The sequence below is a fragment of the Rhizobium phaseoli genome, assembly GCF_010668805.1.
Taxonomy (GTDB): domain Bacteria; phylum Pseudomonadota; class Alphaproteobacteria; order Rhizobiales; family Rhizobiaceae; genus Rhizobium; species Rhizobium phaseoli_A.
Genome location: NZ_WUFT01000013.1, coordinates 1 through 114,862 on the forward strand (window position 1 = coordinate 1; position 114,862 = coordinate 114,862).

Below are 114,862 nucleotides of genomic sequence, written 5' to 3' on the forward strand. Positions count from 1 at the left end.
GGCCCATGAGCCCAAAACAACGAAGGAGAAACGCAGGACCTTGACCACTACGACCAGCACAAACGATACCTAAAGGCGGGTCACTTCTCGGTGGAAACGCCGGGTCAGCTCTCAGTGGAAATCAACAGCGAAGCGTCTTCCGCGCCGATCGAGAAGGCCATTGACGCAGGCATTCCGGTCATCGGTTCGGCGCTCGAATCAAGTTCCGATAAGATTACCTCCCAGATCATCGTAGACGATCCGCTGGGCGGCAAAATGATCGGAGACTTTCTTGCCGAGCGGCTCAAAGGCAAGGGCAATATCGTAGTGCTGGAAGGGCCGATTGGCCAGTCGGCACAGATATCACGTAGGAAGGGGATCGACGCATCCCTGGCTGCGCATCCGGGTTTGAAGCTTATTGCTTCGAAGTCCGGAAATTGGAGCCGCGCCGAGGGTCAGGCCGTCATGGAGAACTGGCTGTCCGCATATTCGGGTCAGATCAACGGCGTGCTTTCCGAGAACGACGAAATGGCACTCGGCGCGATCGAGGCGATCAAGAGCGCTGGTCTTAATCCGGCGGATGTCCCAGTCATCGGTATCGACGGTATTCCCGATGGAAAGCGGGCGATCGCCGACGGAGAGATGTACATGTCCCTCTACAAGTACGCGAAAGCCGAGGGGCAGGGTGCATTGGATATTGCTCTGCGACAGCTCGTCGGCGAGAGCTACGAGCCCCAATCGGAGATCTGGAAAACCCTTAACATCGACTGGGCTGGTGGAACGAGCAAGCATTACACGGTGCCCTGGCTTACGCTCAACAAGGAAAACATCGCCAAGTACCTGAATTGATGAGAAATCGGGGCGGCAACGTAGCCGCCCCGATTCCATCCTGGGAAGGGTCGTCGCAGCTGCCTCAACCGAGCCGGCGTCAGACGCCCGAGAAAAACGGGTAGTACCAGGGGTCGCTGAAACGGCAGCGCCGCGCCCGATATAGGTAAGCGGCGTCCTGTTCGCACCTGACTAAATCCTGTAGTTGGATGTCGATGATCATGCTGGCGCACGCTCCAGCGCGACGGCGGACCGCCCGTTAGCCGAAGGCGATTGCGATTGCCGTCGCAATTTTATCAGTTGCGGGATCAGAGGACACAGCATTCTCGCAAGATGCAGGCCCGGTATTTTCTCCAACAGGTCCAAACGCTTCCGCCTATGGAGAAGCCCTTGGCTATCCGATTGGACCGCACTCAAATTGCAATCGAATATGGTGGGCAATTACAGCCATGCTGACAAGCTTGATCCGACGCACCTTGTGACCGCCGATAAAGCCTTCGTTGCTGGCCAACGGCCGCTTTGGCCGTCTCAAGGTCTTCCAATCCAAGATCAAACTGCTCGCGATCGGGCTTCTCGGGTTTGCGACCGGAGGCGGCTTGCTTGAAAGCGGCGACCAGCTTTCTTCAGCCTTTCGATCTGCTCATCCTTTGCGAACTTCAAGCGCTTGCGCCGCGATCAGCATTGCATCAGGGCAGCTATATCGTCGGGAAGATCGGCGACGGCTCGCACGGGAAGCGTAAATGCGGATCCCGTTTTATCCGAGGGGGCCAGCCGATATTTTGGAACTCCATACCGAGACGACATTATCTGTCTCCTGGCCCGGCGCTTGGTCTTTCTCAAAGAAGTGGCCTAACCGGTCACGTTTTGCGCGAAGATAGGCTATGTTCGTCGCGTTGGTAGCCGCGATAAGACTTTGGCGGGATGTCACCGCCACGCCAGCGGCACGCAACGCTTCCAGTTTACCGGGATTGTTTGTCAAAAGCTTCACGCTTTGGATGCGCAGATCCGCAAGGATATCAGCGGCTGCGCCGAACTGCCGAGCATCCGACGGGAAGCCCAACGCATGATTTGCGTCCAAGGTATCCAATCCATCATCCTGCAGTCCATACGCGGCGATTTTGTTACCTAAACCGATGCCACGACCTTCCTGACCACGAAGGTAGACAATGCATCCTACTCCCGCCTGCCGGATGGCTCGCATCGACATCTTGAGTTGCTCGCCGCAGTCACACCTCAGAGACCGGAAGACCTCCCCGGTGAGGCATTCAGAATGGACACGAGTCGGAACGTCATGCCCACCGGAAACATCTCCGTAAGTCAGCGCAATGTGTTCGAAGCCAGAGACCTCGTCCCGGTACGTGATGGCGGAAAACTCGGCAAACCGAGTGGGCATCTTGGAGCTGGAGTAGCGCTTGACCGCGGGCTCGGCCGCCCGGCAGTGTTCGATGAGAGCTTCGATCGTCACGATATGCAGGCCGTGAAAAGCGGCGAATTCCATCAACTCCGGAAGGCGCGACATGCTCCCGTCATCGTTGGCGATCTCGCAGATAACGCCAGCCGGCGACAAGCCAGCAAGTCGCGACAAATCGATCGCGGCCTCCGTGTGACCCGGTCTGCCCAGCACTCCGCGCGGGTTCGCGCGAAGGGGAAAGATGTGGCCAGGTCGTGAAAGTTCGGAAGGCTTGGTTTTGCTGTCAACGAGGGCGCGAATCGTAGCCGCACGGTCCTCGGCGGAAATCCCTGTAGTGGTTCCGATACTGTAATCCACCGATACGGTGAAGGCCGTCTGCAAGGAATCGGAATTTCGGATGACCATTAGCGGTACATCAAGCTCGTCCAGCCTTTCGCCAGGCAGCGGTACGCAAATCAGGCCGCGCGCATGCCTCATCATGAAGGCAACGTGCTCGGGCGTGATTTTGTCCGCGGCAACGAGAATATCGCCCTCGTTCTCCCGATTTTCATCGTCCACGACAACGATCATCTCGCCGTTCGCGATCGCTTCGATGGCTTGGCTTATGGTTGAAAAGGGCATGTTCTTCTCCCTGACGAGCCTATGCAACCAAGTCCGTCCGGACTTGTTGGACTACCTGGTGAACGGCCGCTTTCAATCTGGAGCCCGGCAATCCGGCTTCGAAGTCCTGATCAAGAGCGTAGATGAAACGAGCTGGCATCCGGGCTTCGAAGAACCCGAAGAGCGAACGCATGTGAGCCTCGACGTGTTCGCCGTGGGCGGGAGCTTTTCCGGTGGCAAATGCAATCACCGGCTTGGCAACAAGAGCCTTGGCATCCACTAAGTCGAACAGGTGTTTGAGCATTCCCGTGTACGAGGCCTTATAGACGGGAGAACCGACCACAAGGAAATCCGCTTGTTCGATTGCCGCGAGCAAGGCCTCGACTTCACCGGGGGCCTCACTACGCCATACCGTGCCGCCCAATCCCGGCAGAGCGTCGATTAGGTCGAAGCAATGCCCGTTTAAGCCGCCCTCCGACAATTGATCCACCAAGTACTCGCAAAGCGAGTGGGTCTTGGAAGGCCGCGTGAGGTTTCCGGTAACACCTACGATTTTCACCGAACTCGTACTCCTCAGTCTATACCACACATATTAGCAGACAATCCGACAATCTTCAACATTAAGTGGGGCGCGCTTTGGCCCGGCGGGCCACCTTCCGCGTTTTTCAGGCCAGTCCACCCATGCACACGTATTTGATCGACAGGAAATCATCCATTCCATATTTGGATCCTTCACGACCGAAGCCCGATTGCTTGACGCCTCCGAACGGCGCAACTTCGGTGGAAATTAGTCCGGTGTTGACACCCACCATCCCGTATTCCAGAGCTTCGGTGATCTTCCAGACGTTCCTCAGATCGTTGGCATAGAAGTACGCGGCGAGACCGAATTCCGTGTCGTTGGCCAACTCGATGACTTCGTCGGCGGTCTTGAACCTGAAAACAGGCGCAAGGGGAGCGAAGGTTTCTTCACGCGCGACTATCATGCCTGCGTTTACATCGGCGAGAACCGTGGGCTGAACAAAGGTGCCTCCGTTGGCGTGGCCGCGTCCACCCGTCACCAATCGAGCACCCTTTATGAGGGCATCCTCGATATGAGCATTCAGTTTTGCCACGGCTGCCTGGTTGATCAAGGGACCGATGGCGGTGCCTTCTTCGAAGCCGTCGGCGATTTTGAGGCCTTCAACACGAGCGGCAAGCTTCGCAATGAACGCGTCGTAGACCCCATCCTGCACATAAAGGCGATTGGCGCATACACACGTCTGGCCCGCATTCCGGAATTTGGAAATCATCGCACCCTCGACGGCGGCGTCGAGGTCGGCGTCATCGAATACTATGAACGGCGCGTTGCCGCCGAGCTCAAGGCTAAGCTTCATGATTTTCTGAGCGCCTTGCGCCATCAGCACCCGTCCGACCTCCGTCGATCCCGTGAAGGTCAATTTCTTGACGGCGGGGTTCGCACAGACTTCCTCGCCAAAAACGCGCGACTGGTTTGTTGGGAGCACGCTGAAAAGACCTGCTGGAACTCCCGCGCGTTCTGCGAGCACCGCCAGGGCTATAGTGGAAAGCGGCGTTTCCGCGGCGGGCTTGAACACAATCGCGCAGCCCGCTGCGAGGGCTGGCGCGACCTTGCGAGTCACCATCGCATTCGGAAAATTCCACGGAGAAATGCCTGCCACGACGCCAACCGGCTGTTTCAAGACGAGGATACGCTTGTCTTCCTGGTGCGCCGGTATCGTGTCGCCATACACCCGCTTCGCCTCTTCGGCGAACCATTCGATATAGCTTGCCCCATACGCGATCTCACCGCGGGCTTCCGCGAGCGGTTTGCCCATCTCCGAGGTCAGGATAACCGCAAGGTCTTCCGCGTTCGCGATGACCAGTTCGTGAAGCTTTTTGAGAATGCCCGCCCGATCTTTGCCCGTGCGCTTTGCCCAGCGCTTCTGTGCGACGCTTGCCACTTTGATGGCATGCCTGATGTCGCCGAGGTCCGTGCTGGGGATTTTCGCAAGCAGGTCTCCGTTGGAAGGGTTGTAGACGTCTACTGTCGCACCCTTGCCGTCATAGTCGTGCCACTCGCCACCGACATAACTTGCCTCGCGCACGAGAGTTGCGTCGGTGAGCTTCGACCTCAGGGTTGACGAAATCGACATCAAGCATTCCTTTCAATGTATTGAAGCAGCGAACTTCCGTTCAGATCTGATTTCTGATGTGTGGTGACCGCGCATAGATCGCTACCATTGGGATGATGAGGAGGCCGACGATCGCTTGCTGAGCGGCAAAGCTAAGGCCAAGGCCAACTAGAAGAGAGGTGAGGACCGTCAAAACGAGGACGCCGAGCACGGACGCGCCATATCCTCCTGCCCCGCCGAGCAATGACGTGCCTCCGATGACGACAGCCGCCACCGTGGTGAAAAGGTAGGGATCGCCGACGCCGACATATCCGCCACCGGAAAAACCGAGGAGAAGCACCCCGGTGAGAGCCGACATGCCCCCGCTTAACGCGTGGATCACCGTCCAGACCCGGAACTCCGAGATACCGAGGCGTGCCGCGGCGACCCGGCTTCCGCCAATTGCGTAAATGGAGCGGCCGAACCAGGTATTGTGGAGTGCCCAGATCGTGCAGCCCGCGATCACAAGCCAGAGTATAACCACCGGCGGCATCGCGAACCCGAACGTCTTTCCATTGAATGCTGCGAAATTTCTCAGCCAGTTCGGAACCGGCGCGAATACAGTGCCGCTGAATGCAGAGCCGAGGGACGTGTAGAGCTGAACCGCTCCCACCACCGCGAAGCCGACTCCCAGAGACATGATCAGCGCTTGCCCTTGGAGCTTGAAACTTAGAAGCCCGTTGCCAAAACCCACGGCCGCGCCCAAGGCCACCACGACGACCACGGCAAACCACGCGGGCAGGCCCGAAACTAGGAGCGTTGGATAAAGGATGTTCGCCCCGCCGATCAAATACGGTATCGAAAGGTCGAGAGCTCCCACCAATGCACACAGCGTCTGGCCCAGCGAGGCAAGGCCGAGGAACGCGGCCAGCAACAGGATCGAGCGCATGTTACGGGGAGAGACGAAGCCCGGCACCAGCACCGCGCCAAGCACAATTAACACTGCCAGCAGCGCAAAGCCTATGGCGATGCCGCGCTGCACACGCAAGCCGCGGGCACCGGAGGTGGAGGGTGTGTCGATATGTGTGAGTGTCGAGGTCATGATTGGATTTCCTATCAAGCGACGCGGCGGTTGGTCATAACGACGTTGATGAGGAGCGATGTCATCAGAACCAAGCCGAAGGCCATCTGTGTTACAAAACCCGTCACGCTCCCGAAGCTGAAAACGGAGAGCAGGTAGGAGATTAGAAACATGTTGAGCGCGCCCAGCGTTGATCCCAGAGCGCCGCCGCGGCCACCAGCGAGATTGGCACCGCCCAAAACCAGAGCGGTCACCGCCTGGAGAGTATAATTGCTTCCCTGCGTGGGATCGCCGGAAGAAATCAATGCGGTGTAGCTCAGCGCGGCCAGTCCGACGAAAACCCCGCCCAGAATGTGGGCGGCGATCCGCACAAGATTAACCCTCACACCACTCGTATAAGCCATACGTTCGTCAGCGCCGGTCATCCGGAGATGGGTGAAAAAGGCAGTTCTGCGAATGATCGCCCAGATGACGAAAGCCGCGATCAATAAACCGAGCACGGGCGAGAAAATGCTTGTCCCTGCCCCCCAGCTCATCATCCAATCCGGTGCGACGCCCCCCGGGCTTGACATAACCATGAGATTCACGCCCGAAAGAACGAGAAAGCCCGAGAGGGTGACGATGATCGGGGCCACGCGGACGTAAATAATGATCAAAGCCTGGATGAGCTGATAGGCAGCACCCACCCCAACCACCCACGATATCACGGCGACAGGGTTGGTAATGCCGTTTCCGACGAGCCAGGCGATCAACGTGACATTTATAAAGCTCAGGAGCGGTCCCACCGCGAGGTCCACAGACGCCCGCCCGGCTATAACGATCGGCGTTATCGCCAGCGTGGTAAGAACGAGCGGTGTCACCACCAATATTGCACCGCCTATTCCATCAACCGTGAACAGCCGCGGGGACAGGATAGCGGCCAGCAAAATCTGGACCGCAAACAGAAGGCATGGAACGACGAGCGAGCGGTCCTGGAACAAGGCGGCCATCTTCGGTTGCGCAGACATCAGTGCACCTTCCTTTCAGATGTAAACTCGACGACGTCGGCTTCCGACCGCCCGAACATTGCTGCGAGAATTGTGTCTTCGTTGATCTGGTCCCCCTCGAGCGAACGGTAAATTCTGCCATGGTGGAAGACATCCACCCGGTCCGCGAAACCAAGAAATTCCTCGATTTCGCTGGAGAGGTAGATCACGGCTCCGCCCTGTTCCGCGAAGATCTCAAGCTCACGATACAGATCGCGTTTCGTGCCCAGATCGACGCCGCGCGCCGGGTCGTTGAGGATTATGACCTTAGGATTATTGGCGAAAGCCCGGCCGATGAGTATCTTCTGCTGATTTCCGCCCGATAGGGATGTGATCCTGTTGTCTGCGCGGCCGATTTTGACCCGAAGGCGATCGACTTCCCTGGAGAACATCTGTTTGAGCTTGCCTCGTCTGATAATTCCGAGCGGCCCCAAGTTCTTCTTGTATATGCCGATAGCGAGATTCTCGAAGATGCTCTGCTGGGGGAAAATGCCTTCACGCTTCCGGTCGCCGGAAACATAAACCACGCCAAGGCGCGCGGCGTCCTCGAGTCCGCCCATCGAAACAAGTTCGTTTCGCCGGAAATCCAGCGCTTTCGCATTCCCGCCGAAAGGGGCGACTATCCTCGCTAGCGCACGAACAAACGCGTCTTGGCCTTGGCCGTCCAGTCCTGCAACGCCCACGATAGAGCCTTCTTTGATTGCGAAATCAAAGGGGGCAGAGCCGCGTTGCGCAATGGTCTTGGTGGCCTCCAGAACGACCCGGCGGTTTTCGGCGGATTTTCGTTTGCCATCTTTCGCGGCACCGCTGAGTTTCCGATCGGCAGGCGTCATCATGGCCAGCAGATTGTTCTCGTTGATGTCCGTCTTTTCCAGCAGACCGACCGTGACGCCGTCGCGTAAAATTGTAGCGCGGTCCGCGATCCGAACCAGTTCGGCAATCCTGTGAGTGACGATGATAACCGTAGCCCCGGCCTTGCGCAGCCTATCGATCTCATCGTGCAGTCTAACGGTCGCATCGAGATCGAGCGCTGCCGAGGATTCGTCGAGAATGAGTACTTTCGGGGATTTCAAGATTGCACGCGCGATGACAACCCATTGCTTAACGCTGAGCGGAAAGTCGCCGACGTTCCTCGACAGGTCCACATGCTGGCCAACGAGCCGATCCAGCAAAGCTTGCGCTTCGACTCTACGGGTGCCGGAAGATTTGCGCCATTCAAAGAAACCATCGCGGCCGACGTAGAGATTGTCGAGAACGCTTGCTTCCTCGGCAACAAGAACCTCCTGAAATATCGTGGCTAGCCCGACGCTTTTGGCGTCGATCGGCGTTTTGACTATCGTGCCGAGGATCGTCGCTTCCCCCGTGTCGGGACGCAGAACTCCCGACATGATCTTGGCCATCGTGCTCTTGCCGCTTCCGTTCTCGCCGACGATGGCGTGAACTTCACCCGCGCAGGCTTCGAAATCGCACTTCTTCAGGGCCTTCGTCTCTCCGAATGCCTTGGCAATACCTGCCAGGCGTACTGTGACTTCCCTCGCCATGTCTCTCCTCCCATCGAGCGGCAAAACCCGCCCGCCGGCGCACCAAGGGCGCCGAACGCAGAAATCGCGAATCTTCTCAGTTTTGGTGTCCGGCGACCTCGCTTACGCGAAATCGCCCTCCTCACCTGGCAGCAAGAATGACAGATTGTCTGATAATCTGTCAATAGGGGCGGATGCTATTCCGCGCCGCCCTGACGGTGGCCGGCCAGATATTTTACGATTTCGGTGTGGTCGACTCCGCTTCCGAGGTCTTTCGCCGCCCGTTCCCAGACGCCCGCGATATGCATGAGATTCTCGAAGTTCAATCCCAGCTCAGACGCGAGGCCGTTTGCAATGCCGATGTCCTTTGCCATGAGCCCGAGTGCGAACCCGCTGTTGAAGGTCCCCGACAGGATGAACTGCTTCATTTTGATTTCCGACGTGTTGCTTTTGCCGGACGAGGCATTGAGGATGTCGACGACGACCGTCGGCTCCAGACCGAACTCCTTACCCAGCAGCACGCCTTCGATTGTCGCAACGACCCCTGCTCCGGAAACATAGTTGTTGATGGCTTTCATAGCGTGGCCGGAACCGACTGCACCGGTCCGGAAGATGTTGGCTCCAAGCATACTGAGCAGAGGTTCTGCCTCGTCAACGTCTCGGGCCTCTCCGCCAACCATGATAGACAGGGTTCCCGAAATCGCCCGCCGAGTGCCGCCGGACACGGGAGCGTCGACCAGCCGGATCCCTTTCGACCGAAGCTGCTCCGACAGCCTGATGGTGTCCCCGGGAGCAGAAGAGCTCATCTCGATTACAAGCGCTCCTTGCTTCAGGCTGCGCCAGTTCTCTCCCGCGAGAAGTGCCTCGCGCACGATTTTGCCGTTCGGTAGCATCGTTATGATGACGTCGGCGTTCCAGACCGCTGCCGCAATGTCTGCGCAGGAGGTCCCTCCAGCTTCGGAAAAACGTCTCTTTGCCTCGTCCGACAAATCAAATCCCGCAACTTCGCGGTCTGGCCCGATGAGTTGGCCCGCCATGGGCAACCCCATCGCGCCGAGTCCGATAAACGCAATCTTCAAACGAGGAGTTTCGTCATTCATAGCTTGATCCTGAAATGCTAGGTCCGTGGTGATCCAACGTTCTGCATGAGATACTGGAGCGCGACTTTCGCAGCCTTCTCGATGTGGAGCTTGCAGGCGGCCTGCGCTCGCAGGGCATCCCGAGCTTCGATAGCGGCGGCGATCTCCTTTATTTCCGACAGACTGTGAAACAGCCTCCCGGGCTGGTTCATCGACGTCATCCGCAAGAGGTTTATGCGGTTGTGAAGGCTCGTCAGCATCTGCCGAGCGAAGATATTTCCGCTGCCGGACATCAGGCAGTCGTAAAAAGCGTTTTTCGCCCTTGCGAGGATCGCGCTGTTGCCTGCGTTCACGGCGCTCTCGAATTCCTCCACCGCTTTCGCGAGCGCGCGTATTTCGACCTCGCTACCACGCTCAGCAAACTGTTGTCCGGCGAAGCCCTCCAGAATGGCCCTGACCTTGTAAAGCTGGTCGGCTTCCTCGTAGGTTATCAACGTCACCACTGGCCCACGATGCGGATAGCTCGTGACAAGCCCTTCGGCTTCGAGCTGGCGCAGGGCCTCTCTGATCGAAGTGCGCCCTACCCCAATCAACGCACAGAGTTCGCGCTCGATGAGACGGTCGCCCGGCCGAAACCGACCTTCGGCGATCGCCTGCCGAAGCTTTTCCTCGACCTGTATTCTCAACGAAGCGCTTTGCCTCTCTACCTGGAGAGTACCGTCGTTCATCGCTTCTCACCCCGCACTTAGGACGAACACCGAAAGCGCGCCGCGCTGGACGCGGCGCGGATACCGTCGCAACCTTCTCAGGAAAACTCTTCGAAGCTCGGCTTCGAGGCATCGTGATGGAGCCACGGGCGGGCGTGCGACATCCATACGTTCGACTCGGCCACCGAACCCGGATCCGTGTCGAAGGTGCCAGCCCGGAGGACCTTTAGCTCCGGGTTGGACGGGCGTTCGGCGTAAACGTGGGAGCCACACGTCGAGCAGAACCAGCGTAGCTTTCCTGGCGTGGATTCGAAGCTTTTCAGCACGTCTACGCCGGCGAGCAGTGTGAAGTGCTCGCTCTTCACCTTTGCAGCGGTATTGTGGTCGGCCGCGTGTGACTTTCGGCAGGTCTGGCAGAAGCAGTTCCACATCGGACCATCGATCTCGGAGACCTCGTACCGAACTGCCCTACACTGGCATGATCCCAAAATTGGCATCGTCTGTCCTTTCATCCAAAGTTTCGTTCTTGAAGATTGATTTCGTCCTGCTGGCCCAGCCAACGCTTGATATTCTTGGCCGCCTGACGGATGCGGTGCTCGTTCTCGACGAGCGCCAGACGCACATGGTCATCACCCATCTCGCCAAACCCAATGCCGGGGGAAACGGCCACGTCGGCTCTTTCGACCAGCAGCTTGGCAAACTCCAGCGAACCCAAATGACGGAATTTCTCCGGTATCTTTGCCCAAGCGAACATCGTCGCGGCAGGCGGCGGGACTTCGAAGCCAGCCTTGCCAAAACTCTCGACCATGACGTCGCGGCGGCGCTTGTAAACGCTCCGGATTTCCGCGATGTCGGAGCCATCGCCGTTCAGGGCGTGTAGGGCCGCCACCTGGATCGGCGTGAAGGCACCGTAGTCCAGATAGGATTTGACCCGGGTGAGCGCCGCTATAAGCCGCTCGTTGCCGACAGCAAAACCGATGCGCCATCCCGGCATCGAGAACGACTTCGACATCGAAGTGAATTCGACGCAGACGTCCATAGCACCGGGCACCTCCAGCACGGAGGGCGGCGGGGCGTTGTCGTCAAAGTAGATTTCCGAATAGGCAAGGTCGGACAGCACGATGAGCTCGTGCTTTTTCGCGAACGCGATGACATCCTTGTAGAAGTCCACGGTTGCCACGTACGCCGTCGGGTTCGACGGATAGTTCAGAATGAGTGCCAGCGGTTTCGGTATCGAGTGGCGTACAGCCCGTTCGAGCGGCGCGAAGAAATTAACGTCCGGTTCGACCGGTATCGGCCGTATAACGCCGCCCGCGATCAGAAAGCCGAAAGCATGTATCGGATAGGTGGGATTAGGACACAGGATGACATCGCCCGGTGCGGTGATGGCGTGCGCCATATTGGCAAACCCTTCCTTGGAACCCAAGGTGGCTACGATCTGACTGTCGGGATTGAGCTTCACGCCAAAACGCCGTGCGTAGTAGGCGGCCTGGGCGCGGCGAAGGGCGGGAATGCCTCTGGACGAGGAGTAACGGTGCGTCCGCGTGTCCTGCACCACTTCACAGAGTTTGTCGACGATGGCCTTCGGAGTCGGGAGGTCGGGATTTCCCATGCCGAGGTCGATTATGTCGGCTCCACCCGCTCGCGCGCCCGCCTTCAAGCGGTTGACCTGTTCGAAAACATAGGGCGGCAGGCGCTGAATTCTGTGAAACTCCGACAAAATGTTTCCTTCCTTGAATTGCCATTCGCGCCGACCGGGAAGAGTCGGCGCGAAGTTGGGAGGTCAAATCGGCGGTCTTATTTTTTCGGACGCCAAGCGAGCGGGTCTTCAGCCCGTTCGAAGTAGCTTGCCGCGACGGAGGTGGGCCACCACGCGTCACCCTTCGGCTCGAGCCAATCGGTGGAATTCGGATCGCAGTCTTCGTTGAGAACCGCCTTCACATCGTCGATCGTGTAGGGGAGCGCGGGGCGAAGAATGGACTGGATCTTCGGACCCTGACCTTCGAGCGTACGCATCATGACGTCCCAAACCAGTCGTGCGTCGGATTTCGGCGGCCAGAAATGGAAGCTCTTGCTGATGAAATCCGGATTCTTGCGCCAGTGGCAAGCGGCCGATGCTTCGCCACCGAGTACGATCGGCATCATATCGCGTCCCGACTGCTCGACGGCATTGAGAACGCCGTTTTCAGAAGCCGATTGAACCAGAATGCCGTTGACGTCGGCAGGATTGGTGGCGAGGAACTTCTGGACTTCGACCTGGGCCACCTGATCGGTCCACTTGCCCGCCACGTCACCGACGACCTTGATGTCCGGAAATTCGGAGAAAGCCTTCTTAGCACCGACGTTGAAGCTATCCGACGAGGCGAAGCCGGGAATGCCGGACACCATCAGGACATTGCCCTTGCCGCCGATTTCCTGGGCCAGCCACTTCGCTGACGTGTATCCGCCGTGCGTGTTGTTCTCCGTGGCATTGATGGCATAGGGGGAAGTGACGTAGCCCGACACCGAGAAAACAGGAACGCCCTTGGAGTGTGCGTACTCGATCGTCTGGTTGAGCGCGGTGATGTTCGAGGCGCAGATGATAATTGCGTCGACACCGTCGTCGATCATCTGCCGCATCTGCTGGATCTGCACAGAGTCCTTCAGATCGGACTGCGTCACCACGAGTTCCGAGACCAGGCCAGCTTCCTTGTATTTCGGCAGCAACACGTCGGTCATTTCGCTGAGGATCGACGCGCGCCAGGTATTTCCGGCATATGTCGATGCATAACCGATTTTCCACGGCGGCGGTCGCTTTGCGATGAAATCCTTGAACACAGTCGGTCCCAGCGGGATAGTGGGATCGACGAGCTCGTAGAGTTTCTTCTGATCGGCGGGAAGCGAATCCAGCCCATCCGCCATTACGGCACTCGTTGTCGAATATAAGCCTGCCAACAGGGTGACTGTGGTAACCACCTTCTTCAGCATTACAGGGTCTCCTCCCCTCCAATTATCCGCTCAAGCCAGTACCTGATCGATATCGGGCCGCGGATATAGCAGCCGATTCACATCGGCGTTTAGAAACGGGCGGCAGCCGTGCCGCCCGGGTAGCTTAGCTGCGCAGGCCAGCCTGCTTGAGCAGCGGCATGACGCGTTCATTGAAGAATGGAAGTTCCTTGTTGTAGTCCACCATCGTCAGCAGAGCGCCATCGACACCCGTGCCGCTGAGCGTGACTAGCTTGTCGGCGACCTGTTCTGGCGTACCGACGATCGGGAAGCCGCCCCAACCTGCAATGAAACGTTCCTTGAACTTCTGATACATTTCCGGGGAGTGGTTCTGCGACTGAACCTGGAGAACCTCGCAGATGTTTTCGCAAGCTTCCCAATCGCCCTTTTGGTTTACGTAGTAGTCGTAGTAGTCCTTGGCTTCCTTTTCCGTCTCCCGGACGACCACGGGGCACGACGTGAAGGTGCCCAGTTCGCGGCCATATTCCGTCCGCGCCAAATCCTTGACCTTCTTCACCCAAGCGGTGCCCGCTTCCATGTCCTGCATGAAGCCGAAGTTGAAATCGCAGAACTTTGCGGTGAAGTGCATCCCCTTGCCGGAAGCGCCTGCGCAGATCATAACGGGTCGATTGGTCTGCTTATTGTATGGCTTTGGCTCGCTAAACGCGTCTTTTACGCGGAGGAATTCGCCTTCGAACGTGACGCCGTTCTCTTTCCAGAGGCGCTCGACGATTTCCATCCACTCGGTGGCGTATTCGTAGCGGGTATCGTGTTCCATCATCGGAACGCCGAACATTTCCATCTCGGGCGTGAACCAGCCGGTCACGAGGTTCAGGCCGTAACGACCCTTCGAGATGTGGTCGATCGTCGTGGCCATCTTGGTGGCGACAATCGGGTTGAGTGTGGGGATATGGGTCGTCGAGAAGAACTGAAGCTTCGAGGTCACGGCCGACAGTGCAGCCGCCCAGGTGAAGGTATCCATGTTGACGCCGTTGAAGTTCGACGGTCCGCCAAAACCGCGCCAACGCGCGATCGGCACCATGCACTCCCAGCCAGCCTCTTCGAGCTGACGGGCGATTTTGACGTTGTGCTCGAACGTCGGTTCGAACGTGCTCTCTGCCAGGGTGATGGCACAGGCGTTCGAGCAATTGGTCCCGAAAACGCCGAGCTTGAGCTTGTTGTCGTTGAACATCGGGTTTCCGGCTTCGCGGAAATCATCCTTGGTAGTCACGTTGGATCTCCTCCATCTGGAATTCTAACGGCGAGCCGTGGTCGCGGCCCACGCCATGTCGAGGGGCTCAGATGCCCATGTCTTCGAATACTTCCTGCGCGATGCGGAAACTGTCGATTGCAGCGGGAACGCCGCAGTAGATTGCGACCTGCATGAAAATTTCGCGGAGTTCTTCCTTTGTCAGGCCGTTGTTGATAGCGCCGCGAACGTGAAGCCTGAGCTCGTGCGGACGGTTGAGAGCCGAAATCATGCCGAGGTTCAGAATGCTGCGCGAACGGCGATCGAGGCCCGGACGGTTCCAGATTTCATCCCAGCAGTACTCGGTGACGAGTTCCTGCATGGGCCAGTTGTATTCGGTGGCTTTGTTGACCGCCGCGTCAACGTAAGGTCCGCCCAGAACTTCCCGCCGTGTCTTCAGACCACGTTCGAAACGCGCGCTAACTTCGCGTCCGTTTACTTCACTCTTTGCGTTTGCAGCACCGCTCACTTTTATCTCCTTCGTAGCTCTCAGGCTCAGGTTAGTGGAAACCAGGCTCGAAAAACGAACCGGATTGACTAGGCGGCCGCCTCGATAATCGCAGACGACCGGACAAGTTTGCCGTCCTCGTAAAGGAGCGGCGCAATGTTTTCGATGAAACGCGCCTCTAGCACATGGCCGAGGACAACGTCGTGAGTGGCGACGTTCACTGCGTCCTGCAACTCGCACACGAACGCGGCTTGCGCATCGGCCAGTACGGGCATTCCGTCGAGGGAAATCCACTCTCCGTGGTGAAAGCGTTCCTCGCCTTTCAGCTTACCGCTGAACAGCGGTACCAACGGCGCGTGAGAGAGGTGGAGCATGTTGACCGCAAACCGCCCGGCGTCCTTGAGCGGCTTGCTGATGGACGCCGACTGATTGATGCAAACGAGGATCGTCGGCGGATCTGCCGTTACGGACTGCACCGCGGTCGCTGCCATGCCGTGGCGTACGCCATTGTGCTCGGTGGTTATCAAGCAGATGGTAGACGTGAACCGGCGCATAGCGGACCGGAACGCCGCTTGCGCAGCGGTGTTGGCATCGCCCATTTTTTCCTCCCTGGCGTTTCCGTCTGATGGAGGCAATATTCAGATTAGCAGACAATCTGTCAACTCAATTTTGCGATATTGACAGATTGTCTGCTAAATGTTTGGTGTGGCTATCTACGAGAGGAGTTCGAAAATGGATCTGGAGAACAAGGTCTGCATCGTGACTGGCGCGGGCAGCGGCATCGGACGGGCAACGGCGGAGTTGTTCGCCCGACATAGCGCCAGCGTCGTTGTGGTAGACGTGGACGCCGATGCGGCGGAGGCTGTGGCCGAGGCGATCGGCGCATCCGCGATCGGGCTACGCGCCGATGTCTCTTCCGCATCGGAGGTGGAGTCGATGGTTTCGGCAACGGTCGAGCGGTTTGGAAAGATCGACGTCCTGGTAAACAACGCGGGATTCGGCATGACCGGCAACGTCGTAACGATACAGGAGGAGGACTGGGATCGGATAATGGCGGTAAACGTCAAAGGGATATTCCTGTGCTCGAAATACGTAATCCCCGTGATGGCCAAGAATGGGGGCGGCTCGATCGTCAATACGACGTCTTACACCGCGGTTTCGGCGATCGCCGACCGGACCGCCTATGTTGCCTCGAAGGGCGCTATCTCTTCGCTGACACGGGCCATGGCCCTTGACCACGCGAAGGATGGCGTCAGAGTTAACGCCGTTGCGCCCGGCACCATCGACTCCCCCTACTTCACGAAGATTTTCGCTCAGTCCGACGATCCCGAAAAACTGCGTAGCGACTTCAACGCGCGCGCAGCCTTGAATCGTATGGGGCTGCCCGAGGAGATCGCGGAAGCGATGCTGTTCCTTGCTTCGGATCGCTCCCGCTTCGCGACGGGAAGCGTGCTGACAGTCGACGGCGGCTCGTCGATCGGCAATCACCTCGTGAAGTAAAACAGCGGCGGCTTGAGCCGCCGCCACGTCTACCTCGCCGCGCGGATGAACTCGAGCGCCTGCATCAGGTACGGACGGAAATAATCCGGGTGCTCACACATTGGGAAGTGGCCCAGGCCGGGCATGGTCAGGTGAAGGCTACCAGGTATCAGATCGGCGAGTTTGGCCCCGTCCGCGGGCGTTGCCGAATAATCGTAATCCCCCGAGAGCAGGACGGTCGGGATACGGCGGGCGTCGATCTTTGGTGCGGTTACCGCGCCGTCGAATTCGTCGCTGTAGAAGGCGAGGTCGCCGGGGTAAATGCCCGGTGCCCCCTGAGAATAAATCCAGCTTGCGCGTCTGCGCTCCGAACCCGGGCTCATCGGACTCATTATCCCACGCACATACGCCGAGTTGTGCAGCGAGCCATGTACGTTTACGTTATGCTGGTAGGGGTTACGACGACCCTTCGATCTGAACGGCGGCTCGATACCGATAATTCCGAGCAGGTGCTCCGGGCTTTCCGCAGCGAGAACCAGCGCCATGGCAGCTCCCATAGAGCCCCCTGCGACGATGGCCTTTTCTCCGACAACCCGTTCCAGGATCGCACGGCACCAGGCTTGATAAAGGTCGGCCGTCAGCTTGTACGGGGCCCCGTCCCAAGATGCCGGCGGCATAGAGCGCCCGTGAAACGGAAGATCTACGGCTATCAGCCGGTAGCTTTCCGCAAGCCCCGTATCGGCAAGTTGGGCAAGGAACTGACGGCTGTCGGCACCTGCCGTATGAAGAAAGAGAACCGGCACGCCCGTTCCCGTTTCCTCGAAGTAGATATCGTAAACGGCTCCCTCGATGCTGACGGGTTGGTATCGGCCGGATATCGTCGTGATGTCACGACGGACGGTAGCCGCCTCTTTCGTCGGAGCGCGGACGATGAGTTCGAAGAGCCGTTCCAGTGCTGGTCTTGCCCTGGCGATTTCGAGAGGAAGACCCGAAATCTCGAATTCCTCGTTCGCCATTTGAAGGGCCGTGAAGGAGTGATATGTGGCCGGCGGCGGCGTCTGCAGGACCTTGGACCAAGCTTCCGGCGAGGCGCTCACAGTCACATCGGCCTGGGGGGCGTTACCGTCCAGCGCTACTTCGCCGTTCCTGATTGAAAGCGTCGCTTTCTGATCTCCGACCGTCAATCGAACCCTGCAGTCGAGGCTGGGAATGAGCCTCGGCAACTCCCCGTCCTTGATAGCCCCGGCGACGCGAGCCATTAATTCGTTGTAGTGGTCCAAAATTTCCTCCCGTCCCGACCCCAAAAGCGGCCGACGCATGCCGTGAAAGACCGAGGAGACGCAGTGACACAGGCCTGGCCCCCTCATCGGAAGCCAAATAAACAGATTATCAGACAATCTGTCAATGATGGTAATGTGCTACGGGAACTAATTCCGGACGTGCCCGCGTCTATTCCGAATGGACGACATCATTCTTGCGGAGGTAGTCGAGCGCGACCTTAGCGGCCATATCGATATGATATTTGCAGGCCGCCGCCGCCTTCGGCCCGTTCCGGTCCCTGATTGCCGCTGCGATATCACGGATTTCAGCGACGCTGTGCTTCAACCGTCCTGGTTGCGTCATGGAAGTCATGCGTAGGAGGGTCACACGGTTGTGAAGCGACGTCAGCATTTGCTTGACGAAAACGTTGCCGCCTCCCTCCATCAAGCACTCATAAAAAGCAGCCTTCGTCGCGATAAGTCTGCTGCCGGCTCCGGAGTCGGCGGCATCCGCAAACTCCTCAACGAGACGTTCAAGGTTGGCGATGTTCTCCGGGCTGCCATTTTCCGCGAATTCCTGCCCGGCGAAGCTCTCCAGCAATGCCCGCACACTGTATAGCTGTGCGGCTTCCTCGTAGCTGATCGTGCTTACCACTGGTCCGCGATGTGGATAGCTTGTAATCAGACCCTCGGCCTCAAGCTGCCGAAGAGCCTCCCGGATGGACGTGCGGCCCACGCCGATAAGTTCACAGAGTTCTCGCTCGACGAGGCGCTGGCCGGGCTTGAAACGGCCGCTGGCGATTGCCTGCCGCAGCTTCTCTTCCACCTGAATTCTGAGAGTCGCGCTTTGCCGCGAAATTTGCAGACCTACTTCACCCATCGAGACTCGTTGCCCACCGTTCTGCGAGATACTTCGAGCCCATTATATTGTCGGTTTGCCGCGTAAGACAACCCGATTGTCTGATAGGAGGCAGAAATTTCAAACGTTTTAAGCTGCGCTCTTCAAATTGGTCCGTTACAACAATACCCGGCTAAATGGCTGCTCCGGGCTAAGCGGTTGAAAATTGCTGAGAACTTTAGGATCGTGACCCGCAATCAACACTCCGTTCGGACCTGCCAATTCGACCAGTCTCCGGTATCCTTCCACAACTTCTAGATAGTCCGCATAGAGCGGAAAGGCATTTTTATCGTCGAGATAGTGTTCGAAATGCAACGCATCTGACGCGACAACCACCGTTTTGCCATCTGCGACGAGTCTGACAACCTGAAGGCCTTTTGAGTGGCCACCGATCAAATGCAGGCTCAGTCCGGGTGAGAGTTCGGCATCCCCGTCATGAAAATACATGCGGTCTTTGAAGACGAGGCGAACGGCATCGACAACTGCCTCGGCTGCGAAAGGCTTGCCCATATGCCGATGGCACATGCATCGTCCGGTTCCGTAGGCCATTTCCCTGTCCTGAATGTGAAACCTGGCGTTCGGAAAATCGCCGAGATTTCCTGCATGATCGTAATGAAGGTGGGTGATCACGACGTCCGTTATGTCAGAGGCTCCGATTCCCAGCCGAGCAAGGGCATCGACGGGATGGATCAGCATCGCGCGTCCCCGCGCACGCCCCTCTTCAGCGCTGAAGCCGGTATCGACCAAGATCAGGCGACCCTGGTGCCGCAGTAGCCACACGAAGTATTCGATGCGCCCGACCCGATCGTGGATATCGGGGACCTCGAGCTGGAGGTCGGATAGCGGTCTTTCGGCCGTCCCGTAGTGCAGCGCCAGCGCTTTCCAATCACTCAATTTCCCGTGCTCCGGTTCGAGGACCATTCGCGATGCTTATGGAAGGATCAGATGACGGATGACCTCTGCACGGTCGAGCCGGTCGAACGCTTCGTTGATCTCATCGAGTGAGCCCGTACTAGACAGCAGCTTGTCGACGGGTAACTTACCTTGCAGGAGGAGATCGATGTAGCGAGGGATATCGCGGGACGGCACGCACGAGCCCATGTAGCTTCCCTTGATCGTTCTCTCTTCGCCGACCAGCGGAAGAGGTGAAATCTCGAACTTCGAATTCACGTTTGCAAGGCCAGCTGTCGTCGTGGTCCCGCCGCGTTTTGTGATGTTGTAAGCAAGATCGAAGGCCTTTGCCGATCCCGCCATTTCGATCGCGTAGTCGACACCCCCGCCGGTTGCCGCTTTGATTGCGGCGGCGACGTCCGGATCGCTTGCAAGGAAGGTTCGTGTCGCTCCGAGTTCCTTGGCGAGCTCTAGCTTTGCGGGAACAAGATCGACAGCGACGATTTGGCCAGCTCCGCTTGCCACCGCTCCGAGAATCGCCGCCAAGCCGACCCCACCGAGGCCAATAACCGCAACGGAATTACCGGGCTTGACCCCGCAGGTGTTCATCACGGCCCCTACCCCCGTAACGACGGCGCACCCGAAAAGGGCAGCCTTGGCGAGGTCGATTTCCTTCGTGATTTTGACCACGGAGTTCGCGGAAACCACCGCATACTCGGAGAATGCCGATACCCCGCTGTGATGGTTGACCTCGTAACCCTTGAGCCTGATATGACGGCTTCCGGACAGCAGGGTTCCAGCGGCGTTCGCCTTGTAGCCGGGTTCGCAGAGGCTTGCCCGTCCCTCTGCGCAATAGCTGCAATGACCGCAGATCGGCAAGAAGGACATGACGACATGATCGCCTTCCTTAACGTTGTCGACCCCTGGGCCGACATCGACGACGACACCGGACGCCTCGTGCCCCAGGGCCACGGGAAGCGGACGCGGACGATCCCCGTTGATAGCGGACAGGTCCGAATGACACACGCCGGCGGCTTTGATTTTGACCAGAACTTCCAACGGGCCGGGGGCTGTCAATTCGACCGTCTCGATAACGAGCGGTTTCGACTGGGCGTACGGCTTCGACAAACCCGATTCCCGAAGAATAACGGAACGCATCTGCATTGGAGAATCCTCGATTATCAGTGAGCTAATAGCCGCATCGGCGACTGGAAGTAGCGGAAGCCGTCGCCTTCGTGCGCGACATGTCCGGTTCCTGGCCAGGCAAAATGATACGACATCACCTGAATGCGGTCGGTCGCGAGCATGTCCAGTACCCTGGTGCGCGATCTGGCGGACAAAGCCGGGTCTGTATCGTACTTGAACTCCATCCACGGCCGCTCCATCAGAAGGACGTGATGGTGGGTGAGGTCGCCGAGGAAGCACAGCCTGTCATTGCCGGACTCAATCATGAAGCAATGGTGGCCGAGCGTGTGGCCCGGCGCATGCAACGCCTGGACGCCGGGGAGAATCTCCTGTCCATCGCGGAAGAAAAAGATCCGATTTTTGTGAGGGAGGAGATTCCGTCTGGCGTTCTCAACCTGGAACTTGAACACGGGGTCGAGCGTGGAACCGTCGGTCCAGTCGTTGAAATCGCTTTCACTTATGTAAATTTGCGCGTTCGGAAAGTTCAGTTCTCCCGCTTCGTTGCATAGGCCGCCCGTATGGTCGATGTGAGCGTGGGAAAGCACGACCGCGTCTACCTCGTCAGGGCTGCGACCAGCCTCTTGCATGCTGGTCAGCAAGCGGCCCGTGGTCGGGCCGAAAGCCTTCGACGTGCCCATTCCGGTATCAAAAAGGATGGTCTTGCCGTTGATTTCGACGAGAGGCACATTCTGCTCGAGCACCACGTTATCCAGTGGCAAAAAGCTGCGCTCGAGCATTTCCCCGACCGTCTCCGGCGTGACGCCGAGGAAATTTTCACTCGGATCACCAAGTTCCAGCGGTCCGTCTGACAGGACCGTTATCTGGCCGTCCCCGAACTTGAATGGGTAGAAATACGGCAGTTTCGTGCGGTGTGCTTCGTCGAATGACATCGGCGGCTCCTCCCAAAGCGTTGCACGGTTTGTTTGACAGATTGTATGCTAATCTGTCAATGAGCTTTGTCGCCGCACCCAGGGATGCGCATCATGGGGGTTGAAGTTTCAAGTCTGAGACAACACATTCAGTCTGTATCGGCCGCTACAGACAATTTGTATTTCAGGAGGATTCTCGGTTCACATGTCATCCCTCTTTCAACCTCTCACCATTCGACAAGTCTCGCTGAAGAACAGGCTGGCTCTCTCCCCCATGTGCCAGTACGAGGCCATTGACGGGTTCGTGACGCCGTATCATCTCGTTCACTACGGCAAATTTGCCCTTGGCGGCTTTGGCCTGATCATGATCGAAGCGACCGCAGTTTCACCGGAAGGACGGATCACCCATGGGGACGTCGGACTTTGGGACGATCGGCAGGTTTCCGGCTTCGCCGAAATTGCCGCATTCCTGAAGAAGCAGGGCTCAACCCCGGGCATTCAGATTGCGCATGCCGGGCCGAAAGCCGCCATGCAGCGGCCTTATTACGGGGACGGACCCCTTACGCCGGACGACCACGCCCGGGGCGATCATCCATGGCCCATTGTATCGGCCAGCGCCGTTCCAGTTGACACCGGATGGCTGGTGCCCGCCGAGCTGGATCTAAAGGGCATCCAGAAAGTGAAGGACGATTTCGACACCGCGGCGCGGCGTGCCCTTCAATCTGGCTTCGAAGTTCTCGAACTTCATGCCGCGCACGGATACCTGCTCAACTCGTTCCTTTCTCCACTGACGAACGAACGTACTGATGAATACGGGGGCACCCTCGAAGGACGCATGCGCCTCCCGCTAGAGATAGCGAAAAGCCTCCGGGAAATTTGGTCGCAGGACAAACCCCTTTTTGTAAGGATATCGGCCGTTGATGGTAGCCGGAACGGTGTCACCCTCGAAGACAGCGCGGCCTTCGCGAAAGAACTCGCGGCAATCGGCGTGGATGTGATTGACTGCTCTTCGGGTGGCATCGGGCGTCCTTACGAGCATCCGAGCGGCTACGGGCATCAGGTACCTTACGCTGCGCGGATTAAGGCCGAAAGCGAACTTACCACAATGGCTGTCGGACTCGTTGTAGACCCTTTCCAAGCAGACGAGATTGTTGCCTCTGGCCATGCGGATCTCGTCGCGATCGGCCGGGAGGCACTTCGTGAACCCAACTTCGCTTTACGTGCAGAGCAGGCTCTCGACGCGGTCGACCCGGCCTTGCCCTTTGCAAATTGGCCACGACAGATCGGCTGGTGGTTAAACCACCGCGAGCGGAAACTGAATCAGCTTGGAGCGTATACTTCGCAGTCGAGCGCGGCCGCCTAGTATTAAAGGGTCTCAGGCCCAGACGACGAAGGGGACTATCATGACGAATGTTTTCGTTATCGGCTCTGCGGGAAAGGTCGGAATCCGCTCGGTCCGCAAACTGGCGGCGCGCGGCCACCGCCTTGGAGCTTAAGCGCAAAGGCACGATCTGGGTTCAGCCGACCCCAATCGCCGAAATTGAGTATCGAGCTTGGACGCATGATGGCAAACTTCGGCATCCCTCATACAAAGGCCTGCGTGAAAGACAGGATAATGCGGCAGTCTATCGAATTGGCAGGCAATCGACATGAAGGGCATTTTCGCAAACATCAGAGATCCGGATAGCGCCGCAGAAGGGCGCCCGTGTTCTTTAAATGTAGTCGATCCCTGCTGAACGCCTGCAACACGGCAGTTTCATCGCTCAAACCGCTCCAGCATTTTTCTTAACTGCGCGTTTTGCAGCTTTAGCTTTCGAGCCAGCTGCCCCCTGAGCACCCTGATGTCTTCGTCAAGGCTGATTTCGTCTGCATGGGAGACGTGTGAAATCGCTCCCGCTTTCTTGCCGCGACTTCGTTGGATATGCGGTGCGACCTGTGCGGCAACTGCAACGGCTTGATCATGATGATTTATCTCGTCGCTTGCCGGCCGATCATCGCCATTCACGCCCTCGCCGGCAACCGCATCAGCCAAACTCGCAGTAGCCGACGCGTCCGGCGTAGCCTCGCTGGTCGAGCCGTTTTCTTTCTTTTGTTCGCGTCCCGGTGAGATCAGTCGGGCCAGAAATTTCCAGGGAGACGCCATCTATCCACCCTCGAGCTTTATCCCGCAAGCAGGCTGCAAATTTTAGTGCTGGCAACAGCATCCACCGTTGCCAAACTGTTTGTTTCGATAAGCATAGAAATGCGGCCGGCGATTGACCGGCTGCTTATATCAATCGAGCTTGAGCCGCTTGCGCAGATCGGCGTTTTCAGCGCGAAGTTTCTCGGCAAGAAGCTTGCGCAGTCGTTGATTTTCTTCTTCCAACTGCAGGAGATCTTCCATCTCATCGATCGCCGTCATCGGCGCGGCCGAGGCGATCTGCACAGCTTTTCTAGCACGGCCTGCAGGCGCACGTTTGGCGCTCGCGGCAGCTTCGATCACCTTTGCCTTGCGCCCTCGCCTCCTGCCGTCACCAGCGCTGGTCAGAGCAGCTGCTGGCTTTGCCGCAGCGTCAGCTGACGCCGTCTCGGGTGCCGCCGCTTTCTTGGCACGGGGCTTGCGCTGCTTCTTCGGCGCAGCAGGCGTTTCGACAACGGTCGGTACATCGACCTTGGCTGCCGTATCAGTCTCGTCGGCCATGCTCATCTCCTGTGTATATGATGCAGTTGTCGACGGCCCGAGAGGCGGTGTCAACAATGACTCGACCCGATCTGCTTTTGGTAAAGACATTTCGCTCTCGGACCTGCCATTCTGAGAGTTATCCGACAGATACGGCGGCGCCTCTTCCTCGAGGTCGCGTGCGACTGACTTTAGATCCATGTTGCCCCAGATCGAGCTTGACCTGGAATCGAGTTTTCGCCTGCCGCTTTTGTATTCGACGGCAAAACTGCGTTGCACTTTTTTCAATATAGAGGCCCTTGGAGAATTCTCGGATGGGTTTGGTATATGCTGATACATCGGAAATAACGATTACCGCACTGCCAGTCCATACCTCAACAGCCTGCCGCCAGCTTTTGGCTTCTAGTTATGGTGTTCCCCCGAAACGCAAGAGCTGACCCCGAAAGCCTAAGCACATGGCCGCATCGTGCAGTGGAAAGCCGTGGCCGGCGCAACTGCCTGACGTGACAACAAGCGCCTTGCTCAGGCGTCCACGAACAACGCGACATCGCCGGTCAAGAGCATCCCTTCGCTATTTGGATGATCCACATTCCCTGTGAGATGTTGTAACGCGATTCCGGCTGCCAAATTCTTTGGGGCGAGACACATTGCATCAGTCCCCGTTTCCTTGCGTGTGGCCCGAAGGTATCTATTGTCGACGAATGCCGGGGGTTGGGAGTATGTAATGTCGGCAGTGCCGTTCTCAAAGATTTCGACGCCGCTCAACGCGCTGTTCGCTACAATCGGTCTCTTGGTCGTTGCTACACTGACGAGGCAGGGCCTTACTGGACAGGAGAGGCTTGTCTTTGAGCTGCTACTTGCAGCAATTTGGCTGGCTTATGTCCTCCAATTGAGCGGCACATTGCTTTCACGGCGACACCGCTTGTCGGGCGGGATGCCGGCCCTCGTGATCGATTTGCTCGCGGTTCTGGTTCCGGCTGCTGCATTCTTGTTCGTTGGGTCCCGTGATCGAGACCTCTATTGCGCCATTTGGCTTCTCAAGCCGTTGCGCGACTCGACCTTCTTCAGGCTGCTGGCAAAGGTGGTTGCGAATGAATCGCGCAATTTGCTTGGCGTGACATCTGTCTTCGGCATCGTTCTCTTCGGCGCTGCGTTGGCTGGTTATGTCATCGAGCGCGACGTCCAACCCGATAAGTTCGGCAGCATTCCGCAGGCGATGTGGTGGGCGGTCGTGACGCTGTCGACGACCGGCTACGGCGACGAGATCCCACAAAGCCTGGCAGGCCGGGTGCTGGCCGGATTGGTGATGATGAGCGGCATCGGCATTTTTGCGCTTTGGGCCGGCATCCTCGCCACCGGCTTCTACGAAGAGGTTCGCCGCCAAGACTTCGTTCGAAACTGGCAGCTGGTCGCCGCCGTACCCCTGTTCCAGAAGCTTGGCTCCGCGGCACTGATCGAGATCGTGCGGGCGCTGCGGCCGCGGATCGTGCCCGCCGGTGTCGTGATCTGCCGCAAAGGCGATGTTGGCGATCAGATGTTCTTCATTGTCGAGGGGCGGGTCACCGTGGCGACACCCGACCATCCAGTGGAACTCGGTGCCGGAAACTTCTTTGGCGAGATGGCGCTGGTCAGTGGCGATCCTCGCTCAGCGACGGTCAGCGCAGCAACCGAGGTATCGCTGCTGTCGCTCTACGCTGTGGATTTCCAGATATTGTCGAGCAGTAGTCCGGAGATCGCGGAGACCATCCGAAAGACGGCGCTGGAGCGGCGGGGCAGGCCGCCGAAGGAATAATCCATAACCTGATGGCTGCGCATTGCCGCGGCCGGCGGGCATTACGTGACTGACCCGCACTGAACTTTCATGAGGCCGTGATTAGAGCCTCAGCGGTTTTGAACCGCTCCCAAACGCTTCGGACAGCCCTAAGCTGGAGCGACCGCGGCCGCGGCCGAAAAGGCGGGGCGTCGTACCCAGGCCTCGAAAGCTAGCTCTCACCGTGCCAGAACCGTTGACCCCGCTATTTTAGTGCCACTGGCTGGGGTTTATGGGGCTGGACCTAGTCAGACAGGGCTGGTTGCGTTCGCTTACTTCACAATGCGATAGGCGATATGCCGAGCGAGTGGCGCGTCGAGCATGCTGGTGGGCTCAAGCTTGATCTGATTGGGCAGCATGTCGAACAGGCGAGTCCCAGCACCAAAGAGCACCGGCACGATATGGAACTCGATCTCGTCGACAAGCCCGCCGGCCAGTGCTTGGCGAAAGACGTCGGCTCCGCCCATGAGGCTCACATCCTTGCCTCTGGCCGCCGACTTCGCCTGCTTCACCGCGTCGGGAATTGTCCCAGCCGCGTGATAGATTCCAGTGCTGTGCGAGGCGAGTAACGGCCGGTGGGTGACGACGAAAAGCGGCAGCTTTAACGGCCCCGTCGGCCCGTTCTCGTCCCAGTATGGGATCGAGTCGTCATAGCATTTGCGCCCGCAGATCACGCTGCCAACATTGCTGGTGAGGCGCTGCACATATGCATCGCCCTCTGCACCGCTGTTGAAGAACCATTCGTGAAGAAATTCGCCGTTCTTGCCGAGTGGTTCCTCCCTGGTCTGGTTTCCTGCGGTAATGAAGCCGTCGAGCGACATGCTGATATTGAAAGCGACCTTGGTCATTTGCGTCCTCCCTGACCGATCGATTGAGGTTACGCCTTCATGACGAATGAGTGTCGGTCAAATCTACATTCGGCAAAAAATAACTCGTCACGGCCTCTTGAAGCGCCCGAACTCCTCTGTGATGCACGGCATCTATCCGCAGCAGATTCCGGCGACGCAAGGTGAATGAAGCCGCTCCTTAGGACTGCTTTCCGCCCCTCCCCACTTGTGTGTTCCGGTCGATCCATTATGCGATCTTCTTCGTCCAGAACATGAACGCAAGGGCAACAAGCCGGCCGCCTCGAAAACCCTCGCCGTGCCAGACCCGTTGACCCGCTATTTCAGTGTCAGTGGCGTAAAAGGTACAGCCTTCCGAACATGATTTCTCATCATCGACCGCAAGTCGGCGAATGTCTGCAATCCACAGTGCTGCGCCAGGCGCAATACCGTTGTTTGAGATACATCGCAAATGCGCGCGATTTTTGCAGCGCTTTCGAAAGCGACCATCTCCGGTCGTTCAATGACTTGTCTGGCAACCTGCTCCAGTCGATCGGGAAAGACAATCTGACGCCTCGCGATCAGCGATTTCAACTCCTCCAATGTCTGAGGAGGACCAACGTTAGCCTGCTTCATCGGCTTTGCCTCCTGAGGTCGCTATCTAGGATCTGCCAGTCATGCGCAGCACCCGACGATCTGCACAGGTTAGGCGGTGCGTCGGATGCGGACCGATAGCGCGCGGAGCACTATCGGTTCGCACCCGTTCCCTTCCATCAATCGATCGTCACCGGCTTGCCGGTCTGCCAGCTCCTGGTTGCGGCTTCCGCGAGTTTCTGAGCTTGCAGTCCGTCAAACCCGCTCGGCCGCGGCGACCGGTGGCCATTGTCGATCGCGTCGATGAAGGCATTGATCTCGTTGGCGTAGGCCTGCGCGTAGCGCTCAAGGAAGAAATATTGGACAGGATCGCCGCTGACACCGCTCGCGTTGGAAAGCTCTACACTGGTTGCCTGGATATTTCTGGCTGTAAGCATGCCGGCAGCGCCATGGACTTCGATGCGTTGATCGTAGCCATAGGTTGCCCGGCGCGAATTGGTGATGACAGCGATGCGACCCGAGGCTGTCTGCATCTGCACCGCGGCAGTATCCACATCACCTTCGGCCCCGATCGCCTTGTCGACGAGAGACGATCCAAGCGCGTTTACCACGACGAATTCCTCACCCATGAGAAAGCGGGCCATATCGAAGTCGTGGATCATCATGTCGCGGAACAGGCCGCCGGAGGATTTGACGTATTCGGCTGGCGGCGGGGCGGGATCACGGCTGGTGATGGTTACGATTTCGATGTCGCCGACATCGCCGCGACGCAACCGCGCCTCCACACTGGCGAAGTTGGGATCGAACCGGCGATTGAAGCCGATCATCAGCGTGGAATTGTTCTTCTCGACAAGGTCGAGGCAGGCATTGATGCGTTCAACCGACAAGGATACCGGCTTTTCGCAGAGGATCGCCTTGCCGGCCTTCGAAGCCGCCTCGATGAGATCGGCATGACTTGATGTCGGCGTTGCTATGAGGATCGCATCCACCGCCGGGGACTTGATGATATGCTCCGCGTCAGCGACCTCGGCGCCCGTCTGGGCAGCAAGCGCCTCTGCCGTGGCGCTGAAAGCATCGGCCACATAAACGAGCTTTGCCTTCGGGTTCGCCGCGATGGTGGCGGCATGTACCTTGCCTATTCGGCCGGCGCCGATCACCCCAAACCTGATCATCGATATTTCTCCGTATTTGTAAGCGTTAATTGTCGGATCGTTCAAACCGTGAAGGCATCGCGGAAGCGGGCGAGCGCCGCCTCATCGTCGCCGGACGCCCAGGCCTCCATGCCGATGGCGCCGCGATAGCCCATGTCCTTGAGCGCGCGTGCGATCATCTTATAATTGACCTCGCCGGTCCCTGGCTCGCAGCGGCCAGGCACATCGGCCACCTGGATTTCGCCGATCCAAGGCTGGCATTTGCGGCAAAGCTCGATCAGGTTTCCCTCCCCAATCTGGGCATGGTAGAGATCGAGATTAAGGCGGAGCCGCGGATTATTGACGCTGGAGACGAGCGCCAACGTGTCTTCGGCGCGCCCGAATGGCACGCCCGGATGATCGACTGGCAGGTTGAGGTTCTCGAGCGTGAAGGTGACGCCTTCTTCTTCGGCCATGTCGACGACACGGCAGAGGGTGTCGCGCGCCTTCAACCACATGGCGCCGGTCACGACTTCGACCGGCTGGACCGGCAGGCCTCCATCTCCCAGGCCTGTGCCGTGCAGATTGAGCCTTTGCACGCCGAGCCGCTTCCCGATCTGCGCCGTTTCGCGTGCCGTCTTGAGAAGTTCGGCGGCACCTTCGTCGTCCGTCAGACGGCCGGCGAGATAGCCGTTCATGATCGTGAAGGTCGCGCCGGTTGCTTCCAGCTTGCTCAGATCGTGATCCGGCCAATTCCATAGACCAACGCCAAAACCCATTTCCTTCAGGCGGGAGGCCCGCCACTCGATCGCCTTGTCGCGCCAGAGCATTTCCGCACAGGCGGCGAGTGTAAACGTTGGCAAGTCGTCTCGTGATTGATCTGTCATGATCGTGTTCCATCATATTGCGTGAATGAGAGACGATAGCTCTTTGGCAATCGTCAAACATCGCCTGCTCTGACAGCGGGCTAAATCGTACCGCCGAGTTCTTCGGACAACTGCTGCAGCTCCTTGCCACCGGCCATCAGGTTCTGGAGTTCGTCCATGGCGATGGCCGCCTTTGCGTATGTGCCAAGCGTTTGACCGCGGTTGAGGATGGTGAAACGGTCGGCCACCGCATAGGCGTGACGGACATTGTGGGTAATGAAGATAACGCCCAATCCTTTCTGCCGGACCTGATGGATGTATTTCAACACCATTGAGGTCTGCGCTACACCGAGCGCCGAGGTCGGTTCGTCCAGGATGAGGATCTTGGCGCCGAAATAGACGGCTCGTGCGATGGCCACGCACTGGCGTTCACCGCCGGAAAGCGTGCCGACGGCCTGGTTTGGATCACGGATATCTATGCCGATCTTGCGCATTTCTTCGCGCGTGACATCATTGCAGTGATCGAAGTCGATGTGGCGGAATGGGAAGACGCCTCTGCGAGGTTCCCGTCCCATGAAGAAATTGCGGGTAATCGACATCAGGGGGATCATCGCAAGATCCTGGTAGACGGTCGCGATCCCCGCATCGAGTGCATCCCGGGGGCTCCTGAAATCGACCGGCTTTCCCTCCACCCGGAACTCGCCGCCACTCGGGCGGACAACGCCGGATAGCGTCTTGATCAGCGTGGATTTGCCCGCGCCATTGTCTCCCAGAAGACAAAGCACCTCCCCGGCCGAAACTTGCATGGACACGCCGTTCAATGCGATCACCGAACCGTAGTGCTTGACGATATCGGTCACTTCGATGACCGGAGTTCGAATGTTGACGTCAACCATGATCAGCGCTCCCCGGTAACCTTGCGGCGAATGAAATTGTTGAAGAGCACGGCCAGCAACAGCATGGAGCCCAGGAATACCTGAAACCAGTCGGAGTCGAATTTGGTATAGGTCAGACCGATCGAAACCGAGCCGAAGATGATCGCACCGAAGAAGGCGCCGATCGCCGAGCCGTAGCCGCCGGTGAGCAGACATCCGCCGATAACGGCCGCGATGATGGCTTCGAATTCCTTCTGAAATCCGCGCCTGGCGTCGGTGGAACCAGCATCGAGTACGGTGATGATCGCAACGAGTGCCGCCGCACATGCCGTCAGCGCAAAGAGGCCGGTTTTAACCCTGTGGACCGGGACACCCGAGTTTCTCGCCGCATTGGCATCGCCGCCGGCCGCAAAGACCCAGTTGCCGGTGCGCGTACGCAATAAGACCCAGGTCGCCAGCAGGGCAAGGGCTGCGAACCACAAGACGGAAACCGGAACGCCCGTGACCTTCGGCACGCCATTGGGGAACTTGTCGATCAGATCATGATCCGCAAGCCATAGGAAGGCGCCCTTCAGGGCTTCGCCGGAGAAAATTCCAAGCAGGGGGCTGTCTTTGACATGGTCGCTGATGCCGCGGAGCTGTGTCGAGCCACCGGTCGCCCATTTCAGGCCGACAAGCGTCAGGCCGCGGAGAATAAAGAGGAACGCCAGCGTCACGATGAAGGATGGCAGACGTGTGTGGATCACGATCTGTCCGTTGATCGCGCCCATGAAGGCGGCGAAAAGCATCGTCATCACGATGGCGACCGACAATGGCTGACCGAAATTCGTCAGGATGACACCAAAGACCAGTCCAGCGAAGGCGACCATAGAACCGATCGAGAGATCGAACTCGCCGCCGATCATCAGGAGTGCGGCCGCGATAGCGAGGATCCCCAATTGGGAGGCCGGCGCCATGATCGTCATCACGCCCGAAAGCGAAAACATTGTGGGGTCTGCGGTGAGAAAGAAAAATACGATGACGAGCACCAGGCCGGCCACGGCTCCAAGCTCGGGCCGACGCATCAGTTGCGTCAGAAAGCCCACCTGCTTGATACGCTCATCGGCTTTCGGCGCGACCGCCGCTTTCTGCTCAAGCGAAGCCATGATTCCTCCCTGTGAATGTAATTTAGCGCTTCATCTGCGCTGCCTCGCAGCGCGTTCCATCAAACCAAAGCCCCTCCCCGATAGCGGGGAGGAACTTCGGGGAGGATGCCTTTCGGCAATCTCGGTCAGCGTATCCCCTTAGCCGAAAGATCGACCACCTGAGCGGCCTTCTCTTTGGTGATCAGGTTCGGACCGGAGGGAACGTTGCCACCTGGGATGAGCCCGTATTTGGCGTAATTGGCGAGAAACACGACAGGCAAATAACCCTGAAGGAATTGCTGCTGATCGATCGCGAAAGCGGCCTTGCCGTCTGCCACAGCCTTCAGAAAATCAGCAGAAAGGTCGAAGGTTGCCACCTTGATCTTGCCGGTCATGCCGACATCTTCGACGGCTGCCAACGCCGGCTCGCCGGCTGTGCTGGCGCCGAGCGCCATAACGGTATCGACGGCCGAGTTGGAACTCAGCGCTGCCTTGACCTTCGCCCGAACATCGGCCGGATCGTTGCTGACAGGAAGCACCGTGACCTTGCCGCCAAAACCATCGGCAAAGCCCTTGCAACGCAGATCGAGCGAAACATTGCCGACTTCCTGGTTCACGCACAGGCCTTCCTTGCCGCCGAGCTCCTGCAGCTTCGCGCCGGCGGCTTTGCCGGCGGTATATTCGTCCTGACCGACATGCAGAAGCGCTCCCAACTCTTTCGAAACATCGGAGCCGGAATTGATTGAGATGACCGGGATCCCGGCAGCGACGGCTTTCTTAATGGAAGGACCGAGCGCCGAGGCGTCCGGAATGGAGACGATCAGCCCATCGGGTTTCTGATTGACGGCAGCATCGATAAGCTGCGCCATCGACACCATGTCGAAAGTTTCCGGAGCACGGTATTCGACACTGGCACCCATGTCCTTGGCCGCTGCGCTCACGCCGTTTTTCACGACGGACCAGAATGGATCGTTGGCCTGACCGTGAGTGACGGCAACGATGCGAATGTCGGCGGCCGTGGCAAGTGCCGAAGACCCGATGATCGCCGCCGCAAAGGCGGCGCCTGCGAAAAGTGATTTCAGACCAAATTTCATTTTACCCTCCCAAAACGATCCACCGGGTGGATCTTCCCAATGCTACCGGTTGCAACTCCTTTTGCACCCGGTAGCAAGCTTGGCGAAATTACTTTATCCTCGATAAAAATCAAGCATCCATTCCATTTTTATTTTTTTATGGAATATTCATTCCAATTAGGGAGACGGCAAATGCGTAAGCGGGCGACAGCAAAAGAGGTGGCGGAAGCCGCTGGCGTATCGAAATGGACAGTCATCCGCGCCTTCACTCCAGGTGCGTCGATTACAGATGCCAGCCGACAGAAGGTGCTTCAGGCGGCAGAGGCTCTGAATTACTCACCCAACCTGCTTGCCCGCAGTCTTGCGACGAACATCACGCATCAGGTCGCCGTCTTCGTCGACGACTTCGCCAACCCACATAAGCTCCCCGTTCTGGAGATGCTGACCGAGCGTTTGCAGGCGGAGGGTCTCCTGACTGTCCTGATCAATATCAATCGCCATTTCGATCACATTCATGCGTTGATCAACGCCGATCAGCGCCAGTTCGACGCCGTCATTCTGTTCGGCACCGCCTTTCGTCAGGAAACGCTGGGCGGTCAACGGCTTGGTCCCGGTTTCCCGCCGATGTTCGTGCTTGCGCGAGATAGCCAAATCCCCGGCGTTCCCGCCGTCGCCTGCAATGCCGAACTCGCTCTCGGCGAAATTGTGAATTACCTGTTCGAAAGAGGCTATTGCCGTCCGGGCTTCATGACGGGAGGAAAGACCCTGTCGACCGCGCTCGGCCGCCGACATCACTATTTGAAATTCTGGCAGCGGAAGGGCGTCGAGGGCGTGGTCGAGCTGACTGCAGAGCGCTATAGCGCCGAGGCCGGGGCTAAGGTCGCGCGCGCTTATCTGAACGCCACCTCCCCCTCCTCGCGCATCGATGTGCTGATGTGCGAGAACGACATTCTGGCGCTCGGAGCAATGGACGTGGCTCGCAGCGAATTCGGGCTTCGCGTTCCACATGACCTGGCGATCGTCGGCTTCGACAATATCGAACTCGGCGCTGCTCCCGCCTATCAACTGACGTCTTATGAACATCCTGCCGAGGCGATGATTGACGCCATGGTCGCAATGATCACGGGCAAGCGCGAAGCGGAGACGATTATTCTGCCCGGGCGTCTTGTGCAGAGATCATCGGCGTGAATTGCCTACTGGCCGATGGCGCGATCGCGAACTGACTTGCTCAGGCCTGTGCCGAATATCTTTCGAGGTTGCGCCTCAGGAGATCGAGCAGCGCATCTCTCTGCGGATCACGGGCTGCCTTCATCCAGGCCACGGCCAGCGGCAGTTTCGGCGTCGGCAGCCCGGCTTGCTCTTGCACCGGCAGAAAGCGAACGCCGGAAGAGGCAAGAGAGGATGTCCATCGTGGGACGATGGCGAGGCCGAGGCCGGCCGCAACCATGCTGACGATGGTTTGCTTTTCATCGGCGACCTGGGTGATATCAGGGTGCAGGCCGGCTGCCGCAAACAGGTTCATCGTCAAATCGTAGCTGTGAGGCCGGGATCGCCTGTCCGGTACGATCAGCGGCGCATTCGCCAGATCAAGAATAGAGACGCTCTTATTGTCAGCGAGTTTATGAGACGTCGGGATCGCCACGACGGTCGTCTCGCAAAACAGATTCTCGACTGCGAGGTTACGGCTTAATCCCGGACGCGGCCTGACAAAAGCCAAATCCAACCCTCCGGCCAGCAGTTTGGGCACGAGCCGAATGGACTTACCTTCTATCAGCTGGGTTTTGACATCGGGGGCGATGGCTCGAAAGTCGTGGATCAGCGCTGGAAGCAGGCCGGTGGCGGCGCTGTCGATCGCGCCGATCCGCAGGGCGCGGCTGCGCCGGTGCTGCCTGGCGCGAAACTTTTGACCGAGCTCATCGAGCCGGGCGAGAAGCGGCCTGACCTCTTCCAGAAGCGCTACCCCATCCTCGGTCAACGAGACGCTCCGGGTCGTGCGGCTCAGCAGCTGACTTCCGACCGACTCTTCCAGCAAGCGCACATGGCGCCCAAGCGATGCTGGAAGCAGCCCGATCCTTTGCGCCGCCCTTCCGAAATGAAGCTCCTCGGCAACGGCAACGAAGCATCTCAACTGCTCCAGTTCCACGGGGCTATCCTCCTATTATATCCTTTTTTTATATAATCCTTTTGCCATTGAGTAAACCGAGCGCTCGGCACTAGGCTTCACGAGGAGCGCGTAAGCCTCAATGGATAAGATCTGCGGAAGACGGTACTGGAGAAAATCAATGCGTGAATACTCAATCGCCGCCATCCCCGCGGACGGGATCGGACCCGAGGTCATTGCCGCCGGGTGCACGGTGCTGGCAAGTCTGGAAAAACGTCTCGGCGATGTGAGGTTCGCCATCGAAAATTTTGACTGGGGTTCCGACTACTACAAGAAGCACGGCGTGATGATGCCGTCCGACGGGCTTGAGCGATTGAAGAAATTCGACGCGATCTATTTCGGCGCCGTCGGCACCCCGGATGTTCCCGACCACATCACCCTCTGGGGGCTCAGACTGCCGATCTGCCAGGGCTTTGACCAATATGCCAATGTTCGGCCGACCAAGATCCTTCCGGGCATTACCCCTCCGCTGCGCAACTGCGGCGTCGGCGATCTTGACTGGGTGATCGTTCGCGAGAATTCCGAAGGCGAATATTCCGGCCATGGCGGCCGCGCCCATCGCGGCCTGCCCGAGGAAGTCGGGACCGAGGTTGCCATCTTCACCCGCGTCGGCGTCACCCGCATCATGCGCTACGCCTTCAAACTGGCGCAGGCGCGGCCGCGCAAATTGCTGACGGTCGTGACGAAATCGAATGCCCAACGGCACGGCATGGTCATGTGGGACGAGATCGCCGCCGAAGTGGCTGCAGAATTCCCTGACGTCACCTGGGACAAGATGCTGGTCGACGCCATGACGGTGCGGATGACGCTGAAACCGCAGAGCCTCGACACGATCGTCGCGACCAACCTGCATGCCGACATTCTCTCCGACCTTGCCGGCGCGCTCGCCGGCAGCATCGGTGTCGCGCCCACCGCGAATATCGATCCGCAGCGCCGGTTTCCCTCGATGTTCGAACCGATCCATGGCTCGGCCTTCGACATTGCCGGCAAGGGCATCGCCAACCCTATCGCGAGCTTCTGGACCGCCGCACAGATGCTCGACCATCTCGGCGAGCCGGAGGCCTCTGCCCGTCTCATGCGCGCCGTCGAAGCGGTCACCGGCGCGAGCATCCTCACGCCCGACCTCGGCGGCACCGCCACAACCAAAGAGGTCACGGAAGCGGTCTGCGACGCGATCCATTCCTCCAATGTCTAGAGAGCCTGGCCGAGTGGCGTCGCACATCCTGGTCGCCGGTCGGGGCAGCATAAAATGCTGCTGTCGGCCAAGACACATCTCGTTCGTCCCTCGGGAAGCCCATGAAACGCGATCGACACAAGCCTTCAATATGGTAGTGTTGGGAGGATAGCGGCACAAAATGCTGCGGCGTTGGCAGGTTCGACAAGGCGGAGTGGAACGATGAAACTCGACCGGATCGATATCAAAATTCTGCATGAATTGCAGAAGAATGGCCGTGTCACCAATGTCGAGCTCGCCGAGCTCGTCAACCTGTCGCCGAGCCCCTGCCTGATGCGGGTGAAGAAGCTGCAGTCGGAAGGTTATATCGAGGGTTATTCCGCACAGATCAACGTCGCCAAACTCGGCCAGACGTTGACCGTTTTCACGGAGATCACCCTGAAGAACCATCGGCAGATCGATTTCGCCCGGTTCTTAACGACGGTCGAGAAGATCGACCAGGTGATCGAATGCCATCTTGTCTCCGGCGGCTACGATTATCTGTTGAAATTCGTGACTGCCGGGATCGGCGAATACCAGACGATCATGGAGCGGCTCTCCGACATGGAGATCGGCATCGACAAATATTTCAGCTTCGTCGTCCTGAAGTCGCCCATCGTCAAATCGCACATGCCATTGACGAGCCTGTTTCCGCTTTAGGTGATCGACCATGTCGGTTAGGTGGCCGCGGCGCAGGCCAGATGCTCAGATGGCGCCCTGAACCTTTGAGGCCGCACCAGCTCCAGGGAGTGGTGCGGCACAACTTTGTTACAGCGCAGCAATGAAGCCGCGGCCGATCGCCGTCAGCCTTTCAGGGCCGCGCGTACATCGGGGTCGGCCAGGGTATCATCAAGCGTTTTCCGCGTGCGCTCGATGATCGCGTCGATGTCGGCGTCGGTGCAGCAGAGCGGCGGCGCATAGCCGAGGACGCCGTTGCCGAAGGCACGGATGACCAGGCCGTTTTCCCAGGCACGGTCGAAGATCCGGCGCGCCGGATCGGCGGCAGCCGGCAACGGCGTTTTCTTTTCCTTGTCGACCACCAGTTCGACGGCGGCCAGCATGCCGCGGCCACGCACGTCGCCGACAAGCGGATGGTCCTTGAGGCCTTCAAGCCCTTGCATCAGCCGTGCACCGGCTTTCCGGCCGTTCTCCAGGAGGCCGGTTTCGTAGAGGTTCAGCACTTCGAGACCGACGGCGGCGCTGACGGGATGGGCCGAATAGGTATAGCCGTGACCGACGGCTGCGCCTCCGGCGCCATCCGCGATGGCCTGGTAGACATGGTCGGCCATGAAGACCGCGCCCATCGGCACATAGCCGGAGGTCAGACCCTTTGCCGTGGTGATGAAGTCAGGGACGATCTCGTCGTCTTCGCATGCAAAGAGCGGCCCGGTGCGGCCGAAAGCGGTGATGACTTCGTCGGCGACAAAGAGGATACCGAGCTCGCTGCAGAGCGTGCGCATCGCCTTCATCCAGCCCTTCGGCGGCACCAGCACGCCGCCCGAACCCTGGATGGGTTCGGCATAAAAGGCGGCGACGCGCTCGGGGCCGATCTCTTCGACCTTGCGCCGCAGTGCCGCGAGGGAGGCATCGATGATCGCCTGCGGATCCTCACCTACCGGGTTGCGGTAGGCGTAGTGCGAGGGGATTTTATGCTGCCAGTCGAAGGGAATGCCGAAGCCGGCGTGGAACAGCGGAAGCGCCGTCAGTCCTGCCCCGACAGTCGATGAACCGTGATAGCCTTGCTCGATGGAGATGAACTGGTCGCGCTGCGGCTGGCCGCGGGCGATCCAGTAATAGCGGATGAACCGGATCGTGCTGTCGACGGCGTCGGACCCGCCCAGGGTGAAGTAAACATGGTCGAGATCGCCCGGCGCGCGTTCGGCCAATGCCGCGGCAAGCCGGATCGCCGGTTCCGACCCGAGGCCGAAATAAGTGGTCGCATACGGCAGTTCGCGCATCTGCCGCGCCGCCGCCTCGACGATCGATTCATGACCGTAACCGGCATTGACACACCACAGGCCGGCAAAGCCATCGACCAACTGCTTGCCGGAAGCATCGGTCACCGTCGCCCCTTTGGCGGAAGCGAGCACACGCACGCCGAGCTTTTCGTGATTGCGGTAGGAGGCGACGGGGTGCACGAGATGGGCGCGGTCGAGTTCGACAAGGGAATTGCTGTACATCATACTCTCCGGATCAGCCGAGTGCCTGGTTGGCGAGGGCGAAGATGGTGGCGACGGAATCGGCGGCTGGAATCGACGGCTTCATCATGGCAATGCCGCCGCCGACATGGGCGAAGCCCTGTTCTTCCAGCCAGCCGGACAGGCCGGCGGTAGCCGTGGTATCGACTCTGAGGAACACGCCGGGGCGCCGTGCGATGAAATGCGTGACGAGCGCTTTGGCGTCCTCGGCGTTGCCGGCAATGACGGGGCCGATGACCTCGCCTCGGCCGAAGCTGCGAAGGACCGCAAAACCGGTGATGCGTCCGCTGCGGCGGATGACGGCGAGTTCCCCGACCTTGGCGAGATGTGCGATCAGGTCGGCGCGATCGGCGCCGAAGGCCTGTCGATCGAGTTCGGTGATCGCCGAGAAATCGGTCATGGCGGCGGCCGACGTTGCCATCGGCGCGGCGCGTTCTGCGGCGATGCCTTGGTGCTGCAGAATACGGCCGGTCTGGCGGAAGCCGAGCTTCTCATAGAGCGGAAGGCCCTCGGCGGTCGCAACAAGCCTGAGCGGGCGATCGCCGGCAAGCTCTATTGCCGCATCCATGAGCCTGCGGCCAAGTCCGCGGCCGCGCATGGCTTCATCGACGATGACCATGTTGATCGTGGCGCAGTCTTGCTTGTAGGGGGTAACGAGCACGGTGCCGACCACCCTGTCGTTCTCGATGGCCACAACGCCTTCGCTCAAGGCAAGCGCCATCTGCCAATCCTCCGGACGATGGGGCCAGCCTGCCTGCCGCGACAGGCTAAGGGCGGCCCCCAGGTGTTTCGTGCCGAAAGCGGCGAAATCGATCTGGCTTGTCTGCATGACACTTCCTTCATTTCCTGGGTGGAAGTGTGAAGGAGTGCGGGTTGGCTAATCGTCTGAAGGCTACGCTCTAAGCGGTATCTTATCGTTTTCCCTTTGTCGCCCGCCGCATCTTATGCTGGCATGTAGGCCCAACGGGCGGATCGCGAGCAAAATTCGCTGCGCTCACTGCAACGAGCCGGTCAAAACAGTGGAATGGGGTGACGTCGTCAATCGTCCGCCGTCCTTCCGCGCCCGCCAGCGGGCGGGGTCCGCAACCATCTGCCAAAGCCACCTTTCGATACGAAATAATCTGCTTCGTTAGCCGCCACATTCAGGCGAGCCGAGGGGCGGGCCGCGTCTATCATGAGTTCAAATGCCCCGTTCCACTCTCCAAAGGATATGCCATGACCCTCTCGCGTCCGAAATACATCACCTTCGACTGCTACGGTACGCTGACCAACTTCCAGATGGCGGAAGCGGCGCACGACCTTTACAGCGACCAGCTCGATGAACCCCGCATGGCCGAGTTCATCCGGAATTTCGCCGCCTATCGCCTCGACGAGGTCCTAGGCGACTGGAAACCCTACGCCGAGGTCGTTCACAATTCGATCGAGCGCAGCTGCAAGCGCAACGGCGTCAAGTTCAACGACGAAGACGCCCGCACGGTCTATGAGCGGGTGCCGACCTGGGGTCCGCATGCGGATGTACCGGCTGGCCTTGCGAAGGTTGCCAAGGAGATCCCGCTGGTGATCCTGTCGAACGCGATGAATTCGCAGATCATGTCGAACGTCGAAAAGCTTGGTGCGCCCTTCCATGCTGTCTACACGGCCGAACAGGCGCAGGCCTACAAGCCGCGCCTGCAGGCCTTTGAATACTTGTTCGACATGCTCGGCTGCGCCCCCGAAGATGTCGTCCATTGCTCCTCCTCGTTCCGTTACGACCATATGTCGGCTAACGATATCGGCATCAAGAACAAGGTCTGGGTGAACCGCGGCCACGAGCCCGCCAACCCGTTCTATGGTTACGTCGAAATCCCAGACATCTCCGGCCTCCCCGGTGTTTTCGGTCTCTAAAGCCAACGAAGGAAAGCGCGGGCGGCTTTTCCGCCCGCGCCTATTTCAAAGTGTCGGCCGTGCTCCCAGGCCGGCAAGGCAATTCGTTGCGTTAACGTCATGAAGTCGTTGTGCCGGTACTGGCAAGGTCGATTGTCGACCGCCCGGCCGGTGCGTTATCCGTATCCGGTTCGCCGCCGTGAAGTAAAAAATGTGGCGCTCCCGCGTGCGCCACATTGCTGCTGGTCTCACCTCATAATCGTTTCAGGCTCAGCTCAGCCCCCCAATGTGGAAGCTCTTCATCTCGAGATATTCCTCGATGCCAACCTGCGCCCCCTCGCGGCCGAGGCCGGACTGCTTGACGCCGCCGAAGGGGGCGACTTCGGTGGAGATCGCGCCGGTGTTGAGCCCGATCATGCCGAACTCGAGCGCTTCGCCGACGCGCCAGGAGCGCTTCAGGTTTTCGGTGTAGAAATATGCAGCCAGACCAAACGGCGTGCCGTTGGCAATTGTGATCGCCTCTTCTTCCGTCTCGAAGCGGAAGAGCGGTGCAACCGGGCCGAAGGTCTCTTCGCTGGCAAGCAGCATGTCGGTTGTCGCCCCCGTCAGCACCATCGGCGCGGCGTATTGCCTGCCTTCCGCCACCGTGCTGCCCCGTGCGGCGATCTTGGCGCCTTTGGCCACAGCGTCGTCAACATGGCGGTTGATCTTCTCGATCGCCGCAGCGTTGATCATCGGGCCGATGACGTTGCCCGGCTCCGTACCGGGGCCGACCTTCATGGCGTTAACGCGGGCGCCGAGTTTCTCGGCGAAGGCATCATATACGCCGGCCTGCACCAGGATGCGGTTGGCGCAGACACAGGTCTGGCCGCCGTTGCGGAACTTGGACAGGATTGCGCCTTCGACCGCGAGATCGAGATCGGCGTCGTCGAAGACGATGAACGGCGCATTGCCGCCGAGTTCGAGGGAGAGCCGCTTGACGCTGTCGGCGGCGCCGCGCATCAGAAGCGAGCCGATCCGGGTCGAGCCGGTGAAGGAGATTTTCCGCACCGTTGGGTTTTCCATGAACTCGTTGCCGATCTCGCTCGGCATGCCGGTGACGATATTGATCACCCCTGCCGGAATGCCGGCGCGCTCGGCAAGGATACCCATGGCGAGCGCCGAATAGGGGGTGAACTCCGAAGGCTTGATGACAACCGTACAGCCGGCCGCCAGGGCGGGCGCCACCTTTCGGGTGATCATCGCGATCGGAAAATTCCACGGGGTGACGATCGCGCAGACGCCGACCGCTTCCTTAAGGACGATGATGCGGCGATCCGGTGTTGGCGAGGGAATGGTGTGGCCGCCGATGCGGCGGGCTTCTTCGGCAAACCATTTGACGAAGGATGCACCATAACGGACCTCGGCGCGCGATTCATCGAGAGGCTTGCCCTGCTCGAGCGTGATGAGCAGCGCCAGATCCTCGAGATTTTCGATCATCAGCGCATGCCAGCGCTCAAGCAGAAGCGCACGCTCGGCATGCGTCCTCTTCTTCCATCGGGTGAAAGCGGCCTGGGCTGCGTCGATCGCCGCGTGGGTCTCGGCAGTTCCCATATCCGGAACAGTGCCGAGATTCTCCTGGGTGGCGGGATTGACGACGTTCACCGTCTTGCCCGACGCCGCACGCGACCAGATCCCGTCGATCAGGCCGGCCTGCTGGAAAAGGTCTTTGTCGTTCAACTCGAGCATATCGTTTCCTCTCTGACTATCAGTCTGAGCCAAGCTTACCGAAACAGGACAAGCAGCATGCATCGACCGTGGGTGCCCGCGCGGCGGAAAATAACGTTTTCAGTGATGCGACAGTCATCTTCGGCTGATGAAGGGGGGGCGCGCTTCCGACGGATACCAACACCCCTCACGCCTTTCGGCGTGATGCTAGAAGTAGCCAAGGATGGATTTGACCTCGAGGTATTCCAGCATGCCCTCAATGCCGAATTCGCGTCCATTTCCAGATTGTTTGAAGCCGCCAAAAGGCGCGTGTGGATCCCAGGCCGGATAGTTGAGATGCACTTGACCGCAGCGGATCTGTGACGCAACGTCCTTGACGACGTCTATGTCCTTACCCTGCACATGTGCCCCCAGGCCGTAGACGGTATGGTTGGCGATGGCGATGGCTTCCTCCACCGTGTCGTAGGGAATGAGGCAGAGAACCGGGCCGAAGATCTCTTCCTGGGCGATCCGCATGTCCGTGCGCACCTCCGAGAAAATCGTCGGTTTAACGTAGAACCCGGCATTCAGACCGGCTGGGCGCCCCTCGCCGCCGGCAACGAGGGTCGCGCCTTCGGCAATCCCGACGCCGATCATGGTCTGGATCCGATCGAACTGGGCCCGGTTGGCGATTGCGCCATGCGTGCTGGCTTCTGAAAGGGGATCACCGACAACGATCTCATCTGCGGCTCTCCTGGCAATGGACTCGATCTCGGACAGCAGCGCGCGCGGCACGATCATCCGTGTCGGCGCGCTGCATGATTGGCCGAGATTGCGGAAGGCAGCCGCTACGCCCATGGAAACGGCTCGATCGAGATCGGCGTCCGGCAGGACCACGTTTGGTGACTTGCCGCCAAGCTCCTGCGCAACGCGCTTGACGGTCGGCGCGGCTGCCTGAGCCACGGCGATACCGGCACGGGTAGAGCCGGTAATGGAAATCATGTCGACATCCGGATGCGACGCGAGGACCGAACCGACGGACGGGCCGTCACCATTGACGAGGTTGAAGACGCCGGAGGGGAAGCCGGCCTCCTCGATCGCCTCAGCAAACAGCAGCGCGTTGAGGGGAGAAAGCTCGCTGGGTTTCAGCACGACAGTGCAGCCTGCGGCGAGTGCCGGCGAAACTTTGGCAGTGATCTGGTAGAGCGGCCAGTTCCACGGCGTGATCAGTGCGCAGACACCGATCGGTTCGTGGGTGATGGCGGTGTGGCCGCGCTGCTTGACGAAGGGGAAGGCTTCCAGGACTTCGCGGGCGACCTTGACATGGGCGATCGCCAGCGGCACCTGCGCGCTGCGCGCATATCCGATTGCCGCGCCCATTTCGAAGCTCAGGCATTGCGCGAACAGTTCGCTGCGCGCTTCGAGCAGTGCCTGCAGGCGATCGAGCAGACCCGCGCGGAATTCCGGCCTGGTCCGGCTCCAGGTGGTGAAGGCCCGCCGGGCGGCGGAAACCGCAGCATCGACATCCCAGCCGTCGCCAAGCGCAAACTGGGTCACCACCTCTTCCGTGGCAGGGTTGACCACGACGCCCTTGGCGCTGCCCCTCGGTTCGAGCCATCGACCGTCGATGAAGAACTTGTCCAGACGACCGTTGCGGGACAGGTGTTCGAGAGGCGCGATCATTTAAGGGTCCTTCATGCGGCATTAGGCGCGGAGGATCGGCAGGAAATCAGGGGTTGCCGTCCTGCGCGAGGCTGTCGAAGCCGCGAGTGGCGCGGCGCCGGGATGGATCAGGGCAGCAGGTCCTTCATGCGGTAATAGGTGCCGACGATGGGCAGGAACCACGGGTTTCCCGTATGCATCGGAACAGCAGGCCATGCGAAGCCGTCGAGCGGATTGGCGTCCTTGCGCCCCATCGCCATATGGGCCAACGCGCTGCCCATGAAGGTCGACAGCTGGGCGCCGTGGCCGGAATAGCCCATGCTGTAAATGACACCCTCGGCGCTGCCCGCGCGGGGATAACGGTCTTGCGTGCAGCCGACGAGGCCGCCCCAGCAATAGTCGATCCCGACGTCTGCAAGCTGCGGAAACATGCCGACCATCTGCTGGCGCAGAAACTGGCCGGAGTTGACGTCGGTTTTCTGGTTTGACACGGCCGAAAATCTCGCCCTCCCCCCGAACAGCATGCGGTTGTCGGGCGTCAGGCGGAAATAGTTGGCGATGTTGAGGGAGTTGGTGAAGTTGCGGTTGCCCGGAAGCGTCGCCGCGATCTCCTGCGGGGTGAGCGGGCGTGTCGCAATGATGAAGGACGCGATCGGCATCAGCCTTCGGCGGAAATAATTGAAGACGCTTGGCGTATAGGCATCGGTCGCCAGGATGACCTGGCGGGCGGTCAGCGAGCCGGTCGGCGTGGTTAGCCGCCATCCATTCGGCACGCGCTCGCGGGCGGTGACCGGGTTGTGCTCCCAGATCGCCGCGCCATGGCGGTGGGCCGCCTGCGCCACGCCGTTGGCGTAGCGCCCCATGTGCATCATCGCGGATTTCGGATAGAGAATCCCGCCATGGAAGGCATCCGAAACCACCTCGTTGCGGAGGTCCTCGCGCGTCAGCCATTCGGCTGACGGGTCGACCTCGCGGCGGATTTCTTCGGCCATAGCCTGTAGCTTGCCGACATGAGAGGGCTTCGAAGCAAGCTTGAGTTTGCCGCCCCTGCGAAAGTCGCATGCGATGTTTTCTTCCTCGATGATCCGTTCGATCATGTCGATCGAGTCGTCATAGGCCCGCCACAAGCGGCGCACCCGGTCTTCCCCGAGATGCTGCCTGGCGGCGCTGAAGCTTGCGAAATGACCGCTGTTAAGGTGCCCGCCATTGCGGCCGGAGGCACCGTAGCCGACGTGCTCGGCTTCCAGCAGAGCGACCTTCACGCCGGATTGCGCCAGCGTGCGCGCGGCGTTGAGCCCGGTGAAGCCGGCGCCGATCACCGCGACCTCGAAATCTCCCGAGACGGGGTCGGCGATGCCTCCGGCGAAGGGGATCGAGGTATCATGCCAGTAGGACGCAAATTTCATTGGTGCATGCCTTTATGCTCGTCTGATCCGATGCAGGAAGTATAGGCCTGCTTGCGCTGGAGAGGTGCGGCGCAGGTGGCTTTGTTTCGCAACAATTGCCTGTGTTGGGGGCAACAAACCAAAGGATATTCTGTTTCTGCGCCAACTCCGCAGCGCGCGCCTTAAAGCCACAGATTAGGATCTATGCAGAATTCGAGCCCACTGCCCCGGCCCCTGGAAAATTGGCCTGCGGCCGATCGGCAACAGCATCAGCCTATGAATATCTCACCAAAATGGGAGTTACACGATGACCGGTAAGACCATTCGTCTCTTCGAGGCAAAAAGCGGATCCGCTCCGGAAGGCAAGCGAGGCAGCTTAGGGCCAGACGACATACTCGGAGCCGGCCGCGGTATCGTCTGGAGCGCCTCGGGCGGGGTTTCCGCCGGATCAGTGCATTGGAACGGAAAAGCCTCGATCGCCAGCTTTCCTCATACGGAATCCCTGATCGTCGTGGCAGGCGTCTTGTCCTGCATTCGGGCGGCTCAACGTTTCATCTCGAGGCCGGCGACAGCGTGGTCATCGGCCGGGGCAAGGACATCACGGCGGAAGCGGAAAAAGGCACCCGCTGGATCTTCTGTGCGACGACCGCGGCAACATTGAGCACGCAAGGCGTCGTGGCGATCGACAGGGATGTGGCACTTGCCCCCTCCTCGCCGCCTCCGCCGCAGTTCGTGGAGGGGGACACGCCTCAGTGCAGTCACTTCAGGGCATTTTCCGACGAAGCGGTCGGCTTTCGGGCAGGTGTCTGGGCGACCACCCCGCACGTCCGGCTGTCGCGCCCTCATCCCGTCCATGAATTGATGTACATCCTGGAGGGGCAGGCCGATGTAACCGATGGAGACGGCACGAAAACGTCAGTCGAGGCGGGTGACGCGATCTTCGTCGGTCGCGGAACCGTGAACCGCCTATCGATCCACGGCAACCTCAAGAAGATCTTTGCCATCGTCGAAGGCCTGGAGACTTGACCGGATCAACGGCCTCGTCTGTAGATAGAGCGCCGAATATCGAGGTTACCCTTCCGCCGGCCTTCGATGCTTCTATCCGGCAGGCGCGCCCATCTTTCGGGCGCGCCCAGTTGGCGGTCACTCAGTCGTAAACGCAGACGTAGATCTTGCGCACGGTTTCGATGGTACGCCAGACGCCGACAAAACCGGGCTTCATCACGAAGCTATCACCGGCGCGGTAAGTCTTCGTCTCGCCGTCTTTTTCGTCGATTTCAACGACACCGGAAATGATGTGGCAGAATTCGTAGACCGTGCCCTTGATGGAATGGTGCTCGCCGGGCGTCGCTTCCCAAATGCCGGTCAGCACCTTCTCGCCTTTTGAGGCGTCTTGCGCCCAGGTCTTGTAGGCGGGATTGCCTGAAATCAGCCGCTCTGCGTCCGGCACGGCCTGTTTTGGGGTGAAATTTGGATTGGTATCGATAGTCAACAGAAGCGACATGTCATTTTCCTCGTTTAATAACCGCGTGTCCGATCGACCAGGCCGATCAGCTTTTTGCCGGCGCGGTGGCGCCGAATATTTTCAGTGACCGATTGCGCTGCCGTTTCCGGTTGGGTGACGGAGGCAATGTGCGGCGTGATCGCTACTTTCGGGTGTTGCCAGAGCGGATGGTCTGCCGGCAGCGGCTCGGGTTCGGTGACATCGAGCATCGCCGCGGCAAGATGGCCGCTATCGAGAGCCTCGATCAAAGCTGCGTGGTCAAGGTGCGGCCCGCGGCCCACATGCAACAGCCGTGCGCCGACCGGCAACTGCGAGAAGAGCTCGGCATTGAGGATGCCGCGCGTCTCGTCGGTCAGCGGCAGCAGACAGACCAGGATGTCGGTCTTCGCCAAAAAATCGGCCAGTCCATCCGTGCCATGGTGGCAGGTAACGCCGTCAATTTGCTTCTTGCTTCGACTCCATCCTGCGAGCGGAAATTGGAAGGGCTTCAAGCGTTCGATCGCCGCCTGCGCCAGAATGCCGAGGCCCAGGAAGCCTATTCGGCGCTGGGTGGCCTGCGGCGCGGCGAGTGTCTGCCAAACAGACTGTCTCTGCAGCTCCAGGTAGGCAAGAATTTCCCGGTGGAGCGTCAGGACGCCGAGGGTGACGTATTCCAACATCATCCGGATAATGCCGTCCTCGACCATGCGGACGACCGCTACGTGGTCCGGTAGGCTGCCCTGTTTGAGCTGATCGACGCCGGCGCCGATACAAAACAAAACTTCCAAATTGCGGTAACGCGAGATATCGCCTGGGATCGTCCATGTCAGAAGATACCGCACCCTTTCCGGATCCACCGGCTGGCCCTGCCCGACGAACTCCAGATCCAGCAGTTCGCGCGCAAAAATCTCCTGGAAAACCGCACCGCGTGTGGCATCGGAGTTGAAGAGAAACGCCATGAAAATCGCCTTCTTTCAGCCTTCGGCAAGATGGGCGCCGAGTTCCTCGATCATCGTCTGGCATGCTGCGAGCTCGCCAACTTCGATGTATTCGTCAGGCCGGTGTGCACGACCAATATCCCCGGGCCCGCAGATGATGGAATCGATGCCAGCCTGCTGGTAGAGCCCGGCCTCCGTGCCATAGCTTACGGCGGCAAGCGGCTCCTGCCCCGTCAATTCCTTCAGCAGCGTTGCGAGGTCGCTGCCTTCAGGGAGCGCAAGTCCTGGGTATGCGCTCAGCTCGTGCCAGCCCACCTCGAAGCCCTGGTCTTCGAGAGCCGCGAGCCTGGCCCTTACCGGCTTCAGCAGAGATGATGGGGAGATACCCGGCACAGCGCGGACCTCGATATCGGCGGTGCAGCGATCCGGGATAATATTGACCGCCTGGCCGCCGGTAATGACCCCAACCTGCAATGACGAGTAGGGAGGCGCGAAATCATGGTGGAACGGGCCGGTCGTCAGGGACTTTCCGTATTCCGCAACCTCGGTGATCAGATGGGCCATGGCGTGAATGGCGTTTAGTCCGAGATCGGGGCGTGAGGAATGCCCCGAGCGCCCGATCACCTCAAGCCGGACGGCTGCCTTGCCTTTGTGCGCCCGGACGGCCTGCATCCGGCTCGGCTCACCGATGATCGCCCCCAGCGGGGCATTGCACAGGTTTGGCAGCTCGGCAATGAGATGCGGTACGCCACGGCTGCCTGCCTCCTCGTCATAGGAGAAGGCAAGGTGAATTGGCCGCAGCAGGTTCGTGGCGGCAAGCTTCGGCAATGCGGCCAAGGCGCAGGCGAGAAAGCCTTTCATGTCGCTGGTGCCACGTCCGAAAAGTCTGTCCCCCTCAGCGCGCAGGACGAAAGGATCCGAACTCCATTCCCGTTCGCCGGCCGGCACGACATCCATATGCCCGGACAGAATGTAACCTTGGCCTTCGCGCGGTCCGACAGTCGCGAAAAGGTTGTACCGGTCGCCTTCCGGGCCGAGATGGACCGTCACATCGGCTCCCGCCTTCCGACAGTAGTCACGTATCCATTCGGCAATCGCGCCGTTGGGCGTGCCGACAACGGAGGGGAATGCGATCAACCTCGCGAGAATTTCTTTGACGTCCATGGGAGTGACCAAGTTGCCTTCAGAGTAGTCCAGATGTTACCTAGCCTAAGCACCGGCATGCGCTTTACCTGCTGAGTAGGGCTTCGGTTCAGCGGAAGATTTCGAATTGTTGCGATGAACAAGCCAATCCTGCCGGCCTTGGTGTGCAATATTGTGACTTGGTTGCAATCGGCGCATGATCAACGACACTGTCTACCTCCAGTGGAGCTTGGTGATCCGGCGAACGGAGCGGATATCCGAAAATGCAAAAATCAGTGCGCCTGAAATCATTCGAATTGATCGCGCAGGATATAAACAGTGTCGATGTCAGCCTTCTTCACGCGCTGTCGATCGGCGTCGGCTGGCCGCACCGGCCCAAAGACTGGGATCTCCTGCGGCGCGCTGGGCTTGGCATCGTTGCGGTCGATGGCATAGGACGCGTCTTCGGAAGTGCGATGTGGTTTCCGCATGGCGATGATTTCGCCACCATCGGGCTGGTGATCACCTCGCCTCGCACGCAGGCGCAAGGGACCGGGCGATGGCTCATGGACCAGGTGTTCGAGCAGTGCGGCGACCGTAATCTGAGCCTGAATTCGACCCATGCCGCTTACAGACTTTATGTTTCGCTCGGTTTCACCAAGGAAGCGATTGTCTATCAATACCAGGGAGATGTTGGGCCGAAGCTTCCTCCCCTGCCGGAGCTGAATGGGCAGTTGAGCGAACTGTCCAGCGACAAAATCGAGGAGATCAACGCTCTTGATACGCGAGCCTTCGGCACCGATCGCGGCAAGTTGGTCGCTTTGCTTGCTGAGGGGGCGTCCATTTGCACACTCCGGCGAGGCGACGAAATCGTCGGCTATTCCATGTGTCGCGAGTTCGGGCGCGGCCATGTGATTGGTCCGATCGTGGCAGGCAATGATCAGGACGCGATCAATCTTGCCGCCGTGCATCTCAAGGATTTGGCCGGCCGGTTTGCACGCGTTGATACGCGGGAGAAAGGCCTGTTCGCCGAGTTCCTTCAACAGAGCCGGCTCGCCGTCTCGGAAACCGCTACGACCATGTCCAAGGGGCGCAATTTCCTGAATAGGAAGAGTGGCGAACCGGCGGTTTATGGTTTGGCCGGCCATGCGCTAAGCTAACATAATGGACTGGCGAAATCTGATTTTACGCCAATAGATTGCCTTCGCCCCGTTCTGACAGGCGGAGCGGCCGCGGCATATCCCGTCGCCCGTTTACGGGTCCGAAGGACGGTCGAGACCCGTGGCTCGACCCCGGTCGGTGGCGGCAGCCGAATGGGGCAGTTGTCCGCAATCGCATCGCCGAGGTGTCGACAGCAGTTCCCGCAACAATGATGGTGGATTGCACAAACACGAAAAGAGATAGAGCATCCCCGCGACTCGAAGAAAACGGAAATGGTCTATCTGAGGAGACAGTCATGGAATTGAAGGACGCAACATTGTTCCGGCAGGCCGCATTGGTCGGCAGCGATTGGATCGAGGCCGGGGACAATGCGATCGCGGTGGATAATCCCGCAACCGGCGAGATCATCGGCCGCGTTCCCAACTTGGGCGCAGCCGAGACCAAGGCGGCGATTGCCGCAGCCGAGATTGCGCAAAAGGAATGGGCAGCCCGCACCGCCAAGGAACGGTCAGTCATCCTGCGCCGCTGGTTCCAGCTGATGATGGACAATCAGGACGATCTCGGCCGCATCCTGACGGCAGAACAGGGCAAACCGCTTGCCGAGGCCAAGGGTGAGATCGCCTATGGCGCGAGTTTCATCGAATGGTTTGCCGAGGAGGCGCGGCGTCTCTATGGCGACATCGTTCCCGGCCATCAGAAGGACAAGCGCATTCTGGTGATGAAGCAGCCGATCGGCGTCGTGGCCGCCATCACCCCGTGGAATTTCCCGAATGCGATGATCACCCGCAAGGCGGGGCCGGCCTTTGCCGCCGGCTGCGCCATGGTGTTGAAGCCGGCCTCGCAGACGCCCTTTTCGGCCATTGCCATCGCCATCCTTGCCGAGCGCGCCGGCTTCCCCAAAGGCCTCTTTAGCGTCTTGACCGGCTCGGCGCGCGCCATCGGCGGCGAGATGACGGCAAGCCCCATCATACGCAAGCTGACCTTCACCGGCTCGACCGAAGTCGGCACCGAGCTTTACCGGCAGAGCGCCCCGACCATCAAGAAGCTTGGGCTGGAACTCGGCGGCAACGCGCCGTTCATCGTCTTTGACGACGCCGATCTCGATGCGGCCGTGGAAGGGGCGCTGATCGCCAAGTTCCGCAACAACGGCCAGACCTGCGTCTGCGCCAACCGCCTCTATGTGCAGGAGGGTGTCTATGATGCCTTTGCCGAGAAGCTGTCGAAGGCCGTCGGGACGCTGAAGACCGGCAACGGCTTCGACGAGGGCATCAATCTCGGCCCGCTGATCGACGAGGCAGCACTTGCCAAGGTCGAAGAGCATGTCGCCGATGCGCTGTCCAAGGGCGGCCGGGTGATTGCCGGCGGCCATCGCCATCCACTCGGCGGGCGCTTCTATGAGGCGACGGTGCTGGCCGACATCACCCCTGGCATGGCTGTGGCGAAGGAAGAGACGTTCGGACCGGTGGCGCCACTCTTCCGCTTCAAGGACGAAGCCGATGTGATCGCCCAGGCCAACGACACCGAATTCGGCCTCGCCTCCTATTTCTACGCCAAGGATCTTGCCCGGGTTTTCCGGGTCGCCGAAGCGCTGGAATACGGCATGGTCGGCGTCAATACCGGGCTGATCTCGACGGCCGAAGCCCCCTTCGGCGGCGTCAAGCTCTCCGGCCTCGGCCGCGAAGGCTCGAAATACGGCATCGAGGAATTCACCGAAATCAAATATGTCTGCCTCGGCGGTATCGCCTGAGGCCGAGAGAGGGCCTGAGATAGCATGACCCATCCACGATTCCTGTTCTTTTCGAGAAACGGCCGTCATGGCTATGGGCTTGCTATCGAGGGCGGCGTCATCGACCTGTTGGCTCATCACGGTGCAAACTAGGGCGTCGTGGGGGCCGCAGGGCTTTCGCAAGTTCATTCAGGCGCTATGGTGTATGAAAGAAAGGGAGCATGGGACAAGATACAAGCCACCTTCAGGAGCGGATGACGATTGTCGGTGATCTCGAGGCTGCGTCCTTTGTCCCCTGGATCCGGCGCCATGCCGCCAAACTCGGGCTGTGGCACAGCATATCTCATACGAGTTCGATGCGGATCGAACTCGAGCTTTCAGGACCGGAGGATTTGATCGACATGATGGAGGTAGGGTGCTCGCTGGGGCCGATCGACGTATGGGTCGAGAGCATAGAACGCACGACGATGATCGCCGAAACGGCCTGACACCAAATGCGGTTTTTGCGATGTGCATATTATTTAATCAATGTTGCCAATGCGAAATAACTATGCAAACGTGAGGCCTTGAGCGCAACTGCCTTGGGGCCAAGGTGGAGCGTGCTCTGCAAAACATAGTATGGTTCAGGAAGTCTAGTCATGCCATCCGATCCGACCGGCTTTTGGACGCCAGTCGCCCTTTCCCGGGATCTGCCGGCCGCAACCGTCATGCCGGCCCGGACGGCATCTGGATCGATTGCCCTCTGGCGCAGCGCTTCAGGGCGTATATCGGCATCGGCGGACCGCTGTCCGCATCGTGGCATGCGTTTGTCCCATGGCTTCGTGCGCGGCGAGTCGCTCTCCTGCATCTATCATGGCTGGAGCTATGGCCAGGCCGGAAACTGTCTGCGCATTCCCGCTCATCCGGGGCTGGCGCCGCCGGAAACCATCCGCGTCGCCACCCATGACGTCGAGGAAGCGGGCAGCGTGATCTGGGTGGCCGTGGGCACGCCCGCTTCGAAGCCGCCAAGGCTTGACGGCCTCGTTCCCCTGCGCTCGCTGACGGCGTTTGCAGGCACTGCCGCGATCGAGGCGGCAGCCGGCGCGACGGCGAACCCTGACGGTCTTATCGAGATCGATGCATCCACCGGCAGCCTCTGTCTGCTATTATCCGCCCAGGAAGATGGGCAGACGCTGATCCATGTGCTGCTGAAGGGTGATGTCGGCCCTGCCGCGGCCATCGGCGCTTCGCGGGCCGCCGAAAGCCTGCGCCGCCGGGCTGAGGGTCTTCAGAAACAGGAGATCGCGCGGTGAGCACGCAGGCGATGATCGACGAATGGTATCCGGTCGGGCTTTTCAGTCAGCTCGACAGCGCCGGTCGCAGGACGGCGCTGATGGGCGAGCCGATCGACGTGGCGCGCGACGCCGATGGCAATGCGCGGGTAACGGCCGGCGACGGCCGTGTTCTGCCGGTGCGCGTGCGTTACGGCCATGTCTGGTCCTCGCTCGGCGAACCGCAGAAGGAAATTTTCTCGATCCCCGAGGCCGACCAGCCCGGCCGCCGTTTCGTCGACGTCGGCGTGGTGCGCGTGCGCTGCTCGCCCCTGCGCGCCGTCGAGAACTTTCTCGACATTGCCCATTTCCCCTTCGTCCACACCGACATTCTCGGCGCAGAGCCGCACACCGAGGTTCAGAACTACAAGGTCGAGATCCGCGAGGAGGAAGACGAAGTCTGGGCAACGCAGGTGAAATTTTACCAGCCGCAGGCCGCCAAATCGGCAAGCGGCGGGATCACTACGGAGTATATGTACCGCGTGCCGGCACCGACCTGCTCCGTGCTCTACAAGACCTGCCCACCACGCCCGAGCGAGTGGGATGTCATCACCCTCTTCGTGCAGCCGCTGGCCGAGGACCTGTGCGACGTCTGGCCGTGGATGGCGCTTTTCGATGACGAGACCGCGATGACCGATCTCATCCATTTCCAGCAGACGATCTTCCTGCAGGACCGTTCGATCCTGGAAAACCAGATCCCGCAGCTGCTGCCGCTCGATCCCGGCATGGAAATCCCGACGCGGGCCGATCTGACATCGATCGCCTACCGGCGCTGGCTGAAGCGTCACAATTATACTTACGGCGCACAGCTGGTGGCGCAATGAAGCTCTACGACTACATTCTTTCGCCCAGCTGCTACAAGGTGCGCCTGATGGCGGCGCTGACCGGCGTGAAGCTGGAACTCCGCCCGGTGGATTTCCATCCCGGCGCCGAGCATCGCGGCCCAGAGCTTCTCGCCCTCAATCCGGCAGGCTCCATTCCGATCCTGGAGGATGGCGATCTGATCCTGACCGAATCGTCGGCGATCCTCGTCTATCTCGCCGCCAAGGCAGCACCCGAATGGCTTGGCAGCGGCAAGGCCGAGGAAGCGGCAAAGGTGCAGCAATGGCTGTCGTTCTCGGGCCGGCTGACCGCAAGCCTGGGCGGCGCGCGGCTTCACGAAATGCTGCTGCGGCCGGGCGATATCGACGCGCTGCAGGCCCAGGGTATTTCAGCACTTCGCGAACTCGAAGCCGGGCTCGTCGAGCAGGGTCTTCGCGGCATGCGCTTCCTTGCCGCCGACCGGCCGACAATTGCCGACATCGCCTGCTTTCCCTATGTGGCGCTGGCGCCCGATGGGGGCGTGACGCTGGATGCCTATCCGGCCATCCGGCTCTGGTCGCGGGCGCTCCGCGCTCTCTATGGGTTTATCGAAATGCCGGGTATTCACCGGCTGCACGAATTGAAGCCCGAACCTCATATCGAAGAACCGGGCGAGGCGTGAGATGACCGGCTATCTCCTGAAGAACTGCGCGGCCGTGATCGTCGACGAGGGCAAGGGGCCGGTCGTCCGTCGTAATGTCGATCTTCTGACCGACGGTTCGGCGATTGTGGCGATCGGCGAAAATCTGGCGGCGAACGCGATTCCCGCCGACGCGACCGTTCAGGATGCTGCCGGCTGGTTCGTCTATCCTGGCCTCGTCAACACTCACCATCATTTTTTCCAATGCTTCGTGCGCAATCGCGCAGATCTCGACTGGACGAAGCTTTCGGTGATCGAGTGGCTGGATCGCATCTACCCGATCTTTTCGCAGCTCAACGAGGAGTGTTTTTACCACTCCTCCGTCACGGCATTGGCCGAGATGATCAAACATGGCTGCACGACGGCTTTCGACCATCAATACAATTTCCCCCGCCACGCCGGAAAACGGCTGATCGACCGCCAGTTCGAAGCAGCCGAACTGTTCGGCATGCGCTTCCATGCCGGCCGCGGCGGCAATACCCTGCCGAAGTCGGAGGGCTCGACCATCCCCGACGAGATGCTGGAAACGACCGACGAATTCATCGCCGACTGCGCCAGGCTGATCGACACTTACCACGATGCCAAACCGTTCAGCATGCGCCAAGTCGTGGTGGCGCCCTGCCAGCCGGTGAATTGCTATCGTGAGACCTTTGCGGAATCGGTGGCACTGGCGCGTGATCGCGGCGTCATGATGCACACCCATGTCGGCGAGGGCGAAAGCCCGGTCATTCAGGCTCGCCATGGCATGCGCACGGTCGATTACCTGGAAGAGCTCGGCTTTGCCGGGCCGGACGCCTTTTATGCCCATTGCTGGGAGTTGACCCACGACGAACTGAGGACGATGGCGGCGAGCGGCACCGGCGTGGCGCACTGCCCGGAACCGGTCTATCTGGTCGGCGCCGAGGTTACCGACATTCCCGCCATGGCCGCCTTCGGCCTGCGCATTGGCCTCGGCTGTGACGGCGCTGCCTCCAACGACAATTCCAACCTGATGCACTGCCTGCACTCGGCCTATATGCTGCAGTGCCTGGTATCCTCCAGTCGCGCCCATCCTGTGCCGCCGCCCGTCGACTTCCTCGGCTACGGTACGACAGGCGGGGCGAGCCTGCTCGGCCGACGCGACATCGGTCGGCTGGCGCCCGGCATGGCTGCCGACCTGTTTGCGATCGACACCCGTCGAATGGATTATGTCGGCACGCGGCACGACCCGCTGAGCCTGATTGCCCGCGTCGGCATCGGCATGGCGACCGATATGACGATGATCAATGGCCGCATCGTCTGGCAGAAGGGGGAATTCCCCGGTCTCGACGAGGCCAGGCTCTCTGCCGACGCCGAGGCTGCACTCGCAGCCGTGAAATTCTAAAAACCAAAAAAGGGAACCCGTGAACATGACCAAACTGACCCGCAGAAACCTGATGACGGCCGCTGCCGCCACCGGCCTTGCCGGCGCGCTCGGCAGCCGCCTTGCCTTCGCCGCCGACCAACCGCTCGGCATCACGCTTGTCGTCCCCTCGCCGATCGGCGACGTCGGCTGGGGGCACGCCCTTGCCGCCGGTCTCGAGCCGATCAAGGCCGCCTACGGCGACAAGGTGAAGGTCACCGTGCTTGAGAATATCGCCGAAGGCCCGGACGCCGACCGCATCATGACCAAGACCGTCGCCGACGGAAACAAGTTCCTGATTGCCGGCTCTTTCGGCTATCAGAACGGCGCGCTGCAAATCGCCCGCCGTGATCCGAGCGTGACGGTCCTGCATGCCTCCGGCTTCCAGCTTGCCCCGAATTTCTCGCCGTTTGCCGCCAAATATTTCCAGGGCACCTATCTGCTGGGCATGGCCGCGGCAGCGCTTTCCAAGACCGGCAAGCTCGGCTCCGTCTCGGCCTTTGCCATTCCCGAGCTCATTACCTCGATTAACGCCTTTACGCTCGGTGCCCAGGCGGTAAAGCCGGATATCGAAGTTTCGGTCGTCTGGGTCAATTCCTGGTTCGACCCGGCCAAGGAGCAGGAGGCAGCCAAGGCGCTGATCGCGCAGAAGTGCGACGTGATCTTCTCCAATGCCCAAGACACGCCATCCGTCATCTCGGCCTGCGAAGACGCCGGCGTCTATGCCTTCAACCTCAACTCCTCGATGAAGAAGTATGCGCCGAAAACCTATCTCGGCTGCGTCTCGACGGACTGGTCCCCGTTCTTCAAGGCTTCGGTCGATGCCCATCTCGCCGGCACGTTCAAGGGGGCCAATGCGTTCCTGGGCGTCGCCGACAAGGTCGTCGAAGTGGTCGACTGGCACTCTGATATTCCGGCCGACGTGATGACCAAGATCAAAGAGGTCGAGGCAAAGATCGCCGACGGAAGCTTCTCGCCCTTCACCGGGCCGATCGCCAAGGCTGACGGCAGCGAAGGTGTCGCCTCGGGCGCGACCATGGCCGACCCCGAGATCATCGCGATGAATTGGCACGTCAAGGGCGTCTCGACGCCGCTGCCGAAATAATTCATGACGACCCCGCTCCTGTCGCTGCGCGGCATTTCGAAAAGCTACGGCCAGATCCACGCCAATCAGGCAATCGATCTGGACGTGGCTCCGCAATCGATCCATGCGATCCTCGGAGAAAACGGCGCGGGAAAATCGACGCTGATGAAGCTGATCTACGGCGTCGAGCAGCCGGATGACGGAGACGTCGTCTGGGAAGGCACTCCCTTGCGCCTCGCCTCCCCGGCGGAGGCGCGGCGCAAGGGCATCGGCATGGTCTTCCAGCACTTTTCGTTGTTCGAGACCTTGACGGTCATCGAGAATATTCGGCTGGTGGTGCCGGGTCGCAAAGCTGATCTCAAGGAACGTATCCGGACGCTTGGACGGGAGTTCGGCCTCGAAGTCGATCCGCTTGCCCATGTGCATGCTCTGTCCGTCGGCGAGCGGCAACGGGTGGAGATCCTCCGAAGCCTGATGACCAATCCGAAGCTGTTGATCCTTGACGAGCCCACCTCCGTCCTGCCGCCGCAATTGGTGGAGAAGCTTTTCGACACCCTGCGTCGGCTGCGCGACGGCGGCGTTTCCATCCTGCTGATTTCCCACAAGCTCGAAGAAATCCGGGCGATCTGTGACCGCGCGACGATCCTGCGCGGCGGACGCGTGACCGGAGATGTCGATCCGCGCGAGCATGATGCCCATGACCTTGCCCGGATGATGATCGGCCGCGATATGCCCGCACCCATCTCGGCGCTGCCGCTGTCTGGCGGGGAAAAGCGGCTGGAGATCATCGGTCTGGACCACCAGCCGGACGATCCCTTTGCGGTGCCGCTCTCCAGCCTCAGTCTCGAAGTGCGTGCCGGCGAAATCCTCGGGATCGCCGGTATTTCGGGCAACGGCCAAAGCGAGCTTGCCGCGCTAATTTCAGGCGAGACCATGCTGGGGCGCGAACAACGCGACCGGATCTACATGATGGGAACGGATGTCGGCAGGCTCGATGCCGCCGCGCGGCGGCAGCTCGGATTTGCCTTCGTTCCGGAAGACCGGCTCGGACGCGGCGCCGTGCCCGAAATGTCGCTCATCCTCAACAGCCTGCTGACGGCCCATCCGCTCAAGCTTTTACGGCGTGGTCTCATCGAAAGGGCGCGGGCGATGACATTCACCAAGGATTGTATCCGTCAGTATGATGTCCGCACATCCGGCCCGGATGCGGAAGCCGGCACCCTGTCCGGCGGCAACCTGCAGAAGTTCATTGTCGGCCGCGAAATCATGCTGTCTCCGAAATTGCTTTTCGTGGCGCAGCCGACCTGGGGCGTCGATGTCGGCGCTGCATCTGCCATCCGCAGCCGCTTGGTCGCATTGCGCAATCAGGGCATGGCGATCCTCGTCATTTCCGAGGAGCTGGAAGAACTGTTCGAACTCTGCGATTCCATTCAGGTGCTGCATCACGGCCGGCTCAGCCCGCCGCTCGCAACGCGGGACACGAAGCCCGAGGAAATCGGCCGATACATGATCGGGGCACATACCGCGCCCGAGAAAGTCCAATAATGAGCGCTTGGTTCCCTGCTTCCGTTCCCACCCTTGTCCGCCGAGAGCGCGCCTCGCTGGCCGCGGCCCTCTGCGCACCCGTGATCGCGCTGGGGGGTGCGATCGCACTCAATCTTTGCCTCTATGTATTGATGGGCCGCGACCCTGTCGCTGTCGTCTATGCGATGCTTTTAGAGCCCTTCCTCTCCTGGGCTTCATTTTCGGAAGTGCTGTTAAAGGCTGGGCCCCTCCTCCTCATCGCCCAGGGGCTCGCAATCGGCTTTCGCGCCAAGGTTTTCAATATCGGCGCCGAAGGCCAGTTTATTCTCGGGGCTATCTTCGCCTCCGCCATTCCGGTCTGGTTTCCCCAGGCGACGGGCCAGTGGATCTGGCCGGCGATGCTTCTGCTCGGCGCCATCGGCGGCGCGATTTGGGCGTCTCTCACCGCCTTCTGGCGGGTACGTCTCAACGCCAACGAGATCCTCGTTTCGCTGATGCTGAGCCTCGTTGCCGCGCAATTGTTGAACTATCTGCTGCTCGGCCCGTGGAAGGATCCGAACGGCTTCAACTTCCCGCAGTCGGTGATGTTTCAGTATGATGCGATGGTGCCGACCCTGATTGCCGGGACTCGCGTCAACGTCTCTTTCCTCATCACCCTCGTTTTGTCGGTTGCCGCCTGGGTCTTCATGCAGAAGAGCTTCATCGGCTACAAGCTGCAGGTCGGCGGCCTGGCGCCGAGGGCTGCCGGCTACGCCGGCTTCAGGGAAGGTTGGGCGATCTGGCTTTCGCTGCTGATCGGCGGTTTTGCCGCTGGTCTGCAGGTGCTGCCGAAGTCGCCGGTCCGCTCGGCCAGCTGCAGCGTTCGGTCGCGAGCGGCTATGGTTATGCGGCTATCATCGTCGCCTATCTCGGCGGCCTGCATCCAATCGGCATCGTGGTCTCGGCGCTGGTCATGGCTGTCATCTATATCGGCGGCGACAATGCCATGGTCTCGGCCGGCCTGCCGATCGCCGCCGTCCGTGTCTTCCAGGGCAGTCTGCTGCTCGCCTACCTGATCGCCGTCACCTTCGTGCGCTACCGTCTTGAATGGCGCCGCACCGCCCAGCGGAGCCTGCCATGAACGCCATCGAGTTCATTCTTGCCGGCATGCTTGCGGCTGCGACACCGTTTCTTCTGGCGGCACTCGGCGAATTGGTGGCCGAGCGCGCCGGTGTCCTCAACCTCGGGGTCGAGGGATTGATGGCCTTTGGCGCCGTGCTCGCCTTCATCGTCGTCTACCAGGGCGGCGGGCATCTCCTGGGCTTCATCGCTGCAGGGCTCGGCAGCGCTGCCCTTTCCCTGTTTTTTGCCTTCGTCACGCTCGGGTTCCGGGCAAACCAGGTGGCCGCCGGCCTTGCCATCGGCATTCTTGGCCAGGGCCTCTCGGCGCTTTTCGGCAAGACCTATGAAAGCCTGACGGTCAAAGGTCTTTCAAAGCTCGCTCTTCCGGGGCTGTCGGAACTGCCGGTCGTCGGCGGTCTTTTCGTCCAGGACATCGTCGTGTGGATTTCGCTCGTTGCGACCCTCGCTCTCTGGGCCATACTTGCCTACACCAAGCTTGGTCTCATCGTCCGGGCCGTCGGTGAGAACCCGAAGGCGGCCCACGCTATCGGCTATTCGGTGATATCGGTCCGTATCCTCGCCATCGCCTTCGGCGGCGCGATGGCCGGCTTCGCCGGTGCCTATGCGTCGGTGGTCTACACACCACTCTGGGCCGACGGAATGATCGCCGGACGCGGCTGGATCGCCATCGCTCTGGTCGTCTTCGGGACCTGGCTCACCGGTCGCATCTTTCTCGGCGCCTGCCTGTTCGGCGCAGTCTCGCTGATGGGTCTTGCAGCCCAGGCAACCGGGCTGGACGTTCCCTCGCAGCTGCTGTCGAGCCTGCCCTATCTCGTCACGATCATCGTGCTCGGCATCATCTCCGCCGATCGCCGCCTGCTGAAATTGAACGGCGTCGCTTCATTGGGCGAACCATTCGAGCGATAGAGCATCATGCGGAAGGGTGTCAGCCGTCATCCGCGATCGCGTTTCTTGCGACCGTGCACTTCAAATTGGACGAGCAGCGACTTGAGTTCGATCTCGCGAACGCGTCGTGCCGCTTCATCCGGGCTGACCCATTCGAGAATACGCTGACCCCGCTCCTTGAAATCGCCGCTGATTTCCGTGACTTCAATCTGAAACATGTCGACGATACAGGGGGCCACATCGCCATTGTCGAATTCTTTGAGGTAGGTATAGCGTCCGACCGGCTTCTTCTTCACCAGCCCGCGCACGCCTGCCTCCTCCCATGCTTCGATTGCTGCTGCTTCGAAGGGCTTTTTCCCTTTCATCGGCCACCCTTTCGGGATGACCCAGCGTGCGCTCTCGCGCGATGTGATCACCAGAATTTCGACCTCTGATCCGGCATTGCCATGGCGGAAGCAAATAGCGCCATATTGTTGGCGGAATGCGCCGGCGAACAACGTTTCAGGAACAGCAGCGAGCTGCCGCAGTAGTGGCTGGGTTTTGTCCAGTCGAGGCTTCCTGCCTTTTTTGCTAGGCGTCATAGCGATGGAGTAGCCGATTTGCTTGTTGCTTCAATTGCCTGAGCGTGTTTATGACACATTTATGACAGTCGGCCGCACGAGGAAGGTTCGCAGGCATGATGAGCATTTTTCGCAAGCTGATGCCACGGGAAGACAGATTCTTTGAAATGTTTTCCAAGCATTCGAAGACCGTCGTTGCCGCGGCGCACGCCCTCGATCAACTCCTGAAGGGCAATGACGTTGAGAAAAACTGTGAACGTATCGTCACATTGGAAAACGAGGCCGACGACGTCACGCGTGAGGTTCTTCTTGCCGTTCGGCGAAGCTTCATCACGCCCTTCGACCGGGGGGACATTAAAGACCTTATTCAGTCGATGGATGATGCGATCGACATGATGCACAAAACTGTCAAGACGATCCGCTTGTTCGAGCAATCCTACTTCGATCCGCTCATGCAGCAGATGGGCAGTGAAATCGTCAAGGCGGCAAACCTTGTCGCCGAAGCGATACCCCTCCTCGACAAATTGGGAGCCAATGCGCAGCGTCTCGCAGCCATCGCGGAGGAGGTCACCCGAGTGGAGGGACGTTCCGATGAGCTCCACGACCAGGGCTTGAAGGATCTGTTTGTGCGTTATGGCGCCAGCGGCAATGCGATGGCCTATATGATCGGAAGCGAAATCTACGGAGAGCTGGAGAAAGTCGTCGACCGCTTCGAGGATGTCGCCAACGAGATCAGCGGCATTCTCATCGAGAACGTCTGATGGATGCCTCCCTCACTTTGCCGCTGCTCGTCGGCCTGGTCGTTGTCGCCCTGTTCTTCGACTTTCTCAACGGTCTACATGATGCGGCCAATTCGATCGCCACGATCGTCTCGACCCGCGTCCTGCGGCCACAATATGCGGTCGCCTGGGCGGCGTTCTTCAATTTCATCGCATTCCTGTTCTTTGGTCTGCATGTGGCCGAAACACTCGGAACCGGCATCATCGATCCTGCGATCGTTTCGCCTCAAGTGATCTTCGCCGCACTGATGGGCGCTATCATTTGGAATATTTTTACCTGGATTTTCGGGATCCCGTCCAGTTCGTCGCATGCGCTTGTCGGCGGGCTGGTGGGGGCCGGCCTGGCAAAGGTAGGTTTCAGCTCGATCGTCTGGAACGGCCTCTTAAAGACCGTCGGTGCCATTTTCCTTTCGCCGGCCATCGGCTTCCTGCTCGCCCTCGTGCTCGTGCTCGCCGTATCCTGGCTATTCGTCCGGCAAACGCCGTTTGCGGTGGATCGGACATTTCGCGTCATGCAGTTTGTGTCCGCTTCGCTCTACTCGCTTGGCCACGGCGGGAACGATGCGCAGAAGACGATGGGCATCATTGCGGTACTCTTGTTCAGCCAAGGATATCTTGGCCCGACATTCTACGTGCCTTTCTGGGTGGTCATTTCCTGCCAGTCGGCAATGGCTCTCGGTACGCTCTTTGGCGGATGGCGGATCGTTCATACCATGGGGTCGAAGATCACTCGGCTCAACCCCATGCAAGGTTTCTGCGCAGAGACGGGCGGAGCGTTGACACTCTTCGGAGCGACGTGGCTCGGTATTCCCGTTTCGACGACGCATACCATCACCGGAGCAATCGTTGGAGTGGGCGCGGCTCGTCGTGTTTCAGCCGTGCGCTGGGGATTGGCCGGCAACATCGTGATAGCCTGGATCGTAACGATGCCGGCGGCTGCGGCAATTTCCGCAGCGTTCTACGGCCTCGTATCTTTGCTGCAATGAAATGAGGTGATGGCGAGCAATCACCTCGCTTTGACCTTCCCCTCTTGAGCTTTCCCAATGGCAATACCGACGAATAGGGCGGCAGAATCCATTCCCCCGTCTTCGTCATCGCGACTTCCATATTGCGTGCACTGCACAAATAGAGCGCTCCCGTGGCTGCGGCCACGGCAGTAATCGCACAAAACGGAAGCGGAAAATAATAAGGCCCAATAAATAGGCATTTATCAATTCTTCGCATTTCTCCTTTTGCTTCATGCCGTTACCAACTCTTCTTGAAATTGGCACGCTGCTTGCACGTTCTGAGACGCACCGGTCAACGGCGATCGGTGCGGATAGGCGCGGCATAAGCGCCTACATTAGACACCGACGTCGCAAGGTCTTTGCACTCCAGGGTACTCCCATCCCTGGACGTAAATTCCGGCGGCGTTTTTTTGTGTCCGAATTCGGCCAGCAGAGGGAACCTGCGCATGACAAAGACTTCGACGACTGGGATTTCGACAACCGGCATAACCCGCCGCAGCATGCTCAAGACGACCGCAACGGCTGCCCTTATCGGCGCCGTCAAGACTGCTTTTCCGTCCGGCGCTTTTGCAGCCGGGGCAGGCCCTGAAGTGAAGGGCGTCAAGCTCGGCTTTATCGCTCTCACGGATTCCGCGCCGCTGATCATCGCTAAAGAGAAGGGCTTTTTCGACAAGCATGGCCTTCCGGAAACGGATGTGGCTAAACAGGCATCCTGGGGCGCGACCCGCGACAATCTCGTGCTGGGCGGCGCAGCAAACGGTATCGACGGTGCCCATATCCTCTCGCCGCTGCCCTATCTCATGCATACAGGCAAGGTGACGCAGAACAATAAGCCGGTGCCGATGGCGATCCTCGCCCGCCTCAACCTCGACAGCCAGGGCATTTCCGTCGCCAAGGAATATGCCGAAACCGGCGTGCAGCTCGATGCCTCCAAGTTGAAGACGGCGTTCGAGAAAAAGAAGGCTGATGGTAAGGAGGTCAAGGCCGCCATGACCTTCCCGGGCGGTACCCACGATCTCTGGATCCGCTATTGGCTCGCCGCCGGCGGCATCGATCCAAACAAGGACGTTTCGACCGTCGTCGTGCCCCCGCCGCAGATGGTGGCCAATATGAAGGTCGGCAACATGGACGTCTTCTGTGTGGGCGAACCGTGGAACGAGCAGCTCGTCAACCAAGGCATCGGCTTCACCGCGGCGACCACCGGCGAGCTCTGGAAGGGGCATCCCGAAAAGGCGCTGGGGCTGCGCGCCGACTGGATCGAAAAGAATCCCAATGCGGCTAAAGCCCTGCTGATGGCTGTCATGGAGGCCCAGCAGTGGTGTGAAAGCATGGATAACAAGGCGGAGATGGCGGACATTCTCGGCAAGCGCCAATGGTTCAACGTTCCGACGAAGGACGTGCTCGGCCGCCTTAAGGGCGACATCAATTATGGCAACGGCCGCGAGGTCAAGGCCACCGACCTCTACATGAAGTTCTGGAAGGACGGCGCCTCCTATCCATTCAAGAGCCACGATACCTGGTTCATGACGGAAAACATTCGCTGGGGAAATCTGCCGGCGAGTACCGACATCAAGGCGCTGGTCAACCAGGTGAACCGCGAAGATATCTGGCGCGAGGCCGCCAAGGATCTCGGTGTTGCGGCGGCCGATATTCCCGCCTCGTCTTCCCGTGGCAAGGAGACCTTCTTCGATGGCAAGGTCTTCGACCCTGAAAATCCTTCCGCTTATCTCGATAGCCTTTCGATCAAGGTTGTCTCCTGACCCCCGCCGCCGGCGCGCCACGAGCGCGCCGGCCTTTCATTCATGTGAGGAGCGCGTCGATGTCGGCCCTGGCAAATAAAGCAAATCCCTCCACTTCAGTCTCTGCCAAGCCGGCGGCAAAAATTCTGCGATTATCCGGCAAGCAAAGATCACGGATCGATTTTCGTCATGCGGTAACCGCCGCGCTTCGCAACGTCGTTCCGCCAGCCGTGGTGCTGGCACTCATCCTGCTCTTCTGGCAGGCGCTCTGTTCATCGCCGGATGCGTCCTTGCCCTCGCCGCATCGGGTCTGGCAGGAGAGCTACGACCTGATCGCCTATCCGTTCTTCAACAACGGTTCCCAGGATATCGGGCTTGGCTGGCGCGTGCTCGTTTCGCTGCAACGCGTGCTCTATGGTTTTGGCTTGGCCTCCGTCACCGGCGTTATCGTCGGGGCGATCATCGGCCAATCGATCTGGGCAATGCGCGGTCTCGATCCGATCTTCCAGGTGCTGCGAACGGTACCGCCGCTCGCCTGGTTGCCGCTCTCGCTCGCAGCCTTCCAGGATTCCAACCCTTCCGCGATCTTCGTCATCTTCATCACTTCGATCTGGCCGGTGATTATCAACACCGCCGTCGGCGTGCGCAATATCCCGGAGGACTACCGCAACGTTGCCGAGGTGCTGCGGCTCAATCAATTCGAGTTTTTCTGGAAAATCATGCTGCCTTCGGCGGCCCCCTACATCTTCACCGGCCTGAGGATCGGCGTCGGCCTTTCCTGGCTCGCCATCGTCGCGGCCGAAATGCTGACCGGCGGCGTCGGCATCGGTTTCTTCATCTGGGACGCGTGGAACTCGTCGCGCCTGCCGGACATCATCGTCGCGCTCGCCTATATCGGCATCGTCGGCTTCGCACTCGATAAGCTTGTGGCTGCGCTCGGCAAACTCATCACGCGCGGCGCCACCGCCAACTAAGGAACGTCCCGATGAATGCCTATCTGAAGCTCGATCATATCGACAAACATTTCGATCGCGGCGGCGTGCGCGCCGAGGTTTTGAAAGACATCAACCTGGCGATCTCCGCGGGTGAATTCATCTCGATCATCGGCCATTCGGGCTGCGGTAAGTCCACCTTGCTCAACCTGATCGCCGGCCTGACCCCGGTTTCCGCCGGTGCCGTGCTCCTCGAAAACCGCGAGGTCAACGGACCCGGTCCCGAACGCGCCGTCGTTTTCCAGAACCACTCGCTGCTGCCTTGGCTGACGGTTTACGAAAACGTCAATCTCGCCGTCTCCAAACTCTTCAACCGAACAAAGACCAAGGCCGAGCGGCATGACTGGGTCATGGCCAACCTCGATCTTGTGCAGATGGCGCATGCGAGGGATAAGCGGCCTTCGGAAATTTCCGGCGGCATGAAACAGCGCGTCGGCATTGCCCGCGCGCTTTCGATGGAGCCGAAGATCCTGCTGCTCGACGAGCCTTTCGGCGCGCTGGATGCGCTGACCCGCGCCCATCTTCAGGACGCAGTGATGGAAATCCACGCTCGGCTCGGCAACACGATGGTGATGATCACCCATGACGTCGACGAGGCGGTGCTGCTATCGGATCGCATCGTGATGATGACCAACGGCCCGGCGGCCCGCATCGGCGAAGTGCTCGATGTGACCATGCCTCGTCCCCGCAATCGCATCGAACTCGCCTCCGACCGGACATATCTCAAATGCCGGGAAGCCGTGCTGAAATTCCTTTACGAACGCCACCGCTTCATCGAGGCCGCGGAGTAAGAACCGGGAATGACCGGTCGCAGCCTGCCTACACCTCGGCCGTTGCAAATACCGCGCTGGCATCGCTGACAATTTCCACGTGGGAATATGCCGCCTGCCCCGCGGCTGCGGCGTCCGCGCGCATGATTGCGGTCACGATCCGGCCGTGCTCCTCATAGGATTTCGCCAGACGCCCAGGCAGACGGAACTGCGCTCGGCGAAAAGCCGCGAGCCGCGCTCGCGTCTGAGTCACCATTTCAAAGACATGATCATTATGCGCGCCGCGATAAAGCCGGGTGTGAAATTCGGTGTTGTGAGCGGAATATTCCTCTTCGGCGCCGGCATGCACGAGCTTCACCGATCCCCGATGATCCAGTTCCAGCGCCCGCCGCTCATCGACCGTCATCCGCTCGGCCGAGAGCCTGGCGCAGATCGCTTCGAGTTCGGCCATCGCCTCGAACATCGAATGCAGATAGGCCTCGGTGACATTGGTAACGACGGCACTGCGATTTGGTTCGCGCCCAACCAATCCCATGGCGCTGAGTTCACGCAGAGCTTCTCTGACCGGCGTGCGCGAAACGTCGAACCGAACCGCAAGCGACACCTCGTCCAGCTTTCCGCCCGGCAGGATTTCGCCTGTGACGATCATGTCGGAAATCGCCCTCACCATCTGTTCAACGGTGGTTCCGGTGCGGATGACTTCTCTGCGTCTGGTCTGCTTCACGATACGAATCTGCTCACGTCAACACTTTGCATACAGATGCCGGTCAGCACCCCATAAGTCAAACTACGCCGCGAAGATATTGTTAGATTTTCACTTTCCGATTCAACGTGCAGTTCATAAGAGTTGGCGACACGCTGACCCCGCGGCCAAATTGTGCAAAAAACAGTTCATGGTTATTTTTTATGCGCTACTGCGATCAATCTGCATGCACTTTAAACGCCACAGCTTACCATCCCAAGAATAATATATAAAAAACAACAGATTGGTTTCTGGCACGTGCATTGCATGCACTTTACTGTCCTGTTTCGCAAACCGGCCCAGCGCCGCAAGGAGCATTCCAATGACCAAACTCCTTTCCATGAACCGCCGCAATTTCCTGCAGGCCTCCGCTGCCGGGGCGCTCGCCAGCGCCATGCCGGGCCTGATCTCCTCTGCAGCGGCCCAAACCGCGCTTACCATCGGCTTCATCTATGTCGGCCCCAAGGACGATTACGGCTACAACCAGGCGCATGCGGAAGGCGCAGCCGCGGTCAAGGCTCTGCCGGGCGTGACGCTGGTCGAAGAAGAGAATGTGCCGGAGACCGTCGATGTCCAGAAGACCATGGAGTCGATGATCAATCTCGACGGTGCGACCCTGCTCTTTCCGACCTCCTTCGGCTATTTCGACCCACACATGCTGGCCATCGCCGCTAAACATCCCGACGTTCAGTTCCGCCATTGCGGCGGCCTCTGGCAGGAAGGCAAGCACCCTGCCAATACGGGCTCCTATTTCGGCTATATATTCCAGGGCCAGTATCTGAACGGCATCGCCGCCGGCCATGCGACGAAAAGCAAGAAGATCGGCTTCGTCGCCGCCAAGCCGATCCCGCAGGTTCTGCAGAATATAAACGCCTTCCTGCTCGGCGCCCGTACGGTCGATCCTACTATCACCTGCCAGGTGATCTTCACCGGCGAGTGGTCGCTCGCCGTCAAGGAGGCCGAAGCCACCAACGCCTTGGTCGACCAAGGCGCCGACGTCATCACCTGCCACGTCGACAGCCCGAAAGTGGTCGTCGAGACGGCCGCCGGCCGCGGCGCCTTCGTCTGCGGCTATCACGCCAACCAGAGCCCGCTCGCTCCCGAAAAATACCTTACGGGCGCCGAATGGGCCTGGGGCAACGTCTACAGCGACTTCGTCCAAAAGGCGCAGGCCGGCGAAAAGCTCGGCAACTTCGTGCGCGGCGGCCTGAAGGACGGCTTCATCAAGATGAGCGCGCTCGGCCCCGGTGTGTCCGCGGAAGGCCGCAAGGCCTTCGAAGCCACGCAGGCGGAGATGATGAAGGGCGGCTTCTCGGTCTTCAAGGGGCCGTTGAAGGACAACAAGGGCGACACCGTCGTGGCTGCCGACAAGAGCTACGCCGAAGACGCGATCGAGCTCGAAAGCATGAATTATCTGGTCGAGGGCGTCGTCGGGTCCACGGCGTAAACCGCGAAGGGAGAAGCGCCATGACCATCGAGGCCAACGATCCTGCACTATCGATCGCGGGAAAACCGGCTTCGCTGCGCCCCGTTCTCGAATGGACCGCGCGGCGAGCCGAGCCTGTTGTTATCGGGCTTACGGCCATCCTGATCGGTCTTGCGCTCTTCTCCCTCTTCATTCTGGCGGTCGGCAAGTCGCCGGCTACCCTCTTCCAACTGATGTACACCGGCGGCTTCGGCAGCTGGTTTTCGGTGCAAAACAGCCTAAGTCGTGCCGCACCCCTTCTCCTGACGGCACTCTGCGTCGCCCTGCCCGCCCGTCTCGGCCTCGTCATCATCGGTGGGGAAGGAGCGGTCGTGCTGGGCGGCGTAGCTGCCGCAGCCATGGCTCTGCCGCTCGCCGGCACCGCGCCTGTCTTCCTCACCCTCATTCTGATGGCGATCGCTGCCATGGTGGTCGGCGGCATCTGGATCGGCCTTGCCGGGTTCCTGCGCCACTACCGCGGCGTCAACGAAACCATCTCGTCGCTGCTGCTCTCCTATATCGCCATTGCCCTGATGAACCAGTTCGTCGAAGGGCTGTTGCGCGATCCGGCAAGCCTCAACAAGCCATCGACCAGGCCGCTGCCGGCGGAATACATGCTCGGCAATATTCCCGGCATGGACGTGCATTGGGGTCTCGTCATCGGCATCCTCGCCTGCATCGTCTCCTGGATCGTGATCGAGGCGACGAGCTACGGTTTTGCCGCCCGCATCGCCGGCGGCAACGTGCGCGCCGCCCAGATCCAGGGGCTACCGGTCGGCAAGCTGATCGCCGGATTTACCGCCCTTGCCGGCAGCTTTGCCGGTCTGGCGGGCATGATCGAAGTGGCGGCGGTGCAGGGAAGTGCCAATGCTTCGCTTGCCGCAGGCTATGGTTATACCGGTATCCTCGTCGCCTTCCTCGCCAGGCACAATCCGCTGGCGATCATCCCAGTCGCGATCCTGCTCGGCGGCATCGACGCCTCGGGCGGCCTCATCCAGCGGCGCATGGGTCTGCCGGATGCGACCGTTCTGGTGCTGCAGGGAACGCTCTTCATCGTCATTCTCTTCTGCGAAACCTTCTACGGCCGCTTCAAGATCTTCAATCCCGACCTCTGGAAAAGGAGCCTCTGATGGAAGAGACAGGCATCGGCATCTGGGGCGTGCCGCTGGCGATCTTTGCAGGCGCCATCCGCGTTTCCACCCCGTTCATCTTCGTCAGCCTCGGCGAGACGATCACCGAACGCTCCGGCCGCATCAATCTCGGCCTGGAAGGCACGCTGGTCTTCGGCGCCATGACGGCTTATGCGGTGGCCGTCATGACTGGCTCGCCGACCCTCGGCGTGCTGGCCGCCATGATGGCGGGCGCGATCTTCGGCGTCCTCCACGGCTGGATCTGCAAATTCCCCAAAGTCAATGACATCGCCATCGGCATCGCCATGATGCAGTTCGGTCTCGGCATGGCGTTCTTCCTCGGCAAATCCTTCATCCAGCCGGTGGCGCCGAAACTGCCCTCGATCGCGCTCGGAGGCTGGTCGAGCATGCCGCAGCTACAGGCGGCGCTCAATATCAACGTGCTGTTCTTCATCGGCGCAGCACTTGCTCTCTTCCTGTTCTGGGCCTTCAAGAATACCCGCATTGGCCTGATCCTGCGCGTCGTCGGCGACAGCACCGATGCAGCCCGGGCCATGGGCATCGACCCGGACCGGGTTCGCCTGCTGGCGACGGCCGCGGGCGGCTCGCTGGCGGCGATCGGCGGTGCCTACCTTTCGCTCTATTATCCGGGCTCGTGGAACGAAGGCATCTCGTCGGGTCAGGGCCTGATGGCCGTGGCCCTCGTGATCTTCGCGCGCTGGAACCCGATTGGCTGCTTCCTCGCCGCCCTACTGTTCGGCGGTACCGGCGCGCTCGGCCCGGCGCTGCAATCGGTCGGCGTCACACAAGGCTACTACCTCTTCTACGCTGCCCCTTACGTGCTCACCCTGATCATCCTGATTGCCACCTCCTCGCCTACCCGCTCGCTCGCCGGTGCGCCGGGTGCGCTGTCGCTGACGAAATAACCGAGCCCTGTGATGAACGGACTTGGCGGTCTCAACAAATCTGCCGCGGAATAGGAGAGAGAATGATGGACGCGATGGTCGAAACCAAAGGGCATTTTATCGGCGCCGATCCGTATCCGTGGCCCTATAATGGCGCTCTCAGGCCTGATAACACCGCCCTCATCATCATCGACATGCAGACGGATTTCTGTGGCAAAGGCGGCTATGTCGACCATATGGGTTACGACCTGTCGCTGGTGCAGGCGCCGATCGAACCCATCAAACGCGTGCTTGCCGCCATGCGGGCCAAGGGCTACCACATCATCCATACGCGCGAGGGCCATCGCCCCGACCTCGCCGACCTGCCGGCCAACAAACGCTGGCGCTCGCAGCGGATCGGCGCCGGCATAGGGGATCCCGGTCCCTGCGGCCGCATCCTGACGCGCGGTGAACCCGGCTGGGACATCATCCCCGATCTCTACCCGATCGAAGGTGAGACGATCATCGACAAGCCCGGCAAGGGTTCGTTCTGCGCCACCGATCTTGAGCTCATCCTCACCCAGAAGCGCATCGAGAACATCATTCTCACCGGAATCACCACCGATGTCTGCGTCTCGACGACGATGCGCGAGGCGAACGATCGCGGCTACGAATGCCTGCTGCTGGAGGACTGCTGTGGGGCGACCGACTATGGAAACCACCTCGCCGCCATCAAGATGGTGAAGATGCAAGGCGGCGTCTTTGGCTCGGTCTCCAATTCCGAAACCTTTGTGAGCCAGCTGCCATGAGCACGGTTCGCGACACGCCCCTTCCCAAGGCCGGCAAGGCGATCGGTATCGATACGCTCGGCATGACCATGCGCTTCGGCAGCTTTACCGCGCTCGACAACGTCTCGATCGCCGTTCCGGCCGGCTCTTTTCACGCGCTTCTCGGCGAAAACGGCGCCGGCAAGTCGACGCTTGTCAAATGCATCATGGGCTTCTATCACGCCACGTCGGGCTCGCTGTCGGTCGACGGCCGCGAGGTCGCGATCGGCTCACCCAAGGATGCCGCGACCTACGGGCTCGGCATGGTCTACCAGCATTTCACACTGGTTCCCTCTCTGACCGGCGCGGAAAACCTGGTCATCAGCCGTGCCGAAGTACCGGCGGTGATCAACTGGGCCGGGGAACGTAAGGATCTGGCGGCCTTCATGGAGCGCATGCCGTTCAAGATCCCGCTAGACAGGCCAGTGAGCCAGCTTGCAGCCGGCGAAAAACAGAAGCTCGAAATCGTCAAGCAGCTCTATCTCGGCCGCTCCTTCCTGGTCCTCGACGAGCCGACCTCGGTGCTGACGCCGGCGGAGGCAGACGAGATGCTCGGCATCGTGCGCGGGATGACCGAGCGCGGCGAACTCACCGTGCTGATGATTTCTCACAAATTCCACGAAGTGACGAAGTTCGCCGATTCCGTCTCGATCCTGCGGCGCGGTAAACTGGTGGGCACCGGCAAGGTCGGTGAGCTCTCCACATCAGATATGGCGGCGATGATGATCGGCGACGTCAAGCTCGCCGAACTCGACAGCCGCCTCCCGGTGGCGGAAGCGGCAAGGCCGGTGCTGTCGCTAAGCCGGGTAAAAGCGCCGGATCGTTCCGGTCTGAAAACGATCGAAATCGACGAGCTTACGGTGCGCTCCGGCGAGATCGTCGGCATCGCCGGCATATCGGGCAACGGCCAGAAGGAGCTGACGGAAATTCTCGCCGGCCAGCGCCCGACGAATACCGGCCAAGTCATGGTCAATGGCGAGGCTTACGGCGCCACCCGCGACGAGACCCGCAAGAACAAGGTGCGATTCATCCCCGAAGAGCCGTTGCAGAATGCCTGCGCGCCGAAGATGACGGTGAGCGAGAACCTTGCGTTCCGTACCTTCGATTTGAAGCTGGACGGAAAGGACGCGATCTGGCTGAACAGAGGCAGCATGAAGAAGCGTGCGTCGGCGCTGATCTCCGACTTCAAGGTCAGGACCGCCTCTTCCTCCTCGCCGATCGCAGCGCTTTCAGGCGGCAATGTGCAGCGTGCCGTGCTCGCCCGCGAGCTGACGGGCGATGTCGATCTGCTGATCGTCTCCAACCCATGTTTCGGCCTCGATTTCTCGGCCGTTGCCGAAATCCGCGCCCGCATCATGAAGGCGCGCAATTCAGGCGCTGCCGTGCTGCTGCTCTCCGAAGACCTCGACGAACTGCTCGAAATGTCCGATCGCATCATGGTCATTTCGGAAGGCAGGCTGGTTTACGAGACGCCGGCGCGTTCGGCCGATATCGGCGTGATCGGCGCCCACATGGCGGGGCATCACTGATGGTGGGGATCAAGGCCGAACCTTTCGCCTTTCCGGTGAAACATGATGAGCTCGCCCTTATCGTCATCGACATGCAGCGCGATTTTGCCGAGCCCGGCGGCTTCGGCGCAAGCCTTGGCAACGATGTCAGCCGCATCACCCGCATCGTGCCGGATGTCAAACGCCTCATCCAGGGCTTCCGCAATGCCGGCCTGCCTGTGATCCATACGATGGAGTGCCATCGGCCTGATCTGTCCGACCTGCCGCCGGCGAAACGCGACCGCGGCAATCCTTCGCTCAGGATCGGTGACGAAGGCCCGATGGGCCGCATCCTGATCTCGGGCGAACCCGGCACGGCAATTATTCCGGAACTTGCTCCTGTGAAGGGAGAAATCGTCATCGAAAAACCCGGCAAGGGCGCCTTCTACGCGACCGAGCTTGGCGCCGTGTTGCAGCAGAAGGGCATCAGCCAGCTCGTCTTTGCCGGCGTCACCACCGAAGTCTGCGTGCAGACGACGATGCGCGAAGCAAACGACCGCGGCTATGAATGCCTGCTCGCCGAGGAGGCGACGGAAAGCTATTTCCCCGAATTCAAAGCCGCAGCCGTCGCCATGATCCGCGCCCAGGGCGCGATCGTCGGCTGGACCGCCCATGTCGACGACATTCTGGAAAGTATTGCCAATGCCTGAAACGACCCGCGAACTGCTGACATCGGGCGGCTGGAAGCAGTTGGAATTCGGCCCTTTCCGCGAGAATGTCACCATTCATTGGATCCGACCCTTCGAGGGCGATCAGCCGGGCGTGGCGCTGTTGAAATATGAGCCCGGCGCCTCCGTCCCCCGCCATCGCCACGAGGGGCTTGAGACCATCCTGGTGCTCGATGGTGTTCAATCCGACGAGACGGGCGATTACATCACCGGAAGTTATATCGTCAATGCACCCGGCAGTGAGCATTCGGTCTGGAGCGATACCGGCTGTATCGTGCTCATCCAATGGGACCGGCCGGTGAAAATACTCGAAGAGAAAATCGCATGAATCCGGCACTCGCCTTCGACTGCGCCACGCTGCATGGCTCAAACGCAACGGTGGCAGCATCGAGCTAATCGAAGCAGTCTCATCTCTGGCGCGACGTGCGTTTAAGCAACGGTTCTCAAAAATTCCTCGGTTTCCATGAGTTCGAGCTGTACGGAAAACCGATCGTGCAGAAGTTCCAGGGAGGCGTCATGAGTATCGTCGGCGCCGCTGCAGACGGCGTCCTTCAGCACGATGACCCGATAAGCGAGATCGATCGCGCCGAGCGTCGTGGCAAGCACGCAGACATCCGTTTCACCACCGGTGATGACCAGGGTATCGACCCGTTCCGACTGAAGGATAGGATGAAGGCGACCGTCGATCCAAGGGGAATACGTGCGTTTGTCGAAGTGTCTCGCCGGCGGAATCAGCGACGCCAGCGATGCGGCCAGATCGATGAAGCCGCGGGGAAGATGTTCGCCCGTCATCATCCACCATTTCTGGTAATAATCCCGCCATTTCCCCGGCATGTCGTCGGCATGTTTGGGTGGCACGAAACGGGTGAAGATCGTTCGGGATGGGTGCCGTCCGGCCAACTCTTCGATCTGGGGAGAGACCCGTGCCATCCAGGGAACGTGCCACGGCGTGTCTTCAGCAAACATCCGCTGCATGTCGATACAAAGATGCCGCCACTCCCCGACCTCGCCCATCACATCCTCCGTTCTCCGGGCGTCAACCTCTGCCTGCGGTGAAAGTTCCCCTGACTGGCGGAAGATCAGAAGCCTTTCAGGCGACGGCGCCTCGAGCGACCGCCAGCAATCCAGTGGCGCTCTCAGGTTGCTGGAAACAATCGAGTTCGCGAAGAGGAACGGGTTTGGAGAAGAAGTAGCCTTGGAGGTCGGTGCAGCCGAGGGCGGCCAGAAAGTCGCGTTGATATTCGGTTTCAACCCCTTCCGCCGTCGTCGAGATCCCGAGGTTGCGGCTGAGAGTGACGATGGCGCCGATGATCGCTGCCCCGTTGGCTTTTGTGCCGAGCAGCGAGACGAAGGATCGATCGATCTTGATGCGGTCGATGTCGAAGCGCATCAAGTGGCTGAGGCATGAAAAGCCGGTTCCGAAATCGTCGAGCGAAATCTGAATGCCCCGGCTGCGCAGCGACTTCAGCACCGAATAGACGTCCGAGTTATCCTCGATGAGCGAGGACTCGGTGAGCTCGAGCTCGAGCCGGGATGGCGGCAGCCCGCTCTCCTGAAGCACGGCGAAGACTTCCTCGGCAAAATTCGGTCTTCTTAACTGGGCGGGAGACACATTGACGGCAACGAACGTATCTTCAGGCCATTTGCAGGCGGCTCGGCAGGCTTCGCGCAGCACCCAGAAACCGAGCGCGTCGATGAGACCACCCTCCTCGGCGACAGGGATGAAGCTGGCAGGCGCCAACAGTCCGCGCTGGCTGTGACGCCAGCGCACCAGAGCTTCCGCGCCCGACTCCGTGTAGCCGCCCTCGGCACGATGCACGGTTTGGTAATAGACCTCGAGCGATCCGAAGTCCGGCCTGATCGCAGCCGGATCTGAGCGTAGACCGTCGTCGGATGAGGCCATGCTTTTGGCCAGAACTTCCCGCAATTCGTTTTTGAGAATGTCGCGCGCATTTCTGCCGCCGTCCATGGAGGGCGAATAGACGCGCCATTGACCTCTCCCGCCCATCTTCGCCTCGTAAAGCGCGACGTCGGCGTAGCGCATGATGTCGTCGGCATTCCGGCCGGCATCCGGCACGACGGTTATGCCGATCGAGCCGCCGACGCGGGCGACCGCCTCCCCCCGCAAAAGCGGGAAGGGCTTGCCAAGTTCGGCAACGATCGCTTCGCAGATTGTCGGCAGAACATGATCATGGTCTTTGATGTCCCGGAGCAGCAGGGCAAATTCGTCCCCTCCGAGCCGGGCGAGCGTGTCGCCTGGACGCAGTATAGAGCGGATCCGCTCCGCAGCCATCCTGATGAGTTCATCGCCGGCCGCATGGCCAAACGTGTCGTTCACGGCTTTGAAGCGGTCGAGGTCGAGAAGCGCAACTGCCGAGCGCTCGGCCGAATTTTTTGTCTCGGCCAGGCACTCGTCGAACCGGATGGCAAACAAGGCGCGATTGGGGAGGTCGGTCAGCACATCATGCAAAGCAAGCTGCCGTGCATGCAGCTCGCTTTTCTTCAATTCGCCGAGACTGCTTCGCAACCGCACCAGTAGAACCGAGAACAGGATGGCGATCACCAGGGCGGCGATCGAAAGCGCCGGCATCAAGCGGCCGATCACCCTCGAACCTGGAAGATCGGGCCGCCAGACGATGAAGCCGATCGGTTCGCCGTTTGCCGTGGCGTCGATCTGAAACGCAACCTCGTTTTCGTCTGCATCGGCGGTGCGCGCGAAGCGCGCCCCGTTGAGCCCCTGTTGCCGGCTCAATTCGTCCAGCGCTGCGCCATCGATAAACCGAACGACGATCAGGAATTGCCGCGTCGGCGGCTGTTGTCCCTGGTCGGCCTCGTTGATGGCGACGACGCCGACGATCGTCGGCCGGCCTTCCAGCCGCATCAGATTGGCCAAGGCACGGTTGGAGCGGGCGGCACTCGCAAGGCGGCTTTCCATCGAGGACGGCGTTCGTTCGGAAAACGTCCCTTGTCTCACCCCAAGGCGGGCATCCTGAAGGAGAGGCAAAAAGAGAGGCTTCATCCAGCGATAACGCTTTTCCGTCTGGGCGTCCGCCAGCATGAGCAGCTGAGCCTTCTCGTCGACGACGAAAGCCTGGTCGTAGCCGAAGGCGGACATTGCGGTCTGGCTGATTGCGCTCCCGGCCGCCGCCGTCAGGACTTCTTCGAGGCTTGAGGAGCCTCCGGTTGACCGGGCGGCGGGATGAACACGTGTGAGGTAGCCGTTGCCGAACTGGCCGATAACATGCGCGACCTGATCGACCTGTTCTCGCAGGCGCGCATTCACAAGCTGACGTTGGCGATCAAGGGCGGCAGCGTCACTCTCGGTTCCTGCCCACAGCGCCGAAAGCACGACAAGTCCAATCGCTCCAAGGCCGCTGACGGCGATCAGAAAGAGAATTCTTCCCGAGGCGATCCAGGATTGCTGAAACGTATTGGAGCTGGAAGGAACAACGATTTGCAAGCCTGGACCCCTGGACACCACGATACGGGCGTATTCGCCGACGCTAACAAAGAAGCGTTCACGTAGAATTAAAAGCTGCGGCGCACTATTGGCGAGATCGAATACGCCCCAAGGAGCCCTGACGATGCTGCGCATATCCCTTCAGACTATGTTGCGCGGAGCACTGATTGCGGGGGGCTTGGGTATGTCATTGACCGCGGCCGCGCCAATCCAGGCGGCCGCGCAAGATCGGATGCCGATGCGAATTGCCGTCGAAGGCGCATTTCCGCCCTTCAATTACGTCGATGCAAATAACAAGCTTCAAGGCTTCGACATCGATGTTGCCAACGCCCTTTGCGAGGTCGGCAAGTTCGAATGTCAGTTCATCATCGAGAAGTGGGACGACATAATTCCCGATCTCGTTGCCGATAAATACGACGCGATCATCTCATCCATGTCGATGAGCCTCGAGCGGCGTCAAAAGGTTGCTTTCACTGAAAAATACTACAACAGCCCGTCCGTGTTCATCGCTCGGAAAGATTCGCCGATCAGCGATATCAGCCCCGCCGCCCTCAACGGCAAGATTCTCGGGGTGACGTCGTCAACGGCGCAGGAATCCTACGCCAACCATCTCTATCCGGAGATGAAAAAGAAGGTCTTCCGGTCTTCGCCTGAATTGTACAAAGCGTTGTCGGACGGCAGCGTCGATATCATCCTGGAGGACAAACTCGCCATCTACGACTGGATCGCCAACACCAAGGCCGGGACCTGCTGCGAGTTCAAAGGGCCGGATCTGGTCGACGTCACATATTTCGGTGAAGGTGCCGGCATCGCGCTGCGCCTGGATGACAAGGAGCGTCTTACGCGCTTGAATGAAGCGTTGAAGAGCATCAAGGCGGACGGGACCTATGACATGATCAACGCAAAATATTTCCCGTTCAGCATCGAGTAGTGTCGCCGACGGATTCTTATGGTCGAGACATTCAAAATGTTACAGCGCCGCGCGTCTGAAAAGATGCGCGGCGCTGCAAGTTTGGTCTTCAGTCCTTGGTGTTAGGCGGCTTTCGCGACGTCTCCATGTGGATCGAGGACATATTTCGTCGCCGCGCCCTGGTCGAAGCTCTCATATCCGGCGGCGGCATCGTCGAGCGGGATAACCTTGGCATTGACGATATCCGCAATAGGCAGCCGGTCGTGGAGGATCGCCTGCATGAGTTGCCGATTGTATTTGAGCACCGGCGTCTGGCCGGTGTGGAAAGACTGCGCCTTGGCCCAACCGAGGCCGAAGCGGAGCGCAAGATTGCCGTGTTTGGCGGCATTGTCGACGGCGCCCGGATCCTCGGTGACGTAGAGGCCGGGAATACCGATCGAGCCTGCGGCGCGGGTAATCTCCATCATCTGGTTGAGCACGATCGCCGGCTGTTCGCCGCCCGAATGGCCGCGCGCCTCGAAGCCGACTGCGTCGATGGCGCTGTCCACTTCATTGCTGCCGACGACCTGCGCGATCATGTCGCCAAGACGGTCGCTCTTGGAGAGATCGATCGGTTCGAAACCGACCCTCGCTGCATGCGCCAGGCGATCCTTGTTGAAGTCACCGATCATGACGACCGCGGCGCCGAGAATGCGGGCTGAGGCTGCAGCCGCAAGGCCGACAGGGCCTGCGCCAGCGACGTAGACGGTCGAGCCGACCCCGACGCCGGCGCGCACTGCGCCATGGAAGCCGGTGGGCAGAATATCGGAGAGCATGGTGAGATCGCGGATCTTCGCCATCGCCTTGTCCCGATCGGGAATTTTCAGCAGGTTGAAATCCGCATAGGGAATGGTGACATAGCGCGCCTGCCCGCCGATCCAGCCGCCCATGTCGACATAGCCGTAAGCGCCACCGGCGCGGGACGGGTTTACCGTCAGGCAGACACCGGTATCCTGGGACTTGCAGCAGCGGCAACGGCCGCAGGCGACATTGAATGGTACCGAGACGATATCGCCGATGTCGAGCATCTCGACGTCGACGCCTTTCTCGATGATCTCGCCGGTGATCTCGTGGCCGAGCACCAGACCCGGCATCGCCGTCGTACGGCCACGGACCATGTGCTGGTCGGAGCCGCAAATGTTGGTCGATATTACCTTCAGAATGACGCCGTGTTCGATGCGGCGGCCATCGGGCGCTTCCAGCTTCGGATCGTCGAGATCGCGAACCTCGACCTTGCCCGGCCGGAGATAAACGACGCCTCTATTCTTGCTCATGGATTCCTCCCACTTGTTGATGCCTCAAGCTGCAACCGATGCAGTCGATGGCAACCTTTCCTTCGGCCTGCCTCCTCTGCAGCCCGGTATTCACAACGCGCCGGATATCGCCGCATCGGGCGATATTCGAATTTCACGAATGGACAGATTGGATGAAGGGAGAGAGTGAACACGATAGGTCTTGCCTGTCGTTCCGCTCGTCATCGCCGCCGCAATCGTCGATCTGCTGCGTAAGCGCCGGTTTCGGGCTCCAGAACCTCCTTTCGATCCATTTCGATATCTTTCCGGTTCTCTCCGGTGATCTCCTTGCGGATTCAGTTCTTATAACAGCTGCCGGGCGGCCGGACCGGCCTTCCATTGGTTCATGTCGCCGGTTTGCGAGGCGGCGCCTTGAACACCATAAGAAAACCACGCGGGGCGGAAAACAGCGCCCAAAAAAACGACATGGGTGCAATTCAAAGACGACGTCGGCGAAGCTGCGGCGGCATGCCGCTCAAGCGAATACGTTGGCCCCCGGAATAGGGCGGTTTTCCGGATCGCTTCAGAAATTTGATGCAGGCCTCTGATCAAATAGTTTGAGCGATGATATCGCCCGCTGTCGAGCCTCAGCTTATGCTCTGGAGCCTGATTTGGCCAATTGGCCGTCTTGCCGTGATCACATCTGCTCGGCCCGCAGCAGGCGCCGTTTTCAATCGTGATTGGACATCGGCTTCGACCTGAGCCACGCTGTTTTTGGGAGCGGACCATCTATTTTTGCGAAGATAGGAGGCCGGAATGGAACAGTATGCACTGGAGCAACTGAAAGCAGTTGCAAAGGTCAGCACGACCTGTAAGCGCCTTGAATTAACGCGGCGCGAACGCATTGAACGGTGGGCTGAATGTCTCGAACGCAGCCCCAGACCGTATCTTAGAACGCTTCACGAAACCGAATATCAGCCGATCGCAGACCGGTTTGCCCTGCGGGATGACGACACACCGATTTCTGTTGCATTCGCTGACCCCATCCTGCGGGCGGCAGGAATGGAAAATGACAGCTATGGGGAGGCCAGACGGTTCTTCGAACTGAGCGACGAGCAGTTGCACGATGTTGTCTGCTTTTGCCATTTTGGTGAACGCGTCAGCGCGGCGACAGTCGCTCGTCGCGTGCGAAAGATGGCAGATCGCAGTCCAAGCGGTTTTTTCGCTCAGCTCCGTGCGTTCTTTGGCTAGCGGTCAGTAGCGCTATGCGCTGTCTGGCGGTTTGTGAACGGTCAACCTGATCGTTTTGGCGAGTGGCCCGCTCTGGCCCCTCCCCGAAAGCGATGGTGTTGGCATGCCTCGTCGCATTGCGTCTCGTGCTGCGGCCACTTGACATTTAGTTACGTGACCACCGGCCCCGATTGAAGTCGACCGCCGTGTGCCAGCACACGGCGCCGAGGATGATCGCGCCGCCGAAATAGGTGGCGACGGGCGGCTGTTCCGAAAACAGCAGCCAGACCCAGAAGGGCGTCAGCACGATTTCCATCGTGCCGATCAGCGCTGCCTCGGCTGGCGGCATCCGCTTCGCCCCGGCAAGGAAGAGCACCAGAGCGAGGGAGAAATTGGTCGCGCCGAAGGCGGCAAGGACGATCCAGTTGTGCAGGTCGAGCGAACCGACCGAACCGAACGGCGCGAAGATGACCAGGGTCAGAAAAGCGCTGACGACGGTCGGCGGCAGGCTCGGCACGCTGGGATCGATGCGCGGAATGATGATGACGAGCGCAAACGACGCGGTCATGCCGAGCGCCAGCAGGTCGCCCCAGCCGGTGCCCCCGCCGATCGACGAGGCGACGATGACCGCAACGCCGAAGAGCGAGACGCCGCCGGCAATCAGCGTCCGCCTGGCGACCCTCTCCTTGAGGATGAGCCATCCGAACAAGGCGGCGATGAACGGCGTCGTCGCATAGATCATCGTCACATTGGCGACGGTGGTCATGTAGAGCGCTCCGATGAAGCAGCCCTGACTGAAGGTCTGGCAGGCGATCATCGCAAGTCCCGAGGGATGGAAAACGGAACGCCATTGCCGCCGCGAGATGCCCCCTTCGAGGAAAAGGCAGGGGATCAGCAGAAACAGGCCGCCGAACAACGATCGCCAGGCAATCGCCGTCCATACGTCGGTCGTGAGCAGCCGCGCGTAAACGCCGCTCGCACTCCAGGCAAGCGTCGCGGCAACGATGAGAAGCACACCCTTCTCGTGCTCGCTGCCTGCGAGGCGTGTGGTCGGATTTTCAATGGTCACGCAGATGGTCTCGAAGAAGGAAGTCGAACGCGGTTCATTCCTGCGCCCGGAATTGACATTCGGCAAATGAATAGTAGTGATAGCTGTCATCGATTTTTTCTATGGCTATTTCATGCAAGCACCAATCGAGAGCGACCTGCTGAGGACCTTCCTGGTCGTCGCCGAAACGTCGAACTTCTCCGCGGCTGCCCAGCGCATCGGGCGGACGCAATCGGCCATCAGCACCCAGATCAAGAGGCTCGAGGCAGCGATCGGCGAAAGCCTTTTCGAGCGTGGCGCCCGCGGCGTGCTGCTGACGCGCCAGGGCATGCAACTGGTGCCTTATGCTCGCAGGGTGATCGATCTCTTGAACGAAGCCGCCGTGACGATCCGCAGCAAGCCGCTCGACGGACCGGTGCGTATCGGAATTCCCGAAGAGTATAGCCAGACGGTGCTGCCGGCAGCCCTTGCGGCTTTCGCGGTGCGCCATCCGGCGGTCGAGGTCACCGTTTCCTGTGACTACACGGTTCGCAACCTTGCTGCCCTGGAACGGGACGAACTCGATCTGGCTGTCGTTTTCGACTGGAGCGATCAGAACAAGGGCGAGGTTCTCTGCATCGATCCCACAGTCTGGGTCACATCGATGGTCCATCGGCTGCATGACATTGATCCGCTGCCCGTTGCGACCTATCGCAACTCCACCTGGTCGCGCGATTTTGCGCTGCGGTCGCTGGAGCAGATCGGCCGCAACTACCGGATCGCCTTCATCGCCGATACCGGCTCGGGGCTGAAGAATGCCGTGACCGCGGGCCTTGCCGTCACCACGCTTTCGCGCAGCAGCATCCCGCCCGGCTGCCGGGAACTGACCGCCGAAGACGGTTTTCCGCCGGTCGATTCCTCGAAGGTTGTGCTCCGCCGCAGCACGTATCGCTCCAGCGAAGCCGTGCGGGTGCTTGCCGAGATGGTGCGCGACGCTTTCCAGCCTATGGCGTCGCCGGTATGATGCGCCGGCGCAGTCGGCGCCTCGTCTCGGAGGGGCTCTCGGAGAAACTCGCCCGGTAGCTTCTCGCAAAGGCCGAAGCCGAATTGAAGCCGGTCGCCGCGGCGATGTCGGCGAACGAGGCTGTCGTCTCGATCACCTTGCGGCGCGCTGCGTTCAGGCGTAGCGCCAGATAATGCACATGCGGCGGCGCGCCGATGCTCTGCTGGAAGAGATCCTGCAGATGCCGGGCGCTGACGCCGACCCTGCGGGCCAGCCGCGCGAGGATCAGAGGCTGCTCGATATGCTCCTCCATCAGCCGCACCGCCTGCGTCACGCGGGAATCCTGCATGTGCAGTCCCGCCGAGGCCGCGGCAAGCGGCTCGTCCGCATGGAAGGACGGCTGCTCGTAGCGGAACAGCCGGCTGACTTCGAGCGCCAGCGAATAGCCTTGCCGTTGTCTGATCACCTCCAGCATCAGATCGACAGTCGGAAGCGATCCCGATGTCGTCAGCCGCTTACCGTCGATGACGAAACGATCCTTGACGGCCCGCACCTCAGGATAGGCCAGTGCAAAATCCTCATAGTCTTCCCAATGAACGGTTGCCGATAGGCCATCGAGCAGGCTTGCCTCGGCCAGCAGCCAGGTACCGGACTCAATGCCGGCGATTGTCGTACGGTAGCGGGCGGCCTGCGACAGCTGCATCTTCAGCGCCGGCGTCGCGCTGCGGCGCCAATTATAACTCGCAAGCACGAACAGCGGCGCTTCGTCCCGCGTCGCCTGGAACATCCCCTGGGCCGGGATGGCGATATCGCTGGTGGTCGGGACCGGCGCTCCGTCCGGCGTCAGCAGCCGCCAGCGATAGAGTTCGCTGCCGGCGATGCGGTTGGCGCCGCGCAAAGGCTCGATGACAGAGGCGATCAGGATCAGGTTCGCATCCGGCAGGACGAGAAGATCGATATCAAGCCGTTCCGTCGATCGTTGCAGCAAAGCCACCTCCCTGTTGTTCCGATAATGTATCGATGAGTTCCGAAAATGCAAAGCATCTCCGCCGATCCTGCCGCGTAATGGTCGGTAAGACGGGGAGAACAAAAACATGCCTCTTGCAATGAACCGCGATGTTTTCATCACCTGCGCCGTCACGGGCGCCGGCGATACGATTTCCAGATCCAGCCATGTTCCCATTACTCCCAAGCAGATCGCCGCCTCCGCGATCGACGCCGCCAAGGCTGGGGCGGCTGTTGTCCATTGCCATGTACGCGATCCGGAAACGGGGGCCGCCAGCCGCCGCAACGATCTCTACAAGGAAGTCACCGACCGCATCCGCTCGGCGGATATCGACGTCGTCCTCAATCTCACTGCCGGCATGGGCGGGGATATGATCTTCGGGGATGTCGAAAGCCCCCTTCCCCTCAATCCGAAGGGCACGGATATGGCAGGGGCCACCGAGCGCGTCAGCCATGTCGCTGAATGCCTGCCGGAGATCTGCACGCTCGACTGCGGCACGATGAACTTCAATCTCGGCGACTATGTCATGACCAATACGCCGGCCATGCTGCGGGCGATGGCGAAGAAGATGACGGATCTCGGTGTGCGGCCGGAGATCGAAGCCTTCGACACCGGCCATCTCTGGTTCGCCAAACAGCTTGCCGAGGAAGGCCTGATAGAAGACCCGGTGCTGATCCAGCTCTGCATGGGCATTCCATGGGGCGCGCCCGACGATCTCAATACCTTCATGGCGATGGTCAACAACGTGCCTCAGAGTTGGACCTTCTCGGCCTTTTCGATCGGCCGCAATGCCATGGCTTATCCGGCCGCAGCGGTTCTTGCCGGCGGCAACGTGCGCGTCGGCCTGGAAGACAACCTCTTCGTCGGCAAGGGCCAGCTCGCCACCAATGCGCATCTCGTCGAAAAGGCCGTGCAGGTGGTCGAAGGCATGGGGGCGCGGATCATCGGTCCTGAGGACGTTCGCAAGAAGCTGAAGCTGACGAAGCGCTGAGGATATCATGACCAAGATCAGCAAGGCGGCCTGTATCGGCGGCGGCGTTATCGGTGGCGGATGGATCGCCCGTTTCCTGCTGGCCGGCATCGACGTCGATGTGTTCGACCCGCATCCGGAAGCGGACCGCATCGTCGGCGAGGTGATCGCCAATGCCGGAAGAGCCTATGCCATGCTGACCGGCGCACCGCTGCCGCCGCGCGGCAGGCTGAGCTTCCGCAAGACGCTGGAAGAGGCCGTTGGCAATGCGGACTGGATCCAGGAAAGCGTGCCGGAAAGACTCGATCTCAAGCGCGGCGTCCTCACCCAGATCGATGCTGTGGCGCGACCCGACGCGCTGATCGGCTCCTCCACTTCCGGGCTGTTGCCGACCGATCTGCAGCGGGACATGAAGCATCCCGAACGCCTCTTCGTCGCCCATCCTTACAATCCCGTCTATCTCTTGCCGCTCGTCGAAATCGTCGGCGGCGAGAAGACTTCGGCAGCGACTATCCAGGCGGCGATGGAAAGACTTCCGCCGATCGGCATGAAGGGCGTCCACATCGCCAAAGAGATCGAGGCCTTCGTCGGCGACCGGCTGCTCGAGGCGCTCTGGCGCGAGGCCTTGTGGCTTATCCATGATGATATCTGCACCGTCGAGACACTCGACGACGTCATCCGCTATTCTTTCGGCCTGCGCTGGGCGCAGATGGGCCTGTTCCAGACCTACCGCATCGCCGGCGGCGAAGCCGGGATGCGCCACTTCCTCGCCCAGTTCGGTCCCTGCCTCGCCTGGCCCTGGACCAAGCTCACCGATGTCGTCGATCTCGACGACGCGCTGATCGAAAAGATCGGCCGGCAATCCGACGAACAGGCGGCCGATCTCTCGATCCGCGAACTCGAACGCGTCCGCGACGAAAACCTCGTCGGCATCCTGCAGGCGCTGAAGGGCGGCGATGGCGGCAAGGGCTGGGGCGCCGGCAAGCTGCTGAAGGATTTCGAGCAATCGCTCTGGGCGCAAGGCGGCGGCGCGACGAAGTCTTTCGGCTCGTCGAGGCCGCTGCGGCTCGTCGAGACGAAAGTCAGCCCTGCCTGGGTCGACTATAACGGCCATATGACCGAGCACCGCTACCTGCAGGTTTTCGGCGATACGACAGATGCATTGCTGCGTTTGATCGGCGTCGATCTCGCTTATGTCGAGGCGGGGCAGAGCTATTACACGGTGGAAACCCACATCCGTCATCTCGGCGAGGCGAAGCTCGGCCAGGCAATCCATGCGACCTGCCGGATACTGTCCGTCGACGAAAAGCGACTGCATCTCTTCCATACTCTCCACGACACGGCGACGGACGAAGTTTTCGCAACCGCCGAGCACATGTTGCTGCATGTCGACAGCAAGGCCGGCAAGGCCGTGCCGGCGCCGGCCGCCATGCTCGACAAGGCGAAGGTGATCGCGAGTGCCCATGCGGCGTTGGCGCTGCCTGAAGGCGTCGGCCGCCACGTCGGCCAGAAGCGCTAGGAGGATCAACATGGATTTCGGTCTCAGCCAAGAACAGGAAATGATCGTCGAGACGGTCCGCACCTTCGTCGAAGCCGAAATCTATCCGCATGAGAACGAGGTCGAACGGACCGGCATCGTCCCGCCCGAGCTCGGCCGCGAGATCCAGCGCAAATGCGTCGATCTCGGCTTCTACGCCTGCAATTTCCCCGAGGAGGTCGGCGGCGCCGGCCTCGACCATGTCACCTTCACGCTGGTCGAGCGCGAGCTCGGGCGCGGCTCGCTCGGCCTGACGGTTTTCTTCGGTCGGCCCTCGGGCATCTTGATGGCCTGCGAGGGCGAGCAGCGCGAGCGTTACCTGCTGCCCGCGGTGCGGGGCGAGAAGATCGATGCGCTTGCCATCACCGAGCCGGACGCCGGCTCCGACATGCGCGGCATGAAGTGTGCTGCCCGCCGTGACGGCGGCGATTTCGTCTTGAACGGCACGAAACATTTCATCTCCCATGCCGACGTCGCCGATTTTGTGATTGTCTTCGCGGCGACTGGCGAGGAGGAAACGCCGAAGGGCATCAAGAAGAAGATCACCGCTTTCCTGGTGGATCGCGGCACGCCGGGGTTTGAAATCCTGAAGGGCTACGATTCCGTTTCGCATCGCGGCTACCACAACTCGACGCTTAGCTTCGCAGATTGCCGCATTGCCGAAGCCCAAGTGCTGGGCGAGGTGCATCGCGGCTTCGATATTGCCAACCAATGGCTTTACGGCACGCGGCTGACGGTTGCCGCCACCTGCGTCGGCCGGGCAAGGCGTATCTTTGAGATGGCCCTGCCCTATGCCGCCGAGCGCAAGCAGTTCGGCAGGCCGATCGGCGCCAATCAGGGCGTGTCGTTCAAGCTCGCCGATATGATCACCGAAATCGACGCGGCCGAATGGCTGACGCTTTCAGCCGCCTGGCGGCTCGATGCCGGCCTGTCGGCCGACCGACAGATCGCTTCGGCCAAGCTCTATGCCTCCGAAATGCTGGCACGCGTGACCGACGAGGCGATCCAGATCTTCGGCGGCATGGGTCTGATGGACGATCTGCCGCTTGCCCGTTTCTGGCGCGATGCGCGGGTCGAGCGCATCTGGGACGGCACATCCGAAATCCAGCGGCATATCATCAGCCGCGACCTGCTTCGGCCTCTGGGAGCATGAGCCGATGACATCCAGCCCGCTCGACCGCCTGCTCAGACCGCAAACGATCGCCGTCTTCGGCGGCCGTGAGGCGCGCAGGGTGATCGAACAATGCGACCGCATGGGCTTTTCAGGCAAGATCTGGCCCGTCCATCCCAAACTCGACGAGGTGCTGGGGCGGCCGTGTTATCGGTCGTTATCCGATCTGCCGTCGGCGCCGGACGCCGCTTTCGTCGGCGTCAACAGGACGCTGACCGTCGAGATCGTACGTAGCCTTTCTGCGGCCGGCGCCGGCGGGGCGGTCTGTTATGCATCGGGCTTCAGCGAGGCGATGGGCGAACTCGGCGACGGCGCCGAGCTGCAGCAAGCCCTGCTGGAAGCGGCTGGCGATATGCCCATCCTCGGGCCAAACTGCTACGGGCTGATCAACGGTCTCGACGGCGCGCTCCTCTGGCCCGATCAGCACGGCATGCAGCGGATCGAACGAGGTGTGGCGATCCTCACGCAATCCTCCAATATCGCAATCAACCTGACCATGCAGACCCGTGGGCTGCCGATCGCCTATGTGGTCACGGCCGGCAATCAGGCGCAGACATCGCTTGCCGACATCGCCTGCGCCCTGATCGACGATCCGCGCGTGACGGCAGTCGGCCTCCATGTCGAAGGTTTCGGCGATCTTGCTTCCCTGGAATGCCTGGCCGCCGCTGCCCGCCGATCGAGGAAGCCGGTGGTCGTGCTGAAGGTCGGCAGGTCCGAGCAGGCAAAACGCGCGGCGGTGTCGCACACTGCCTCGCTTGCCGGCAGCGATGCCGTGGCAGACGCCGTACTCGCTCGTCTCGGCCTCGGCCGTGTCCAGAGCTTGCCGGCGCTGTTGGAAATCCTGAAGCTGCTGCATGTCGCCGGCCCGCTCGCAAGCCGTTCGATCTCGTCGATGAGCTGCTCGGGCGGCGAGGCTTCGCTGATGGCCGATGCCGCCGTCGGCCGCAATGTCGAATTCCCACCCCTGCCGCCGCAGCAATTACCGCGTCTGCGGCGGGTCCTCGGCGAGATGGTGACGCTTTCCAATCCGCTCGATTACCACACCTTCGTCTGGGGTGATCTCGCGCGCCAGACCGAAGCCTTCAGCGCCATGTTCGAAGGCGGCTATGCCCTCAATCTCGTGATCCTCGACTTCCCGCGCGATGACCGCTGCGATGCCTCCGAATGGGCGATGACGGTCGACGCGGTCATCGCTGCTGCCTCCGCCACCGGGGCGCTGGCCGGTATTCTGGCGACACTTCCGGAAAATATGCCCGAGCCGATCGCCAATCGACTGATGGCAAATGGCATCATTGCCTTTTCAGGCATCGACGAAACCATCATTGCAGTGGAAGTCGCGGCCGGCATCGGCCAAGCGTGGGGAGCACCACCTCCCCTGCCGCTGCTCGACGTGCCCTGCGTGGACGGCGAGATCGAGACGCTGACGGAAGCCGATGCAAAGACCGAACTTGCTGCCTGCGGCCTTCCCGTTCCCCGAGGGCTGCAGGCTTTTTCTCCCCGCGAAGCCGGCGAACAGGCCGAACGGCTCGGTTTTCCCGTCGTGCTGAAGGCTCTCGGCATCGCGCACAAGACCGAGGCCGGGGCTGTCGCGCTCAACCTTAAGGATGTTGAAGCGGTTTCGAACGCGGCGGCGGCCATGCCGCTGAATGCCGGTTATCTCGTTGAAAAAATGATTGATCCGCCGGTCGCCGAGCTGATTGTCGGTGCGATCCGCGACCCTGTCTTCGGATTGTCGCTCACGCTCGGAGCGGGCGGAATCCTCGTTGAATTGCTTGAGGATTCGGTCATTCTTCCACTTCCGGCGACGAAAACTGAGATTTACGCGGCGATTTCTCGTCTCAAACTTGCAAAATTGATCTATGGCTATCGCGGGCGGCCAAAAGGCGATCTCGACGCCGCGGTCGTCGCTATCGCAGCAGCGGCAGATTATGTCGTAAGGAACGCGGCATGGCTGGAGGAACTGGACATTAATCCATTGATGGTCCTTCCCGAAGGGCAAGGCGTTGCCGCGGTCGATGCGCTGATACGGCGGAGGAGGTAGCATAGGTTGAGCGACCACATTCGCACACGACATGACGGAGGCGTCCTCGAAGTCGTCATCGACCGGCCGAAGGCGAACGCCATCGACCTGGCGACCAGCCGTGCCCTGGGATTGATCTTCCGGGATTTCCGCGACGATCCTGAATTGCGTGTCGCCATCGTGTCGGGTGCGGGCGAGAAGTTTTTCTGCGCCGGCTGGGACCTCAAGGCGGCAGCATTAGGCGATGCGGTCGACGGCGATTATGGCGTCGGCGGTTTCGGCGGGCTGCAGGAGCTGCGCGATCTCAACAAGCCTGTCATCTGTGCGGTCAACGGCATCTGTTGCGGCGGCGGACTGGAGATCGCACTCTCAGCCGACCTGATCATCGCCGCCGAACATGCGACCTTTGCGCTGCCGGAAATCCGCTCCGGTACGGTTGCCGATGCGGCCTCGATCAAGCTGCCGAAGCGCATCCCTTATCATATCGCCATGGACATGCTTTTGACCGGACGCTGGCTCGACGTTCATGAGGCGCATCGCTGGGGTTTCGTCAACGAGGTCCTGCCGGCCGAGCGGCTGATGCAGAGAGCCTGGGAGCTTGCCCGCCTGCTCGCGAGCGGGCCGCCGCTCGTCTATGCGGCGATCAAGGAAATCGTGCGCGAAGCGGAGGGTTCGACGTTCCAGACTGCCATGAACAAGGTCACCAAGCGGCAGTTTGCAACGGTCGACAGGCTCTATTCGAGCCAAGACCAATTGGAAGGCGCGCGGGCCTTCGCCGAGAAGCGAAACCCTATCTGGAAAGGACAATAACGAGGCGGCGGCAACCGCAATGTTTTCCCGCATGATGCGGGCACCGAAGGCGGAGAGGAAACCGCCTGCGGATCTGCCCGGAAGTTCTGTCAACGCACAATAAAGAAGGAACTGGGGAATGAACGACTATACCAAATTTCTCGCAAGCCGCGTCACCGCAGGCGGGCTCAGCCGCCGCGAATTCATGGGACGCGCCATGGCAGCGGGCATCACACTTGCCGTCGCCGACAAGCTCTTTACCGAAAGTGCCGAAGCCGCAGAACCGAAGCGCGGCGGCCACCTGAAGCTCGGCCTCGAAGGCGGGGCCGCCACCGATTCCAATGATCCGGCGAAATTCCTGTCGCAGTTCATGTTCTGCGTCGGCCGCTGCTGGGGTGACATGCTGGTTGAATCCGACCCGCTGACCGGTGCCGCGGTGCCCGCGCTTGCCGAATCCTGGGAGCCGTCGAAAGACGCGGCGACCTGGACCTTCAAGATCCGCAAGGGTGTCAAGTTCCACGATGGCAAGGAACTGACGATCGACGACGTCGTTGCGACGCTGAAGCGTCACACTGATAAAAAGTCTGAATCCGGCGCGCTCGGCGTTCTCGGCTCGATCAAGGAAATCAAGGCCGACGGCGGCAATCTCGTACTGACGCTCAGCGAAGGCAATGCCGACATGCCATTGCTGCTGTCGGACTACCATCTGGTCATCCAGCCGAACGGAGGCGTCGACGATCCGCTCGCCTCGATCGGCACCGGTCCCTATAAGCTGACGAGCTTCGAGGCCGGCGTTCGCGCCACCTTCGAAAAGAACAAGGACGACTGGCGCAGCGACCGGGGTTACGTCGATTCGATCGAAGTCATCGGCATGAATGACGCGACCGCGCGCATCGCGGCCCTGTCGTCCGGCCAGGTGCACTATATCAACCGCGTCGATCCGAAGACCGTCAATCTGCTGAAGCGCGCGCCCAATGTCGAGATCCTCTCAACCGCCGGCCGCGGCCATTACGTCTTCATCATGCACTGCGACAAGGCGCCGTTTGACAATAACGACCTGCGCCTGGCGCTCAAATACGCCATGGACCGCGAAACCATGGTGCAGAAGATCCTCGGCGGTTACGGCAAGGTCGGCAACGACTTTCCGATCAACAGCACCTATGCCCTATTCCCCGAGGGCATCGAGCAGCGCGTCTACGATCCTGACAAGGCCGCCTTCCACTACAAGAAATCGGGCCATAGCGGCTCGGTGCTTCTGCGCACTTCCGAAGTCGCCTTCCCCGGCGGCGTCGACGCCGCGGTTCTTTACCAGGAAAGCTGCAAGAAGGCCGGGATCGAGATCGAGGTCAAGCGCGAACCGGGCGACGGCTACTGGACCAACGTCTGGAACGTCCAGCCCTTCTCGACCTCCTACTGGGGCGGCCGTCCGACGCAGGACCAGATGTATTCCACCGCCTATCTCTCGACGGCGGACTGGAACGACACCAAGTTCAAGCGTCCCGACTTCGACAAGCTGCTGTTGCAGGCCCGCTCCGAACTGGATGAAGCCAAGCGCAAGGACATGTACCGCGCCATGGCGATGATGGTGCGCGACGAAGGCGGCGTGATCCTGCCGATGTTCAACGACTTCGTGAACGCCTCCACCAAGCAGGTGAAGGGTTATGTCCACGATATCGGTAACGACATGTCGAACGGTTATGTCGCAACCCGCGTCTGGCTGGACGCCTGAGGGGCGAAACGCCCTTTGATCTCCGACGAAGCCGGGGCCGCGGGATGAAACCTGCGGTCCCTCCTGACGTTTTACGAGAGGCCTTCGCCATGACCAATCCTGTCCCGAGCAATATTTTGCCGGGCTTGAGGTTCCGGCAGCGTTTTCCGCTGCTTGCCCTCATCCTCGAGCGCTTCGTGCTCAGCATCGTGCTGCTTTTCGCCGTTTCCATCCTGATCTTCGGCGGGCTGGAAGCTCTGCCCGGCGATTTCGCCACAACCTATCTCGGCCAGTCGGCAACACCGCAAGCCGTTGCCAATATTCGTCAGGATCTCGGACTGAACCGTCCGGTCACGACGCGCTACGTCGAATGGCTCGGCAACGCCGTCCAGGGGGACTTCGGCACCTCCTGGGCCAGCAAGAATTCGGTGAGCGAGCAGATCGGCAAACGCCTTGGCAATTCGCTCTTTCTGGCGGCTTTCGCCGCGGTGATATCAGTGCCGCTCGCCGTCGGCCTCGGCATGTTCTCGGTGCATTTCCGCAACCGCCTGCCGGACAAGATCATCAATGTGATCTCGCTTGCGGCGATCTCGCTGCCGGAATTCTTCATCGGCTACTTGCTGATCCTCTTCTTCGCGGTGAAGCTCGGTATCGCCACCTTTCCGGCGACGGTCTATGACAGTATGGGCTTCGTCGAGCGGTTGAAGGCGATCGCGCTGCCGACGGCAACCCTGGTGCTCGTCGTGCTCGCCCACATGATGCGGATGACGCGGGCCGCCATCCTCTCGGTGATGTCTTCGGCCTATATGGAGACTGCCGAGCTGAAAGGCCTCAGCGCCTTCCGCTCGATCGTCAAGCACGCCGCACCCAATGCGCTGGCGCCGATCATCAACGTCGTCGCGCTGAATCTCGCCTATCTCGTCGTCGGCGTCGTCGTTGTCGAAGTGGTCTTCGTCTATCCCGGCATGGGGCAATATATGGTCGATGCGGTCACCGTGCGCGACATGCCGGTCGTGCAGGCCTGCGGCCTGATCTTCGCGGCCGTCTATATCTTCCTCAATATGACGGCCGATATTCTGGCGATCGTCGCCAATCCCCGGCTGAGGCATCCGCGATGAGATTGAGATACATCCCCATCACCGCCTGGATCGGCATCACCGGCATCGCCATCGCCTTCATCTTCGCGCTCTTTGCACCCTGGCTCGCCCCCTATGGCGAGACGCAGGTCGTCGGCGACGTCTGGCAGCTGCCGGATGATCACTATATCTTCGGCCTCGACAATCTCGGCCGCGACATTCTCTCGCGCCTGATGTACGGCGCGCGCACGACACTGCTGGTCTCGTCCGCCGCCACCATCATCTCCTTCTCCCTCGGCATCATCCTGAGCTTCACCGCTGCCGTCTCGCGTGGCATCATCGACACGGTGTTCTCGCGCTTCAACGATCTGATGATGTCGATCCCGACGCTGATCTTCGCGCTGGTGGTTCTTGCGGTCCTGCCGCAGAACATCATCGTCCTGATCCTGGTAATGGCGATCCTCGATTCCACCCGCGTCTATCGTCTCGGCCGCGCCGTGGCGCTCGATGTCGCGGTGATGGAATTCGTCGAGGCGGCCAAGCTGCGCGGCGAAGGCAAGCTCTGGATCATCTTCCGCGAAATCCTGCCGAACACGCTGTCGCCTCTGCTTGCCGAGTTCGGGCTGCGCTTCGCCTTCTCGATCCTGTTCCTCTCGACGCTTTCCTTCCTCGGCCTCGGCATTCAGCCGCCGGCGGCCGATTGGGGCGGCATGGTCAAGGACAACAAGGACGGTATCATCTTCGGCATCTCCGCCGCGCTGGTGCCGGGCACGGCGATCGCCGTTCTCGCGGTCTGCGTCAACCTCGTTGTCGACTGGCTCCTGAAACGTACATCCAGCCTCAAGGGAGGGCGCGGCGATGCCTGAGCTTCTTTCGGTTCGCAATCTGAAGATCGAAGCAACCAGCTATCCGCCCGGCGAACCACCCAAGCGGGTGACGATCGTCGACGGCGTTTCCTTCGACCTGCAGAAAGGCAAGGTTCTGGGCCTGATCGGCGAATCGGGCGCCGGCAAGTCGACGATCGGCCTCGCTGCACTCGCCTATGGCCGGGGCGGCGCCGAAATCACCGGCGGCGAGGTACGGCTCGACGGCGCCGATATCCTGCCGCTGGGGAAGAACGGCATCCGGAAAATCCGCGGCGCCCGGGTCTGCTATGTCGCGCAATCGGCGGCCGCCGCCTTCAATCCGGCGCACCGGCTCGGCGATCAGGTGATCGAAGCGTCGCTCAAACATGGGTTGATGAGCAGGGAGGAGGCGCGCAAACGGGCGCTTTATCTGTTTCGGGTCCTTGGCCTGCCCAATCCTGAAACCTTCGGCGAGCGCTTCGCCCATCAGGTCTCCGGCGGTCAATTGCAGCGGGCGATGACGGCGATGGCGCTCTGTTCCAACCCCGAACTCATCGTTTTCGACGAGCCGACCACAGCCCTTGACGTCACCACGCAGATCGACGTGCTGGCGGCAATCAAACATGCCATCGAGGAAACCCATACGGCCGCCCTCTATATCACCCACGACCTTGCCGTCGTCGCCCAGATATCCGACGACATCATGGTGCTGCGCCACGGCAAGCAGGTGGAATATGGCAGCGTCCAGCAGATCATCGAGGCGCCGCGGGAAGAGTATACGCGCGCGCTCGTCAATGTCAGGCAGGCCTATCGCGAGGAGGCCGCCGACCAGTCTGCCGCACTTCTCAAGGTGGAAAATGTCAGCGCCGAATATTCCAACGGCTTCAAGGTGCTGCACGATGTCTCGCTGCACGTGCCGAAGGGGCAGACGCTCGCCGTCGTCGGCGAATCCGGTTCGGGAAAATCATCCCTGGCACGCGTCATCACCGGCCTGTTGCCGCCAAGCAGCGGCCGCATCGTCTTCGGCGGCAGACTGCTGATGCCTGGCCTGAAGAGCCGGCCGAACGACGACCTCAGGCGTATTCAGCTGATCTACCAGATGGCCGATACGGCGATGAACCCGCGGCAGACGGTCCGCGACATCATCGGCCGCCCGCTGACCTTCTATTATGGCCTCAGAGGTGCTGAGAAAACCGCCCGGGTGAAGGAATTGCTCGACCAGATCGAGATGAGCAACGGCTTCATCGATCGTTATCCGGCCGAACTGTCCGGTGGACAGAAGCAGCGCGTGGCGATCGCCAGAGCCCTTGCCGCCAAGCCCGAACTCATCCTCTGCGATGAGCCGACCTCGGCGCTCGACCCGCTGGTGGCGGAGGGTATCCTCAAGCTGCTGCTCCGCCTCCAGAAAGAAGAGCAGCTGTCCTATGTCTTCATCACCCATGACATCGCGATCGTCCGGGCGATCGCCGACAGCGTGGCGGTGATGCATCGCGGCAGGCTGGTACGGTTCGGGCCAAAATCGACGGCGCTGTCGCCACCCTTCGACGACTACACCGATCTGCTTTTGAAATCCGTGCCGGAAATGGAAATCGGCTGGCTGGAACGTGTGCTTGCGACGCGACGCATGGAGAGCGCCGGCCATTGAATCGGCCGATCACTGAAAGGAATAAACATGGGCTCGCGCGGCTTCGCCACCATCGAAAATGAATGGATCACGCTGAAGGACGGAACGCGGCTTGCCGCGCGCATCTGGATGCCCGACGGCGCGGAGCAGGATCCTGTTCCCGCCGTCTTCGAACTCCTGCCCTATCGCAAACGCGATGGAACCTGCCTTAGGGACGAGTCGACCTATCCAGTGTTTGCGGCCGCAGGCATTGCCGGCGTGCGCGTCGATATCCGGGGATCGGGAGAATCCGATGGCGTCATCGACGGCGAATATACCGAGCTCGAGCTTGCCAATGCCTGCGAGCTGATCGCCTGGATTGCCGCCCAGCCATGGTCGAACGGCTCGGTCGGCATGATGGGCATCTCCTGGGGCGGGTTCAACAGCCTGCAGGTTGCGGCATTGCGCCCGCCGGCGCTGAAAGCCGTCATCTCGATCGCCTCGACCGTCGACCGCTACAATGACGATATCCACTACAAGAACGGCTGCCATCTCTCGGCCCAGCTCTCCTGGGCAGCGACGATGCTCGGCTACCAGTCGCGTGCCCCCGATCCGGCCCTGGTCGGCGAGCGCTGGAAGGAAATGTGGCTGGAGCGCTTGGCAGGCGAACCCTTCTTCATGGAGGAGTGGCTGGCCCACCAGCGGCGCGACGATTTCTGGCGTCACGGTTCGATCTCAGAGGATTTTTCAAGCGTCGAGATCCCAACCTTGGTGATCGCCGGCTGGGCCGATGGCTACCGCAACACGCCGCTGATGGCGGTCGAGGGCCTGGGCGATAAAGCCAAGGCGTTGATCGGCCCCTGGGTGCACAAATACCCGCACTTCGCCTGGCCGAAACCGCGCACGGATTTCCACGGCGAAGCGATCGCCTGGTGGAACAAGTGGCTGCGTGACGAGGACAACGGCATCGACGGGCTGCCGCAGGTCCGTGCCTATATTCTCGATGCCATCCGCCCTGCGCTGCGCCGTGACAGCGATCCGGGTTTCTGGATCGCCAAGGATGTCTGGACGCCGCCGCACATGCAATGCTTCTATGTAGAGCAATTCGGCAGGCTGACGGAGGGCATGCCGATCCCGCATGCGCCCGAACATCCCGTCTATGTGAGATCTCCCCTCGACACCGGGACGGCATCCGGGGAATATTTCACGCTGAAGCCGGATGCCGAAATGGCGGTCGATCAGCGCTCGGACGATGCCGGCTCATTGGTTTTCGATACGATGCCGCTTGCCGGCGATTGCGACTATCTCGGCCGGCCGGTGCTGACGCTTGCGCTACGTCCCGGCGGGGCGGGCGGCAATCTCTGCGCCCGGCTGGTCGACATCCATCCGGATGGCACGGCCACGCGTGTCGCCTTCGGCGTCGTCAATCTCACCCACCGCGACGGCAATGCCGATCCCAAGCCGCTGATCCCGGGCGAGACGGTGTCGATCCGGCTCGCGCTCGACGCCTGCGGTTATCGCTTCCGCAAGGGGCATCGCATCCGTCTTTCGCTGTCGACGGCCTATTGGCCGATGATCCTTCCGCCGCCTGAGGATGAGGGGATCGAGATCGATATGGCGTCGCTCGGCCTGGGGCTGCCGGTGCTCGGCGACCATCGCAGGATCGAAATCGACGAACCGGCCAATCCCGATCCTCTGCCAAAATACATTGAGCATGCGGCGGCTGCGACGAAACGGCGGGTCGTCCGCGACCTCTCGGCCAACCGGACGGAGTATCGCATCCACGAGGATACCGGGCTCCACGAACATCCGCAGACGGGCCTGTCGACCCGGCAGTTGCGCGAGGAAGTCTGGTCGATTTCACCGGATGATCCGCTGTCGATGACGGGAACATCGACCTGGACCTGCGACATGCGCCGCCCCGGCTGGTTCGTCCGCACCGTCTCAACGGCACGGATTGCCTGCACTGCGACCGATTGGATCATCAGCGCCGTCGTCACCGCTTTCGAGGACGACGTGCAGATCTTCGAAAAGGTCTTTGCGGAAAAGCGGATCCCACGCGACCTGATGTGATCGTCAGGGTGCTGCGAAATGCCGGACGGCCTCGCAGACGGCATGGAAGCCATCGCGTGCGCCATCGCTGATGTGGCGGGCGCGCAGCCAGGCATGCACCATCTGCGGTTCCTCCCGGAACCAGACTTCGACGCCCTCGGCAGTGAGCCGGGCGGCATAGTGCCGGCCGTCGTCGCGGAGAGGATCGAAATGCGCCACCGTGATGAAGGCCGGCGGCAGCCCGGCCAGCGAAGCTGCCTGTAGCGGCTCGGCGATCTCATTTCCATCAGGCGCCTGCAGGATGTCGCGGTAATAGGCGACATCCGCCGTCGTCAGCCCTGGGGCTTCGGCCATCTCGACGTAAGAGCCTGTCGCAAGGTCCCCACCGAGCGCGGGGTAGATCAGGACCTGGCCAATGAGGCCTGACAGGCCCTCGTCGCGTGCACGCAGTGCAAGGCCCGCCGCGAGATTGCCGCCGGCGCTGTCGCCGATCAGGACGACCTTGCTGTTGGCGGAAAGCAGATGCTTCAACACGGTAAAGCCGTCATCCGTCTGTGCCGGCCAGCGATATTCCGGGGCCAGCCGGTAATCGACGGAAACGAGTTCCGCGCCGGCAAAATCGGCAATCTCGGCGCAGATGGCATGGTGGCTCTCGAGCGACCCGACAACGAAACCGCCGCCATGCAGATAGAGCAGGATGGTCCGCGTGACGATCTTCCGCGGACGATAGCGCCGGATCGGTATGCGCTGGAGCATGCCGTCGGCAAAGATCATCTCCGGGGGCAGCGGGCGGTCAAAGCGGGCGCAAAGAGCGTCATACCAATGCCGCTGTTGCTCGACCGACGCGTCAACGGCGTCGGCGGGATAGAAGCTATCGCAGATCTCAAGAAACTGCAGGATGCCCCTTTCGGTGGGCGCAGGCGATGGAGCGGACATTGAAGGTCCTTTCGATTTGGAACATGCAGACCCATGTCCCTGGCCGACTCTGCGCTCATCATGCGTCAATGTGACGGAAGCAATCTGTCTGGCCGCGACCCATGAATGTCGCGACACTCGATTATTTTGAACCCGCATTTCCAGGTTTCGGCTTTTTTTCAAAAAATCCGATATTTTTTCGTCGTCGACCCAAGGAATGCCTTCGGAGAAACGTCTCAATCTCGAAATAGCATCTTGCTGGATAGCTTGGGGGTAGGTGCGGAATTGGATGCGGAGCTCATAGAACGAGCGCAGGGCGGCGACCGAGAGGCCTTCGGGCAACTGGTCTCGCGCCATTATGATTTCGTCCATGCGGCGGCATGGCGGTGGTCGGGCAGTTCCACCGACGCCGACGACATCGCCCAGGAGGTCTGCGTCAAACTCGGCGCCGCCATTCGCGGCTTTCGTGGCGCCAGCCGCTTCAGGACATGGCTCTATACGCTGACGCTCAATGCGGCCCGCGATCATAGGCGCAAGCTTGCGAGAGAAGAGCAGACATTCCGCGCCTATGCCGCCGAGCCGCAACAGGATTCGCCAGGCGGAAACGACGACCAGGTATCGAGCGAATTGTGGGCCGCCGTGCGCGCTTTGCCGGAACGGCAATGCGACGCCGTGCTGCTCGTCTATGGCGAAGGCCTCAGCCATTCAGCTGCCGCCGATGTCATGGGCTGCTCGGAAACGACCGTGTCCTGGCAGGTCCACGAGGCGCGCAAGCGGCTGAAGGCCATGCTCGGCAAGGAAGAGGTATGATGGACAAGGAACTCGAAAAGCTCTCCCGCCTCACCCGGCCGGCAGCCGATCCGCAGGCGCGCGCGCGCGCCCTTGCCGCGGCGATGCAGGCCTTCGACGGCGCAGAAAATAATGCGGCGGCAGCCCAAGGAAATGCGAAAGGCTGGCGTCAAAGCTCCATCATCAACTGGATATGGAGCCCAGCCATGAATAAGAAATTCCTCGCCGGTTCAGCGCTTGCGACGCTGCTCGTCATTCCCGCCGCGGGTTATCTCACCGTCGAACTGACCCGCAACGGATCGCCGATCGTCGACCAGACTGAGATTGCCGGCAATCTTTCGCAGAATGCAGCGTCGAAACCGGCCGCACCGGCAGGCCAGACGGCGAAACCGGTCACAGTTGCGCCTCAACTTCCCGAGGCAGCGGCCGAAGAGAACAAGCTGGCTCGATCGTCGGCCGCCAGCAGCGCCCAAACATTGCAGGACAAGGAGCAGCAAGCTGCCGCGAAGCCCAAGACCTCTGAATTCGATACCGATGAAATGTCGACTCTTCTGAATAGGTCGGAGGGTTCCGCCACGGCGCTCGGCGGGGCCAAACGCTCCGTGACCGTTACTCCCGGAATTGCCCCCCCCCAGCAGTTGGCCGAACCGATGGCCGCTGTCGCCCCCTTGCCTGTACCGCCGGCGGACGGACGTGCCCAGATTCAACTTGATCCCAATCACGAGCGCTTTGCCAATGCCGCGGCAAACCCGATCAAGAGTGTCGCGACCGACCCGGTGTCGACCTTCTCCGCCGATGTCGACAGCGCATCCTATTCCTTCGTCCGCCGGTCGTTGACGGGCGGGGCGATGCCCGATCCGCAATCGGTTCGTGTCGAGGAGATGATCAATTATTTCCCTTATGACTGGCCAGGCCCCGATAAGGCCGACCAGCCCTTCAAAGCGACCGTGACAGTGATGCCGACGCCGTGGAACCACGACACGGAATTGATGCATGTGGCGATCAAGGGTTATGACATCGCGCCGGCGACTGCGCCGCACGCCAATCTGGTCTTTCTGATCGACGTGTCGGGCTCGATGGACGAGCCGGACAAGCTGCCGCTGTTGAAAAGCGCTTTCCGCCTTCTGGTCAACAGGCTGAAGGCTGACGATACCGTCTCGATCGTCACCTATGCCGGCAATGCCGGGACAGTGCTTCAGCCGACACGCGTGATGGAGAAGTCGAAGATCCTTTCGGCAATCGACAGGTTGGAAGCTGGAGGTTCGACCGGCGGCGCCGAAGGCATCGAGGCGGCCTACGACCTTGCCAAACAGGCCTTCGTCAAAGACGGCGTCAACCGGGTGATGTTGGCGACGGACGGCGACTTCAATGTCGGCCCGTCGAGCGACGAGGATTTGAAGCGCATCATCGAGGAAAAACGCAAGGACGGCATTTTCCTCACCATTCTCGGTTTCGGGCGCGGCAATCTCAACGATTCCCTGATGCAGACGCTGGCGCAGAACGGCAATGGCAGCGCCGCCTATATCGACACCTTGGCGGAAGCGCAGAAGACGCTGGTCGAAGAGGCCGGGTCGACACTGTTTCCGATCGCAAAGGATGTGAAGTTCCAGGTCGAGTTCAATCCGGAGCGGATCGCCGAATACCGGCTGATCGGTTACGAGACACGCGCCCTCAGACGCGAGGATTTCAACAATGACCGTGTCGATGCCGGCGATATCGGTTCCGGCCACAGCGTCACGGCGATCTATGAGATTACGCTCAAGGGAAGCCCCGCCGTCATGAATGACGACCTGCGTTACGGCACGGCCGACAAAGCGCCGGCAGAGGCCTCCGACAGCGCTCATGGCGGCGAGCTTGCCTTCGTCAAGATGCGCTACAAGCGGCCGGGCGAAGACAAGAGCGCCCTCATCACCACCCCTGTCGGTGACGGCAACGCGGTCGCCACCGTCGACGCAGCGCCGCAGGACGTCCGCTTCTCGGTGGCCGTCGCCGCCTTCGGCCAGAAACTGAGCGGCACCAGCGCCCTCGATACCTATCCCTATCAGGCGATTGCTGATCTCGCTGCGGCATCACGGGGCACGGATCCCTTCGGCTACAGGTCGGATTTCCTCGGGCTCATCAGATTGGCTGACGGACTCAGCCAGCAATAGGGAAGAAGCGCCCGTGCGCTGGTAAAAGGCGGCCTCAGGCTTGCGGGCAAACCACTGCAAAACCCGCGACGTCATCCTCGGCTTTGTGCCGAGGATCTACGTCTGCCCAATTAAATCACTGAAAATAAACGTTTTCCCGTCAAGCAATTATTGTCGTCAGCTGCTCGGCACAAGGCCGAGCATGACGGAGGAAAGTTTGTCAACAAACGAGGCCGCCTGAGAGGCGGTTTAGCGATTATCCCAGTCTTGAGCCGTTGGCCGTAAGGTAGACAGCGTAAAGGGACGTTGTTGCCGTGATGAACAGGCGATTCAGTTTCTCGCCGCCGAAGGCGACATTGGAGACGATCTCGGGAATATGGATCTTTCCAATCAGCGTGCCATCGCGATCATAGGCGTGCACACCATCGCCGGCGCTCGTCCAGATCCTTCCCGACCGGTCGACGCGAAAGCCATCGAAAAAGCCTGAGGTGCATTCGGCAAAAATGCCGAGATCGGTGAGCTTTCCATCACCGGATACAGCGAGCTTTCTGATATGACGCGGACCGCCGGACAGGTGCGATGCCCCGGTATCGGCGATATAGAGCACCGTTTCGTCAGGGGAGAAAGCCAGCCCGTTCGGCTTGACGAAATCGGACGCCACCCGGTCAGTTGCGCCTGTTGCCGGGTCGTGCCGGTAGACGTGGCATCCGCCGATTTCCTCTTCGCCATAGTCGCCTTCATAGTCGTGAAGGATGCCGTAGCTCGGGTCGGTGAACCAGATGGTCCCATCGGATTTGACGGTGACGTCGTTTGGAGAATTGAGCCGCTTGCCGGCAATTCGGTCGGCGAGAATACTGACCTTGCCGTTGAAGTCGGTTCGGGTGACGCGGCGCGTCAGGTGCTCGCAGGTGATGAGCCGGCCCTGATTGTCGACGGTATTGCCATTCGAATTGTTGCTGGGGGACCGGAAGATCGATGTATGGCCGCCGGTGTCGTCGTAGCGCATCATTCGGTTATTAGGGATATCCGAGAAAACCAGATAACGCCCGGCGGCAAACCAGGCCGGTCCCTCCAGCCAGCGGCCGCCGGTCCAAAGCCGCTCGACGCGTGCGTGACCGACGAAGCAGCTTTCAAAGCGCGGGTCGAGAACCTCAAAACCCGTACCGTCAATTTCCCCGAACATCTGTTCCTCCGTCTGTCGAGTGTTATCGATACCATAATGTCGTGTTTTGTGGGCTTCGTATAGCCATCGACCTGTTGGCGTTCCTGTGAATGCACCAGGAACGCTGGTTCTTGCAGGGGAAAGTGACGCATTCCTGTGAAAATATCGATTGTGCGATGATAGCGATAACTTTATCGTGTCTGGATTGTCGAGCGCAGGAAGCGTGTTTGAAAGCGGAGACCAGTGAAAAACGAGGATCAGCCGAAAGACAAGCGTCTGAAGCCCGGAGACGCTCAGAAGCTGACGATGGCGGAGGTCGCCAAATATGTCGGCGTATCCGCCATGACCGTTTCGCGGGCCTTCCGCCAGGACGCGAGCGTTTCCGAGGAGACCCGAAAGCGCATCATGGAAGCCGTCGACGCGCTCGGCTACGTGCTCGACCTGTCCGCCGGCAGTCTTTCGTCGAGGCGCAGCGGCTTCATCGCCGCGCTGGTGCCCTCCATCAACAATTCGAATTTTTCCGACACCGCGCGCGGCATCACCGATGCGCTGGAGAATACCGGCCTCCAGCTGCTTCTCGGCTATACCGACTATGCGGCGGAGAAAGAAGAAGAGCTGATCGAGGCAATGCTGCGCCGACGCCCTGAAGGCATTATCCTGACGGGTGGTTCGCACACGGCACGCGCCCGGCGGATGCTTGCAAAAGCCGGCATTCCTGTTGTCGAAACCTGGGAGCTTCCGGAAGACCCGATCAATCATGTCGTCGGCTTTTCCAACAGCGAGGCGATGGCTCTTCTGGTGCGGGCGCTTGCCAGCCAGGGATACCAGAAGTTCGGCTATATCGGCGGAACGACGGCACGCGATACGCGCGGCAGTCAGCGGCGAAGCGGTTTCCAGAAGGCTGTCGAAGAACTCGGCCTGGGACCGGGACGGATGATTTCCTTCGGCGTGCCGCCGATCACCATGGAACAGGGCGGCCAGGCGATCGTCAGCTTGCTGGAGCGCTGGCCGGACACGGAAGTCGTTCTCTGCGTCTCCGACCTTTCCGCTTTCGGTGCGATCATGGAATGCAAGCGCAGGGGAATGAAAGTGCCGGGTGATATCGCCATTGCCGGTTTTGGCGACTACGAGATCTCGTCAATCTGTCATCCCAGCATCACGACTATCAATGTCGATTGTTACGGCATCGGCCGTCAGGCCGCCGCCCGCCTGCTGGACGCGCTGCAGGGCAGCGGCGAGGCGACCGGCGACGAGATCATATTGACGGGCTACAGGGTCGTCCTGCGCGAAAGCACGGGCCGCAGCGCCGCCCGATAGTCGGATGCCGATATCAGAAGGCGATCTGCACTTTCATCGATTTGCTGCGGTCACCTGCCAGCTCAAAGGCGGCAACCGCCTCATCGATGGCAAAAACGCCGGTCAGCAGCGGTTTCAGATCGACGCGGCGCGCATTGATCAGCTCGACGGCGAGCCCGAATTCCTCGTGAAAACGGAACGTCCCGCGCATCTCGATTTCTTTGGCGACGATCATGTTCTGTGGGATGGAGACATCGCCGCCAAGGCCCAGTTGCACCAGAACGGCGCGAGGCTTCAGTGTCTCCAGGCCTGCCCGCACCGCCCGCTCATTGCCCGACGCCTCGAACATCACATCGAAATATCCCTTTTCGGCGCTGTAAGCGGCAAGGTCGGAAGCATGCGTGGCAACATTGATCGTTCGATCCGCGCCGCTGGTGCGGGCGATGGCCAGAACGCTATCGGTTACATCAGTCGCGACGATTTCGCGGGCGCCGAGAACACGTGCCGCAACGATTGCCAACATCCCGATCGGGCCGCAGCCGGTGACCAGCACGCGTTTGCCCAGCAGCGATCCGGCGCGGTTTGCCGCATGCAAAGTTACGGCAAAGGGTTCGGCGAAGGCGGCCTCGTGAATGGAAATGCCCTCAGCGACCTTGTGGCATTGCCAGCGCTCCGCCACCAGCCGTTGGCGAAAACCGCCCTGAATATGCGGCATCGGCATGGCGCTGCCATAAAACCGCATGTTAAGGCAGTGGTTCTGCTGTCCCTTCAGGCAATATTGGCAATGGTTGCACGGCCGGCTTGGGGAAACCGCAACACGGTCTCCCACGGCAAGATCGGCAACGCCGGCGCCCAGTGCCTTGACTGTGCCGGCAATCTCATGGCCGAGGATCATCGGTTCGCGCAGACGAACGGTGCCAAAACCGCCATGATTATAATAGTGCAGGTCGGAACCGCAGATGCCGCCGGCTTCGATGGCAATCTCAACCTGTCCCGCGCCTGCAACTTCCGGCTCGCGCTCTTCGATCCTGAGATCCTTGGCGGCATGAATGACGATGGCTTTCATATCGAAATCCTCACACGACGGGGGTTGGAAGCGCGCGACCGGCAAAATGCGCAGCGAGATTGTCTCTGACCAGTTGGCCCATGGCCTTTCGTGTCTCGACGGTACCGGAGCCATGATGGGGCTGCAACACGACGTTTTGGAGCGCCAGGAAACGCGCATCGATCTTGGGTTCGTTCAGGAAGACATCGAGGCCTGCAGCCTGAATGCTACGGTCTTGCAGTGCTGCGATCAGCGCCTCTTCATCGACGGTCGTCCCGCGCGAAACATTGATCAAAATGCCGTTGGGGCCGAGGGCTTTAAGCACATCGGCGTTGATGATCTTGCTGGTCGCCTCCCCTCCCGGGACGATGACGATCAGAAAATCGGCCCAATCCGCAAGCGCCAACAGGTTGGGCTGGTAGGCATAGGCGACATCCGTGTGCTCGTGGCGGGCGAAATAAGCGATGTCGCAGCCGAAACCGGCCGCCCTTTTGGCGATTGCCTTGCCGATCCGGCCCATGCCGACAATCCCGACCTTCTTGCCGGAGACGCGCGTCACCAGCGGCATGGCGACACTGCCCCATTGGCCGGAGCGGACGAAAACATCAGCCTGCGGAACCTGTCTCGCCGTGGCAAGCAGCAACCCAATGGCGATATCGGCGACATCTTCGGTGAGCACATCGGGGGTATTGGTTACGCGAATGCCGTTGGCGCGGGCATAAGAGAGGTCGATCGCGTCGGTGCCGACGCCGTAGCAGGAGACGATTTCCAGTGTCGGCAGTTGCGCCATGAGATCGGCAGAAGCGCCGAGTTCACCGCGTGTGGCGATGGCGCGAATATCCTTGCCGACCCTTGCGATCAGTTCCTGCCGGTCTGCTGCTTCCCAAAGGCGATGGACGCGATAGTTTGCCTCGAGATCCACCATGTCCCATTCCGGATAGGCTCCGGTCATCAAGATTTCTACCTCAGCCATTCCGTCTCCGTCCCGCATTTTGACAGTTGATTATGTTATCGATAACATATAATTCGAAAGTGGGATGTCAAGTGAGTTCCAGCGCGAGTGGCGGTATAAGCGGTCATTCGCAGCGACACTGGAGGAGTTATTGCATGAAGAACCTGTTTGATCTGACCGGGCGGCTTGCCCTGATCACCGGCTCGAGCCAGGGGATTGGCTATGCCTTGGCGGAAGGCCTGGCCCAGCACGGCGCCGAGGTCATCATCAACGGCCGCACGCCCGAAAGCGTCAAGCGCGCAGTCGAGAGCCTCAAGGCTCAGGGCCTGTCTGCCCATGCGGCGATCTTCGACGTGACCAGCAAGGATGCGGCCAACCAGGGCATCGACGCGGTCGAAGCCGATATCGGGCCGCTCGACATCCTGATTAACAATGCCGGCATGCAGTTTCGTAGCCCGCTGGAAGATTTCCCGGCGGACAAATGGGAACTGCTGCTGACCACCAATATTTCGAGCGTGTTTTACGTCGGCCAGGCGGCTGCCAAAGCCATGATCGCCCGCGGCAAGGGCAAGATCATCAACATCGCTTCGGTTCAAAGCGAACTCGCCCGCCCCGGCATTGCTCCCTATACGGCGACCAAGGGCGCGGTGCGCAATCTGACCCGCGGCATGTGCGCCGACTGGGCCAAGCACGGCCTGCAGATCAACGCGATTGCGCCGGGTTATTTCAAGACGCCGCTCAACCAGGCGCTCGTCGACAATCCCGAATTCTCGTCCTGGCTGGAGAAGCGGACGCCGGCCGGACGGTGGGGCAATGTCGAGGAACTGGTCGGCGCTGCCGTTTTCCTGTCGGGCGGCGGTTCGTCCTTCATCAACGGCCACACGCTGTATGTCGACGGCGGCATCACGACCTGCCTCTGACCGAGACAAGACGATGGACCTCGAAAGAGTAGTACCGCCTCTGGCCGTCGTCGTCATGGGCGTGAGCGGCTGCGGCAAATCCTCGGTCGGAGCGGGCATCGCGGCTCGAAACGGCATGCGTTTTGTCGAGGGCGACCAACTCCACCCGGCCCGCAATGTCGAGAAGATGGCTGAGGGCATACCGCTCACCGACGCCGACCGGCTGCCCTGGCTTGACCGGATCGGCGAGGAAATTAACACCGCGCAAAATGCGTCGCAGGGATTGGTGATTTCCTGTTCGGCGCTGAAGAAAACCTATCGGGATAGGCTGCGTCAGGCGGCAGGCGGGCGCCTTGCCTTCGTTTTTCTGGAGGGGACGCGCGATATGTTGCTGTCGCGGATGCAGGCCCGTCAGGGCCACTTCATGCCGGCGTCGCTGCTTGACAGCCAGTTACAGACGCTGGAGCCGCCGACCGGTGAAGCCGGCGTCGTGACGGTGGCGATCGAGAATGCGCTGGAGGATATTGTGGCGCTGGCTTGCAAAGGGCTGAGCGGCGTGGTGGTCAAGGGAGGAGATAATCATGCAGGAAGACTATAGAGCAGACGTCGCCGTCATCGGCGCGGGCATCATGGGAACGGCGATCGTCACGCGACTGATCGAAACCGGGCACAAAGTATCGGTCTTCGATCTCGATGCCGAAAAGGTCGCGGCACTCACAGCCGAGGGTGCCCACGCGGCGAGTTCCGTGGAGAATGCCGTTTCGGCGTCGGAATTCTGCGTGCTCAGCCTCAATCACGCCAGCATCGTGCGCGCCGTCGTCTTCGGCGAGAAGGGGGTTGCAGCGGCGGCAAGCGAAGGCAAGCTGCTGATCGACATGTCCTCCATCGACCCTGCCGAGACGGCCGACATGGCAATGCGGCTGCGCCGGGAAACGGGCATGGCATGGGTGGATTGCCCGTTGTCCGGCGGCGTGCCGGGCGCGCTCCGCGGAAAGCTGACGATCATGGCCGGCGGCAACCCTGAGGATTTCGAACGGGCGCGCGTGGTGATGCAGCATCTTGCCGCCAATTACACGCTGATGGGCGCCTCCGGCGCCGGGCAGACCACGAAGCTGATCAATCAGCTGCTTTGCGCGGTGCTGTTTCAGGCCGTCGCCGAAGCCGTCAAGCTCGCGGAAGCCGGCGGCGTCGATCCCTCAGCCATCCCGGCAGCTCTTGCCGGCGGCCGGGCGGACAATCGGATCATGCAGGAATTCATGGCAAAATTTGCCGCCCGCGATTTCTCCCCGACAGGAAGAATCGACAACATGCTGAAGGACCTGGATTCACTTCAAGCTTTTGCGCTGAAGACCAAGACGCCATTGCCGATGACCGGCGCAGTGGTCGAAATCCACCGCCTGCTCTGCGCGGCCGGGCTTGGTCCGAAGGACTCCGCCGAGATGATGCGCCTTCTCGACGGGCTTCAGGCCGGCTGACGGCAATCTTCATTCGAAATTCGAGATCGTCATCTTTCTGCTTGACCATCCCCGAATGTTATCGATAACATACAGCCAATGACATCCGCAGCTTTGGGAGGAGCCACAGTGGAAGCCAAGAGACTGCTGGAGTTCCAATCGATCACCAAGAGCTTCGGCGGCACGCAGGCCCTGCGTGACGTCTCGATTGATCTGCGCGAGGGCGAGATTCTTGCGCTGCTCGGCGAAAACGGCGCCGGCAAGTCGACGTTGATCAAGACGCTCGCCGGCATTTACAAGCCGGATACCGGCGACATCCTTTTCCGCGGCGAGAGCTACCATCATCGCCCGCCGAAGCCGAACGAGCGGCAGCCGGTTGCCTTCATCCACCAGGATCTCGGTTTGATCGAGTGGATGACGGTCGGCGAGAATATGGGCCTGTCACAGGGTTTCTCGATGCGTCGCGGCGTGATCGATTGGAACAGGACGCAGGCGCGCGCCAAGGAAGCCCTGAAGCTGGTCGGCTGCGACTTCGATCCGACGACGCGGGTCTCGGCCCTGTCGCGCACCGAAAAATCGCTTGTCGCGATTGCTCGCGCACTTGCAGTCGAGGCCGACGTTCTGGTGCTCGACGAGCCGACGGCGAGCCTTCCCGCCGACGAAGTCGATCGGCTGTTCAATGCGATCCGCCCCCTGAAGGAGCGTGGCGTCGGCATGATCTACGTCTCCCACAGGCTGGACGAGATTTTCCGCATCGCCGATCGCGTCGCCGTGCTGCGCGACGGATGCATGGTGGGACAGAAACCCGTCAGCGAGACCACCCCCGACGAACTGGTGACGATGATCATCGGCCGCAGCGGCGACAGTCTCTTCTCCAAAAGCGAGATCAAGCCCGGCAAGGCAATCGTTGAGGTTCGCGACCTCGTCTGCGCCGGCACGAGCCCGATTTCCTTCGATATCCGCGAGGGAGAGCTGCTTGGACTGGTGGGATTGCGCGGCGCCGGCCAGGAACGGATCGGCCGAGCGCTGTTCGGCTGCGAACCCTTCAACGGCTCGGTTCTTTTGCGTGGCCAGGTACCGGATCTTTCCAGCCCGCGGCAGGCCATGGCGTCAGGCATCGGATTGATCGCCCGTGACCGGACGGAGGAATCCGTCGCGCTCTCGCTTTCCATCCGGGAAAACACCTACCTCAATCCAGGCGCCGTCGGACGCGGGCTTTTGTCCTTCCTGTCGCCGCGCGGCGAAGCCGATCTTGCCCATGCGATCGGCCACACCGTCGGCCTGCGTCCGAATGATCCGGACCTGCCGGTGGAGGCGCTGTCGGGCGGTAACCAGCAGAAAGTGGTCGTTGGCCGCTGGCTGGCGACCGGCCGCAAGTTGCTGGTCGCGGAAGATCCGACCGCCGGCGTCGACATCGGCGCGCGTGCGGAGATCTACCGTCTGATCACCCAGGCGCTCGAGGCCGGTCTCGCGGTTGTCGTCGTCTCGACCGATTTCGAGGAAATCGCCCATATCTGTCACCGCGCGCTGGTCTTCTCGCGCGGCAAAATCGTCAGCGAACTGACTGGAAGCGCCCTGACGACGGAGGCGGTCATCACAGCCGCTTCCGCGTCGGAAGCGGCTTGAGCCATCGGGAGAACAGCCATGCAATCCATTGAATCCACGGCGCTGGAGCCGACCAAGAGCGAAATGGCCGGCCTGTCCACAGGACAGAAGATCGGACGCCTGATCCCGGTTTACGGGCTGGTGATCCTGACCGTCGGTCTGATCGTGATCTTCTCTATCCTTCTGCCGGATACGTTCCCGACCGTGCTGAACGTCCGCTCGATCGTCTCAGATAAGGCAATCATCGCGCTTCTGTCGCTGGCTGCAATGATCCCGATGGCATCGGGTCGCATCGACTTGACCGTCGGCTACGGCATCGTGCTCTGGCATATTCTCGCCATCAGTCTGCAGACGGCTTACGGCCTGCCTTGGCCGGTCGCCGTGATCATCGTTCTGGCGCTCGGCGTCCTCACCGGCTTCATCAACGGCCTGCTGGTCGAAGTGGCAAAGATCGACAGCTTCATCGCCACGCTCGGCACCGGAACGGTTCTGTACGCGCTTGCTCTTTGGCACACCGGCGGGCGGCAGGTGGTCGGCGTCTTGCCGGAGGGGTTCTATGCGCTGAACGGCACCATGCTGTTCGGCCTGCCGATCACCGGCTTCTACGTGCTCTTGATCGCCATCTGCATGTGGGTCGTGCTCGAATACCTGCCGATCGGCCGCTATCTCTACGCGATCGGCGCCAATCCGAAGGCGGCAGCCCTCAATGGCATTCCGGTCCGCAAATTCGTGATCGGCGCCTTCGTCACCTCCGGCCTGCTGGCAGCGCTGACCGGGGTCCTTCTCGCCTCGAAGCTGCGCATCGGCCAGGCGAGCGTCGGCCTCGAATATCTGCTGCCGGCGCTTGTCGGCGCATTTCTCGGATCGACGACGATCAAGCCGGGGCGGGTAAACGTCTGGGGCACGCTGATCGGCGTCATCATTCTGGCCGTCGGCATATCCGGAATTCAGCAATTCGGCGGGTCGTTCTTCGTCGAACCGCTGTTCAACGGCGTAACCCTGCTGATTGCGATCGGCATAGCAGGGTATGCCCAGCGCAAGCGCGGAGCTGTGAGGAGGATCACACCCGCATCCAAATGAGGATGCCGGCTTAGCCCGGCATCTCACAACAAACAAAATGGAGGAGTGAACATGAAGCGCAGGACTTTATTGCAGGCAACGGTCGCAACCGTCGCCGTTATGCTCAGCATGCCGGCATTGGCCGATTCGATGGCCGACGCCAAGGCGGTGGTGGGCAAGTATGCTTCCAAGGTAAGCGCCTGGGATGGCCCGACGAGCGGCCCCAAGGGCGCCAGCGGAAAGAACATCGTCATTCTGGCCGGGGACATGAAGAATGGCGGCATTCTCGGCGTGGTCAACGGCGTTCAGGAAGCGGCAGGCGCGCTGGGCTGGACGGTGAAGGCGCTTGACGGCGCAGGCTCGATCGGCGGACGGACGGCTGCTTTCGGCCAGGCCATGGCCCTGAAGCCCGACGGCATCATCATCAACGGCTTCGACGCCGTCGAGCAGAAGCCGGCGATGGAAGCGGCCAAGGCTGCCGGCATTCCGATGGTTTCCTGGCACGCCGCCTCGGCCGTCGGTCCGGTTCCGGAAGTCGGCGTCTTCGCAAACGTCACCACCGATGCGATGGAAGTATCGAAGTCCGCGGCCGATTGGGCCTTCGTCGATGCCGGCGGCAAGCCCGGCGTCATCATCTTCACCGACTCGACCTATGCGATCGCGATCGCCAAGGCCGACCGCATGAAGAAGGAGATCGAGGATCTCGGCGGCACCGTGCTCGAATATGTCGACACGCCGATTGCCGAAACCTCCCAGCGGATGCCGCAGCTGACCACATCGCTGCTGCAGAAGTATGGTGCGAAGTGGACGCATTCCCTGGCGATCAACGACCTCTATTACGACTTCATGGGCCCCTCGCTCGCTTCGGCCGGCATTGCCGGCGACGGAAAGCCGGTGAACGTCGCAGCCGGCGACGGTTCGGAGAGCGCCTATCAGCGTATCCGCGCCAAGCAGTTCCAGGCGGTCACCGTTGCCGAGCCGCTCAACCTCCAGGGCTGGCAGCTTGTCGACGAGCTTAACCGCGCCTTTGCGGGCGCTCCGTGGTCGGGCTATGTGTCGCCACTCCATGTGGTGACCAGCGCGAACGTCGAGTTCGACGGCGGACCGAAGAACAGCTTTGATCCCGACAACGGCTATCGCGATCAATATAAGAAGATCTGGGGCAAATAAGCCTCCAATCAGGGCGTATCGACCGATACGCCCTCCCCTCCCCGCTTCACCCATCGATCCAGCTCCGGCGAGTTTTGGAAAAGAGAACCTATGATCATTCGTTATGCTTTGTTTGAAGGCGAAATCCATCCCGGCAGAGAAGAGGAATTCCGCGCCTTCGTCAGAGAGCGGCTCGTCCCTCTCTGGACGAAATTTCCGGGCGCCGAGGAAATTCGGGTTCTGGACGGGATGGAGCGCGACGAAGGCGCCCCGGTCTATGCCATGGCCTTGGCGATCCGTTATCCCGATATGGATGCGGTCAACACAGCGCTAAGCTCCGATGTGCGCTTCGAGAGCCGTGAAATCACAGGCGAGCTCCTGCGCCTCTTCACCGGCAAGGTGCACCATCACGTCTTCCAGGCCAACGAATACTCGCCTGCCGCTGCCTGACGTCAGCGACTGGCATCTGCCGGCTTTAGACACGATCGAAGACTGGAGTGACCACAAGGCGCCTGCGGCAAATGTCTCAGGCGCCTTTTTGCGTCTGGGCATGGGCAATCCTCGGGGTGCCCAATCTTTCCGGCGGGCCTGCGCTTTGGGACAATTTTTTATCAGCGGTGCGATTATTGAATTAAATAGTCTATAGATTTAGTAGATAATGTTCCATCTTGCCGTGCATCGTTCCTGCAATCAGCAATCCGAAACGGGAAGATCGACGATGACATTGGCAAAGACATTCAAAATCGCATTGTTCAGTCTGCTTGGCTTCGGCGCCATTCACAATCCGGCCGCAGCCCAGGCGGACGTTCCCCTCCTTGCCAAAGTGCCGCCGGGCACGGTGCTGACGATCGGCGATCCGGTCACACAGAAGGCGCTTGAAGTGTCCGGCCTCGATAACGAGCTCACCTTCGAGGTGAAATGGGCCAATATCAGCGGTGGGCCGCAGACGTCGGAAGCTTTCCGCGCCCATGCGCTCGATGTCGGCTCGGTGGCTGAGATCCCCTCCATCTTCGCCAACTGGAACAACCTGCCCGTCCGCAACATCGCCTATCGCGAACGCCGTGACCCGATTGCCAATCCGATCTATCGCTTCGGCGTGGCGCCAGGCGCAGATGTCAAGACGCTGGCGGATTTCCGCGGCAAACGTATCGCCTTCAGCCCTGGCCAGGCCCAGGGCACTCTCGTGTTGCGCGCGCTTCACGCCGCCGGTCTGAGGAGCAGCGATGTCACCCTGGTGGAACTGCCGAGCACCGGCGACGTCTATCCGAAGGCTTTGGCGAGCAAACAGGTCGATATCGCGCCGCTCGGCACCGTCTATATCAGGCGCTACATCACCCAATACGGACCTGATGGCGCGACCCTTCTCGAGCATGGCCTGCGCGACGATCCAAGCCATCTTTATGCGCCGCAATGGGTTCTGGACGATCCCGCCAAGGCGGCCGCTCTCGCCGAATATGTCGGCCTGTGGGCGCGTGCGACCGAATGGGTGAACCGCAACCCGGACCTCTGGATCAAAGAATATTACGTCGGTCAGCAGGGTCTCAGCCGGGAAGACGGGGAATATCTCGTCAAGATGACCGGGGAACAGATCGTTCCCGCCGATTGGAGCGACGTGAAGAAGCGCCATCAGGAAACAATCAACCTGCTGGCCGACGAGCTCGGCAACAAGCCTTTCAACGTCGAGCAGATTTTCGACAATCGCTTCGAAACGCTCGGTGCGGCGGCTTTGGCCAAGGGCCTGTAACTTTCGACATCCCTTTCGTAGAGGAGATCTGAAACATGGCAACCATTTGGGATGCGGGCGAGGCGAAACTATCGCCGCGACCCGGCAGCAGAATTGCGCATTCAGGTTCACGCCCGGCCAAAATGGCTGACCCTATCAGTTCTGCCGGCTCTCATGCCCGGCGCAGGCTAGGTCCCGGACCGGCGATACCTCTCGGGCTGCAGATCGGACCGGCATTGCTGGTCTTGGCCTGGGTCGCCGGCTCGGCGCTCGGATGGATCGACCCGCGCATACTGTCGGCGCCGTGGACGGTCGTCGAGGCTTTCGCACGGCTGATAGAGCAGGGGCGGCTGCAGGACAATTTCCTGACGTCGGCGACGCGCGCTTTGGCCGGCCTTAGCATCGGCTTGCTGATCGGCACGATCCTGGCTCTTATCGCCGGTCTTTCCCGGATCGGCGAAGCCCTGATCGACGGCCCGGTCCAAATCAAGCGCGCGATACCGACGCTTGCCTTGATCCCCTTGCTGATCCTGTGGTTTGGGATCGGCGAGAACATGAAGGTCACGACCATCGTGCTTGCCGTCATCGTGCCGGTTTACATCCACACGCACAATGCGCTGCGCAGCATCGACAGTCGCTATGTCGAACTGGCCGAGACACTGCGCATGAGCCAGAAGGACTTCATCCTTCAGGTGGTGCTGCCGGGCGCTTTACCCGGTTTCCTTCTGGGGCTGCGGTTCGCCGTCACCCTCTGCTGGGTTTCCCTTGTCGTCGTCGAGCAGATCAACGCCACCAGCGGGCTCGGCTACATGATCGATCTCGCCCGCAATTACGGGCAGACCGACGTCATCCTTGTCGGCCTCGTGGTCTATGTGCTGCTGGGTCTCGTCTCGGACGGTCTCGTCCGCCTCATCGAACGGAGGGCTCTCTCATGGCGCAGCACCCTGGCAAACTGAAGCCCGAAGCCAACGCCGTCCACGTCCGAAACCTCGTTCGTCGGTTTGCGGCAAAGACGATCCTCGACGGCGTCGATCTCGATATCGCGGAGGGCGAATTCGTTGCGCTGCTCGGCCGCAGCGGCTCCGGCAAAAGCACATTCCTGAGAGCGCTTGCCGGTCTCGATTACAGTGTCGAGGGGACCGGCACGCTTGAGACGCCGGAAAGCCTTTCCGTGGTTTTCCAGGATGCCCGCCTGCTGCCATGGCGCAGCGTCATCCAGAACGTCACGCTCGGCCTGCATGGGCCTTCCGGCCGGGAGGCCGGCAGGAAGGCTTTGGCGGAAGTGGGACTTGAAGGACGGGAAACGGCGTGGCCGAACCAGCTTTCGGGCGGCGAGCAGCAGAGGGTGGCCCTTGCCCGCTCCCTGGTGCGCGAACCGGCCCTGCTTCTCGCCGATGAACCCTTCGGTGCGCTCGATGCGTTGACCCGGCTGAAGATGCACGACCTTCTGCGGGAATTGTGCGCACGGCACCGTCCTGCCGTGCTGCTCGTCACCCACGACGTCGACGAGGCGATTTCGCTGGCCGACCGGATCCTGGTCCTCGACGAAGGGCGCCTCATCGAAGATCTCAGGATCGACCTGCCGACACCGCGCAATCACGGCGATCCACGTTTTGCAGAGTTCCGAAGCCATCTTCTCGGCCGGCTCGGGGTCGACGTCCCGGGCCGCAAGGCAGCCTGATATCAGCGGAGAAACAAGCCAATGACCATATCGAAAAGACAAATGCGGCTCGGCGCGTTCATCATGGCGACCGGCCATCACATCGCCGCCTGGCGCCATCCGGATGCGCAGGCCGACGCCGGCCTCAACATCGATCACTACCGGGAGCTGGCGAAGACCGCCGAGCGTGGAAAATTCGATCTCGTCTTCGTCGCCGACAGTCCCGCAGGATGGGAGCGTGCCAAGGATCCGGAAGCGTTTCGCCGCATTGCCCAG

107 protein-coding genes and 2 pseudogenes (1 of these 109 cut by a window edge) are annotated in these 114,862 nt (G+C 60.5%); 60 read left to right on the forward strand and 49 right to left on the reverse strand.

What is annotated here, in order from left to right:
- The first annotated feature begins 114 nt into the window (after positions 1-114).
- The gene (locus GR197_RS20230; RefSeq protein ID WP_348643292.1) at positions 115-828 is read left to right on the forward strand and encodes a substrate-binding domain-containing protein; all 714 of its coding nucleotides are present in this window, start codon (positions 115-117) and stop codon (positions 826-828) included.
- Between the two features lie 488 nt (positions 829-1,316).
- Here GR197_RS20230 and GR197_RS32415 read toward each other — a convergent pair.
- From GR197_RS32415 to GR197_RS20300, 15 genes and pseudogenes are all read right to left on the reverse strand, one after another.
- Positions 1,317-1,536: pseudogene (locus tag GR197_RS32415) on the reverse strand (IS66 family transposase); the annotation flags it as partial.
- A gap of 25 nt (positions 1,537-1,561) precedes the next feature.
- Positions 1,562-2,839 (reverse strand): bifunctional 3,4-dihydroxy-2-butanone-4-phosphate synthase/GTP cyclohydrolase II, encoded by a 1,278-nt coding sequence (locus tag GR197_RS20235; RefSeq protein WP_164012745.1) that lies wholly within the window; start codon positions 2,837-2,839, stop codon positions 1,562-1,564.
- A gap of 19 nt (positions 2,840-2,858) precedes the next feature.
- Positions 2,859-3,377: an NAD(P)H-dependent oxidoreductase gene (locus GR197_RS20240; protein WP_164012746.1), complete on the reverse strand. Its 519-nt coding sequence runs from the start codon at positions 3,375-3,377 to the stop codon at positions 2,859-2,861.
- A gap of 106 nt (positions 3,378-3,483) precedes the next feature.
- Positions 3,484-4,968: an NAD-dependent succinate-semialdehyde dehydrogenase gene (locus tag GR197_RS20245; RefSeq protein WP_164012748.1), complete on the reverse strand. Its 1,485-nt coding sequence runs from the start codon at positions 4,966-4,968 to the stop codon at positions 3,484-3,486.
- 40 nt (positions 4,969-5,008) lie between these two features.
- On the reverse strand, positions 5,009-6,028 hold the full coding sequence (locus tag GR197_RS20250; RefSeq protein ID WP_164012750.1) for an ABC transporter permease: 1,020 nt from the start codon (positions 6,026-6,028) through the stop codon (positions 5,009-5,011).
- A 14-nt stretch (positions 6,029-6,042) separates the two neighbouring features.
- On the reverse strand, positions 6,043-7,014 hold the full coding sequence (locus tag GR197_RS20255; RefSeq protein ID WP_204330313.1) for an ABC transporter permease: 972 nt from the start codon (positions 7,012-7,014) through the stop codon (positions 6,043-6,045).
- Positions 7,014-8,573 (reverse strand): sugar ABC transporter ATP-binding protein, encoded by a 1,560-nt coding sequence (locus tag GR197_RS20260; RefSeq protein WP_164012752.1) that lies wholly within the window; start codon positions 8,571-8,573, stop codon positions 7,014-7,016. Before GR197_RS20260 ends, GR197_RS20255 begins: the two co-directional genes overlap by 1 nt.
- A gap of 176 nt (positions 8,574-8,749) precedes the next feature.
- Complete coding sequence (locus GR197_RS20265; RefSeq protein ID WP_164012754.1) at positions 8,750-9,652, reverse strand: NAD(P)-dependent oxidoreductase; 903 nt, start codon at positions 9,650-9,652, stop codon at positions 8,750-8,752.
- A gap of 17 nt (positions 9,653-9,669) precedes the next feature.
- The gene (locus GR197_RS20270) at positions 9,670-10,359 is read right to left on the reverse strand and encodes a GntR family transcriptional regulator (RefSeq protein ID WP_164012756.1); all 690 of its coding nucleotides are present in this window, start codon (positions 10,357-10,359) and stop codon (positions 9,670-9,672) included.
- A 77-nt stretch (positions 10,360-10,436) separates the two neighbouring features.
- On the reverse strand, positions 10,437-10,850 hold the full coding sequence (locus GR197_RS20275; protein WP_246724640.1) for a GFA family protein: 414 nt from the start codon (positions 10,848-10,850) through the stop codon (positions 10,437-10,439).
- Positions 10,847-12,058: an LL-diaminopimelate aminotransferase gene (locus GR197_RS20280; protein ID WP_164012758.1), complete on the reverse strand. Its 1,212-nt coding sequence runs from the start codon at positions 12,056-12,058 to the stop codon at positions 10,847-10,849. Before GR197_RS20280 ends, GR197_RS20275 begins: the two co-directional genes overlap by 4 nt.
- Positions 12,059-12,135: 77 nt before the next feature.
- Positions 12,136-13,305, reverse strand: coding sequence for an ABC transporter substrate-binding protein (locus GR197_RS20285; RefSeq protein WP_164012760.1), 1,170 nt, complete (start codon positions 13,303-13,305; stop codon positions 12,136-12,138).
- Between the two features lie 124 nt (positions 13,306-13,429).
- Positions 13,430-14,554, reverse strand: a complete 1,125-nt coding sequence (locus GR197_RS20290) for an LLM class flavin-dependent oxidoreductase (RefSeq protein ID WP_164012762.1) — start codon at positions 14,552-14,554, stop codon at positions 13,430-13,432.
- Between the two features lie 67 nt (positions 14,555-14,621).
- Positions 14,622-15,041, reverse strand: a complete 420-nt coding sequence (locus GR197_RS20295) for a carboxymuconolactone decarboxylase family protein (protein ID WP_097594880.1) — start codon at positions 15,039-15,041, stop codon at positions 14,622-14,624.
- Positions 15,042-15,109: 68 nt separating this feature from the next.
- Positions 15,110-15,619: a flavin reductase family protein gene (locus GR197_RS20300; protein WP_164012764.1), complete on the reverse strand. Its 510-nt coding sequence runs from the start codon at positions 15,617-15,619 to the stop codon at positions 15,110-15,112.
- A gap of 133 nt (positions 15,620-15,752) precedes the next feature.
- On the opposite strand from GR197_RS20300, the gene GR197_RS20305 reads away from it, so the two are divergent.
- Entirely contained in the window at positions 15,753-16,520 is a 768-nt protein-coding gene (locus GR197_RS20305) for an SDR family oxidoreductase (protein ID WP_164012766.1), read from the forward strand.
- A 29-nt stretch (positions 16,521-16,549) separates the two neighbouring features.
- Here the strand turns inward: GR197_RS20305 and GR197_RS20310 are convergent, their stop codons facing one another.
- The 5 genes from GR197_RS20310 to GR197_RS20330 all read right to left on the reverse strand — a co-directional run bounded on the left by GR197_RS20310 (position 16,550) and on the right by GR197_RS20330 (position 21,622).
- Positions 16,550-17,779: an alpha/beta fold hydrolase gene (locus GR197_RS20310; RefSeq protein ID WP_164012768.1), complete on the reverse strand. Its 1,230-nt coding sequence runs from the start codon at positions 17,777-17,779 to the stop codon at positions 16,550-16,552.
- Positions 17,780-17,948: 169 nt separating this feature from the next.
- Entirely contained in the window at positions 17,949-18,638 is a 690-nt protein-coding gene (locus tag GR197_RS20315; RefSeq protein ID WP_164012770.1) for a GntR family transcriptional regulator, read from the reverse strand.
- A gap of 135 nt (positions 18,639-18,773) precedes the next feature.
- A complete protein-coding gene (locus tag GR197_RS20320) occupies positions 18,774-19,577 on the reverse strand; it encodes an N-acyl homoserine lactonase family protein (protein WP_246724641.1) in 804 nt (267 codons plus the stop codon).
- Positions 19,578-19,586: 9 nt separating this feature from the next.
- Positions 19,587-20,711 carry a zinc-dependent alcohol dehydrogenase family protein gene (locus GR197_RS20325; protein WP_164012772.1) on the reverse strand — a complete coding sequence of 375 codons (1,125 nt, stop codon included), beginning with the start codon at positions 20,709-20,711 and terminating at the stop codon, positions 19,587-19,589.
- 17 nt (positions 20,712-20,728) lie between these two features.
- On the reverse strand, positions 20,729-21,622 hold the full coding sequence (locus tag GR197_RS20330) for an MBL fold metallo-hydrolase (RefSeq protein WP_164012774.1): 894 nt from the start codon (positions 21,620-21,622) through the stop codon (positions 20,729-20,731).
- Between the two features lie 184 nt (positions 21,623-21,806).
- On the opposite strand from GR197_RS20330, the gene GR197_RS20335 reads away from it, so the two are divergent.
- A complete protein-coding gene (locus GR197_RS20335; protein WP_164012776.1) occupies positions 21,807-22,964 on the forward strand; it encodes an NADH:flavin oxidoreductase/NADH oxidase in 1,158 nt (385 codons plus the stop codon).
- A 65-nt stretch (positions 22,965-23,029) separates the two neighbouring features.
- On the forward strand, positions 23,030-23,254 hold the full coding sequence (locus tag GR197_RS20340; RefSeq protein WP_281409532.1) for a hypothetical protein: 225 nt from the start codon (positions 23,030-23,032) through the stop codon (positions 23,252-23,254).
- Positions 23,255-23,357: 103 nt separating this feature from the next.
- Here the strand turns inward: GR197_RS20340 and GR197_RS20345 are convergent, their stop codons facing one another.
- Together GR197_RS20345 and GR197_RS20350 are read right to left on the reverse strand one after the other, a co-directional pair.
- Entirely contained in the window at positions 23,358-23,744 is a 387-nt protein-coding gene (locus tag GR197_RS20345) for a hypothetical protein (protein ID WP_164012778.1), read from the reverse strand.
- 129 nt (positions 23,745-23,873) lie between these two features.
- The gene (locus GR197_RS20350; protein WP_164012780.1) at positions 23,874-24,548 is read right to left on the reverse strand and encodes a transcriptional regulator; all 675 of its coding nucleotides are present in this window, start codon (positions 24,546-24,548) and stop codon (positions 23,874-23,876) included.
- Positions 24,549-24,984: 436 nt separating this feature from the next.
- On the opposite strand from GR197_RS20350, the gene GR197_RS20355 reads away from it, so the two are divergent.
- Positions 24,985-26,052 (forward strand): cyclic nucleotide-gated ion channel, encoded by a 1,068-nt coding sequence (locus GR197_RS20355; RefSeq protein ID WP_164012781.1) that lies wholly within the window; start codon positions 24,985-24,987, stop codon positions 26,050-26,052.
- A gap of 290 nt (positions 26,053-26,342) precedes the next feature.
- Here GR197_RS20355 and GR197_RS20360 read toward each other — a convergent pair whose 3' ends face one another.
- From GR197_RS20360 to GR197_RS20390, 7 genes are all read right to left on the reverse strand, one after another.
- A complete protein-coding gene (locus GR197_RS20360; protein WP_164012784.1) occupies positions 26,343-26,918 on the reverse strand; it encodes a dihydrofolate reductase family protein in 576 nt (191 codons plus the stop codon).
- A 315-nt stretch (positions 26,919-27,233) separates the two neighbouring features.
- A complete protein-coding gene (locus GR197_RS20365) occupies positions 27,234-27,530 on the reverse strand; it encodes a MurR/RpiR family transcriptional regulator (protein ID WP_164012786.1) in 297 nt (98 codons plus the stop codon).
- A gap of 137 nt (positions 27,531-27,667) precedes the next feature.
- Complete coding sequence (iolG, locus tag GR197_RS20370; RefSeq protein WP_164012787.1) at positions 27,668-28,660, reverse strand: inositol 2-dehydrogenase; 993 nt, start codon at positions 28,658-28,660, stop codon at positions 27,668-27,670.
- Positions 28,661-28,701: 41 nt separating this feature from the next.
- Positions 28,702-29,505, reverse strand: a complete 804-nt coding sequence (locus GR197_RS20375; protein WP_164012789.1) for a TIM barrel protein — start codon at positions 29,503-29,505, stop codon at positions 28,702-28,704.
- A gap of 80 nt (positions 29,506-29,585) precedes the next feature.
- Complete coding sequence (locus GR197_RS20380; protein ID WP_164012791.1) at positions 29,586-30,380, reverse strand: ATP-binding cassette domain-containing protein; 795 nt, start codon at positions 30,378-30,380, stop codon at positions 29,586-29,588.
- A gap of 2 nt (positions 30,381-30,382) precedes the next feature.
- Positions 30,383-31,504 (reverse strand): ABC transporter permease, encoded by a 1,122-nt coding sequence (locus GR197_RS20385; protein WP_164012794.1) that lies wholly within the window; start codon positions 31,502-31,504, stop codon positions 30,383-30,385.
- A 125-nt stretch (positions 31,505-31,629) separates the two neighbouring features.
- Positions 31,630-32,577, reverse strand: a complete 948-nt coding sequence (locus tag GR197_RS20390) for a sugar ABC transporter substrate-binding protein (RefSeq protein ID WP_164012796.1) — start codon at positions 32,575-32,577, stop codon at positions 31,630-31,632.
- A gap of 171 nt (positions 32,578-32,748) precedes the next feature.
- Here GR197_RS20390 and GR197_RS20395 point away from each other — a divergent pair, with 171 nt between their 5' ends.
- The gene (locus tag GR197_RS20395; protein ID WP_164013057.1) at positions 32,749-33,744 is read left to right on the forward strand and encodes a LacI family DNA-binding transcriptional regulator; all 996 of its coding nucleotides are present in this window, start codon (positions 32,749-32,751) and stop codon (positions 33,742-33,744) included.
- 40 nt (positions 33,745-33,784) lie between these two features.
- Here the strand turns inward: GR197_RS20395 and GR197_RS20400 are convergent, their stop codons facing one another.
- Complete coding sequence (locus GR197_RS20400) at positions 33,785-34,699, reverse strand: LysR substrate-binding domain-containing protein (RefSeq protein ID WP_164012798.1); 915 nt, start codon at positions 34,697-34,699, stop codon at positions 33,785-33,787.
- A 139-nt stretch (positions 34,700-34,838) separates the two neighbouring features.
- Here GR197_RS20400 and GR197_RS20405 point away from each other — a divergent pair, with 139 nt between their 5' ends.
- Together GR197_RS20405 and GR197_RS20410 are read left to right on the forward strand one after the other, a co-directional pair.
- A complete protein-coding gene (locus GR197_RS20405) occupies positions 34,839-35,912 on the forward strand; it encodes a tartrate dehydrogenase (RefSeq protein WP_164012801.1) in 1,074 nt (357 codons plus the stop codon).
- 201 nt (positions 35,913-36,113) lie between these two features.
- Complete coding sequence (locus GR197_RS20410; protein WP_003577877.1) at positions 36,114-36,590, forward strand: Lrp/AsnC family transcriptional regulator; 477 nt, start codon at positions 36,114-36,116, stop codon at positions 36,588-36,590.
- 143 nt (positions 36,591-36,733) lie between these two features.
- Here the strand turns inward: GR197_RS20410 and GR197_RS20415 are convergent, their stop codons facing one another.
- On the reverse strand, positions 36,734-38,110 hold the full coding sequence (locus tag GR197_RS20415; RefSeq protein WP_164012802.1) for an aspartate aminotransferase family protein: 1,377 nt from the start codon (positions 38,108-38,110) through the stop codon (positions 36,734-36,736).
- Between the two features lie 13 nt (positions 38,111-38,123).
- On the reverse strand, positions 38,124-38,957 hold the full coding sequence (locus GR197_RS20420) for a GNAT family N-acetyltransferase (protein ID WP_164012804.1): 834 nt from the start codon (positions 38,955-38,957) through the stop codon (positions 38,124-38,126).
- Positions 38,958-39,343: 386 nt separating this feature from the next.
- On the opposite strand from GR197_RS20420, the gene GR197_RS20425 reads away from it, so the two are divergent.
- Positions 39,344-40,012, forward strand: a complete 669-nt coding sequence (locus GR197_RS20425) for a haloacid dehalogenase type II (RefSeq protein ID WP_164012806.1) — start codon at positions 39,344-39,346, stop codon at positions 40,010-40,012.
- Positions 40,013-40,261: 249 nt separating this feature from the next.
- Here GR197_RS20425 and GR197_RS20430 read toward each other — a convergent pair whose 3' ends face one another.
- The 3 genes from GR197_RS20430 to GR197_RS20440 form a co-directional block, all read right to left on the reverse strand.
- Positions 40,262-41,719 (reverse strand): NAD-dependent succinate-semialdehyde dehydrogenase, encoded by a 1,458-nt coding sequence (locus GR197_RS20430; protein WP_164012808.1) that lies wholly within the window; start codon positions 41,717-41,719, stop codon positions 40,262-40,264.
- Positions 41,720-41,905: 186 nt separating this feature from the next.
- Positions 41,906-43,360, reverse strand: coding sequence for an aldehyde dehydrogenase family protein (locus GR197_RS20435; protein ID WP_164012810.1), 1,455 nt, complete (start codon positions 43,358-43,360; stop codon positions 41,906-41,908).
- 107 nt (positions 43,361-43,467) lie between these two features.
- Positions 43,468-44,745 (reverse strand): NAD(P)/FAD-dependent oxidoreductase, encoded by a 1,278-nt coding sequence (locus GR197_RS20440; protein ID WP_164012812.1) that lies wholly within the window; start codon positions 44,743-44,745, stop codon positions 43,468-43,470.
- A 435-nt stretch (positions 44,746-45,180) separates the two neighbouring features.
- On the opposite strand from GR197_RS20440, the gene GR197_RS20445 reads away from it, so the two are divergent.
- On the forward strand, positions 45,181-45,750 hold the full coding sequence (locus tag GR197_RS20445) for a cupin domain-containing protein (RefSeq protein WP_246724642.1): 570 nt from the start codon (positions 45,181-45,183) through the stop codon (positions 45,748-45,750).
- A gap of 121 nt (positions 45,751-45,871) precedes the next feature.
- On the opposite strand, the gene GR197_RS20450 is transcribed toward GR197_RS20445, so the two are convergent.
- Genes GR197_RS20450 through argE form a run of 3 tightly spaced genes read right to left on the reverse strand, consistent with a single transcriptional unit; the run spans position 45,872 to position 48,309 of the window.
- Positions 45,872-46,228 (reverse strand): cupin domain-containing protein, encoded by a 357-nt coding sequence (locus GR197_RS20450; protein ID WP_164012814.1) that lies wholly within the window; start codon positions 46,226-46,228, stop codon positions 45,872-45,874.
- 14 nt (positions 46,229-46,242) lie between these two features.
- Positions 46,243-47,166 carry a 2-hydroxyacid dehydrogenase gene (locus GR197_RS20455; RefSeq protein WP_164012816.1) on the reverse strand — a complete coding sequence of 308 codons (924 nt, stop codon included), beginning with the start codon at positions 47,164-47,166 and terminating at the stop codon, positions 46,243-46,245.
- A 15-nt stretch (positions 47,167-47,181) separates the two neighbouring features.
- On the reverse strand, positions 47,182-48,309 hold the full coding sequence (argE, locus tag GR197_RS20460; RefSeq protein WP_164012818.1) for an acetylornithine deacetylase: 1,128 nt from the start codon (positions 48,307-48,309) through the stop codon (positions 47,182-47,184).
- A 242-nt stretch (positions 48,310-48,551) separates the two neighbouring features.
- Here argE and GR197_RS20465 point away from each other — a divergent pair, with 242 nt between their 5' ends.
- From GR197_RS20465 to GR197_RS20520, 11 genes and pseudogenes are all read left to right on the forward strand, one after another.
- The gene (locus GR197_RS20465; protein WP_164012820.1) at positions 48,552-49,427 is read left to right on the forward strand and encodes a GNAT family N-acetyltransferase; all 876 of its coding nucleotides are present in this window, start codon (positions 48,552-48,554) and stop codon (positions 49,425-49,427) included.
- 296 nt (positions 49,428-49,723) lie between these two features.
- Positions 49,724-51,175 carry an NADP-dependent succinate-semialdehyde dehydrogenase gene (gabD, locus tag GR197_RS20470; protein WP_164012822.1) on the forward strand — a complete coding sequence of 484 codons (1,452 nt, stop codon included), beginning with the start codon at positions 49,724-49,726 and terminating at the stop codon, positions 51,173-51,175.
- A gap of 200 nt (positions 51,176-51,375) precedes the next feature.
- A complete protein-coding gene (locus tag GR197_RS20480) occupies positions 51,376-51,642 on the forward strand; it encodes an acylphosphatase (RefSeq protein ID WP_164012824.1) in 267 nt (88 codons plus the stop codon).
- Between the two features lie 150 nt (positions 51,643-51,792).
- Positions 51,793-52,446: a Rieske 2Fe-2S domain-containing protein gene (locus tag GR197_RS20485; protein WP_164012827.1), complete on the forward strand. Its 654-nt coding sequence runs from the start codon at positions 51,793-51,795 to the stop codon at positions 52,444-52,446.
- Entirely contained in the window at positions 52,443-53,288 is an 846-nt protein-coding gene (locus GR197_RS20490) for an aromatic ring-hydroxylating dioxygenase subunit alpha (protein WP_164012830.1), read from the forward strand. The genes GR197_RS20485 and GR197_RS20490 overlap by 4 nt, the downstream gene beginning before the upstream one ends.
- Positions 53,285-53,947 carry a glutathione S-transferase family protein gene (locus GR197_RS20495; RefSeq protein ID WP_164012832.1) on the forward strand — a complete coding sequence of 221 codons (663 nt, stop codon included), beginning with the start codon at positions 53,285-53,287 and terminating at the stop codon, positions 53,945-53,947. Before GR197_RS20490 ends, GR197_RS20495 begins: the two co-directional genes overlap by 4 nt.
- 1 nt (position 53,948) lies before the next feature.
- Positions 53,949-55,328: an amidohydrolase gene (locus GR197_RS20500; RefSeq protein ID WP_164012834.1), complete on the forward strand. Its 1,380-nt coding sequence runs from the start codon at positions 53,949-53,951 to the stop codon at positions 55,326-55,328.
- A gap of 25 nt (positions 55,329-55,353) precedes the next feature.
- Positions 55,354-56,451, forward strand: a complete 1,098-nt coding sequence (locus GR197_RS20505) for a BMP family ABC transporter substrate-binding protein (RefSeq protein WP_164012836.1) — start codon at positions 55,354-55,356, stop codon at positions 56,449-56,451.
- A gap of 3 nt (positions 56,452-56,454) precedes the next feature.
- On the forward strand, positions 56,455-57,975 hold the full coding sequence (locus tag GR197_RS20510) for an ABC transporter ATP-binding protein (protein ID WP_164012838.1): 1,521 nt from the start codon (positions 56,455-56,457) through the stop codon (positions 57,973-57,975).
- Positions 57,975-59,074, forward strand: a pseudogene (locus GR197_RS20515) (ABC transporter permease). The gene GR197_RS20510 and the pseudogene GR197_RS20515 overlap by 1 nt, the downstream one beginning before the upstream one ends.
- Complete coding sequence (locus tag GR197_RS20520) at positions 59,071-59,982, forward strand: ABC transporter permease (RefSeq protein ID WP_164012840.1); 912 nt, start codon at positions 59,071-59,073, stop codon at positions 59,980-59,982. The pseudogene GR197_RS20515 and the gene GR197_RS20520 overlap by 4 nt, the downstream one beginning before the upstream one ends.
- A 26-nt stretch (positions 59,983-60,008) precedes the next feature.
- Here GR197_RS20520 and GR197_RS20525 read toward each other — a convergent pair whose 3' ends face one another.
- Positions 60,009-60,542 (reverse strand): NUDIX hydrolase, encoded by a 534-nt coding sequence (locus GR197_RS20525; RefSeq protein WP_164012841.1) that lies wholly within the window; start codon positions 60,540-60,542, stop codon positions 60,009-60,011.
- 95 nt (positions 60,543-60,637) lie between these two features.
- On the opposite strand from GR197_RS20525, the gene GR197_RS20530 reads away from it, so the two are divergent.
- From GR197_RS20530 to GR197_RS20550, 5 genes are all read left to right on the forward strand, one after another.
- Positions 60,638-61,282 (forward strand): DUF47 domain-containing protein, encoded by a 645-nt coding sequence (locus GR197_RS20530; RefSeq protein WP_164012843.1) that lies wholly within the window; start codon positions 60,638-60,640, stop codon positions 61,280-61,282.
- Positions 61,282-62,286 carry an inorganic phosphate transporter gene (locus tag GR197_RS20535; RefSeq protein ID WP_164012845.1) on the forward strand — a complete coding sequence of 335 codons (1,005 nt, stop codon included), beginning with the start codon at positions 61,282-61,284 and terminating at the stop codon, positions 62,284-62,286. Before GR197_RS20530 ends, GR197_RS20535 begins: the two co-directional genes overlap by 1 nt.
- A 467-nt stretch (positions 62,287-62,753) precedes the next feature.
- On the forward strand, positions 62,754-64,067 hold the full coding sequence (locus tag GR197_RS20540; protein WP_164012847.1) for a CmpA/NrtA family ABC transporter substrate-binding protein: 1,314 nt from the start codon (positions 62,754-62,756) through the stop codon (positions 64,065-64,067).
- Positions 64,068-64,126: 59 nt separating this feature from the next.
- Positions 64,127-65,020: a nitrate ABC transporter permease gene (gene ntrB / locus GR197_RS20545; protein WP_164012849.1), complete on the forward strand. Its 894-nt coding sequence runs from the start codon at positions 64,127-64,129 to the stop codon at positions 65,018-65,020.
- Between the two features lie 11 nt (positions 65,021-65,031).
- Positions 65,032-65,829 carry an ABC transporter ATP-binding protein gene (locus GR197_RS20550; protein WP_164012851.1) on the forward strand — a complete coding sequence of 266 codons (798 nt, stop codon included), beginning with the start codon at positions 65,032-65,034 and terminating at the stop codon, positions 65,827-65,829.
- A 28-nt stretch (positions 65,830-65,857) separates the two neighbouring features.
- Here the strand turns inward: GR197_RS20550 and GR197_RS20555 are convergent, their stop codons facing one another.
- The gene (locus GR197_RS20555) at positions 65,858-66,532 is read right to left on the reverse strand and encodes an FCD domain-containing protein (RefSeq protein WP_164012853.1); all 675 of its coding nucleotides are present in this window, start codon (positions 66,530-66,532) and stop codon (positions 65,858-65,860) included.
- 340 nt (positions 66,533-66,872) lie between these two features.
- Here GR197_RS20555 and GR197_RS20560 point away from each other — a divergent pair, with 340 nt between their 5' ends.
- The 7 genes from GR197_RS20560 (at position 66,873) to GR197_RS20590 (ending at position 73,399) form a co-directional block, all read left to right on the forward strand.
- Complete coding sequence (locus tag GR197_RS20560) at positions 66,873-67,997, forward strand: BMP family ABC transporter substrate-binding protein (protein WP_164012855.1); 1,125 nt, start codon at positions 66,873-66,875, stop codon at positions 67,995-67,997.
- Positions 67,998-68,017: 20 nt separating this feature from the next.
- Positions 68,018-69,145 (forward strand): ABC transporter permease, encoded by a 1,128-nt coding sequence (locus tag GR197_RS20565; protein WP_164012857.1) that lies wholly within the window; start codon positions 68,018-68,020, stop codon positions 69,143-69,145.
- The gene (locus GR197_RS20570) at positions 69,145-70,071 is read left to right on the forward strand and encodes an ABC transporter permease (protein WP_164012859.1); all 927 of its coding nucleotides are present in this window, start codon (positions 69,145-69,147) and stop codon (positions 70,069-70,071) included. Before GR197_RS20565 ends, GR197_RS20570 begins: the two co-directional genes overlap by 1 nt.
- Positions 70,072-70,136: 65 nt before the next feature.
- A complete protein-coding gene (gene biuH, locus GR197_RS20575; RefSeq protein ID WP_164013059.1) occupies positions 70,137-70,838 on the forward strand; it encodes a biuret amidohydrolase in 702 nt (233 codons plus the stop codon).
- Positions 70,835-72,385: an ABC transporter ATP-binding protein gene (locus GR197_RS20580; protein ID WP_164012861.1), complete on the forward strand. Its 1,551-nt coding sequence runs from the start codon at positions 70,835-70,837 to the stop codon at positions 72,383-72,385. Before biuH ends, GR197_RS20580 begins: the two co-directional genes overlap by 4 nt.
- Complete coding sequence (locus tag GR197_RS20585) at positions 72,385-73,053, forward strand: cysteine hydrolase family protein (RefSeq protein WP_164012863.1); 669 nt, start codon at positions 72,385-72,387, stop codon at positions 73,051-73,053. The genes GR197_RS20580 and GR197_RS20585 overlap by 1 nt, the downstream gene beginning before the upstream one ends.
- Positions 73,046-73,399, forward strand: coding sequence for a cupin domain-containing protein (locus tag GR197_RS20590; RefSeq protein WP_164012865.1), 354 nt, complete (start codon positions 73,046-73,048; stop codon positions 73,397-73,399). Before GR197_RS20585 ends, GR197_RS20590 begins: the two co-directional genes overlap by 8 nt.
- A gap of 101 nt (positions 73,400-73,500) precedes the next feature.
- Here GR197_RS20590 and GR197_RS20595 read toward each other — a convergent pair whose 3' ends face one another.
- Positions 73,501-74,085, reverse strand: a complete 585-nt coding sequence (locus tag GR197_RS20595) for a cysteine hydrolase family protein (protein ID WP_164013061.1) — start codon at positions 74,083-74,085, stop codon at positions 73,501-73,503.
- Between the two features lie 76 nt (positions 74,086-74,161).
- The gene (locus GR197_RS20600) at positions 74,162-76,531 is read right to left on the reverse strand and encodes a putative bifunctional diguanylate cyclase/phosphodiesterase (RefSeq protein WP_164012867.1); all 2,370 of its coding nucleotides are present in this window, start codon (positions 76,529-76,531) and stop codon (positions 74,162-74,164) included.
- A 124-nt stretch (positions 76,532-76,655) separates the two neighbouring features.
- Between GR197_RS20600 and GR197_RS20605 the strand changes: the two genes are divergently transcribed.
- Positions 76,656-77,462, forward strand: a complete 807-nt coding sequence (locus GR197_RS20605) for a transporter substrate-binding domain-containing protein (RefSeq protein WP_164013063.1) — start codon at positions 76,656-76,658, stop codon at positions 77,460-77,462.
- 101 nt (positions 77,463-77,563) lie between these two features.
- On the opposite strand, the gene fdhA is transcribed toward GR197_RS20605, so the two are convergent.
- Positions 77,564-78,754 carry a formaldehyde dehydrogenase, glutathione-independent gene (fdhA, locus tag GR197_RS20610; RefSeq protein WP_164012869.1) on the reverse strand — a complete coding sequence of 397 codons (1,191 nt, stop codon included), beginning with the start codon at positions 78,752-78,754 and terminating at the stop codon, positions 77,564-77,566.
- A 774-nt stretch (positions 78,755-79,528) separates the two neighbouring features.
- Here fdhA and GR197_RS20615 point away from each other — a divergent pair.
- Positions 79,529-79,963: a hypothetical protein gene (locus GR197_RS20615; protein ID WP_164012871.1), complete on the forward strand. Its 435-nt coding sequence runs from the start codon at positions 79,529-79,531 to the stop codon at positions 79,961-79,963.
- Between the two features lie 145 nt (positions 79,964-80,108).
- On the opposite strand, the gene GR197_RS20620 is transcribed toward GR197_RS20615, so the two are convergent.
- On the reverse strand, positions 80,109-81,011 hold the full coding sequence (locus tag GR197_RS20620; RefSeq protein ID WP_164013065.1) for an EamA family transporter: 903 nt from the start codon (positions 81,009-81,011) through the stop codon (positions 80,109-80,111).
- Positions 81,012-81,123: 112 nt separating this feature from the next.
- On the opposite strand from GR197_RS20620, the gene GR197_RS20625 reads away from it, so the two are divergent.
- Complete coding sequence (locus tag GR197_RS20625) at positions 81,124-81,993, forward strand: LysR substrate-binding domain-containing protein (RefSeq protein WP_164012873.1); 870 nt, start codon at positions 81,124-81,126, stop codon at positions 81,991-81,993.
- Here GR197_RS20625 and GR197_RS20630 read toward each other — a convergent pair.
- Positions 81,974-83,068 (reverse strand): GlxA family transcriptional regulator, encoded by a 1,095-nt coding sequence (locus GR197_RS20630; RefSeq protein ID WP_246724643.1) that lies wholly within the window; start codon positions 83,066-83,068, stop codon positions 81,974-81,976. The genes GR197_RS20625 and GR197_RS20630 overlap by 20 nt on opposite strands.
- Here GR197_RS20630 and GR197_RS20635 point away from each other — a divergent pair.
- From GR197_RS20635 to GR197_RS20680, 10 genes are all read left to right on the forward strand, one after another.
- Positions 83,067-83,969: a 3-keto-5-aminohexanoate cleavage protein gene (locus GR197_RS20635; RefSeq protein WP_164012877.1), complete on the forward strand. Its 903-nt coding sequence runs from the start codon at positions 83,067-83,069 to the stop codon at positions 83,967-83,969. The genes GR197_RS20630 and GR197_RS20635 overlap by 2 nt on opposite strands.
- A 7-nt stretch (positions 83,970-83,976) precedes the next feature.
- Positions 83,977-85,467, forward strand: a complete 1,491-nt coding sequence (locus tag GR197_RS20640) for a carnitine 3-dehydrogenase (protein ID WP_164012879.1) — start codon at positions 83,977-83,979, stop codon at positions 85,465-85,467.
- A 10-nt stretch (positions 85,468-85,477) separates the two neighbouring features.
- Positions 85,478-86,638: an acyl-CoA dehydrogenase family protein gene (locus GR197_RS20645; protein WP_164012880.1), complete on the forward strand. Its 1,161-nt coding sequence runs from the start codon at positions 85,478-85,480 to the stop codon at positions 86,636-86,638.
- Positions 86,639-86,642: 4 nt separating this feature from the next.
- Entirely contained in the window at positions 86,643-88,697 is a 2,055-nt protein-coding gene (locus tag GR197_RS20650) for an acetate--CoA ligase family protein (protein ID WP_164012882.1), read from the forward strand.
- A 6-nt stretch (positions 88,698-88,703) separates the two neighbouring features.
- Positions 88,704-89,486, forward strand: coding sequence for a carnitinyl-CoA dehydratase (locus GR197_RS20655; protein ID WP_164012884.1), 783 nt, complete (start codon positions 88,704-88,706; stop codon positions 89,484-89,486).
- Positions 89,487-89,604: 118 nt separating this feature from the next.
- Complete coding sequence (locus tag GR197_RS20660; protein ID WP_164012886.1) at positions 89,605-91,194, forward strand: ABC transporter substrate-binding protein; 1,590 nt, start codon at positions 89,605-89,607, stop codon at positions 91,192-91,194.
- Between the two features lie 89 nt (positions 91,195-91,283).
- Complete coding sequence (locus GR197_RS20665) at positions 91,284-92,291, forward strand: ABC transporter permease (RefSeq protein WP_164012888.1); 1,008 nt, start codon at positions 91,284-91,286, stop codon at positions 92,289-92,291.
- Complete coding sequence (locus GR197_RS20670; protein WP_164012890.1) at positions 92,288-93,115, forward strand: ABC transporter permease; 828 nt, start codon at positions 92,288-92,290, stop codon at positions 93,113-93,115. Before GR197_RS20665 ends, GR197_RS20670 begins: the two co-directional genes overlap by 4 nt.
- On the forward strand, positions 93,108-94,739 hold the full coding sequence (locus GR197_RS20675) for an ABC transporter ATP-binding protein (protein WP_164012892.1): 1,632 nt from the start codon (positions 93,108-93,110) through the stop codon (positions 94,737-94,739). Before GR197_RS20670 ends, GR197_RS20675 begins: the two co-directional genes overlap by 8 nt.
- Before the next feature lie 27 nt (positions 94,740-94,766).
- The gene (locus GR197_RS20680; RefSeq protein ID WP_164012894.1) at positions 94,767-96,770 is read left to right on the forward strand and encodes a CocE/NonD family hydrolase; all 2,004 of its coding nucleotides are present in this window, start codon (positions 94,767-94,769) and stop codon (positions 96,768-96,770) included.
- A gap of 3 nt (positions 96,771-96,773) precedes the next feature.
- Here GR197_RS20680 and GR197_RS20685 read toward each other — a convergent pair whose 3' ends face one another.
- Positions 96,774-97,685, reverse strand: coding sequence for an alpha/beta hydrolase (locus GR197_RS20685; protein WP_164012896.1), 912 nt, complete (start codon positions 97,683-97,685; stop codon positions 96,774-96,776).
- 264 nt (positions 97,686-97,949) lie between these two features.
- Between GR197_RS20685 and GR197_RS20690 the strand changes: the two genes are divergently transcribed.
- Positions 97,950-98,474 carry an RNA polymerase sigma factor gene (locus GR197_RS20690; protein WP_164013067.1) on the forward strand — a complete coding sequence of 175 codons (525 nt, stop codon included), beginning with the start codon at positions 97,950-97,952 and terminating at the stop codon, positions 98,472-98,474.
- The gene (locus GR197_RS20695; protein ID WP_164012897.1) at positions 98,471-100,603 is read left to right on the forward strand and encodes a vWA domain-containing protein; all 2,133 of its coding nucleotides are present in this window, start codon (positions 98,471-98,473) and stop codon (positions 100,601-100,603) included. The genes GR197_RS20690 and GR197_RS20695 overlap by 4 nt, the downstream gene beginning before the upstream one ends.
- A gap of 235 nt (positions 100,604-100,838) precedes the next feature.
- On the opposite strand, the gene GR197_RS20700 is transcribed toward GR197_RS20695, so the two are convergent.
- A complete protein-coding gene (locus tag GR197_RS20700; protein ID WP_164012899.1) occupies positions 100,839-101,765 on the reverse strand; it encodes an SMP-30/gluconolactonase/LRE family protein in 927 nt (308 codons plus the stop codon).
- 222 nt (positions 101,766-101,987) lie between these two features.
- Between GR197_RS20700 and GR197_RS20705 the strand changes: the two genes are divergently transcribed.
- On the forward strand, positions 101,988-103,061 hold the full coding sequence (locus tag GR197_RS20705) for a substrate-binding domain-containing protein (RefSeq protein ID WP_164012901.1): 1,074 nt from the start codon (positions 101,988-101,990) through the stop codon (positions 103,059-103,061).
- A 13-nt stretch (positions 103,062-103,074) separates the two neighbouring features.
- Here the strand turns inward: GR197_RS20705 and GR197_RS20710 are convergent, their stop codons facing one another.
- Complete coding sequence (locus GR197_RS20710; protein ID WP_164012903.1) at positions 103,075-104,106, reverse strand: L-idonate 5-dehydrogenase; 1,032 nt, start codon at positions 104,104-104,106, stop codon at positions 103,075-103,077.
- Between the two features lie 10 nt (positions 104,107-104,116).
- Positions 104,117-105,058, reverse strand: a complete 942-nt coding sequence (locus GR197_RS20715) for a 2-hydroxyacid dehydrogenase (RefSeq protein ID WP_164012905.1) — start codon at positions 105,056-105,058, stop codon at positions 104,117-104,119.
- A 134-nt stretch (positions 105,059-105,192) separates the two neighbouring features.
- Between GR197_RS20715 and GR197_RS20720 the strand changes: the two genes are divergently transcribed.
- The 11 genes from GR197_RS20720 to GR197_RS20770 all read left to right on the forward strand — a co-directional run.
- Positions 105,193-105,957, forward strand: a complete 765-nt coding sequence (locus GR197_RS20720; RefSeq protein ID WP_164012907.1) for an SDR family oxidoreductase — start codon at positions 105,193-105,195, stop codon at positions 105,955-105,957.
- 13 nt (positions 105,958-105,970) lie between these two features.
- A complete protein-coding gene (locus tag GR197_RS20725; RefSeq protein WP_164012909.1) occupies positions 105,971-106,534 on the forward strand; it encodes a gluconokinase in 564 nt (187 codons plus the stop codon).
- Positions 106,518-107,411: an NAD(P)-dependent oxidoreductase gene (locus GR197_RS20730; RefSeq protein WP_164012912.1), complete on the forward strand. Its 894-nt coding sequence runs from the start codon at positions 106,518-106,520 to the stop codon at positions 107,409-107,411. Before GR197_RS20725 ends, GR197_RS20730 begins: the two co-directional genes overlap by 17 nt.
- Before the next feature lie 108 nt (positions 107,412-107,519).
- Positions 107,520-109,016, forward strand: coding sequence for an ATP-binding cassette domain-containing protein (locus GR197_RS20735; RefSeq protein ID WP_164012914.1), 1,497 nt, complete (start codon positions 107,520-107,522; stop codon positions 109,014-109,016).
- 18 nt (positions 109,017-109,034) lie between these two features.
- Positions 109,035-110,075, forward strand: coding sequence for an ABC transporter permease (locus GR197_RS20740; RefSeq protein WP_164012916.1), 1,041 nt, complete (start codon positions 109,035-109,037; stop codon positions 110,073-110,075).
- 51 nt (positions 110,076-110,126) lie between these two features.
- Positions 110,127-111,224, forward strand: a complete 1,098-nt coding sequence (locus GR197_RS20745) for an ABC transporter substrate-binding protein (RefSeq protein WP_164012918.1) — start codon at positions 110,127-110,129, stop codon at positions 111,222-111,224.
- 90 nt (positions 111,225-111,314) lie between these two features.
- A complete protein-coding gene (locus GR197_RS20750) occupies positions 111,315-111,653 on the forward strand; it encodes a hypothetical protein (protein WP_164012919.1) in 339 nt (112 codons plus the stop codon).
- 268 nt (positions 111,654-111,921) lie between these two features.
- Complete coding sequence (locus tag GR197_RS20755) at positions 111,922-112,947, forward strand: ABC transporter substrate-binding protein (protein WP_164012921.1); 1,026 nt, start codon at positions 111,922-111,924, stop codon at positions 112,945-112,947.
- Positions 112,948-112,982: 35 nt separating this feature from the next.
- A complete protein-coding gene (locus GR197_RS20760) occupies positions 112,983-113,882 on the forward strand; it encodes an ABC transporter permease (protein WP_164012923.1) in 900 nt (299 codons plus the stop codon).
- Positions 113,858-114,607 carry an ABC transporter ATP-binding protein gene (locus tag GR197_RS20765; protein ID WP_164012925.1) on the forward strand — a complete coding sequence of 250 codons (750 nt, stop codon included), beginning with the start codon at positions 113,858-113,860 and terminating at the stop codon, positions 114,605-114,607. The genes GR197_RS20760 and GR197_RS20765 overlap by 25 nt, the downstream gene beginning before the upstream one ends.
- A gap of 21 nt (positions 114,608-114,628) precedes the next feature.
- A protein-coding gene (locus GR197_RS20770; protein WP_164012927.1) for an LLM class flavin-dependent oxidoreductase crosses the window boundary here: on the forward strand, positions 114,629-114,862 show its 5' portion. 1,134 nt of this gene lie beyond the right edge of the window; only the first 234 of its 1,368 coding nucleotides appear in the window; the start codon lies at positions 114,629-114,631; the stop codon falls past the right edge of the window.

What these genes read in the sequence shown, in the direction of transcription:
- GR197_RS20235 (WP_164012745.1), bottom strand. Translation starts at nt 2,839, where the DNA reads ATGCCCTTTTCAACCATAAGCCAAGCCATCGAAGCGATCGCGAACGGC.
- GR197_RS20245 (WP_164012748.1), bottom strand. Translation starts at nt 4,968, where the DNA reads ATGTCGATTTCGTCAACCCTGAGGTCGAAGCTCACCGACGCAACTCTC.
- GR197_RS20250 (WP_164012750.1), bottom strand. Translation starts at nt 6,028, where the DNA reads ATGACCTCGACACTCACACATATCGACACACCCTCCACCTCCGGTGCC.
- GR197_RS20255 (WP_204330313.1), bottom strand. Translation starts at nt 7,014, where the DNA reads ATGTCTGCGCAACCGAAGATGGCCGCCTTGTTCCAGGACCGCTCGCTC.
- GR197_RS20260 (WP_164012752.1), bottom strand. Translation starts at nt 8,573, where the DNA reads ATGGCGAGGGAAGTCACAGTACGCCTGGCAGGTATTGCCAAGGCATTC.
- GR197_RS20265 (WP_164012754.1), bottom strand. Translation starts at nt 9,652, where the DNA reads ATGAATGACGAAACTCCTCGTTTGAAGATTGCGTTTATCGGACTCGGC.
- GR197_RS20270 (WP_164012756.1), bottom strand. Translation starts at nt 10,359, where the DNA reads ATGAACGACGGTACTCTCCAGGTAGAGAGGCAAAGCGCTTCGTTGAGA.
- GR197_RS20275 (WP_246724640.1), bottom strand. Translation starts at nt 10,850, where the DNA reads ATGAAAGGACAGACGATGCCAATTTTGGGATCATGCCAGTGTAGGGCA.
- GR197_RS20285 (WP_164012760.1), bottom strand. Translation starts at nt 13,305, where the DNA reads ATGCTGAAGAAGGTGGTTACCACAGTCACCCTGTTGGCAGGCTTATAT.
- GR197_RS20300 (WP_164012764.1), bottom strand. Translation starts at nt 15,619, where the DNA reads ATGGGCGATGCCAACACCGCTGCGCAAGCGGCGTTCCGGTCCGCTATG.
- GR197_RS20305 (WP_164012766.1), top strand. Translation starts at nt 15,753, where the DNA reads ATGGATCTGGAGAACAAGGTCTGCATCGTGACTGGCGCGGGCAGCGGC.
- GR197_RS20315 (WP_164012770.1), bottom strand. Translation starts at nt 18,638, where the DNA reads ATGGGTGAAGTAGGTCTGCAAATTTCGCGGCAAAGCGCGACTCTCAGA.
- GR197_RS20320 (WP_246724641.1), bottom strand. Translation starts at nt 19,577, where the DNA reads ATGGTCCTCGAACCGGAGCACGGGAAATTGAGTGATTGGAAAGCGCTG.
- GR197_RS20325 (WP_164012772.1), bottom strand. Translation starts at nt 20,711, where the DNA reads ATGCAGATGCGTTCCGTTATTCTTCGGGAATCGGGTTTGTCGAAGCCG.
- GR197_RS20330 (WP_164012774.1), bottom strand. Translation starts at nt 21,622, where the DNA reads ATGTCATTCGACGAAGCACACCGCACGAAACTGCCGTATTTCTACCCA.
- GR197_RS20335 (WP_164012776.1), top strand. Translation starts at nt 21,807, where the DNA reads ATGTCATCCCTCTTTCAACCTCTCACCATTCGACAAGTCTCGCTGAAG.
- GR197_RS20345 (WP_164012778.1), bottom strand. Translation starts at nt 23,744, where the DNA reads ATGGCGTCTCCCTGGAAATTTCTGGCCCGACTGATCTCACCGGGACGC.
- GR197_RS20355 (WP_164012781.1), top strand. Translation starts at nt 24,985, where the DNA reads ATGTCGGCAGTGCCGTTCTCAAAGATTTCGACGCCGCTCAACGCGCTG.
- GR197_RS20360 (WP_164012784.1), bottom strand. Translation starts at nt 26,918, where the DNA reads ATGACCAAGGTCGCTTTCAATATCAGCATGTCGCTCGACGGCTTCATT.
- GR197_RS20365 (WP_164012786.1), bottom strand. Translation starts at nt 27,530, where the DNA reads ATGAAGCAGGCTAACGTTGGTCCTCCTCAGACATTGGAGGAGTTGAAA.
- iolG (WP_164012787.1), bottom strand. Translation starts at nt 28,660, where the DNA reads ATGATCAGGTTTGGGGTGATCGGCGCCGGCCGAATAGGCAAGGTACAT.
- GR197_RS20375 (WP_164012789.1), bottom strand. Translation starts at nt 29,505, where the DNA reads ATGACAGATCAATCACGAGACGACTTGCCAACGTTTACACTCGCCGCC.
- GR197_RS20380 (WP_164012791.1), bottom strand. Translation starts at nt 30,380, where the DNA reads ATGGTTGACGTCAACATTCGAACTCCGGTCATCGAAGTGACCGATATC.
- GR197_RS20385 (WP_164012794.1), bottom strand. Translation starts at nt 31,504, where the DNA reads ATGGCTTCGCTTGAGCAGAAAGCGGCGGTCGCGCCGAAAGCCGATGAG.
- GR197_RS20390 (WP_164012796.1), bottom strand. Translation starts at nt 32,577, where the DNA reads ATGAAATTTGGTCTGAAATCACTTTTCGCAGGCGCCGCCTTTGCGGCG.
- GR197_RS20395 (WP_164013057.1), top strand. Translation starts at nt 32,749, where the DNA reads ATGCGTAAGCGGGCGACAGCAAAAGAGGTGGCGGAAGCCGCTGGCGTA.
- GR197_RS20405 (WP_164012801.1), top strand. Translation starts at nt 34,839, where the DNA reads ATGCGTGAATACTCAATCGCCGCCATCCCCGCGGACGGGATCGGACCC.
- GR197_RS20410 (WP_003577877.1), top strand. Translation starts at nt 36,114, where the DNA reads ATGAAACTCGACCGGATCGATATCAAAATTCTGCATGAATTGCAGAAG.
- GR197_RS20415 (WP_164012802.1), bottom strand. Translation starts at nt 38,110, where the DNA reads ATGTACAGCAATTCCCTTGTCGAACTCGACCGCGCCCATCTCGTGCAC.
- GR197_RS20420 (WP_164012804.1), bottom strand. Translation starts at nt 38,957, where the DNA reads ATGCAGACAAGCCAGATCGATTTCGCCGCTTTCGGCACGAAACACCTG.
- GR197_RS20425 (WP_164012806.1), top strand. Translation starts at nt 39,344, where the DNA reads ATGACCCTCTCGCGTCCGAAATACATCACCTTCGACTGCTACGGTACG.
- GR197_RS20430 (WP_164012808.1), bottom strand. Translation starts at nt 41,719, where the DNA reads ATGCTCGAGTTGAACGACAAAGACCTTTTCCAGCAGGCCGGCCTGATC.
- GR197_RS20435 (WP_164012810.1), bottom strand. Translation starts at nt 43,360, where the DNA reads ATGATCGCGCCTCTCGAACACCTGTCCCGCAACGGTCGTCTGGACAAG.
- GR197_RS20440 (WP_164012812.1), bottom strand. Translation starts at nt 44,745, where the DNA reads ATGAAATTTGCGTCCTACTGGCATGATACCTCGATCCCCTTCGCCGGA.
- GR197_RS20450 (WP_164012814.1), bottom strand. Translation starts at nt 46,228, where the DNA reads ATGTCGCTTCTGTTGACTATCGATACCAATCCAAATTTCACCCCAAAA.
- GR197_RS20455 (WP_164012816.1), bottom strand. Translation starts at nt 47,166, where the DNA reads ATGGCGTTTCTCTTCAACTCCGATGCCACACGCGGTGCGGTTTTCCAG.
- argE (WP_164012818.1), bottom strand. Translation starts at nt 48,309, where the DNA reads ATGGACGTCAAAGAAATTCTCGCGAGGTTGATCGCATTCCCCTCCGTT.
- GR197_RS20465 (WP_164012820.1), top strand. Translation starts at nt 48,552, where the DNA reads ATGCAAAAATCAGTGCGCCTGAAATCATTCGAATTGATCGCGCAGGAT.
- gabD (WP_164012822.1), top strand. Translation starts at nt 49,724, where the DNA reads ATGGAATTGAAGGACGCAACATTGTTCCGGCAGGCCGCATTGGTCGGC.
- GR197_RS20480 (WP_164012824.1), top strand. Translation starts at nt 51,376, where the DNA reads ATGGGACAAGATACAAGCCACCTTCAGGAGCGGATGACGATTGTCGGT.
- GR197_RS20485 (WP_164012827.1), top strand. Translation starts at nt 51,793, where the DNA reads ATGCCATCCGATCCGACCGGCTTTTGGACGCCAGTCGCCCTTTCCCGG.
- GR197_RS20495 (WP_164012832.1), top strand. Translation starts at nt 53,285, where the DNA reads ATGAAGCTCTACGACTACATTCTTTCGCCCAGCTGCTACAAGGTGCGC.
- GR197_RS20500 (WP_164012834.1), top strand. Translation starts at nt 53,949, where the DNA reads ATGACCGGCTATCTCCTGAAGAACTGCGCGGCCGTGATCGTCGACGAG.
- GR197_RS20505 (WP_164012836.1), top strand. Translation starts at nt 55,354, where the DNA reads ATGACCAAACTGACCCGCAGAAACCTGATGACGGCCGCTGCCGCCACC.
- GR197_RS20510 (WP_164012838.1), top strand. Translation starts at nt 56,455, where the DNA reads ATGACGACCCCGCTCCTGTCGCTGCGCGGCATTTCGAAAAGCTACGGC.
- GR197_RS20520 (WP_164012840.1), top strand. Translation starts at nt 59,071, where the DNA reads ATGAACGCCATCGAGTTCATTCTTGCCGGCATGCTTGCGGCTGCGACA.
- GR197_RS20525 (WP_164012841.1), bottom strand. Translation starts at nt 60,542, where the DNA reads ATGACGCCTAGCAAAAAAGGCAGGAAGCCTCGACTGGACAAAACCCAG.
- GR197_RS20530 (WP_164012843.1), top strand. Translation starts at nt 60,638, where the DNA reads ATGATGAGCATTTTTCGCAAGCTGATGCCACGGGAAGACAGATTCTTT.
- GR197_RS20535 (WP_164012845.1), top strand. Translation starts at nt 61,282, where the DNA reads ATGGATGCCTCCCTCACTTTGCCGCTGCTCGTCGGCCTGGTCGTTGTC.
- GR197_RS20540 (WP_164012847.1), top strand. Translation starts at nt 62,754, where the DNA reads ATGACAAAGACTTCGACGACTGGGATTTCGACAACCGGCATAACCCGC.
- ntrB (WP_164012849.1), top strand. Translation starts at nt 64,127, where the DNA reads ATGTCGGCCCTGGCAAATAAAGCAAATCCCTCCACTTCAGTCTCTGCC.
- GR197_RS20550 (WP_164012851.1), top strand. Translation starts at nt 65,032, where the DNA reads ATGAATGCCTATCTGAAGCTCGATCATATCGACAAACATTTCGATCGC.
- GR197_RS20560 (WP_164012855.1), top strand. Translation starts at nt 66,873, where the DNA reads ATGACCAAACTCCTTTCCATGAACCGCCGCAATTTCCTGCAGGCCTCC.
- GR197_RS20565 (WP_164012857.1), top strand. Translation starts at nt 68,018, where the DNA reads ATGACCATCGAGGCCAACGATCCTGCACTATCGATCGCGGGAAAACCG.
- GR197_RS20570 (WP_164012859.1), top strand. Translation starts at nt 69,145, where the DNA reads ATGGAAGAGACAGGCATCGGCATCTGGGGCGTGCCGCTGGCGATCTTT.
- biuH (WP_164013059.1), top strand. Translation starts at nt 70,137, where the DNA reads ATGGACGCGATGGTCGAAACCAAAGGGCATTTTATCGGCGCCGATCCG.
- GR197_RS20580 (WP_164012861.1), top strand. Translation starts at nt 70,835, where the DNA reads ATGAGCACGGTTCGCGACACGCCCCTTCCCAAGGCCGGCAAGGCGATC.
- GR197_RS20585 (WP_164012863.1), top strand. Translation starts at nt 72,385, where the DNA reads ATGGTGGGGATCAAGGCCGAACCTTTCGCCTTTCCGGTGAAACATGAT.
- GR197_RS20590 (WP_164012865.1), top strand. Translation starts at nt 73,046, where the DNA reads ATGCCTGAAACGACCCGCGAACTGCTGACATCGGGCGGCTGGAAGCAG.
- GR197_RS20595 (WP_164013061.1), bottom strand. Translation starts at nt 74,085, where the DNA reads ATGGGCGAGGTCGGGGAGTGGCGGCATCTTTGTATCGACATGCAGCGG.
- GR197_RS20605 (WP_164013063.1), top strand. Translation starts at nt 76,656, where the DNA reads ATGCTGCGCATATCCCTTCAGACTATGTTGCGCGGAGCACTGATTGCG.
- fdhA (WP_164012869.1), bottom strand. Translation starts at nt 78,754, where the DNA reads ATGAGCAAGAATAGAGGCGTCGTTTATCTCCGGCCGGGCAAGGTCGAG.
- GR197_RS20615 (WP_164012871.1), top strand. Translation starts at nt 79,529, where the DNA reads ATGGAACAGTATGCACTGGAGCAACTGAAAGCAGTTGCAAAGGTCAGC.
- GR197_RS20625 (WP_164012873.1), top strand. Translation starts at nt 81,124, where the DNA reads ATGCAAGCACCAATCGAGAGCGACCTGCTGAGGACCTTCCTGGTCGTC.
- GR197_RS20635 (WP_164012877.1), top strand. Translation starts at nt 83,067, where the DNA reads ATGCCTCTTGCAATGAACCGCGATGTTTTCATCACCTGCGCCGTCACG.
- GR197_RS20630 (WP_246724643.1), bottom strand. Translation starts at nt 83,068, where the DNA reads ATGTTTTTGTTCTCCCCGTCTTACCGACCATTACGCGGCAGGATCGGC.
- GR197_RS20640 (WP_164012879.1), top strand. Translation starts at nt 83,977, where the DNA reads ATGACCAAGATCAGCAAGGCGGCCTGTATCGGCGGCGGCGTTATCGGT.
- GR197_RS20645 (WP_164012880.1), top strand. Translation starts at nt 85,478, where the DNA reads ATGGATTTCGGTCTCAGCCAAGAACAGGAAATGATCGTCGAGACGGTC.
- GR197_RS20650 (WP_164012882.1), top strand. Translation starts at nt 86,643, where the DNA reads ATGACATCCAGCCCGCTCGACCGCCTGCTCAGACCGCAAACGATCGCC.
- GR197_RS20660 (WP_164012886.1), top strand. Translation starts at nt 89,605, where the DNA reads ATGAACGACTATACCAAATTTCTCGCAAGCCGCGTCACCGCAGGCGGG.
- GR197_RS20665 (WP_164012888.1), top strand. Translation starts at nt 91,284, where the DNA reads ATGACCAATCCTGTCCCGAGCAATATTTTGCCGGGCTTGAGGTTCCGG.
- GR197_RS20670 (WP_164012890.1), top strand. Translation starts at nt 92,288, where the DNA reads ATGAGATTGAGATACATCCCCATCACCGCCTGGATCGGCATCACCGGC.
- GR197_RS20675 (WP_164012892.1), top strand. Translation starts at nt 93,108, where the DNA reads ATGCCTGAGCTTCTTTCGGTTCGCAATCTGAAGATCGAAGCAACCAGC.
- GR197_RS20680 (WP_164012894.1), top strand. Translation starts at nt 94,767, where the DNA reads ATGGGCTCGCGCGGCTTCGCCACCATCGAAAATGAATGGATCACGCTG.
- GR197_RS20685 (WP_164012896.1), bottom strand. Translation starts at nt 97,685, where the DNA reads ATGTCCGCTCCATCGCCTGCGCCCACCGAAAGGGGCATCCTGCAGTTT.
- GR197_RS20695 (WP_164012897.1), top strand. Translation starts at nt 98,471, where the DNA reads ATGATGGACAAGGAACTCGAAAAGCTCTCCCGCCTCACCCGGCCGGCA.
- GR197_RS20700 (WP_164012899.1), bottom strand. Translation starts at nt 101,765, where the DNA reads ATGTTCGGGGAAATTGACGGTACGGGTTTTGAGGTTCTCGACCCGCGC.
- GR197_RS20710 (WP_164012903.1), bottom strand. Translation starts at nt 104,106, where the DNA reads ATGAAAGCCATCGTCATTCATGCCGCCAAGGATCTCAGGATCGAAGAG.
- GR197_RS20715 (WP_164012905.1), bottom strand. Translation starts at nt 105,058, where the DNA reads ATGGCTGAGGTAGAAATCTTGATGACCGGAGCCTATCCGGAATGGGAC.
- GR197_RS20720 (WP_164012907.1), top strand. Translation starts at nt 105,193, where the DNA reads ATGAAGAACCTGTTTGATCTGACCGGGCGGCTTGCCCTGATCACCGGC.
- GR197_RS20725 (WP_164012909.1), top strand. Translation starts at nt 105,971, where the DNA reads ATGGACCTCGAAAGAGTAGTACCGCCTCTGGCCGTCGTCGTCATGGGC.
- GR197_RS20730 (WP_164012912.1), top strand. Translation starts at nt 106,518, where the DNA reads ATGCAGGAAGACTATAGAGCAGACGTCGCCGTCATCGGCGCGGGCATC.
- GR197_RS20740 (WP_164012916.1), top strand. Translation starts at nt 109,035, where the DNA reads ATGCAATCCATTGAATCCACGGCGCTGGAGCCGACCAAGAGCGAAATG.
- GR197_RS20745 (WP_164012918.1), top strand. Translation starts at nt 110,127, where the DNA reads ATGAAGCGCAGGACTTTATTGCAGGCAACGGTCGCAACCGTCGCCGTT.
- GR197_RS20750 (WP_164012919.1), top strand. Translation starts at nt 111,315, where the DNA reads ATGATCATTCGTTATGCTTTGTTTGAAGGCGAAATCCATCCCGGCAGA.
- GR197_RS20755 (WP_164012921.1), top strand. Translation starts at nt 111,922, where the DNA reads ATGACATTGGCAAAGACATTCAAAATCGCATTGTTCAGTCTGCTTGGC.
- GR197_RS20760 (WP_164012923.1), top strand. Translation starts at nt 112,983, where the DNA reads ATGGCAACCATTTGGGATGCGGGCGAGGCGAAACTATCGCCGCGACCC.
- GR197_RS20765 (WP_164012925.1), top strand. Translation starts at nt 113,858, where the DNA reads ATGGCGCAGCACCCTGGCAAACTGAAGCCCGAAGCCAACGCCGTCCAC.